Here is a 115,343-nt window from a genome sequence, read left to right on the forward strand (position 1 = left end):
CGGGGTGAGGGGTGCGTTAGCGTGAGTCACGAGAACCTCCGTGGTCAGGATTTGAGTGTGGTAACCCACATCCTGCACGGAGGTTCTCGCTTCACGTCACCCGTTCACAACGTCCCGAGGCCATACATCTAGTCCTCCCGCCAACCTTCGATCACTGGCTGAGCGACATCCGCACGACCGCGACGTACACTAGATGCGTTTGCCGTCGTTCCGGGCGTGCATAGTCGTAGTACGGACTGCCAGAAAGGCACCCACATATGGATCTCACGCTCCTTCTTCCCCTCGTCCTCCTCGGCGTCATGATCTTCTTCATGTGGCGCAGCAACAAGAAGAGGACCCAGCAGCAGCAGGAGATGCGCAGCAGCGCCGTCATCGGCGCAGACGTCATGACGCAGAGCGGCGTGTACGGCACCATCGTCGATATCGACGAGGACAACAACATCACGACGATCGAGTCCGAGCCCGGCACGCGCCTCCGCGTCCACTCGATGACGATCGCGAACATCCTCACCCCGTCTGTCCCGGACGACGCATCCGCGCTCTCCGTCGAGGAGACGGTGGAAGAGTTCCCCGCCACGGAGCCCGAGCACCGCGACGCCGCGGACGCAGACCGCCGCGACGGCGACAACGGCTCCGAGTCCGGACCCAACACCAACAAGGCGTAGGCGACTCCCTCACCTCTCACGCACGGGCCTCGTCTTGAGGTCAGAAGGCAGAACTCTCTTGGCGAAGTCGACAACGTCATCGGCGCGTCGTGGTCGGGGTGCTGGCATCGTCCAGCGCGCCTGGCGCACGCTCACGTGGCTCCTGATCCTCATCCTTGCCCTCGTGGGCCTCAACTGGCTGGCCGTCGCCACGCAGGGCGGTCAGTGGACCCCGCGCCTCGCGCTCGACCTCGAGGGTGGCACCCAGGTGGTGCTCGCCGCTCAGCTTCCAGAGGGGCAGGCCGACCCGTCATCTGAGCAGATGCAGCAGGCGGTCTCCATCATCCGCCAGCGCATTGACGCCTCCGGTGTCTCCGAGGCCGAGATCACCACGCAGGGCGGACGCAACATCGTCGTCTCCGTGCCCGGCGAGATGGACCAGCTCACCCGCGACCGTATCGAGAACTCGGCCAAGCTCGAGTTCCGCGCCGTACTCGTCGCCGACCAGGCTGCGAACACCCAGGCCATCCCGGCAGACCAGCTGCCGGAGGAGCTCTCGACGACGCCGACCGCCGAGCCGACCGATGCGAGCGACCTCAACTGGGTCACCGAGCAGATGTACGTCGACTTCGTGCAGTTCAACTGCGCAGACCTCGCTCCGGCCGCCGACATCGACCCGGCCCAGCCGCTCATCACGTGCGACGACACGGGCACGGAGAAGTACGTCCTCGGACCCGTCGAAGTCACCGGTGAGCGAATCGCCGACGCCACGAGCGGTCTCACCACGACGAGCACAGGCGCCACCACGAACCAGTGGGCGGTGAACATCGAGTTCGACGCGCAGGGCACCCAGGAGTTCGCAGCCGTCACCGAGCGTCTCGTCGGCCTCACGGAGAACCAGAACAGGTTCGCCGTGACGCTCGACAACCAGGTCATCGTCGCCCCGACCACCAACGCCGCGATCACCGACGGCAAGCCGCAGATCTCGGGCAACTTCAACGAGGAGAGCGCGAAGGCGCTCGCCGACCAGCTGAAGTTCGGCGCGCTGCCGTTCAACTTCGTCGCGCAGTCCACCTCCACCATCTCCGCCACGCTGGGAAGCTCGCAGCTTGTGAACGGCCTCATCGCGGGCCTCATCGGACTCGCCGCCGTCGTGGTCTACTCGCTCTTCCAGTACCGGACGCTCGGGCTCGTGACCGTGGCATCGCTGGTCATCGCCGCGGCCTTGACCTACGTCGTGGTCACCTACCTCTCCAACCAAGAGGGGTACCGGCTGTCACTCGCGGGTGTCGCGGGCCTCATCGTCGCCATCGGCATCACGGCGGACTCGTTCATCGTGTACTTCGAGCGCATCAAGGACGAGCTGAGAGACGGCAAGGGACTCGTCTCCGCCGTCGAAGGCGGGTGGACGCGCGCGATCCGCACGATCCTCGCGTCCGACGCCGTCAACTTCCTCGTCGCGATCGTGCTGCTGTTCGTCGCCGTCGGCAACGTGCGCGGCTTCGCGCTGACCCTCGGCATCACGACCATCATCGACATCATCGTCGTGACCCTCTTCACGCACCCGCTCATGCGACTCCTCGCACGGACCTCGTTCTTCGCAGACGGCCACCCGGCCTCCGGCCTCGATCCGCGCTCGCTCGGCGCCGTCTACCGCGGCCGCGGAACGTTCCGCACCCCCGAGCAGAAGAAGCGCGGCGCGTCGCGTGAGGCGTCGAAGCGCCAGACCCTCGCCGAGCGCAAGGCGGAAGCCGCCAAGAAGGGCGGAGCCGACGACCTCGTGAGCGCAGGAACGCCTGCGGCGGAGCAGACGTCGACGACAAGCAAGGGGGAGAAGGCCTGATGAGCAAGTTCCAGACGCTCGGCAACGACCTGTACACCGGTGAGCGCTCGATCGACTTCGTCGGCAGGCGGAAGATCTGGTTCTCCATCGCGGGGCTCGCCGTCCTCATCTCCATCCTCGTCCCGATCCTCCGTGGTGGCCTCGAACTCGGCATCGAGTTCACCGGCGGTTCGGAGTTCCTCGTCTCGCAGCCGGCGACCGACGAGCAGGAGCCGGCCATCGCGGCGGCGGCCGAGTTCACGCCGACGCCGGCCAAGGTCGCCGTCCTCGGCGACGGCGGCATCCGAGTCCAGACCGACTCCCTGTCCGAAGAGGCCAACACCGAGCTGCGCGCGCAGCTCGCCGAGGCCTACTCCGTTCCCGTCGAGGACGTCAACCTGTCGACGATCGGGCCATCCTGGGGCCAGGACATCACCAGACAGATGGTGATCGGCCTCGCGGTCTTCGTCGCGGTCGCCGCCATCCTCATGTCGCTGTACTTCCGCACCTGGAAGATGTCCATAGCGGCGCTCGTCGCCCTCGCCCACGACCTCGTCGTCACGGCGGGCGTCTACGCCATCACAGGCGTCGAAGTCACTCCGGCGGCCGTGATCGGCTTCCTCACCATCCTCGGCTACTCGCTGTACGACACCGTCGTGGTGTTCGACAAGATCCGCGAGAACGCCGAGGACTACAACGCGGAGTCCTCGAGGACGTTCGGCGAACTCGTCAACCTCGCGATCAACCAGACGCTGGTGCGCTCGATCAACACGTCGGTCGTCGCGCTCCTCCCGGTGGGCGGGATCCTCTTCATCGGCGCCTTCCTCATGGGAGCCGGCACGCTCCGCGACATCGCGCTCGCGCTGTTCATCGGCATCTTCGTCGGGGCCCTCTCGACGATCTTCGTCGCCGGCCCGCTCTACGCGGCGCTCCGGTCGCGAGAGCCGGAGATCGCACGCACCGACAAGCGCATTCTGGCAGCGCGCGCTCGCACGCAGAAGGATGGCGGCGACGTGGAGGGCGACGCTCTCGACGACGACGCAGAGACCCCGGAGGCATCCGAGTCGGCGTCGAAGGCATCGGCGTCCTGACGACCGTCCGCACGGTGATAACTTGTCATCACCCTGGTCCGCGTATTCACGCAGGCCAGGGTGATGATGCATATGGAGGTGCTGCATGAGCGAAGTTTCCTCGCTGCGCTGGCGAATGCCGAGAATGTTCGCGAAGCAGCCTGTGCACGTTCTCGAGCCGATTCTCAAATCGCTCAGGAAGCACGACCCCCGCGCCAACACCGCGCTCGTGCAGCGCGCCTACGAGGTCGCGAAGGATGCGCACGAGGGGCAGTTCCGACGCAGCGGCGAGCCGTACATCACCCACCCGGTCGCCGTCGCCAAGATCCTCGCCGACCTCGGCATCGGCTCGATCACCGTGGCAGCAGCCCTGCTCCACGACACGGTCGAGGACACGGAGTACACGCTCGACGAGCTCCGCTCCGATTTCGGTGACGAGATCGCGATGCTCGTCGACGGCGTCACCAAGCTCGACAAGGTCAAATACGGCGACAACGCGCAGGCGGAGACCGTTCGAAAGATGGTCGTCGCGATGTCGAAGGACATCCGCGTTCTCGTGATCAAGCTCGCCGACCGTCTCCACAACGCCCGCACCTGGGGCTTCATGTCGCCGGAGAAGGCCAAGAGCAAGGCCAAGGAGACCCTGGAGATCTACGCCCCGCTCGCGCACCGGATGGGCATCCAGGCGATGAAGAACGAGCTCGAGGACCTCTCGTTCGCCGTCATCAATCCCAAGATCTACTCAGAGATCAAGAACCTCGTCGCCCACCGGCAGCCGGAGCGCGAGAAGTACGTCCAGCGCGTCATCGCCGAGGTGCAGTCCGACCTCCGCCAGCTGAAGATGCGCGGCGACGTCTACGGGCGCCCCAAGGAGCTCTACTCGATCTACCAGAAGATGATCGTCCGCGGACGGGACTTCGACGAGATCTACGATCTCACCGCCATCAGACTCATCGTCGACTCGGTCCGCGACTGCTACGGCGTGCTGGGAGCGATCCACGCCAGGTGGACGCCGATGCCCGGCAGGTTCAAGGACTACATCGCGACGCCCAAGTTCAATCTCTACCAGTCGCTGCACACGACGGTCATTGGGCCGGACGGCAAGCCGGTCGAAATCCAGATCCGCACCGTCGAGATGCACCGCCGCGCCGAGTTCGGTGTCGCGGCGCACTGGATGTACAAGCAGAACGCCCAGTCGGGCAAGCAGGACAAGGCGGATGAGACCCAGACCGAGATGGCCTGGCTCAAGCACCTCAGCGACTGGCAGCAGGAGACGACGGACCCGGGGGAGTTCCTCGACTCGCTGCGCTTCGACCTCGGCGCGAAGGAGGTCTACGTCTTCACACCGCAGGGCAAGGTCATCGGTCTCAGCGCAGGGGCGACACCTGTCGACTTCGCGTACGCCATCCACACCGACGTCGGTCACCGGACGATGGGCGCGAAGGTCAACGGGCGGCTCCTCCCGCTCGACTCGAAACTGCAGAACGGCGATGTCGTCGAGGTGTTCACCTCGAAGAACCCGGACGCGGGACCGAAGCAGGACTGGCTGACGTTCGTCGCGAGCGCCAGGGCGAAGAACAAGATCAGGCAGTGGTTCTCGAAGGAGCGCCGCGACGAGGCGATCGAGCAGGGCAAGGACTCCGTCGCGAAGGCACTCCGCAAGGCGGGCCTCCCGCTCAACAAGGACCATGTCCAGGAGGCGTTCTCGTCGGTCGCCTCCAACCTCCGCTACCTCGACGTGACCGCCCTCTACGCGGCCGTCGGCGACGGCCACGTCTCGACGCAATCCGTCATGGAGAAGCTGCAGGCCGCGCTTCGGCAGGAGCAGGACGTCCCGGCCGCCGATGAGGCGCCGCAGTTCACGCCCGGCACCACCATCCCGACCACGAGCGACTCCGGGGTGCTCGTCCGCGGCGCGCCCGACATCCTCGTCAAGGTCGCCAAGTGCTGCACGCCGGTTCCGGGTGACGAGATCCTCGGCTTCGTCACGCGTGGGCAGGGCGTCTCGGTGCACCGAGCCGACTGCAACAACGTGGCGAGCCTGCTCCGCGAGCCGGAGCGCATGATCGAAGTCCAGTGGGCGCCGAGCTCGTCGAGTGTGTTCCTCGTCAACATCCAGGTCGAGGCGCTCGACAGGTCTGGCTTGCTGAGCGACGTCACGCGGGTGCTGAGCGAGCACCATGTCAACATCCTCTCGGCGACGGTGCACACCTCGAAGGCGCGCCTCGCGATCAGCAAGTTCTCGTTCCAGATGGGCGACACGACGCACCTCGACCGGGTGCTGAATGCCGTGCGCCGCATCGACGGCGTCTACGACGTGTACCGCGTCAAGACCCAGTAGCAGCTGTCGCCAACATCGCACGTCTCCTCGCCAGAGCAGCGAACGGCCGGCGCAGCGTGACGTGGGTCGCGAGCAGCTCGACGGGATCCAGTTCAAGTCGCCTCACGGCGAGTTCGATGGTCGCCTGGTCGCCTGTCGGGTCGTGGAGCAGATCGAACAGCGCCAGCCACGGCACGACGACCCGGACGCCTCCGACGAGCCGGACCGCAGCGTCTGGCGGAGCGGTGGACCGATAGCGGACGCCGACGAGATGCTGCCTGGGCGGACGCGCTCCACGCCGCGTGGAGATGGTGAGCTCCGACGGCGCAGGTCCGCCCGCGTGCACCCAGACGGCTGAGGCACCACCCACCGCGGCGGTTCCCATCACCAGGGGAGCGAGCGATGCGGCTCGGTCTCCCGGGGTCAACCGGTCGGCCACGGACGCATACGCGACTGCGCAGGCGTGACCGAAGCGGACGACGACGCCATCGCGCCTCATGACCTGCAGCTCCACATCGGGCAGCAGACGAAGCGGGGCAGGATGCACACTCGCATCCTGCCCCACTTCGTGGTGTTCGCGCCGCTCAGCCTGGTGAGCTGTGGACAGCGCTCGACGGTCTAGCTGCCGATGGCCCCGAGCCACACGCGGCGGGCTTCGAGCGCCTCCTCGGCTTGCTTCACGGCACGCTTGTCGCCACGAGCCTCCGCGGCGGCACGCTCGGCTTCGAGCTTCTCGATCGCCTCGGTGAGCTGGCTGTGCATGCCCTGGCTACGCGCCTGGCGCTCCGGGTTGGACTTCTGCCAGTGGTCGTCGTCGAGCTTGCGAACGTGCTGCTCGATCGCGCGAAGGCGGTCTTCTGTCGACTTGAAGTTCTCGCGAGGAACACGGCCGATCTCGTCCCAGCGTCGCTGGATATCGGCGAGCTTCTCGCGTGCCGCACGGCGGTCGGTGATCTGGAGGATCGGCGTCGCCTCCTCGAGCAGGGCTGCCTTGGCCTCGTAGTTCGCGGCGTACTCGACGTTCTCGGCCGCGTCGACCTCGCCCTTCGCCTGGAAGAGCAGGTCTCCAGCCGCCTTGAACTGGTTCCACAGCGCGTCGTCGTACTTGCGGCCCGCGCGGCCAGCGGCCTTCCACTCGTCGAGCAGGCGGCGGTACTTAGCCACGCCGTCCGCGCCGCGAGGGGCGAGCGCCTCCGCGCGCTCGAGGATCTTCGTCTTCGCATCCCGAGCGGTCTTGTGGCTCGCGTCGAGTTCGGCGAAGAACGCACGACGCTCGCGCTCGAGCGTGCTCCTGGCACCACGGAAGCGCTTCCAGAGCGCATTGGCCTCGGCCTTCGGCAGGCGCGGCCCGTCCTGCTGGTGCGCCTTCCACTTCGTGAAGAGCTCGTCGATGCTCGCCGTCGTCTGCTTCCACTGGATGGAGGCTGGGGGCTGGGCGGCGAGGCGCTCGGCCTCGACCACGATCGCTTCGCGTTCCGCGAGAGCCCCGGCGATCTCCTCCTGCTGCGCTTCGCGCTGCTGCTCGGTGAGCTCGCTGACCGTCCCGCCGAGCGCGTCGAGGCGCGACCGGAGCGCCGCGAGGTCGCCGACGGCGTTCGCGTCGCTCAGCTGCGCGCTGAGGTGCTTGGCCGACTTCGCGATGTCGGAGGCCGGTGCGCCGTTCTTGACGCGCTGCTCGAGCAGCGAGACCTGACCCTCGAGGTCAGAGAACTTGCGGACGAAGTACGCGAGAGCCTCCTCGGCCGTGCCGTCAGGGTACTGGCCGACCTTGCGCTCAGTCCCTTCTTCGATCACGTACACGGTGCCGTCTTCTTCGACGCGGCCCCACGGGTTCTGGGGGAGTGCAGACATGGCGGGTATTCCCTCACGGTAGGCGTTTGCGCAGCTTGCGCGACTGACTCCCCATGCTAGGACACTGCGGACGCTTCGTTCACCAGCGCATGCCCAGTCTCTGCAGATGACGGGGAGTCCCGTCGCCGCGTCGGCGCGGTCCGACCCGCTACTCGAGCGTGAGCGACGTGATCACCGCGGGTGCGACCGGCGCACCATCGCCGCCCCCTGAAGCGGGGTCGACGCCGGCATCCACGATGCCCGTGATGAGCTGGTCCAGTCCGTCCGTGACCTGACCCATGACGGTGTACCCGCCTGCGGCGTCACCGGGTAGGGTCGTGTCCTCGTAGACGATGAAGAACTGGCTCCCCATGCTCTCGGCGTTGCCGCCCTGGCGGGCCATGGCGATCGTGCCGGCCGGGTAGACCCCGTCCTCCGGTGCGTTCTCGATCGGGCCCCAGCTGTAGCCGGGCCCACCCGTCCCGGTGCCGGTCGGATCGCCGCACTGCAGCACGAAGAGCCCCTCGGTCGTGAGGCGGTGGCAGGAGGTGTCCGTGAAGTAGTTCTCACCGCTGAGGGAGACCATGTTCGCGACCGCCTGGGGAGCTGCCGCGCCGTCGAGCTCGATGCCGAGCGTGAGGTCGTCGTTGAACGTCAGCTCGCCCGTCCAGGTGCGCGCCTCGGCGATGGCCGGGTCTGGCACCTCGCCGGCGGGCGTGGCCGCAGGCGTCGAGGTCGCGTCCGCTGCGGGTGCTGGGGCGCCGGGGCCGCCGGTGAAGTAGAAGACCTGCAGGGCGCCGACGACCAGCGCCACGACGACGAGGGCGACGGTCCAGACGCGGTTGTCTCGACTGCGACGTCGGACACCCCGTTCGTGGACGGCGACGCGCGCCTCGTACTCGCGGGTACGCCGACGCTGTTCACGCGTGTTCTTCTCCGAAGTTGCCACTGTGCCTCATTCGCTTGTCCTCAGCATGCCGTGCAGGCACCAGAGGGGAGTTTACTAACATCGGGCCTCATGACCGGTGACGCGCCAAGCCTGGCGGGTACAACCGCGCCCCTCGCGGTGCGGATGCGCCCGCGTTCCCTCGACGAGGTCGTCGGTCAGCAGCACCTCCTGCGCCCGGGCTCACCCCTCCGCGCGCTCGCATCCCCCGAGCAGGACGCTCGGGCTGGCACCTCCGTGATCCTCTGGGGTCCGCCCGGAACGGGCAAGACGACGCTCGCGCAGGCGATCGCGCATACCTCGGGCAAGCGCTTCACGCAGCTCTCCGCGATCTCGGCCGGTGTCAAGGACGTGCGCCAGGTGATGGACGAGGCGCTCACGCAACGCGATCTCTACGGCATCCAGTCGGTGCTGTTCCTCGATGAGATCCACCGGTTCACGAAGGCGCAGCAGGACGCGCTCCTGCCAGGCGTTGAGAACGGCTGGGTGACGCTCGTCGCAGCCACGACGGAGAATCCGTCGTTCTCGGTCATCAGCCCGCTGCTCTCCAGGAGCCTGCTGCTCACGCTGCAGCCGCTCGACGAGGCGGATCTGATCGAGCTCATCGACCGCGCCTCCACCGACAAGCGAGGACTCTCAGGGGTCTTCGAGGTCGCGGACGACGCCAAACGGGCCATCGTGCAGTTCTCCTCCGGAGACGCGCGGCGCGCGCTCACCACACTCGAGGCCGCGGCCGCCGCAGCGCAGGCCTCCGAGCAGACGACCATCGACGCCGAGATCGTCGCGAGCGCCTCCGATCAGGCGCTCCTGCGCTATGACAGGGACGGCGACGAGCACTACGACGTCATCAGCGCGTTCATCAAGTCCGTCCGAGGGAGCGACCCGGATGCTGCGCTCCACTACCTGGCGCGGATGATCGTCGCGGGGGAAGACCCGCGCTTCATCGCCCGGCGCCTCATCGTGCTGGCGAGCGAGGACATCGGACTCGCGGAGCCACGTGGGCTCGAGATGGCAGTCGCCGCGGCAGACGCCGTGCAGCTGATCGGCATGCCGGAGGGGCGGATCCCGCTGGCTCAGGCGACCGTGTTCCTGGCTACGGCACCGAAGTCCAACGCCGCCTACTCCGGCATCAACGCCGCCATCGCCGATGTCAAGGCGGGCGGCATCGGCCGCGTTCCCAAGCACCTCAGGGACGCGCACTACGCAGGAGCGAAGCGCCTCGGTCACGGCAAGGGGTACAAGTACCCTCATGACGACGCGCGCGGCGTCTCCGAGCAGCAGTACCTCCCCGACGAGCTGAGCCAGCGCGAGTACTACTCGCCGACCCGCTTCGGCGAAGAGCGCGAGATCGCTGCCAGGCTCGAGAAGCTCCGCGCCATCACCAAGCCGGGTACGTGACGGTACGCCGCACTGTGCTAGTCTTTCTCGGTCTACGTCCCGGGACCGTGCGGCTGCGCGTCTGGGAGTAAGGCGTGCAGTCTGTAGCCGACGCACGCGCGACACTGCTCAAGTTTGACGCCGGGGCATGGCCTTGGCGGAGAGCAACTTCATTTCTGCGCGCTCACGCGCGCCAAACTTCGCTCGGAAGGCAATTGTGTCCAAGACCTCACGTTCACGCAGCAAGGTGCGCCTCAGCCGCGCACTCGGCATCGCGCTCACCCCGAAGGCTGAGCGCGCGCTCGAGAAGCGCCCGTACGCACCGGGCGAGCACGGCCGCACGCGTCGCAAGACCGACAGCGACTACGCCGTCCGTCTGCGCGAGAAGCAGCGCCTGCGCGCCCAGTACGGGCTCCGCGAGAAGCAGCTTCGCATCGTCTTCGAAGAGTCGCGTCGCGCGGCAGGCCTGACGGGTGAGAACCTCGTCGAGCTGCTCGAGATGCGCCTCGACGCGCTTGTCCTGCGTTCGGGCTTCGCCCGCACGACGGCTCAGGCTCGTCAGCTCGTGGTGCACCGCCACATCCTCGTCGACGGCAAGCTCGTCGACCGCCCCAGCTTCCGCGTGAAGCCGGGACAGCTCATCCAGGTCAAGCAGCGCTCGGAGGCCCTCGAGGTCTTCCAGGTCGCCGCAGCCGGTGGCCACGCGGACGTCCTCCCGAAGCTCCCCGCGTACCTCGATGTCGACCTCGCAACGCTCCAGGCGCGCCTCGTGCGTCGCCCGAAGCGCGTCGAGGTCCCGGTCACGTGTGAAGTCCAGCTCGTCGTCGAGTACTACGCTGCTCGCTAGCCACGCTGGCGCTCCGGTTCGCCGGAACTGGCAGTTCGGGGCAACCCGCGCCGCCGGAGCCAACTAACATAGGGGCGGGTCATCGCAAGATGACCCGCCCTTTTGTCTGTCCTGCGGCGCTGCGGCGTTCGTCTATCCGTGCGGCGACGCGCCGCGCTCACTAAGGAGCAAGCACCATGTCTGGTGGCGACATCGCCGGCCTCATCGCGGCCGCAGTCTTCCTCATCCTCGTCCTCCTGCTCGCTGTTCCCCTGCTGAAGCTTGGCGGGGTGCTCGACGAGGTGCGCAGCGGCATCCGCGAGTCCGTCGACGCGATCACGCCAACCCTCGCCGAGACGCAGGTCACCGTGCTCGAGGCCAACAAGCAGCTCGCGAAGATCGACAGCATCACGACCCACGTCTCCGAGACCACGAGCAACGTCTCAAGCCTCGTCGCACTCACCGCGGCGACCGTCGGCGGCCCCCTCATCAAGCTCGCCGGCTTCTCAGCCGCCGTGCGCGCCGGCATCTCCAGCCTCAAGAGCGACGGACCTGCGACGGTCAAGTCCACCTCGAAGCCGAAGAAGTCGAAGAAGCGCGCAACGCGCTGACCCGCCAGACACCCGCTCACCACGTTCCAGGAGATCTCATGCGCACAGCGCTCAGCATCATCGGCGGTATCGCCGCAGGCTTCGCCCTCGCCCACCTCGTCAACTCGACCCCAGCAGGCCGCACGTTCTTCTCCGGCGTGAACGGACGCGTCGACGAGTTCACCGAAGCCGTGGCGGAGGGCTACCGCGCGCGCACGCAGGACCTCACCGCGGCTATCGCCGACATCAAGTAGCGCGACACCCCACCCACATCCCGGGGGGCCTCGTCGCCCGTCGCCAGTCGCCACAGAAAGAGCCACACAGCACGATGCAAACCGCCGAGATCCGTCGCCGCTACCTCGACTTCTTCGAGAAGCGGGGGCACACCGCAGTCCCCTCAGCGCCCCTGGTGAGCGACGACCCGACGATCATGTTCACGATCGCGGGCATGGTTCCGTTCATCCCGTACTTCACGGGAGTGGTCCCGGCCCCGTTCGACCGCGCGGTCAGCGTGCAGAAGTGCATCAGGACCAACGACATCGAGGAGGTCGGCAAGACCCCTCGACACGGCACCTTCTTCCAGATGTGCGGGAACTTCTCGTTCGGCGACTACTTCAAGCAGGGCGCGATCGAGTTCGCCTGGGAGCTGCTGACCACGCCGGAGAGTGCGGGCGGGCTCGGATTCAAGCCGGAGGACCTCTGGATCACGGTCTACGAGAAGGACGACGTCGCACGCGGCATCTGGCGTGAGGTCACGGGGTTCCCGGATGCACGCATCCAGGGCCTCGGCATGAAGGACAACTTCTGGTCGGCGGGCGGCCCCGGCAGCCCCGCCGGTCCCTGCTCCGAGATCTTCTTCGACCGTGGCCCCGCATACGGAGCCGACGGGGGACCGGCAACCGACGACGACCGCTACGTCGAGATCTGGAACCTCGTGTTCATGCAGTACGAGCGCGGTGAGGGAACCACGAAGGACGACTACGAGATCGTCGCCGACCTCCCGAAGCAGAACATCGACACGGGCATGGGCCTCGAGCGCATCGCCTTCATCAAGCAGGGCGTCGACAACATGTACGAGATCGACCAGGTTCGCCCGGTCCTCGACAAGGCCGCTGAGATCTCCGGCAAGGCCTATGGTGCCTCCCACGCGGACGACGTTCGCATGCGCGTCGTCGCCGACCACGTGCGCTCCTCGCTCATGCTGATGGCCGACAGGGTCGAGCCGGGCAACGAGGGACGCGGGTACATCCTGCGACGCCTCCTGCGCCGGGTCGTCCGAGCCATGCGCCTCCTCGGGTTCGAAGGCGCCAGCCTCCCGCAGCTCCTGCCAGCTTCCAAAGACGCGATGAAGGACGCCTACCCAGAGCTCGTGGACGAGTTCCCGCGCATCGCGCGTCTCGCCTACGCAGAAGAAGAGACCTTCCTCCGCACGCTCGCAGCTGGCACGGCCATCCTCGAGACCGCCGTCACCGAGACGCGTGCGAGCGGGGTGCAGCACCTCTCCGGTGAGACCGCGTTCAAGCTCCACGACACCTTCGGCTTCCCCATCGACCTCACCGTGGAGATCGCCGAGGAGGCGGGCGTCAGCGTCAACCGCGAGGCTTTCGAGCGGCTGATGAGCGAGCAGCGCACGCGTGCGAAGGCGGATGCGAAGTCAAAGCGCTCCGCCCTCGCCGACGTCTCGGTGTACAGCGAGTTCCGCTCGCTGGGCGAGACCACGTTCGTCGGCTACACCGACCTCGCCCACGAGAGCGAGGTGCTCGGGCTCATCGTCGACGGTCACCCCGCCGTCAGCGCCAGCTCCGGACAGCAGGTCGAGATCATCCTGGCCAGCACGGCGCTGTACGCGGAGTCGGGCGGGCAGGAAGCGGACTCTGGCCAGATCACCTCAGCCGCCCGTGGACTCGTCGCGGACGTCGTCGACGTCCAGCGGCCCATCGCGGGCCTCGTGAGCCACACCGTCACCATCGTCTCCGGTGAGGTCGCCGTCGGCGATCGCGTCGAGACGATCGTCGACCCGGCATACCGTCGCAGCGCCAACCAGGCCCACACGGCGACGCACCTCCTCCACGCCGCGCTCCGCGACGTGCTCGGACCCGACGCGCACCAGTCCGGCTCATACAACAAGGCCGGGTACCTGCGCCTCGACTTCTCCTGGAGCCAGGGGCTCACGAACGACACGAAGGCCGAGCTCGAAGGCATCGTCAACGACGCGATCCGCGCCAACCACGTCGTCACGACCCGCGAGATGGACCTCGACGAGGCCAAGTCGCTCGGAGCTCGCGCCCTGTTCGGCGAGAAGTACGGCAGCCGAGTGCGGATGGTCGACATCGGCGGCCCCTGGTCGCGAGAGCTGTGCGGCGGCACGCACGTCGGAAGCTCGTCGGAGATCGGGATCGTCAACCTGGTGGGGGAGTCCTCCGTCGGCTCGAGCAACCGCCGCATCGAGTCGCTTGTCGGGCGAGACGCCTTCGCGGACTTCGCCGTAGAGCGCGCCATCGTCTCGCAGCTCACGAGCAACCTCAAGGCCCCACGCGAGCAGCTCGCCGACCGCGTCCAGGACCTGGCGACGAGCCTCAAGGCCGCTCAGAAGCGCATCGCGGAGCTCGAAGCCGCCGAGGCCATGCGGCGCGTGCCCGCGATCGCCGCCGAGGCCAGCTCCGCTGGGAGCGTCCTGCTCGTGGCGAAGCACCTCGGCGAGGTCCGTAGCGCGGACGAGCTCCGCTCGCTCGCGCTCGCCGTCCGCGAGCAGCTCGGCGACCGACCTGCCGTCGTCGCGCTCGGCGCCGCCTCCAACGGCAAGCCGATCGTGCTCGTCGCCACCAACCCGGCCGCGCGTGACGCTGGGGCCGCAGCAGGCGCCCTCGTTCGCATCGCGGCCCCGATCCTCGGCGGAGGCGGCGGCGGGAAGCCGGACGTCGCGCAGGGCGGCGGCACCGACGTCGAGCGCCTCGACGACGCGCTCGCCGCGATCCGCACTGAACTCGCGAATGGCTGACATCCGTCCAGGCACGCGCCTCGGCGTCGACGTGGGCAAGGCCCGCGTCGGCGTGAGCAGGAGCGACCCGCACGGAATGCTCGCGACGCCGCTCGAAACGGTGCCGCGGGACGGAGCCAAGGGCGATGCCCACGCCAGGCGGATCGCGGAGCTGGTCGTCGAGTACGGCGCCATCGAGATCGTCGTGGGCCTCCCGCTGTCGCTCTCAGGTGCCGAGACCGCATCGACTGCGGACGCGCGGGCGGTGGCCGAGCAGATCGCCGCCCACTCTCCGGTTCCACTCAGGTTGGTGGACGAGCGTCTGACGACGGTCAGCGCGAGCCGGCAGCTTCGCGACGTGGGCCGGAAGGCCTCCAGATCTCGGAACATCATCGACCAGGTGGCGGCAGTCGTCATCTTGCAGACCTCGCTCGACGCGGAGCGCCAATCCGGACGTGCGCCGGGTGAGCTCCTCTCCCGAAAGGATCAGGACTCTGACGGACAACCAGCCCCCAGGTAGCCAAGAAGGTCGCAAGCGATTCACCCCGGACGATCCGTTCGGTGACCTCTTCTCCGACGAGACCGCGAAGCAGGCGGACGCAGGCGACGGCAGTCCGCGAAGGTCCGGCGGGAACCGCAGGCGCCAGTCGGCCGCGGTCAAGCAGGGCAAGCGCAGCCTGATCGTCATCCTCGTGCTCGTCGTTGTCGTGGCAGTGAGCGCGGCGGTCGTCTGGTTCGGCTTCGGCTCCCAGCTGCGCAGCCTGTTCGGGGGTGGTGCGTCCTCTGCGGACTTCGAGGGCAGCGGGAACGGCACGGAGATGGCGTTCACCATCGAATCCGGCGACACCGGCACCTCCATCGGCGAGCGACTCGCCGAGGTCGGCATCGTGAAGTCCCCTGGCGCCTTCGTGGATGAGGTGCTCGCGCAGCCCGAGGATCCGGTCTTCATCCCAGGCAGCTACGGAATGCAGGAGGAGATGAGCGCCGAATCCGCGCTCGCCTCGCTGCTCGACCCCGCGAACCGCCAGGAGTCGACCGTCGTGATTCCGGAGGGCACAGCGCTCCAGGACGTCTACGCACTCATCGAGGGTGGCGTCGGCATTCCCGTCGCCGATCTCGAGGCGGCGGCCATCCCGGCGAACTTCGGACTCCCCGCCGAGGCGACGACCCTTGAAGGGTTCCTGTTCCCGGCGACCTACAGCTTCGACCCCGGCGTCGACGCGAACACGGTGCTGAAGACGCTGGTCGACCGCATGTTCCAGTCACTCGACGAGCACGGCGTCGCTCCAGAGGCACGCTGGGACACGATCCGCCTGGCCTCGCTCATCCAGAAGGAAGCGGGCCTCCGCGAGGACTACTACAAGGTCTCGCGGGTGTTCCTCAACAGGCTCGACATGGGCATGCTCCTGCAGTCCGACGCGACGGTGGCCTATGGCACCGGCAACACGCACCGAGTCTCGACGAGCGATGCGGAACGCGCCGACGCTGCGAACATCTACAACACCTACGTGCATCCGGGGATGGTCGCGGGGCCGATCTCGAACCCGGGTGACATCGCTATCGATGCTGCCGTGAACCCCGCCGACGGGCCGTGGGTGTACTTCGTGACCTGGAACCTCGACACGGGGGAGACCATCTTCTCCGAGACGTTCGAGGAGCACGAGGTCGCGGTCGCCAAGTGGCTCGCGTGGATGGAAGATCACCCCGAATATGGCTGAGGCAGGCGTGGACTCGCCGGAGACCAGGCTCGCCGTCCTCGGCTCGCCCATCGACCATTCGAAGTCGCCGGCGATCCATGCCGCGGCGTACAGGGAGCTCGGGCTGGACTGGCGCTACGAGCGATTCGACGTTCCGGAAGGCGAGCTCGCCGGCTTCATGTCGACGCGCGGACCGGGGTGGCGGGGGTTCTCCGTCACGATGCCCCTCAAACAGGAGGCGCACGAATTCGCTTCCTGGCTCGCCCCGGCCGCTGTCGAGATCGGGGCCGTCAACACGCTCGTCTTCGACGATCCGGACGCAGGCGGCGCCGCTCGTGGGTGGAACACGGACGTGCTCGGGTTCGTCGCCGCGCTGAACGGTGCGGGGATGGAGGCTGCGCCGAGGGTCTGCCTGCTCGGGGCCGGTGGCACGGCGGCGGCCGTGGTCGCAGCGCTGCCCTCCCTCGGCACGTCTGAGCTGCGTGTCGTCGTCCGCGCGCCCGAGCGCGCGCGGGAGCTGGCCACGCTGGCATCATCGCTCGGGGTCGGCGTCGACGTGCTGACCTTCGCCCAGTTCGACGCCCTGCCGGCCGAGTCCAAGCACGCCGAGCTCGTCGTCAACACCATCCCGGGTGACCAGGACCATCTCCTGGTCGATGAGGCCTGGGTCGACGGAGCACTCCTGTTCGACGTGCTCTACGACCCGTGGCCGACGAATCTCGCGTCGCGCTGGCTGTCTGCTGGCGGACGGGTCGTCTCCGGACTCGAGCTCCTGCTCGAGCAGGCTCTCGTGCAAGTGCGTCTCTTCACGGGACGCGGGGTGTCCGAACGGCTGCCGCGAGAGGCCGAGGTGCGGGCCGCGATGCGGAGCGCCGCGCTGCGCGTGTCAGAATAGTCCAATGCTTCGATGGCTCACGGCCGGGGAATCCCACGGCCCAGAACTCCTTGCGATCCTCGAGGGACTCCCAGCTGGTGTCCCGCTGTCCCTCGACGATCTCCGCACCGACCTCGCGCGGCGAAAGCTCGGCCACGGCCGGGGAGCGCGAATGAAGTTCGAGCAGGACGAGCTGACGCTCTCCGCGGGCGTGCGCCACGGCGCCACGATGGGTTCGCCCATCGGCATCCGCATCGGCAACACGGAGTGGCCCAAGTGGGTCGAGGTCATGAGTCCGGAGCCGGTGGATCCCGCCGTGTTCGACACTGGCCGGGGTGCGAAACTCACGCGTCCACGCCCGGGACATGCCGATCTCATCGGCATGCAGAAGCACGGCTTCGACGACGCCCGCCCCGTCCTTGAGCGCGCGAGCGCCCGGGAGACAGCGGCGCGCGTCGCGCTCGGTGCGATCGCGAAGCGCTTCCTGGCCGAGCTGGGGATCACCACGCTCAGTCACACGCTGGCCATCGGCACGGTTCGCGTTCCAGACGACGCGCCCCTGCCCGTCTACGCGGACCTCGCGGCGATCGACGCCGATCCCGTCCGCGTCTTCGATGCGGAGACGTCGGCGGCGGCCGTCGCGCTCATCGACGAGGTCCGCAAGAGCGGCGACACGCTCGGCGGGGTCACGGAGGTCCTCGTGTGGGGACTGCCGCCTGGCATCGGCTCCTACGTGCACTGGGACCGTCGACTCGACGCGCGTCTCGCGAAGGCGCTCATGAGCGTCCAGGCCATCAAGGGCGTCGAGGTCGGCGACGGGTTCGAGACGACTCGTCGTCCGGGAACCTCGGCGCACGACCCGCTCTACGTCCGGGATGGCTCCATCGTGCGCTCGAGCGACCGCGCCGGCGGTATCGAGGGTGGCATGGCGACGGGCACGGTCCTGCGCGTGCGCGCGGGCATGAAGCCGATCGCGACCGTTCCGAAGGCGCTGCACACCGTGGATGTCGCCACCGGTCAGGACGCGGCGGCACACCACCAGCGCTCCGACGTGTGCGCGGTCCCGGCTTCCGGCGTCGTCGTCGAGGCCATGGTGGCCCTCACGATCGCGGACTCGATCCTGGAGAAGTTCGGCGGGGACTCGGTGGCGGAGACGAAGCGGAACATCGAGAGCTACCTCGGGAGCATCCCACCCCTGCTGCGCACGTCCCACGAGTCGGTCTCCGAGTCCGAGCTGCAGGCTGGTCCCGTCGACGAGACGCCGATGGGGGACTCGCTGAGCGAGTGGCGCGTATGAGCGTCGTCCTCATCGGCCCGCCGGCGGCCGGCAAGTCGAGGGCCGGGCGCCGCCTCGCGAAGGTGCTCGGCGCGAGCTACGCCGACACCGACAAGGTGATCGTGGCGCGTCACGGGGCGATTCCCGACATCTTCGCCGCGCACGGGGAAGTCGAGTTCCGGCGACTCGAACGCGACGTGATCGCGGAGCACCTCGAGACGACCGAGGTCCTCTCACTCGGGGGCGGGGCGGTCATGGACGCCGAGACGCAGTCGCGGCTCGACGGCCACACCGTCGTGCTGCTGACCGCGTCCCCCGCTGCCATCACGGAGCGCATCACCGGCAACTCGAAGCGGCCGCTCATCACGGGCATCGAGAGCTGGACGCAGATCTACGAAGCCCGTCGCGAGACGTACGAGCGTCTCGCGGACGTGAGCTTCGACACCTCATTCCGGCCCATGGTCCGCGTCGTCGACGACATCGCCGAGTGGCTGGAGCAGAACTCCAAGGAAGGACCAAGCGACGTTGCCTGAGATCATCGAGGTTCCCGGCGCCCACGGCGACATCATCATCGGGGGCGGCCAGTTCCGCGACGCGGCCGCCGTGGTCCCGGCGCTGCTCGGTGAGGGCGTCGCCAAGGTCCTGATCGTGCACGCCCCCCACCTCGCGAATGTGGCGGAGCGTGTCCGGGAGCAGCTCGTCGGCGAGTACACCCAGGTCCTGATCGCCGAGATCCCGGATGCGGAGGGCGCGAAGCGCATCGAGGTGGCCGCGTTCTGCTGGCAGATCCTCGGCCAGGCGGACTTCACGAGGTCGGACGCCGTCATCACGATCGGCGGAGGCGCGACGAGCGATATCGGCGGCTTCATCGCCGCGACGTGGCTGCGTGGCGTCAAGGTCGTGCACATGCCCACGACGGTGCTCGCGATGGTCGACGCAGCGATCGGCGGCAAGACAGGGCTGAACACGAACGAGGGCAAGAACCTCGTCGGGTCCTTCCACCCTCCTGCTGGCGTCGTCATCGATCCGGAGATCCTCGACAGCCTGCCGCGAAACGAGCTCCTGGCCGGCTTCGCCGAGGTCGTGAAGGCCGGCTTCATCGCGGAGCCGGAGATCCTCGACATCATCGAGCGTGACCCGGAGCGGGCTACCGACCCCACGACCCCCGAGTTCCTCCGGGTGCTCGAGCTCGCGATCCGCGTCAAGGCGAGGGTCGTCGGCGAGGACTTCACCGAGCAGGGGCTGCGGGAGATCCTCAACTACGGCCATACGCTCGGGCACGCCATCGAGAACGCGGAGCGCTACCAGTGGCGCCACGGTGCCGCCATCTCCATCGGCATGGTGTTCGTCGCCGAGCTGGCGAGGCTCTCCGGGCGCCTGGACGACGCGACCGCGGACCGCCACACGGCGATCCTCGAGCTCCTCGGTCTCCCCACGAGCTATCCAGCCGGCCGCTGGAAGACGTTGCTCGCCACGATGCGCCGCGACAAGAAGGCGCGGGGCGCCATGCTCCGGTTCGTCGTCCTCGATGGCCTCGGGCGTCCGACGATCATGCGCGCGCCGGACGAGAGCCTGCTCTTCGCCGCGTACCAGGAGATCGCCAGCTAGGCGCCCCGGCGTTCGTCGCACCGAACATACTCATCAATCGTCACGCCCGATTCGAAGCGCCGCGTCGCGCTCAGGGTGAATGCCTGCGGTGAGTATCCAGCGTGGCCGAAGAGCGGAACGCCGGCACCGAAGACGACCGGGTTCCGCTTCAGCACGAGGCGGTCGATCTCACCGCGCAGTGAGCCGGCGAGCTCCCCTCCGCCGCAGAGCCAGATCGGCAGCCCGTCCTCGTCCTTCAGCCGCCGGACGGTGTCGACGGGGTCGCTCGTGAGCGTCATGTCATCAGCGACGCGCCGGTCGCCGCGGCTCGCGACGACCTGACGCAGATGCGGGTACGGGCTCTCGATGCCGACATCGAGAGCTGGGCGGAGGGTGTTCCAGCCCATGATGACGGTGTCGAACCTCGTGCCGGGGGCCCGCATTCCGAGCGCTTCAAGGACATGCGCAGGGAACGCGTCGGGGTAGTCCGCGAGCAGGGTGGCCATGTGGTCGCCCTCCATCGGGAAGGCGTCGAAGCCTCCGCTCGGGTCGGCGATGAAACCGTCGATGCTCGTCGCGACGTAGTACACGAGCTCTCGCATGGGCTGCTCCTCTGTCTCACTGGTGCGAGGACCCTACGACGCACCCCTGGGCACCGTTGCCAGGGCGGCGTTCAGCAGCAGCCGGTCCGCTCTGGACCCTCCAGGTATCGGAACGCCCCGAGCCGGTGGTAGCCCAGCCGGTCGAAGAGCCGGAGCGAGGCGTCGTTGCCGTCGACCACCATGGCGAGGCACGACGAAGCGCCGAGCGCGAAGGCGTCGTGCTGCGCGCGCTCGAGCAGCAGACGGGCGTACCCACGGCCCCGGCTCGCGCGAGCCGTGACCAGGCAGTCGACGACCCCGATGCCGTCGAGCACCGAGAGCCGCGCGGTCGCCACGTTGGAACCGTCGACGCTCACGCTGAGGAAGCTCGGCGTGCCCTGGCGCAGGATGCGCGGGGCGAGGCGGCGGTCGCTCGGCAGGCGTCGGCCGCTCCAGGTCAGCCAGGCGTCGAGCCAGTCGGGTGGGAGCTGCGGGGTGGATGCCGAGAGGACCGCGGATGGATGTGAGCCAGCGAGCGACTGGTGAGGGCCGTCTGCTGGGCCGAGCGCACGCGCGAGGACTCCGCCGGAGAGTGACGTCACGTAGCCGAACGCCCGCAGCGCCACCACTTCGTCCGAGTCACTGGAGTCGGTCGTGAGGAAGCGGCTGGGGAGGCCACGCACACGGTACGCCTCCTCGACCGTGCCGATGGCCGTCTCCACGTCCCCCACCTCGCCGAGCATCCACACGCTGTTCGCACGCCGCGTGAACCCCTCGGAGAACCCGAGGGCCCAGCCGCCGAGACGCTGTTCGTCCAGCGCGGGCCAGCTGGCGCGCAGGGCTCTGCTCGCGTCCTCGACGGACGGCGTGGACGACCCCGTGGTCGCCAGGGTCTCGAACTCGGCGGACATGGTCCGAGGCTAGGTTGTCAGGGACAGCGCCGCCAGCCCTCAGGTGCCGTCCGCGTGCTGGCATCGTCTAGCCTGGTGGACGGCCCAGCTGCAGCGTCATCCTCGTTCGACGAGGCGCCGGAGCTATCGGCCGCACTCATGAGCAGAAGGACACAGTTGACCAGGCGCATCGTCTTCCTCGACATCGACGGCACTCTCATCGACGATCAGGAGCGCATCCAGCCGTCGACGGTCGAGGCCGTCAGCCGCGCGAGGGCCGCCGGCCACCTGGTCTTCATCTGCACCGGCCGGTCGCGCGCGGAAATCTACCCCCAGATCCTCGACATCGGCTTCGACGGAATCGTGAGCGCCGGCGGCAGCTTCGTGTGGTTCGACGGGGAGACACGCGTCTCACGCACGATGTCGCTCGACGACGTCACCTTCGCCATCGACGTGTTCACCCGGTCTGGGATCGACTTCTACGTGCAGAGCGACTCGGCAGTCGTCGCAAGTCCCGGCTTCCGCGCACACCTCCGGACGCTGCTCGCCGTCGAGCTCGCCGACTCCGACCGTGTCGAGGCCGACGGAGCGCTGCAGTTCGAGACGTTCTTCGAGGAGGGTGGCGAGGTGCTGCGAGACGACATCGGCAAAATGTGCTTCCTGAGCGCCGAAACCCCCATCGACGCGATCCGCGAGGCCTTCGCCGGACGCTTCGACGTCATCAACGCCACGGTCCCTGTTCTCGGCCCCCACAGCGGCGAGCTCCTGCAACTCGGCGTGAACAAGGGGAGCGCCATCCTCGAGGTGTGCCGCCTGAAGGGGCTCGAGCGGGCGGACACGATCGGGATCGGCGACAGCATCAACGACGTCGAGATGCTCCAGCTCACGGGAGTCGGCGTCGCGATGGGCAACGCACCCGATGCCATCAAGGCCTACGCCGACCAGGTGACGACCGGCGTCGACGACAACGGGGTCTGGAACGCGTTCGTGCGCAACGAGCTCATCTCGGCGGACGATTCGGTCGTCCCGACCGCGGCCTTCGCCTGACCCCGTCGATAGACTGACCCGCATGCGCATCCTCGTTCTCGGCGGCCCCAACCTCGATCGACTCGGCACCCGCGAGCCGGAGACGTACGGCACGCAGACGCTCGCCGACATCGTCGAGCTCCTCCGCGCTGCCGCTGGCGGCGGCGTCGAGATCGACGCACGGCAGTCCAACTTCGAGGGCCAGCTGGTCGAGTGGCTGCATGAAGCGGCGGATGCGCGCACCCCGGTCATCCTGAATCCCGCCGCGCTCACCCATTACTCCATCGCGCTCCGCGACGCGGTCTCGATCGTCACGGAGACGGGGACCCCGGTCATCGAGGTGCACCTGTCGAACCCGCACGCACGCGAGGCGTTCCGGCACACGAGCGTCATCTCGGCGGTCGCGACGGGCCTCGTCGCCGGTCTCGGCGCAGGCTCGTACCTGGCGGCACTCGAAGGCATCCGCGCCATGAGCGAGGCGAAGCAGGCCTCTTCGGAGACCCTGCACTAGACTTCTCCGGGGCCGCTGGGGCAAACGCCTCGCGCCGAACAGCTCGCGCGTACCTCAACCAGGTGGCGATAACTGAAGAATCCCGCTCTTGCGCGGGATGGACACGGAGAAACTTCCATGGCAACTACGGCAGACATCAAGAACGGCGTTGTGCTTCTCATCGAGAAGCAACTCTGGCAGGTCATCGACTTCCAGCACGTCAAGCCCGGCAAGGGCGGTGCCTTCGTGCGCACCAAGCTCAAGCAGGTCGTCAGCGGCAAGACCGTCGACCGCACGTTCAACGCCGGCGCCAAGATCGAGACCGCCACGGTCGACCGCCGCGACTTCCAGTACCTCTACCGCGACGGCGACGGCTACGTCTTCATGGACCAGACCGACTACGACCAGATCACGCTCGACGAGCGGATCGTGGGTGACGCGGCCAAGTACATGCTCGAGCAGCAGAGCGTGCAGATCGCGCTGAACGAGGGCGAGCCGCTCTACATCGAGCTCCCGCCGTCGGTGGTGCTCGAGATCACGTACACCGAGCCGGGCCTGCAGGGCGACCGCTCCAACGCGGGCACCAAGCCCGCGACCGTCGAGACCGGCGCGGAGATCCAGGTGCCGCTGTTCGTCGACGCCGGCACGAAGGTCAAGATCGACACCCGCACGGGCGACTACCTGGGCCGCGTCAACGACTAGTGAGCGCGCGCACGAAGGCGCGCAAGCGCGCCATGGACATCCTGTTCGCCTCCGACGTTCGCGGGACCCCGATCCCCGAGCTCCTCGGCCAGGAGGCGGAGCGGGCCGCCGATGAGCCCGACCGCGCGGCGAGCTGGCGCTACGCCAGGGAGATCGTGCTCGGCGTCATCGAGCACGCAGATGAGATCGACGGCTACATCGTGGAGACCGCGCGCGACTGGACGCTGGAGCGCATGCCCGCGCTCGACCGCTCGATCCTCCGCGTCGCGATCTGGGAGCTCAAGTACAACGACGAGATCCCCGCCGCCGTGGCCATCACCGAGGCCGTCAGCGCCGCCGGTGAGTACTCGACGGACGCGTCGGGCAAGTTCATCCACGGCGTGCTCGGCCGCATCAGCGAGCAGTAGCCGATGCTAGGCTGGGGGCTCGAGCCGAGACCGCCACAGGCGAGACGGCCCGGCCCCCAGTTCCAGACATCCTTTAACACCGTCCAGTGAGGCGGGGAAGGAGGTCGACGTGCCCCAGCGAACCGTGCTGAATCACGACGACGTTCAACGAGCCCTCGTGCGAATCGCGCACCAGATCCTCGAGCAGAACCGTGGGTCGAAGGACCTGCTCCTGCTCGGCATCCCGAGCCGAGGAGTTCCCCTCGCGAAGCGCCTCGCCAGCCTCATCGCCGGCTTCGAGGCCTCGAACGGGACGCACGTCGACGCCGCGGAGATCGCTGGCGCACTCGACGTGACGATGTACCGTGACGATCTGCGGCGCGGACCGGCACGCGTCTCGCAGCCCACGCACATCCCCGTGGGCGGCATCGACGGCAAGACCGTGGTGCTCGTCGATGACGTGCTCTTCTCCGGCCGCACGGTGCGAGCCGCCCTCGACGCGCTCAGCGATACCGGCCGGCCTCGTGCCGTGCAGCTCGCCGTCCTGGTCGACCGCGGGCACCGCGAGCTCCCGATCCGCGCGGACTACGTCGGGAAGAACCTGCCCTCCGCCCGGAGCGAGCGCATCGGCGTCGAGCTCACGGAGCTCGACGGCGGCGACCGCGTCGTCATCACCGACGGGGGACGCGCATGAAGCACCTGCTCTCCACGAAGGGCATGAGTCGCGAGGACGCGATCATGCTGCTCGACGTCGCCGAGGACATGTCGGATGTCGGCGACCGCGAGGTCAAGAAGCTGCCAGCTCTTCGAGGCATCACCGTCGTGAACCTGTTCTATGAGGACTCGACGCGCACCCGCATCTCGTTCGAAGCCGCGGAGAAGCGACTCTCCGCTGACGTCATCAACTTCGGCGCCAAGGGATCGAGCGTCTCCAAGGGAGAGTCGCTCAAGGACACGGCGCAGACGCTCAAGGCCATCGGCGCCGATGCCGTCGTCATCAGGCACCCCTCGAGCGGCGCGCCGCAGCTCCTCGCCGAGCGTGACTGGATCGACGCCCCCATCCTGAACGCCGGCGACGGCATGCACGAGCACCCCACGCAGGCGCTCCTCGACGCGTTCACGCTGCGACGTCGCGTCCACGGACGCGCCGCGGCCCGGGGAAAGGGACTCGACGGCTGCCACATCGTCATCGTCGGTGACATCCTGCACTCGCGAGTGGCCAGATCGAACGTGTGGCTCCTCACGACGCTCGGGGCCGAGGTCACGCTCGTCGGCCCGCCGACCCTCGTCCCCGTGCGCACGGAGTCCTGGCCGGCGACGATCACGAGCGACCTCGACGCGGCGCTCGCCACGCACCCGACCGCGGTCATGCTGCTCCGCATCCAGGCGGAGCGGATGCACGACGCCTTCTTTCCGAACACGCGCGAGTACGCCAAGAACTGGGGGCTCGGCGAGACCCGGTTCCGGAGCCTGCCCGAGGCTACGATGGTCATGCATCCCGGCCCCATGAACCGCGGTCTGGAGATCTCCTCGATCGCCGCCGACTCACCGCAGTCGACCGTCCTCGAGCAGGTCGCGAACGGCGTCGCCGTCCGCATGGCCGCGCTCTACGTGCTCTGCTCCGGCGAGCGCGAGGGGAGCGGCTCGTGAACCAGGGCCCAGGAAACGAGAAAGGCACCATGACCACGCTGTATCGAGGCGCCAAGCTGCTCGGCGCCGACCCCGTCGACGTGCTCGTCGCCGGAACCACGATCGCCGAAGTCGCCCCGGTCGGATCCGTCTCCGTGGACGGCGTGGAACGCGTCATCGACGTCAAGGGCCTCGTGCTCCTGCCCGGCCTCGTCGACCTCCACACGCACCTGCGCGAACCTGGCTTCGAGTCGAGCGAGACGGTGCTCACCGGCACCCGCGCTGCGGCGTTCGGCGGGTACACGACGGTGTTCGCCATGGCGAACACCTCTCCGGTCCAGGACACGGCGGGTGTCGTCGAGGCGGTCGCCGCGCTCGGTCGCGCCGCCGGATACGCCGATGTCCGGCCCATCGGGGCCGTGACGGTCGGGCTCGAAGGCGAGCAGCTCTCCGAGATCGGTGCGATGGCGCAGTCGAACGCCGGCGTCCGCGTGTTCTCCGACGACGGCAAGTGCGTCTTCGATCCGCTCATCATGCGTCGCGCCCTCGAGTACGTGAAGGCGTTCGGCGGAGTCGTCGCCCAGCACGCCCAGGACCCTCGCCTCACGGCAGGGGCCCAGATGAACGAAGGGGCGCTCTCGGCCGAGCTCGGCCTCGGCGGGTGGCCGGCGGTGGCCGAATCCTCGATCATCGCGCGCGACGCACTGCTCGCCGATCACGTCTCCTCACGCCTGCACGTCTGCCACGTCTCCACCCGCGAAGGTGTGGATGTCGTGCGCTGGGCGAAGACACGCGGCATCGACGTGACCGCTGAGGTCACGCCCCACCACCTCCTCCTCACCGAGGAGCTCGTGCGCGGCTACGACGCCCGGTTCAAGGTCAACCCGCCGCTTCGGACGCAGGATGACGTGCTCGCGGTGCGAGAAGCGCTGGCCGACGGCACGATCGACATCGTCGCCACCGACCACGCGCCGCATCCCGTCGATGCCAAGGAGACCGAGTGGGACCAGGCCGCGATGGGCATGGTCGGGCTCGAGTCCGCCCTGCGCGTCGTGCAGCACACCATGGTCGACACGGGCACGCTCGGCTGGGAGGACGTGGCGCGGATCATGTCCGAGACTCCCGCTCGCATCGGGGGCGACTCCGCATCTGGGCGCCCCGTCGCGGCCGGTGAGCTCGCCAACCTCGTCTTCTACGACCCAGCCCCGACGGCCGACTTCACGACGGCCGCACTCGGAGGCAAGAGCATCAACTCGCCATTCCTCGGCATGCCGCTGCCCGGCAGGGTCGTGCACACCGTCTACCGCGGAACCCGCACGCTCGACGACGGCGTTCTCCTCTCGGCCGAAGGTGCGGCCGCCGCCGCCCGAGCGCGCGAGCAGGAACTCGCCTGATGGACGACCGCGTACTCCCCGCCGCCCTCACAATCGTCGCGTTCCTCGTCATCGTCGCGCTCATGTGGCTCGGCTGGCGACGCCGGACACGGGCGCAGGCCGGCATCGCCACGCCCCTGAGCCCCCCGCAGTCGACGGAGCAGCCGCTCGGGCACTGGCACGACGTGCACTACGTGTCGACGAGCCGCACGGGTGACACCCTCGACCGCATCGTCGTCCCGCCGCTCGGATTCCGGGGGCGGGCTGAGGTGACCGTGCTCCGGGAAGGACCCGTCGTGCGCATCGCAGGCGAACGAGCCTTCTTCATCCCCGCGGCCGACATCGAGGCCACCCTCGACGGCACCGTCACGATCGACCGAGTCGTCGAGAACGGCGGGCTGACGATCATCCGGTGGCTCCTGCCCGCGGATGACGCGGCGAACGACCGCGTGAGCGTCGAGACCTCCCTCCGAGTTGTCGACGCCACCGCGCGAGAACAGCTCAAGACCGCGCTGCACTCGCTGCAGCGAACACCAGCCCCCACGACCGAGGAGTCCTCATGACGCCACCAATTCCCGCCGTGCTCGTCCTGGAGGACGGGACGCGATACGAGGGCGACGCGTACGGCGCCGTCGGCGAGACGCTCGGCGAAGTCGTGTTCTCGACCGGCATGACCGGCTACCAGGAGACCCTGACGGACCCGAGCTACGCAGGCCAGATCGTCGTCCAGACCGCCCCGCACATCGGCAACACCGGGGTCAACGCGGAGGACATGGAGTCGCGCCAGATCTGGGTCGACGGCTACGTCGTCCGCGACCCCTCCCGCGTCGTCTCGAACTGGCGCTCCGAGGACACGCTCGAAAACGCCCTGACCGAGACCAGCATCGTCGGCATCGCCGGCGTCGACACCCGTGCGCTCACTCGACGCATCCGCAGCGAGGGCTCGATGCGCGGCGGGATCTTCTCCGGCGAGGCGGCCTCGGCCGACGAGACCACGCTGCTCGAGAGGGTGCGTTCGCAGCCGAGCATGGCGGGCCGCAACCTCAGCGACCGCGTCTCGACGCCGGAGCCCATCGTGCACCCGTCGACGGCCGACGAGCGGATCGGCTCCGTCGCCATCATCGACCTGGGCATCAAGACGGCCACGATCAAGGCGCTGGCCGAGCGCGGCTTCGACGTGCACGTGCTGCCGCACGCCACGACCATCGACCAGCTCCGCGAGCTCGCCCCCACCGCCGTCTTCTACTCCAACGGGCCGGGCGACCCTGCATCCAGCGACGCGCACGTGGAGCTGCTGCAGGACGTCCTCCGCGACGGCACACCGTTCTTCGGCATCTGCTTCGGCAACCAGCTGCTCGGCCGTGCCCTCGGCTTCGACACGTACAAGCTGCCCTTCGGCCACCGCGGCATCAACCAGCCCGTCGTCGACACGTTCTCCGGCCGCATCGAGATCACCGCCCAGAACCACGGCTTCGCCGTCCAGGCGCCGCTCGACGGCCCCGTCGAGACGCCAGCCGGCTTCGGCCGCGCGCAGGTCAGTCACATCGGCCTCAACGACCAGGTCGTCGAAGGCCTCCGCTGCCTCGACATCCCTGCGTTCAGCGTGCAGTTCCACCCAGAGGCGGCGGCGGGCCCCCACGACTCCGCTCCGCTCTTCGACCAGTTCAGGGAGATGGTGCGCGAGCACCTCGCCTCCTCACCCACCCCCACCAACGGCCAGGAGAACGCGTAAGCATGCCAAAGCGCACAGACATCTCGAGCGTCCTCGTCATCGGCTCGGGCCCCATCGTCATCGGCCAGGCGGCCGAGTTCGACTACTCGGGCACGCAGGCCTGCCGCGTGCTCCGCGAGGAGGGCGTCCGCGTCATCCTCGTGAACTCGAACCCCGCGACGATCATGACCGACCCGGACTTCGCCGACGCCACGTACGTCGAGCCGATCACCCCGGACATCATCGAGTCGATCATCATCAAGGAGCGCCCTGACGCGATCCTCCCCACCCTCGGCGGGCAGACGGCGCTCAACGCGGCCATCGCGCTCCATGAGGAGGGCATCCTCGAGCGTCACGGCGTCGAGCTCATCGGCGCGAAGGTCGACGCGATCCGCCGCGGCGAGGACCGCCAGATCTTCAAGGACCTCGTGATCGAGGCCGGCGCCGAAGTCGCCCGCTCCCACATCGCGACGAGTGTCGAGCAGGCGATCGGCTTCGCCGAGGACCTCGGCTACCCACTCGTCGTCCGCCCCTCGTTCACGATGGGCGGCCTCGGCTCCGGCTTCGCCTACAACGAAGAGGACCTGATCCGCTTCGTCGCCGACGGCGTGCAGTCGAGCCCCACCGGAGAGGTGCTCCTCGAGGAGTCGATCCTCGGCTGGAAGGAGTACGAGCTCGAGCTCATGCGCGACACCGCCGACAACACGGTCGTGGTCTGCTCGATCGAGAACGTCGACCCCGTCGGCGTCCACACCGGCGACTCCATCACGGTCGCCCCCGCGCTCACGCTGACCGACCGCGAGTACCAGCGCCTCCGCGACATCGGCATCGCGATCATCCGCCTCGTGGGCGTCGACACCGGTGGATGCAACATCCAGTTCGCCATCGACCCATCGAACGGTCGCATCATCGTCATCGAGATGAACCCTCGCGTGTCCCGCTCGTCGGCGCTGGCGTCCAAGGCGACAGGCTTCCCGATCGCGAAGATCGCGGCGAAGCTCGCCATCGGCTACCGCCTCGACGAGATCCCCAACGACATCACGAAGGTGACGCCCGCGAGCTTCGAGCCGACGCTCGACTACGTCGTCGTCAAGGTGCCCCGCTTCAACTTCGAGAAGTTCCCGGCCGCCGACACGACGCTGACGACCACCATGAAGTCGGTCGGCGAGGCCATGGCCATCGGCCGGAACTTCTCGACCGCGCTGCAGAAGGCGCTGCGCTCGCTCGAGAAGCGGGGATCGTCGTTCACGTGGGCTGCAGACGAGGTCTCCGTCGAGGAGCTCCTCGAGACGATCAAGATCCCGACCGACGGCCGCATCGTCAACGTGCAGCGCGCGCTCTGGAAGGGTGCGACGCCGGAGCAGATCTTCGAATCCACGGCCATCGACCCCTGGTTCATCGACCAGATCGTGCTCATCAACGAGGTCGCGGCCGAGATCAGCTCCGCAGACGTCGTCGACGCCCGCCTGCTCCGGCACGCGAAGCGCCACGGCTTCTCCGATGCCCAGATCGCCGAGCTTCGCGGGAGCCGCGAGGACGAGGTCCGCGCGATCCGCCACAACTTCGGGGTCCGTCCTGTCTTCAAGACCGTCGACACGTGCGCCGGCGAGTTCCCCGCCTTCACGCCGTACCACTACTCGAGCTACGACCAGGAGTCCGAGGTCACGCCGAGCGACCGCCGCAAGGTGATCATCCTCGGCTCGGGCCCGAACCGCATCGGCCAGGGCATCGAGTTCGACTACTCGTGCGTGCACGCGTCGTTCGCGCTCTCGGACGCTGGCTTCGAGACCATCATGATCAACTGCAACCCGGAGACGGTCTCCACGGACTACGACACGAGCGACCGCCTCTACTTCGAGCCGCTCACGCTCGAGGACGTCCTCGAGATCGTCGAGGTCGAGCGCGGTGCAGGCGAGCTGCTCGGCGTCGTCGTTCAGCTCGGCGGCCAGACTGCGCTGGGACTCGCGAAGGGGCTCGAGGCGGCTGGCGTCCCGATCCTCGGCACGAGCCCGGCAGCGATCGACCTCGCCGAGGAGCGCGGACTCTTCTCCGGCGTCCTCGACCGCGCCGGCCTGATCTCGCCGGAGAACGGCACCGCGACCGACCTCGACGGCGCCCTCGATGTCGCCACGGGCATCGGCTACCCGGTGCTCGTGCGCCCCAGCTTCGTGCTCGGCGGACGCGGGATGGAGATCGTGTACGACGCAGAGCAGATGCAGGACTACTTCTCGCGCATCGAGGGTCAGGCGATCGTCGGACCCGCTCATCCGCTGCTGGTCGATCGGTTCCTCGACGAGGCCACGGAGATCGACGTCGACGCCCTGTTCGACGGCGACGAGCTCTACATCGGCGGCATCATGGAGCACATCGAGGAGGCCGGCATCCACTCCGGCGACTCGGCGTGCACCCTGCCTCCCGTCACCCTCTCGAGCGCTGTCCTGGACAACGTGCGCGACGCGACCCTCGCCATCGCCCAGGGCGTCGGCGTCCGTGGCCTGCTCAACGTGCAGTTCGCGCTGTCGGGCGGCAAGCTGTACGTGCTCGAAGCCAACCCGCGCGCCTCCCGCACCGTGCCCTTCGTCTCGAAGGCCCTCGGTACGCAGCTCGCGAAGGCCGCCGCCCGTGTCATGACGGGGGTCTCCATCGCCGAACTGAAGGCCGAGGGACTCCTCCGCGACCAGGACGGCACGCACCAGTCGGCCTCGAGCCCCGTCGCCGTGAAGGAGGCAGTGCTTCCCTTCAAGCGCTTCCGCACGAAGGACGGACGCATCGTCGACTCGCTGCTCTCGCCGGAGATGCGCTCCACCGGCGAGGTCATGGGCATCGACACCGACTTCCCGACCGCATTCGCCAAGAGCCAGCTCGCGGCCTACGGCGGCCTGCCGAAGTCGGGCACCGTGTTCGTCTCGGTCTCCGACCGCGACAAGCGCGCGATCGTCCTTCCCGTCGCCAAGTTCGTCGAGCTCGGGTTCTCGATCGCGGCCACCGAGGGCACAGCAGCCGTCCTCGCGCGCCACGGCATCACCGCCAAGGTCGTCGGGAAGTTCACGCCGGATTCGCCCGACGGCACCACACCCGGCCAGGACCGCAATATCGTGGACATGATCCACGGGGGAGAGGTCGACATGGTCATCAACACCCCATCCGGCCGCGCGTCACGGGCCGACGGCTACGAGATCCGCACGGCGGCAGTCTCCGCCGACCTGCCCATCTTCACCACGATCTCGGAGCTGTCCGCCGCTGTCGGTTCGCTCTCCGCGCTGCGAAGCGGCTTCACGGTGACGAGCCTGCAGGAGTACAACACCCAGAGGGGGGACAGCTAGTTGACTGAGGCGTTCGCGGCGCGTGCTGGAGGGAGCGGGTTCGGAGCCCGACTCCAGCACGCCGTGGAGAACCGGGGCAGGCTGTGCATCGGCATCGATCCGCATGAGTTCCTGCTCGACGCGTGGGGGCTGCCGAACACCGCGGCGGGTGCCAGGGAGTTCGGACTCCGAGTCGTCGAGGCATCGGCGGAGCGCGTCGGCGTGATCAAGCCGCAGATCGCGTTCTACGAGCGATTCGGCTCCAGCGGATTCGCGGCGCTCGAGTCGGTGCTCGGCGCCGCGCGGGAGGCGGGCCTGCTCGTCATCGCCGACGTCAAGCGCGGGGACGTCGGCACGACCCTCGAGGCCTACGCCAAGGCGTGGCTCGACGAGGGCTCGCCGCTCGAAGCGGACGCCATGACGGTGAACCCTTACCAGGGCTTCGACTCGCTCGCCTCGGCGCTGGAGCTCGCCGACCGTCTCGGCAAGGGACTCTTCGTGCTCGCCGCCACCTCGAACCCGGAGTCGACCTCGATCCAGACGGCCCGCCGGGACCGCGGGTCCCAGCTCGGAGAGACCGTCGCCGGGGGAGTCGCGAAGCGCGCGGCCGCCTGGAATGCCGAGCACACGACCGGCGCGCTCGGCTCAGTCGGCGTCGTCCTCGGCGGCACGGTCGACTTCGACCTCCTCGGCGTCGACCTCGCGATGCTCGGCGCCTTACCCCGGACCCCGATCCTCGCCCCAGGCTTCGGCCACCAGGGTGCCGAGTTCGCGCGCATCAAGGAGACGTTCGGCGCAGCAGCTGAGTCCGTCATCGTCAACGTCTCACGCAGTGTCCTGGCCGCAGGGCCAAATGGCATCGCCGACGCCATCGACCAGCAAGCCGCTGAGCTGGAGGACGCCCTCTCATGACCCAGGTCCCACCTCCGGTCGATCGCGTCGCCGCGTCGCGCGCGGCGGTCCTCGCACGCCAGGCTCGCGCTGAGGTCAAACGCGCCCTTGCGAACGGAACCCGCTCGCCGATCTCCGTGCTCGACGCGAGCCAGTCCGCCGAGCACGCCGCCGAGCACTCCCTACGCGTGACGCAGTTCCTGCTCAGCATCCCGCACATCGGAGCCACGAAGCAGGCGCGCATCCTCGAAGAGCTCGCGATCTCGCCGTCCAAGCGCCTCGGCGGTCTCGGCCGCAACCAGCGCATCCGTCTCCGCTCGTTCCTGGAGGAGCGGCTGGGCGCGCAGACCGGCAACAGTCGTCTCGTCGTGCTGGCCGGCCCCACGGCGGTCGGCAAGGGCACCGTCGCAAACTACATCCGAGAGCACTACCCGGAAGTCGAGCTCTCGGTGTCCGCCACGACGCGTGCCCCGCGTCCCGGTGAAGTCGACGGCGTGAACTACCACTTCACCGACGACGAGGGCTTCGACCGGCTCGTCGCCGACGAGCAGCTCCTCGAGTACGCCACCGTGCACAACGCCTTCAGGTACGGAACCCCGCGCGGACCCATCGACGACGCCATCTCCTCGGGATGCTCGGTCCTCCTCGAAATCGACATTCAGGGCGCAAGACAGGTCCGATCGCGCATGCCAGAGGCTAGACTGGTATTTTTGTTGCCTCCGAGCTGGGACGAGCTCGTGCGGCGCCTCGTCGGGCGCGGCACGGAATCGGCCGAAGAACAGGCTCGGCGCCTCGAAACCGCGAAGGTCGAACTCGCCGCCCAGGACGAGTTCGATGCACTGGTCGTCAACGACTCCGTGCCTGAGGCTGCGGCACGCGTAGTCGAACATCTGGGACTGAACAAGGAGCACGCATGATTGAGAAGCCAAAGGGCATCATCGACCCGCCCATGGACGAGCTGCTGCAGCGAGTCGACAACAAGTACCAGCTGGTCATCTTCGCATCGCGTCGCGCGCGTCAGATCAACGACTACTACTCCGACCTGCACGACGGAGCGATCTACCAGAACGTCGGCCCGCTGATCGACTCCTCGATCGACGACAAGCCCCTGTCGATCGCGCTGCACGAGATCAACGAGCAGAAGATCGTCATGGTCGAGGCTCGCCCGCTCGAGACCCCGGACGACGTCATCGTGTTCGATGACGAGATCAACTTCGAAGACGACGCCCCCCAGGCATAGCACGACCGTGAGCGAGACCGCCGGCGCGCATCCGGCTGACCACGGGACCGACGCGTCCGACGGCCAGCCGATGCGCGTCGTCGTCGGTGTGACCGGCGGCATCGCCGCCTACAAGGCTGTCCAGGTCATCCGCGACCTCGTCCTCCTCGGTCACCACGTCGACGTCGTCCCCACGGAGTCCGCGCTGCGATTCGTGGGCCGTCCGACGTTCGAAGCCATCTCACGCAACCCCGTGCGAACGGACGTCTTCGACGACGTGGCCGAGGTGCGGCACGTCGCATTGGGTCAGCAGGCCGACGTCATCGCAGTGGTCCCGGCCACCGCGAACTCCATGGCGAAGATCGCCGCTGGGCTCTCCGACGACCTGCTGGGCACGACCATCCTCGCGTCGACGGCTCCGCTCATCCTCGCCCCGGCCATGCACACCGAGATGTGGCTCAACCAGGCGACACAGGCCAATGCGGCGCGGCTCGATGCACGCGGCGTCGTCCTCGTCGGGCCTGCCGAGGGTCAGCTGACGGGCAACGACTCGGGCCCGGGACGTCTCGCCGAGCCCGGTGAGATCGTCGCGACGATCCTGAGCGCCGGCCGCGGCGAGCGACGCCGTCGCAGGGACGCCGAACTCGCCAGCGATCTCCGAGGCAGGCGGGTCCTCATCACCGCCGGCGGCACGCGCGAGCCGCTCGATCCTGTCCGGTTCATCGGCAACCGATCGAGCGGACGGCAGGGCTTCGCGCTCGCCGAGCGGGCACTCGCCCGTGGCGCGGAGGTCACCCTCGTGGCGGCCAACGCCGAGGTCCGCCCGCCAGACGGCGTCAAGCTCGTCACGGTCTCGAGCGCCCAGCAGCTCGCGCAGGCCTGCGCCGAGATCGCCCCACGACACGACGTCATCATCATGGCCGCCGCAGTTGCCGACTACCGTCCGGTCACCGTGGCGGAGGGCAAGATCAAGAAAGAGCAGGCTGGCGAGGAGCTGACGCTCACGTTCACTCGCAATCCCGACATCCTGCAGGATCTCGCCTCCGCCCGCGGCAGCGAGCAGGTCATCATCGGCTTCGCCGCGGAGACAGAGACGGACGACGCGGCACTGCTCGAGCTCGGTCGCGCGAAGATCGCTCGCAAGGGGTGCGACTACCTCGTCGTGAACCGGGTCGGCTGGAACCTCGGGTTCCAGTCGGACGAGAACTCGATCTTCGTCCTCTCAGCGTCCGGCGACGTTGTCTCGCGTCACACTGGCGACAAAGTGTCGGTGGCCGATGCCATCCTGGACCTGCTCGTCAACGTCTAGCCGTACCGGCCGGTCCAAACCGTCCGGCCGCAACTTCACCGCAAGGGGTTCTTCTTGTCTACGCTTCGCCTGTTCACCTCGGAGTCGGTCACCGAGGGTCACCCCGACAAGATCTGCGACCAGATCTCCGACCGCATCCTCGACGACCTCCTCGCCCAGGACCCGGCTTCACGTGTCGCGGTAGAGACACTCGTCACGACCGGCCAGGTGCACGTCGCCGGGGAGGTCACGACCAACGCCTACTCGGACATCGCGGGCATCGTCAGGCGCACCATCAGCGAGATCGGTTACACGTCGAGCGATGTCGGCTTCGACGGCTCGTCGTGTGGTGTCTCGATCTCCGTGGGCGAGCAGTCGCCGGAGATCGGCGAGGGCGTCACGACCTCGCTGGAGCACCGCTCTGAGAGCTCGGAGGACGAGATCGCCAAGCAGGGCGCCGGCGACCAGGGCATCATGTTCGGCTACGCGACCCGAGAGACGGACGCGCTCATGCCGCTTCCGATCCACCTCGCCCATCAGCTCGCCCAGCAGCTCGCCGCGGTGCGCAAGTCCGGCGAAGTCGCCTACCTGCGGCCCGACGGCAAGACCCAGGTCACGGTCGGCTACGAGGGAAGCGTGCCGCGTTCCATCGAGACGGTGGTCCTCTCGACCCAGCACGACCCGGGCCTCGAGCAGGCACAGATACGGGAGGACGTCATCGCGCACGTCGTGCGGCCCGTCCTGGAGCGGAACGGCTTCGCGGGGGCCGAGCCCACCTTCCTCGTGAACCCGTCTGGCAGCTTCATCGACGGAGGCCCCCGCGCCGACGCGGGTCTCACGGGGCGCAAGATCATCGTCGACACCTACGGCGGCATGGCCAGGCACGGCGGTGGGGCGTTCAGCGGCAAGGACCCGTCGAAGGTCGACCGCTCTGCCGCCTACGCCATGCGGTGGGTCGCGAAGAATGCCGTCGCGGCCGGGCTCGCGGATCGACTCGAGGTCCAGATCGCCTACGCGATCGGCAAGGCCGAGCCTGTGGGACTGTACGTCGAGACGTTCGGCACCGGCGCCGTCGCGGATGACAAGATCATCGCGGCGATCCTGAAGACCTTCGACCTCCGCCCCGGTGCGCTTGTCGATGACCTCGATCTCCGCCGCCCCATCTACGCGCAGACCTCGGCGTACGGGCACTTCGGACGCGAGCTGCCCGACTTCACGTGGGAGCGCACCGACCGGGCTGAGGAGCTCCGCCAAGCGGCAGGCCTCTGATCAGCCGACTCACCATGAACGACACGCTTCCGCGGGTCGCGCGAGTTGTCGTCGCCTCGCCGCTCCCGCAGCTCGATCGGGAACTCGAATACGAGATCCCCGTCGAGATGCGCGAGCGGATCGGCGTCGGCATGCGCGTCGCGGTGCCGCTTCGCACCTCGAACCGCCAGCTGCAGGGGTTCGTGGTCGCGCTCGAGCAGGCGGCCGAGTACGGGGGGAAGCTCGCCTCGATCACCGAGCTCGTCTCGATCGCTCGCGTGCTGACCCCGGAGATCGCCGGGCTCGCACGAGCGGTTGCGGACCGGCAGGCGGGATGTGCGGCCGATGTGCTGCGTCTCGCGATCCCGGCCCGGTCCGTGCGCGTCGAGCAGCGGTGGCTGGAAGCACAGGCGGCGCGAGACGACACGGACGACCAGACGGCGCCGGCCAGCACCGAGGATCAGGCCTCGGAAGACCAGGCCGCGACTTCGGTCGCAGCGCAGCCCACCCCCGCAGACGCCGCCGTGCGCGAGGACACCGAGGCCGTGCTTGTGCCCATGTACGGCACGGACGCGGCTGCGCTCCTTGCGAGGGGTTCGGCAGCGAGGCTCGCGATCGATGCGCCCGTCGGCGTCGACGCTGGCGTGCCTCGCTCGCTCCTCGCTCTCGCAGCCGTGGCCGCGGCGAGGGCTCGTGCGGGGGAGTCCGTCATCCTCGCCGTCCCGGACTACCGAGACGTCGAGCTCGCGCTGAAGGCCCTCGGACGATTCCTCGAGACGTCCCGCATCCGCCGCCTCGACACGCGGGCCAAGCCCGCCGAGCGGTACGCCGCCTTCCTCGCCTGCCTCGATGACACCCCGGGCGTCGTCGTCGGGACGAGAAGCGTCATCTACGCCCCAGCTTCGCACCTCGGCGCAGTGCTCGTGTGGGACGACGGAGACGAGAGCTTCACCGAGCAGCTCGCCCCCTACGCGAGCACGCGCGACGTCGCCCTGCTGCGAGCAGAGCGGGAGTCGCTCACGCTCGTGTTCGCCGCTCACACGCCGAGCCTCGAGGTCGCGCGTCTTGTCGGCATGCACTGGCTCACGCCCGTGCCGCTGGCCCGGCCCGAGGCCCCGAAGGTCATCTCGGGAAGCCAGGCGCTCGCCGAGGAGACGCCAGCCGCGCACGCTCGCATCCCAGCCCTCGCGTGGCAGGAGGCACGACGTGCACTCGAGCACGGGCCCGTGCTGCTGCAGGTCGTCAGGGCCGGCTACATCCCGAGTCTCAGCTGCGCCAGGTGCCGCACGCCAGCTCGTTGCACCGTCTGCGGCGGGGCGCTCGAGTTCGCGCGTCCGTCCGCGCCGCCGTCGTGCCGGGTGTGCGACGCCCTCCACCCCGAGTGGCAGTGCCCCGAGTGCGGAGACAAGCGCCTTCGCAACACCTCGCTCGGAGCCGAGCGGACCGCCGAGGAGCTCGGTCGTGCGTTCCCCGGTACCCGTGTGGTCGTGGCCGACGGAGCGTCAGAGACGGTGTCCATCGACGACCGCCCCTGCCTCGTCGTCGCGACACGAGGAGCTGAGCCCGTGCCGACTTCCGGCTACGCCGGCATCGTGCTGCTCGACACGGAGCGCTCCCTGGCGCAGGAGCGACTCGACGCGGGCGTCGACGCGCTGCGCGGGTGGTCGAACGCCGCCGCGCTCGCGCACCCGAACGCCAAGGTGGTCATTGTCGGCGGCGAGACACCGGCCGCGCACGCCCTCCGCACCTGGCAGCAGCCCGAGTACGCGACTCGTGAACTGTCCGAACGACGTGAGCTGCACTTCCCACCGGCCGTGCGCGTCGTCGCGCTGACGGGAACTGACGAGGAAGTTCGTCGGGCCCTCTCTACCCTCGAGGCGGTGCCAGAGCTCCAGCCGGGCGGCGCGCTGCAGGTCCTCGGACCGACGCCACAGGAGGTCGGGAGCAGGGCCGTCATCACGTTCGGCTATGCGCTCGGCACGCCACTCGCGAAAGCGCTCAAGAGCGAGCTCGTGCGTTCGGCCACCAGCAGGCGCCCGCGGGTCGCCGGCAGAGGAGGCGGCCACGCGTCGACCCTGCGCGTACGATTTGACCCGCCGGGGATCTTCTGACCCTCGGCCCAGCTCCACGTTCCACACAACCTCGAGAGGCACCAGCTATGCGGCTCGTCTTCGCCGGCACACCCACCACCGCCGTCCCCAGCCTCGATGCGCTGGTCGACGACGGCCACGAGATCGTGGCTGTGCTGACGCGCGACGATGCGAAGGTCGGTCGGTCCAGGGCGCTGACGCCGTCCCCGGTGGCTGCCCGCGCCCATGAGCTCGGGCTGCATGTCATTAAGAGCAACCGGATGACGCCTGAGGTGACGGAAGAGCTCACGGGGCTCCGGGCCGAGCTCGGGGTCATCGTGGCCTACGGCGCCCTCATCGACGCTGCGACCCTGACGGCGCCGTCGCTCGGCTGGATCAACCTGCACTTCTCCCTCCTCCCCGACCTCCGCGGCGCCGCCCCGGCCCAGCGCGCCGTGATGCGAGGCGACACCACCACCGGCATGACCATCTTCCAGCTCACCGCCGGGCTCGACGAGGGGCCGATCTTCGCTGTGCAGCACTCCCCGATCGGCGAAGAGGAGACCGCTGGCGACCTCCTGGAGCGTCTCGCGGGGGAGGGCGCGGCCTTCCTCACCCGGACTGTCGGCGCCATCTGCTCCGGAACGCTGAGCGCCGAGCCGCAGACTGGCGAGGCGACCTTCGCGCCGAAGCTCGGCAAGCACGACTCGATCATCGACTGGGCGGCTCCCCTCGACCTCGTCGAAGCCCACATCCGCGGAGTCACTCCAGAGCCAGGAGCGGTGGCCCAGGTCGACGGACAACCGCTGCGCATCCTGCGCGTGGCGCGCCCCGATGTGGCGGCGGACGCGCCCACGCTCACCCCCGGCCAGCTCGGTGCGGTCGGCAAGGACGTCTTCGTGGGCACGGGAACCGGCCCGCTCCGGCTGCTCTCCGTGCAGCCGGCGGGAAAGAAGCCGATGCCTGCCAGAGACTGGCTCCGCGGCCGCCGCGACGCAGCGACGCTGGTGCTCGCATGAGCCCCGCAGGAGCTGGTGGCCGCGGCGGCAGCCCCTACCAGGGACGGCGGCGACCAGATCAGCCTCCGGCCGGGCGCGGAGTGACTCGCTCACGCCAGGTGGCGTTCGAGGTGCTGAGGGCCGTCGACGAGGACGACGCCTACGCGAACCTGCTGCTTCCGCATCGCATCGCGGCGGCGCGGCTCTCGCCGTCCGACGCGGGGCTCGCCACCGAGCTGACCTACGGCACGCTCCGACGCAGGGGGACCTACGACGCCATCATCGCGGAGGCCTCCGGTCGCGACCTCCGGGACATCGACCCACCTCTCCTCGACGTGCTGCGCCTGGGAGCGCACCAGCTGCTCAGCATGCGCACACCGAGCCACGCGGCGGTCAACGAATCCGTCGAGCAGGCCGCGCGCATCGCGTCCCGCGGTGCCTCTGGCTTCGTGAACGCGATCCTGCGCAAGATCTCCCGCACGGACCTCGACGACTGGCTCGACCAGGTCTCCGAGGGCCTGACCGAGGAACGGGCGCTCGCCGTCCGAAACTCGCATCCGGACTGGATCGTGCGCGCGCTCCGCGATGCCCTCACCGCGGAGCATCGCGGCGACGAGCTCGCGGCGAGCCTCGCCGCCAACAACGAGTCGCCTGCGGTCAGCATCGTGGCGCTGCCAGGATTCGACACGCCGGATGAACTCGTCGCGTCCAACCCCGACCTGCTGGTCCCGGGTCGCGTCTCACCGCGCGGCCTGACGCTCGCGTCGGGCGACCCCTCGTGGGTGCCGCAGGTCAAGGCCGGGCGCGCCCGCGTGCAGGACGAGGGCTCGCAGCTCGTCACGCTCGCGCTGCTCGAGGCGGAGCCCGTGCGGGCGGGGGAGCGCTGGCTCGACATGTGCGCCGGCCCCGGTGGCAAGGCAGCCCTGCTCGCCGCAAGCGCCACGGAGCTGCAGGCGAAGCTGACGGCCAACGAGCTCGTGCCGGCGCGCGCTGGGCTCGTGCGCGCCGCCCTCGCACCCCTCGCGGCCCCCGTCACCGTCACGAACGAGGACGGCCGCGCCTTCGCAGACACGCACCCGGGCACGTTCGATCGCGTGCTGCTCGACGCACCCTGCACGGGCCTCGGCGCGCTACGTCGCCGACCGGAGGCGCGATGGCGCAAGCAGAGCAGCGACGTCGCCGAGCTCGTCCAGCTGCAGGAGGAGCTGCTCCAAGCAGCACTCCTCGCCGTGCGGCCGGGCGGGATCGTGGCCTACGTCACCTGTTCGCCGCACCAGGCAGAGACGACGGCCGTCGTCCGCCGAGCAGTTCGGCTCTCGGGCGCGGAGGTGCTGGACGCCGCGGCCATCGTGACGCGCGCATCGCACGCTCCCGATCTCGATCTCGGAGCCCGCCCTCTCGGCGACGGCACGCTCGTGCAGCTGTGGCCGCACCGCCACGGCACCGACGCGATGTTCCTGGCGCTGCTGCGTCGTGCGCCTGCCGCGAATCCCGACGAGCAGACGACGCGGACCCCGTAGGATCGGCCCGTGAACGCGCGCATCAACCCCAGCATCCTGGCCGCCGACTTCGCGAACTTCGAGCGCGATCTCAACCTGATCTCCACTGCTGACGCTGCCCACGTCGATGTCATGGACAACCACTTCGTCCCGAACCTCACGTTCGGGCAGCCGATGGTCGAGCGCCTGCAGGAGATCACTCCCGTCCCGCTTGACCTGCACCTCATGATCGAGGACCCGGACCAGTGGGCACCGCAGTTCGCCGAGATGGGGGTCTTCTCGGTGACGTTCCACGCGGAGGCTGCGACAAGCCCAGTGACGCTTGCGAGAAAGCTCAGGGAGCGAGGCGCGCGAGCCGGAATCGCAGTCAACCCGGCAACCCCGCTGAGCGCCGTCGAGGAGATCCTTCCCCATTTCGACCAGCTGCTGATCATGACCGTCGAGCCCGGCTTCGGCGGACAGTCCTTCATGGCGGACATGATGCCGAAGCTCGCCAAGGCCGACGCGCTGCGGCGCGCACACGGCCTGGAGACCTGGCTGCAGGTCGACGGCGGGATCTCCCTCGACACCATCGAGCTCGCGGCGGCGAACGGGGCTGACACGTTTGTCGCAGGATCCGCGGTCTTCCGAGGCGACCCCGGCGAGCAGATCGCCGCGCTGCGCGCCGCGGCGACGGCGGCTGGGCACGCGCACTGACCGGCAAGCGACTACGCTGTGCCTGTGAAATCCTTCGACACGCTGTTCGCAGAACTCTCCGAGAAAATCAGCTCCCGCCCCGAGGGTTCCGGGACGGTCCGAGAGTTCGACGCCGGCGTTCATACGATCGGGAAGAAGATCGTGGAGGAGGCCGCCGAGGTCTGGATGGCCGCGGAATACGAGAGCGACGAGGAGACAGCCGAGGAGATCTCGCAGCTGCTCTACCATCTGCAGGTCCTCATGCTGGCCAAGGGCCTCACCCTCGACGACGTCTACAGCAAGCTCTAGGCAGCAGGACCCGGCCAACGCTCCAACCAGCGCGCACGAGCCAGCGCAGCACGCGCGCCGCTGAGACGGCGCCCCGGGTGCACACCCGGCGCCGCGCATCCACCCCCGACGCACACTTCCAGAACCAAGGACGTTCCCACAATGCTTCGCATCGCCGTGCCAAACAAGGGCATGCTCGCCGAGACGGCCAACGAAATGCTCCAGGAGGCCGGATACCGCGGCCGCGGTGACAGCCGAGAGCTCGTCGCCATCGACCCCATCAACGACGTCGAGTTCTTCTACCTGCGCCCGCGCGACATCGCGACCTACGTGGGGTCCGGTGTCCTCGATGCCGGCATCACCGGCCGCGACTTCCTCCTGAACACCGAGTCGGCCGCCAAGGAGGTGCGGGCGCTCGACTTCGGCGACTCGACCTTCCGCTTCGCGGGGCCAGCCGGGGAGTTCACGGACGTGAACCAGCTCCAGGGCAAGCGCGTCGCGACGAGCTACACGGGTCTCCTGGGGTCCTGGTTCGCTCGGGCCGGCATCGAAGCCGAGCTCGTGCCGCTGGAGGGCGCCGTGGAGTCGGCCATCCGCCTGGGCGTCGCTGACGCCGTCGCCGACGTCGTGTCAACCGGTGGGACGCTGCGCAAGGCCGGCCTCGAGGTCTTCGGCCCCGTGATCCTCGAGTCGACCGCCGTGCTCATCTCCACGCCCGAGAAGGAGCACGCAGCGAGGCGTCTCCTCGGTCGCCTGGACGGGGTGCTCGTCGCGCGCCGCTACGCGATCATGGACTACGACATCGAGTCCTCGAAGCTCGACGCGGCCCTCGCCATCACGCCCGGCTTCCAGTCGCCGACGATCTCGCCCCTGCGCGACTCCGACTGGGTCGCCGTGCGCTCGATGGTCCCGCAGAACGAGCTCAACCAGGTCATGGACCGGCTCCAGGACGCCGGCGCGAAGGCCATCATCGTGACGGCCCTGCAAGCCGTCCGGATGTGATCTCGATGACCGCCTCATCCTCCACGCAGAAGTCGACCGGCCTCGCGACGCGTGTCATCCCCTGCCTGGACGTCGCAGCGGGGCGCGTGGTGAAGGGGGTGAACTTCCTCGACCTCCAGGACGCCGGTGACCCGGTCGAGCTCGCCGCCCGCTACGCAGAAGAGGGCGCGGATGAGCTCACTTTCCTCGACGTCACGGCTTCGACGGAGGGGCGGGGCACAACCTACGACCTCGTCACCCGCACGGCGGAGCAGGTCTTCATCCCCCTCACCGTCGGGGGTGGCGTGCGCAGCGTCGAGGATGTTCGCGTCCTGCTGGCGTGCGGCGCGGACAAGGTCGGCGTCAACTCGGCGGCCATCGCCCGCCCCTCGCTCCTCGACGAGATCTCGTCGACCTTCGGCAACCAGGTGCTCGTGCTGTCGCTGGACGTCAAGCGCTCCGCCTCGACCGAGTCCGGGTTCGTCGTGACGTCGCATGGAGGCCGCACTGACACGGGCATCGACGCGCTGTCCTGGGCCAGCGAGGCCATCGAACGCGGCGCGGGGGAGCTCCTCGTCAACTCGATGGACGCCGACGGCACCAAGGCCGGTTTCGATCTGGAGCTGACCAGACTCGTCCGCGAGATCTCCCCTGTCCCGGTCATCGCCTCAGGCGGTGCCGGAGCGCTCGAGCATTTCGCGCCGGCCGTGGAGGCGGGCGCTGACGCGGTCCTCGCTGCGAGTGTCTTCCACCACAGGCAGTTCACGATCGGCGAGGTCAAGGACTCCCTGGCCGAGGCCGGGGTCACCGTGAGGAGGAGCGTCCGATGAACGCCGCCAGCTTCCCAGTGCCGTCCGAGCAGCTTGACCTGATCGTGGCCAGGACCTCCTTCGACGACCGCGGGCTCGTCCCCGTCATCGTCACGCAGCACGACACCTGCGAGGTGCTCATGCTCGCCTACATGAACGAGGAGTCGCTCCGCATGACGCTCACGGAGGGCCGGGTCGTGTACTGGTCCCGGTCGCGTGCTGAGCTGTGGCGCAAGGGGGACACCTCGGGCAACACGCAGCGGCTCGTGAGCTTCGCACTCGACTGCGATGCCGACACGATCCTCATCCGCGTCGACCAGCACGGCCCTGCCTGCCACACCGGCACGCGGACGTGCTTCGACGGCGACCAGCTGGCCCTGGACTTCGAAGCTCATGAGCGCGCCTGACGCCGCCGGAAAGCGAGGCAAGCGCACGGCGCTGATGTCGATCGTCGTCGGCGCCGGGCTGGCGATCCTCGCGTGGTCGCAGGCGTGGTTCTCGTTCGACCTCGTCCTCGGACCGGAGGGCTACAGCGGTGAGGTCCGCGGAGACGTCGCAGCTCCCGCCGTCATGGCGCTCGCACTCGCCGCGCTTGCCGTGCTCGCCGCGCTGGCGCTGGCTGGCCTCATCTTCCGTTACGTTCTCGGCGGTCTGCTGACGCTCGTCGGCGCCGTCCTCGTGCTGCAGTCGTTCATCGCAGTTGGGAACCCGGCTCCGGCGATCGCGCCTGAGGTGACGGCGGCGTCCGGCCTCGCGGGGGAGCAGACGATCGCGGACGCGGTCGCGGCCGGCACGGTGACAGTCACGTTCTGGCCTTGGCTCGCGGTTCTCGCCGGAGCGATCCTCGTGCTCGCGGGCCTCGCCGTCATCACCACGGCTCGCAGATGGCCGACCGGGGGACGGCGTTTCACGACCACCTCGCTCGAGCCCGCGGATGCGACTGCGGGCGGCGACGATGAGCCGGCCGCCGCACCGGCTGTCGCACCGACCGACAGCGACCGGCGGGTCGAGCAATGGGATGCGCTCAGTCACGGGGACGATCCCACCGACACCGGTGGCACACGAGCATCCAGCTAGACTTACCCAAGCGCACGTGACAAGGAGCACCCTCATGACTGAAATGTCCGCGAAGACGTCCCACGAACCCACGAACATCGCCGAAGCCGAGGAGGTGCAGGAAGCTCCGCTGCAGGAGCCGCACGAGAGCCACGGGCACTCGGTCGCCGCCTGGACCGGCGTGCTCATCATGCTCGCGGGCTTCACGATCGGCACCCTCGGGATCTGGTTCGATCAGGCCGTCCTGACCTGGGTCGGCGTCGCCGCCGTCGCGGTCGGTGCCGTCGCCTGGCCAGTGCTCGCGCGCCTCGGCTTCGGGCCGAAGGCGCACTAGCTTGCTCGAGTCGCTCTACCACGGCGCACTCGAGGACGCCGCAGAACGGCGGGAGCGGACGCCGGCACGTGCGCTCGAGGCACGAATCGCCGACGTTCCGCCAGCGCTCGACGCCTATGCGGCGCTCGCGCGCTCGGAGCGCGTGAACATCATCGCCGAGGTCAAGCGCGCCAGCCCATCGCGCGGCCGTCTCGCTGACATCCCGGACCCGGCCGTCCTCGCCGCCTCCTACGAGCGTGGGGGAGCAGCCGCGATCTCGGTCCTCACCGAGCAGCGCAAGTTCCTCGGCTCGCTCGACGACCTCCGAGCCGTGCGCGACACGGTAGCCGTTCCGGTGCTGCGCAAGGAGTTCATCGCCGAGGAGTACCAGCTGCTCGAGGCTCGTGCCTGCGGCGCCGACCTCGCCCTGCTCATCGTCGCCGGCCTCGACCAGTCAACGCTGGTGCGACTCGCGGAGTTCACCGAGCAGCTCGGCATGACGGCCCTCGTCGAGGCGCACTCGAAGGACGAGCTGCTGCGTGGCCTCGATGCTGGCGCTCGCATCCTCGGCGTCAACGCGCGCAACCTGGCAACGTTCGACCTGCACCCCGAGCTCTTCGGAGAGCTCGCCCCCCTGTACCCGAGTGACGTGGTGAAGGTCGCCGAATCGGCCGTCCTCGAGCCAGCCCACGTCCGCCGCTACCGCGATGCGGGCGCGGACGCAGTACTCATCGGGGAGGCCCTCGTCACGGGCGGCGACCCCGAAACTACCTTGGAGACCTTCCACCTCGCATGAGCATTCAGCCCCCCAGCACGACATCGTTGCGCGACGCCTCAGGCCCCTACTTCGGCGAATTCGGCGGGAGGTTCGTTCCCGAGAGCCTCATGGCCGCTCTCGACGAGCTCGCGACCGCGTGGGAGGCGGCGAAGGCGGACGACGAGTTCTGGGCGGAGCTCGGTCGCCTGCACCGCGACTACTCGGGACGCCCGTCGATCATCACTGAGGCCCCTCGGTTCGCGGCGCACGGCGGCGGAGCGCGCATCATCCTGAAGCGCGAGGACCTCAATCACACGGGCTCGCACAAGATCAACAACGTGCTCGGCCAGGCGCTCCTGACAAAGCGCATCGGGAAGACACGGGTCATCGCCGAGACCGGTGCCGGCCAGCACGGTGTTGCGACCGCCACCGCCGCCGCGCTCTTCGGGCTCGACTGCACGATCTACATGGGGGCCGTCGACACGGCCCGTCAGGCCCTCAACGTCGCCCGGATGCGCCTCCTCGGCGCCGAGGTGGTCGCGGTGGAAGCCGGCTCAGCCACGCTGAAGGATGCGATCAACGACGCCATGCGCGACTGGGTGGCGTCCGTCGACACCACGAACTACCTCTTCGGGACCGCCGCCGGGCCGCATCCGTTCCCCGCGCTCGTGCGCGACCTGCAGGCAGTGATCGGCGAGGAAGCTCGTCAGCAGGTCATCGACCTGACGGGGTCGCTGCCCGATGCGGTGGTGGCCTGTGTCGGCGGTGGTTCGAACGCCATCGGCATCTTCAGCGCCTTCCTCGACGACGAGAAGGTCGCCCTGTACGGCTACGAGGCGGCGGGTGATGGCGTCGACACGCCGCGCCACGCTGCCACGATCGGCGGCGGACGGCCAGGAGTGCTCCACGGCGCGCGCACGCTGCTGCTGCAGGACACGGACGGGCAGACGGTCGAGTCGCATTCGATCTCGGCCGGCCTCGACTACCCCGGGGTCGGGCCTGAGCACGCCTACCTCGCGTCCATCGGGCGCGCACGCTACCTCCCGGTGACCGACGCCGCGGCCATGGACGCGTTCCGACTCCTGGCTCGCACCGAGGGCATCATCCCGGCGATCGAGTCGAGCCACGCGCTCGCCGGGGCGCTCGAGCTCGGGAAGGAGCTCGGGCCAGACGCCACGATCCTGGTCTCGCTCTCCGGGCGCGGTGACAAGGACATGGAGACGGCCGCCGAGTACTTCGGGCTCGGAGACCCGGACCGCACCGAGGGCCTCGACGCATCAGAAGGACAGGGCAAATGACCTCAGCACCCTCCGCACTCGAGAGCGTCATCGACGCCGCGAACCGGGACCGCAGGGGCGCGCTCGTCGCGTACCTACCCGTCGGGTTCCCCGATTTCGAGACCTCCGTCGCGGCGGCCATCGCGGTCGTGAAGGCCGGGGCGGACGTGCTGGAACTCGGCATGCCGTACTCCGACCCGGTCATGGACGGCCCCGTCATCCAGGCTGCGGCCGTGCAGGCGCTTGAGGGCGGCTTCCGCACGGAGCACGTGTTCGAGGCCATCAGACGGATCCGCGCCGAGGTCGACGCGCCGATCGTCGTCATGAGCTACTGGAACCTCGTCATGCAGTACGGCGTCGACGCGTTCGCGCGGGACCTGGCCGAGGCTGGTGGCAACGGGCTCATCACCCCGGACCTCGTGCCAGACGAGGGCGCCGAGTGGATCGCGGCGGCCAAGAGCCACGACCTCGACCGGGTCTTCCTCGCAGCGCCCAGCTCGAGTGACCCTCGACTCGACCTCGTCATCGACTCCAGCAGGGGCTTCGTGTACACGGTCTCCACGATGGGCATCACCGGCGCCCGCACTGATGTCGACCAGGCGGCGCGGACGCTCGCAGATCGACTGCACGCGCACGGCTGCACTCGGGCCTGCGTCGGACTCGGCATCTCCAGCGCGGAGCAGGTGCGCGAAGTCCTCGAATACGCCGAGGGAGCCATCGTCGGCTCCGCCCTCGTCAAGGCCCTCGCCGCCGGAGGCGTCGAGGCGGTCGCGGAGACCGCGGCCCAGCTCGCGCGCGGCACGGCCCTCGAGGCCACGACTTCGAAGGAACACGCATGACGCCCCTGACCGGAATTCCCAGCCCGCCCCTCGATTGGGCGAGCTTCGAGGTCGGCCCCCTGACGGTGCACCTCTACGCGCTGTTCATCGTCGCCGGCATGGTGCTCGCGGTGCTGTGGACCGACCGGCGCCTGACCGCTCGTGGTGGGGAGAAGTGGATCACGGTCGACTTCGCCATCTGGGCCGTCCTGCTCGGCCTGCTCGGCGCGCGTCTCTATCACGTGTTCACGCACCCCGCCGACTACTTCTTCGAGGGCGCGAACTTCTGGCGCATCTTCTTCATCTGGGAGGGCGGCAACGCCATCATCGGCTCCCTCATCGGCGGCGCGATCGGCATCTTCATCGCGAGCCGCATGACGGGCATCCGGATGCTCGCCTTCTCCGACGCGCTCATCCCCGGACTGCTGCTCGCGCAGGCCGTCGGACGCCTCGGAAACTACTTCAACCATGAGCTCTACGGGTGGCCGACCGATCTGCCCTGGGGCCTGCAGATCGAGGCGAGCAACCCGGCGTTCCCCGTCGGGCTGCCGGAAGGCACGCTCTTCCACCCCACGTTCCTCTACGAGATGCTGTGGAACCTCGCGGGCATCGCGATCATCGTACTCCTCGAGCGCATGTTCCGGTGGCGCGCCGGCAAGACGCTCGCCTCCTACCTCATCTGGTACGGCACGGGTCGCATCTGGATCGAGTCGATCCGCGTCGACTACTCCGAGGTCATCCTCGGCATGCGCTCGAACGTCTTCGGTGCCCTGTGCCTCGTCATCGTCGGCATCGCGCTGTTCGTCTTCGTCTCACGCCTCCCGGTCTCGCAGCTGAGCGACAGCGTCTATCTGCCCGGGCGCGACCCGGAGTCGGAAGCGGCGGCCAAGGCCGCCGAGGAAGACGAGCTGGGTGAGCAGGAGTCGGATGAGGGCGACGAGGACGAAGCGGACGCAGAGGAAACCTCCGCGCAATCTGAGGTTCACGACGAGGAAACTTCCGTAGTCAAGCCTAACTCGGCCGACGGTGAAGAAACACCTGATGAGCACAAGGAAGCTTCCGATTCGTCGAGGGTATGATCCGCCGGGCACGACCCTCCTGGGCTGCCTGGAGTCGCACGCGAAACACAGAAGTAACACAGCGGTCGTACTCTGCTGAATGGACCGACGGACGCCTGTAGGCACCCGCCCCCACGGGCTCCGTCAACATCAGTCTTCTGTCGAGTCCGCCAAGCGACCCATGGCACCACCGACGAGGGGACGAGTTATGACCTCCGCCGCCTTTCCAACGAATGGCTACCCAGAAGCAGCCGGTCTCTATGACCCTGCGAATGAGCGCGATGCTTGCGGGCTCGCGATGGTCGCCACCCTGCGCGGCACGCCGGGCCACGACATCATCGATCACGCGCTCGACGCGCTGCGCCACATGGAGCACCGCGGCGCGGTCGGCTCGGACGCCGGAACGGGTGACGGCGCCGGCATCCTGACCCAGATCCCCGACGAGTTCTTCCGCGCGGTGAGCGGGTTCGAGCTTCCGGCCGAGGGGCGCTACGCCGTCGGCAACGCCTACCTTCCGGTCGACCCTGACGAGCGGGCGCGCGTCAAGGCCGGAATCGTCAAGCTCGCGGCAGAAGAGGACCTCCGGGTCATCGGCTGGCGCGAGGTCCCCGTGCAGCCGGATGAGCTCGGCAAGCTCGCACGCGCCGCGATGCCGGTCATCGAGCAGCTCTACGTGCGCAGCGAGCGCCAGAACTTCCGGGGCAACCCGCGCAAGGGTGCGTCCCTCGACCGTCAGTGCTACCGCCTGCGCAAGCGCGCGGAGCACTCGCTCGGGGTCTACTTCATGTCGCTCTCGTGCCGCATGATCACCTACAAGGGCATGGTGACGACGCTCCAGCTGGAGCCGTTCTTCCCCGACCTCGGCGACGAGCGCTTCGCGTCCAAGCTCGCGATCGTCCACTCTCGCTACTCGACCAACACGTTCCCGTCGTGGCAGCTCGCGCAGCCCATGCGCATGATGGCCCACAACGGCGAGATCAACACCGTGCGCGGCAACCGCAACTGGATGCGCGCCCGCCAGTCGCAGCTTCGATCCGAGATCCTCGGTGACGTCTCCGATCTCTTCCCGATCGTGACCGAGGGCGCGAGCGACTCCGCGTCCTTCGACGAGGTGCTCGAACTCCTCACGCTGTCCGGCCGCTCGCTGTCGCACGCCGTGCACATGATGGTGCCGGCCGCATGGGAGACCGCAGAGGACCTGAGCGCCGAAGTTCGCGACTTCTACGAGTACCACTCGCTGATCATGGAGCCGTGGGACGGCCCCGCCGCCATGGCCTTCACCGATGGCCGCTACGTGTGCGCGACCCTCGACCGCAACGGTCTGCGCCCTGGACGCTTCGTCCAGACCGCCGACGGGCTCATCGTCCTCGGCTCCGAGGTCGGCGTCGCCAGCCTCGACCCAGCCACCGTCATCCGCAAGGGGCGCCTGCGTCCCGGCCAGGTGCTCCTTGTTGACACCGAGGTCGGCCGTCTCATCGAGGACGAAGAGGTCAAGCACGATCTCGCCGAGCTCCAGCCGTGGGGCGACTGGCTCGACGAGGGCCGCATCAACCTCGCGGAGCTGCCCGAGCGCGAGCACGTGACGCACACCCCCGCATCCGTCGAGCGCCGCCAGCGCACGTTCGGGTACACGGAGGAGGAGCTTCGCATCCTGCTCGCCCCTATGGCGAAGAACGGCGCGGAGCCGATCGGCGCCATGGGCACTGACACGCCCATCGCGATCCTCACCGACCGACCGCGCCTCGTCTTCGACTACTTCACGCAGAACTTCGCGCAGGTCACCAACCCGCCGCTGGATGCGATCCGCGAGGAGGTCGTGACGAGCCTCACGACGAGCATCGGCCCCCAGGAGAACCTCCTGAGCGCGGGCCCAGAGCACGCTCGCCAGGTCGTCCTCGACTTCCCGGTCATCGACAACGACCAGCTCGCGAAGATCCAGCACATCGAGCAGCGCCCAGGCATCGACGCGGCCGAGACGCTTCGCGGCTGCTACCGCGTCGACGACGGCGTCGAGGGACTGCGCAAGCGGCTCGAGGAGCTGTGCGAGGAAGCAGACCGCGCCATCGACGCAGGCGCGGGATTCCTCGTGCTCTCCGACCGCGACTCGAACCGTGACTACGCCCCCATCCCATCGCTGCTCATGACGAGCGCGGTGCACCACCACCTGATCCGCACCGAGCGCCGCATGCGTGTCGGGCTCGTCATCGAGGCGGGCGATGTGCGTGAGGTCCACCACGTCGCCGTGCTGCTCGGCTACGGCGCGTCCGCAGTCAACCCGTACCTCGCCATGGAGTCCTGCGAGGACATGGTGCGCCAGGGCAAGCTCACCGGGGTCACCGAGGAGAAGGCGGTCGCGAACCTCATCAAGGCGCTGGGCAAGGGCGTCCTGAAGATCATGTCGAAGATGGGCATCTCAGCAGTCGCCTCGTACGCTGGTGCGCAGTGCTTCGAGGCCGTGGGCCTCTCGAACGAGCTCGTCAGCGAGTACTTCACCGGCACGGCGTCGAAGATCTCCGGCATGGGGCTCGAGGGCATCGCTCGCGAGAACGAGCTGCGTCACCGCCACGCCTACCCCGCCCAGGCGGCTCCGGCATCGCACCGCCCGCTCGACATCGGCGGCGAGTACCAGTGGCGCCGCGAGGGGCCGCCCCACCTCTTCAACCCGAACACGATCTTCCGCCTCCAGCACTCCACGCGCGAGGGTCGCTACGACATCTTCAAGGAGTACACGAAGCTCGTCGACGACCAGGCAGCCGAGACGATGACGCTGCGAGGCCTCTTCAAGCTCAAGGTCGGCGAACGGCCTCCCGTGCCGATCGACGAGGTCGAGCCAGCCTCCGAGATCCTCAGGCGCTTCCAGACCGGAGCGATGAGCTACGGCTCCATCTCGAAGGAAGCGCACGAGACGCTCGCGATCGCGATGAACCGCATCGGCGGCAAGTCCAACACGGGCGAGGGCGGCGAAGATGTCGAGCGTCTGCTCGACCCGGAGCGCCGCAGCGCGATCAAGCAGGTCGCTTCCGGGCGCTTCGGCGTCACGAGCATGTACCTGACGCACGCCGATGACATCCAGATCAAGCTCGCGCAGGGCGCGAAGCCGGGCGAGGGCGGGCAGCTGCCCCCGACGAAGGTCTACCCGTGGGTGGCCCGCACACGCCACGCGACGCCGGGCGTCGGGCTCATCTCGCCGCCCCCGCACCACGACATCTACTCGATCGAAGACCTCAAGCAGCTCATCTTCGACCTGAAGCGGGCCAACCCGTCTGCGCGCATCCACGTGAAGCTCGTGAGCGAGAACGGCATCGGGGCAGTGGCCGCCGGGGTCACGAAGGCACTCGCCGACGTGGTCCTCGTCTCCGGCCACGACGGCGGAACCGGCGCCTCGCCGCTCAACTCGCTCAAGCACGCAGGAACGCCCTGGGAGCTCGGCCTCGCCGAGACCCAGCAGACGCTCATGCTCAACGGCCTCCGCGACCGAGTGGTCGTGCAGGTGGATGGGCAGCTCAAGACGGGCCGCGACGTCATCGTCGGCGCGCTGCTGGGCGCCGAGGAGTTCGGCTTCGCGACGGCCGCCCTCGTCGTCTCCGGCTGCATCATGATGCGCGTCTGCCACCTCGACACGTGCCCCGTCGGCGTCGCGACTCAGAACCCTGAGCTGCGTTCGCGCTACACCGGCCAGGCGGATCACGTCGTCAACTTCTTCGAGTTCGTGGCGCAGGAGGTTCGCGAGTACCTCGCGGAGCTCGGCGTTCGCTCGCTCGACGAGATCATCGGCAAGCGCGAGCTGCTCGAAGTCGACGACGCCATGCATCACTGGAAGACCGAGGGCCTCGATCTCTCCCGCGTCCTCACGGGGCACGAGTTCGGCGACGCGCCCACGCGCAGCCTCGTCACCCAGGAGCACGAGCTCGACCAGCACTTCGACCAGAAGCTCCTCGAGCTCGCCGAGCAGGCACTCGAGAACGGCGAGTCGGTCAAGGTGTCGATGGACGTCATCAACACCGACCGCGCCGTCGGCACGATGCTCGGACACCACGTGACGCGCGGGCACGGCGAACACGGTCTCCCGGCCGGCACGATCGACATCGAGCTGCGGGGCACCGCCGGGCAGTCGCTCGGTGCGTTCTTGCCGAACGGCATCCGCATCCGCCTCGTCGGCGACTCGAACGACTACGTCGGCAAGGGGCTCAGCGGTGGGGAGATCATCCTGCGCCCTGACGAGCGCGCGCCGTTCAAGTCCCACGAGAACGTCATCGCCGGCAACGTCATCGGCTACGGCGCGACAAGCGGCACGATGTTCCTCAGCGGCGTCGTCGGCGAGCGCTTCCTCGTGCGCAACTCCGGTGCGACTGCCGTCGCGGAAGCCGTGGGCGACCACGCGCTCGAGTACATGACGGGAGGCCTCGCCGTGATCCTGGGCGAGACCGGCAAGAACTTCGGCGCTGGCATGTCGGGCGGCATCGCCTACGTGCACAAGCTCGACCCGAAGCTCGTCAACCCCGACATGCTCTCGACGGGCGAGCTCGGTCTCACGACGCTCACGAGCGCCGATGCGGACATCCTCCGCGACATCCTCGAACGGCATGCCACGGAGACCGACTCGCAGCTGGCCCGCGAGATGCTCGACGACTTCGACGCGGTGTCGAAGGAGTTCACGAAGGTGCTCCCTCGCGACTACGCGAAGGTCACCGAGATCCGCAACGCCGCCGTCGAACGCGGTGGCGACCCCGACGACAGCACGACCTGGCACGAGATTCTGGAGGCGACCCGTGGCTGACCCGAGAGGATTCCTCACCAACCGCGAGCGGGAGCTCCCGACGCGCCGTCCGGTGCCCGTGCGGATCATGGACTTCAGTGAGGTCTACGACCCGCAGGAGCCAACCCAGCTGCGCCGCCAGGCGGGGCGCTGCATGGACTGCGGCGTGCCCTTCTGCCACCAGGGCTGCCCCCTCGGCAACATCATCCCGGAATGGAACGACCTGACGTTCCGCGGTGACATGGCCGGAGCGAGCGAGCGACTGCACGCCACGAACAACTTCCCAGAGTTCACGGGCCGCCTGTGCCCGGCGCCGTGCGAGTCGTCGTGCGTGCTCGGCATCAACCAGCCGGCCGTGACGATCAAGCGCGTGGAGCAGTCGATCGCTGACACGGCGTTCGCCGAGGGCAACGTGCGTCCGCACCCGCCCGAGCGTCTCACGGGCAAGACGGTCGCCGTCGTCGGCTCGGGCCCCGCCGGCCTCGCCGCCGCCCAGCAGCTGACGCGTGCGGGCCACACGGTCGCCGTCTTCGAACGCGACGACCGCATCGGGGGACTCCTCCGCTACGGCATCCCGGACTTCAAGATGGAGAAGTCAGTCCTCGACGCCCGCCTCTCGCAGATGCGCGCCGAGGGCACTCGGTTCCGCACCGGCATCGAGATCGGCCGGGACATCACGTGGGACAACCTGCGACAGCGCTACGACGCCGTCGTGGTCTGCACGGGGGCGATGGTCCCGCGCGACCTGCCCGTTCCCGGGCGCGAGCTCAAGGGCGTCCATTACGCGATGGACTTCCTGACGCAGTCGAACCGCGTGGTCGCAGGCGACGACCTCGCCTCGCAGATCCACGCTGAAGACAAGCACGTCATCGTCATCGGCGGTGGCGACACGGGAGCCGACTGCATCGGCACGTCGCACCGCCAGGGCGCAGCCTCGGTCACGAACCTCGCCATCGGCAAGGAGCCGCCGACGGAGCGCCCGGCGCACCAGCCCTGGCCGACGACGCCGACGCTGTTCGAGGTGTCGACCTCGCACGAAGAGGGCGGCGAGCGAGCGTTCCAGGCGTCGACGGTCGAGTTCATCGGCGACGAGTCGGGGCGCGTGCGCGCGATCCGCCTCGCCGAGACGGAGTTCCGCGCGGATGGCTCGCGCGGTCCGAAGGCGGGAACCGAGCGTGAGCTGCCCGCCGACCTCGTGCTGCTCGCCATGGGCTTCACGGGACCGGAGCGGCACACGATCGAGCCGCAGCTCCAGCTTCCCTTCACGTCCCGCGGGGCGCTGGATCGCACGGCGGAGTACGAGACGGAGCTGCCCGGCGTGTTCGTCGCGGGCGACGCGGGCCGCGGCCAGTCGCTCATCGTCTGGGCAATCGCCGAGGGACGTGCGGCGGCCGCCTCCGTCGACCGGTATCTTGAACAGTCGACGGAACTTCCCGAGCCGATCCTCGCCACCGAGCGCGCGATCTCGCTCTGAGTCCGCCACCACGCGCCGCAGGGCGCACCTTAGTCTCGACGAACCGGAGATATGCATGAGCCGTAGAGCGAAGATCGTCGCCACCCTCGGACCAGCCGTCAACACCCCTGAAGGGATCCGCGCCCTCATCGCCGCTGGCGTCAACGTCACGCGCTTCAACCTCAGCCACGGTGACCACACCGTGCACACCGACAACTACAAGCTGGTCCGGGATGCGGCCGAGGAGCTCGGCGTTCCCGTCGCCATCCTCGTCGACCTCCAGGGCCCGAAGATCCGTCTCGAGAAGTTCGAGAACGGCCCTCACGACCTCGCGGTCGGTGACATCTTCAAGATCACCAGCAAGGACGTGCCCGGCACGAAGGAACTCGTCGGCACGACCTACAAGGGCCTGCCCACCGACGTGAAGCCGGGCGACCCGCTCCTCATCGACGACGGCAAGGTGCTCGTGCGCGTCGTGGAGACCGACGGCGTGACCGTCACGACCCGCGTCGAGGTGCCAGGCAAGGTCTCGAACAACAAGGGCATCAACCTGCCCGGCGTCGCCGTGAACGTGCCGGCCCTGTCCGAGAAGGACGAGGACGACCTGCGCTGGGGTCTGCGCATCGGCGCCGATATCATCGCGCTCTCCTTCGTGCGCTCGGCGGAGGACATCAACCGCGTGCACGCGATCATGGACGAGGAGGGCATCCGCCTCCCCGTCATCGCGAAGATCGAGAAGCCGCAGGCAGTCGAAAACCTCAACGAGATCGTCGACGCGTTCGACGGCATCATGGTCGCCCGCGGCGACCTCGGCGTGGAGCTGCCGCTCGAGCAGGTCCCGATCGTGCAGAAGAACGCGATCCAGCAAGCCCGCCGCTGGGCGAAGCCCGTCATCGTCGCGACGCAGATGCTCGAGACGATGATCGAGAACCCGCGCCCCACCCGCGCGGAGGCATCCGACTGCGCGAACGCCGTCCTCGACGGCGCCGACGCGCTCATGCTGTCCGGTGAGACGAGCGTCGGCGCGTTCCCGATCGAGGCGGTGCGCACCATGGCGCGCATCATCGAGTCGACCGAGACGCACGGCCTCGACCGCATCCCGCCGCTCGGCACGAAGCCCTTCACGCAGGGCGGCGCGATCACCCTCGCCGCATCGGAAGTGGGCGAGTTCCTCAAGGCGAAGTACTACTGCGTGTTCACGGAGTCCGGTGACTCCGTGCGCCGCATGGCGCGCCTGCGCACCGAGATCCCTGTGCTCGGGTTCACCCCGTCACCCCACATCGCTCGTCGCATGAACCTCTACTGGGGCGTCACGGCAGCGATCGTCGACCGCGTCACGCACACGGACGAGATGATCGGGCAGGTCGACAAGTACCTCATGGAAAACGGCCTCGCGCAGGCGGGCGACGTCGTCGTGGTCGTGGCAGGCATGCCGCCGGGACGCGCCGGCACCACCAACGACCTCCGGGTGCACCGCGTGGGCGTCGACGACGACCGCGTCGTGCCCGCGTACGAGGGCAAGCACACACGCTGAGCCAGATCGGCAACGCGGAGGCCGGACAGCACCAACATGCTGTCCGGCCTCTGTGCATCCCCGGCGCGCGCTCGCCTTCGCGCGCCCACGCTGCACCCGGTGCGACGGGTATCGTTTCACCATGGTGAAGTCCGAGACGGAACAGACGACATGAGTCCGCTGCAGGGATCCGTCGGCACGGACCCGATGGACTCGCTCGCCGCCGCGACGTCCTGGCGTCCCGACGTCCTCGGCGCTGGCTTCGCCGCGCTCGATCTTCCGCTCAAGCCCGACCATGAGGGCGAGGTGCTCGCCACGCTCGTCCGCGGGCCGAGAGCTGACCGCTTCGCACGCGGTCCCGCCCGGGGCGCCGACGTGCTCTACGTGCACGGCTGGTCCGACTACTTCTTCCAGAAGCATCACGCGCACTACTGGGCAGGGGAGGGAGCGCGGTTCTTCGCCCTCGATCTCCGCAAGTACGGTCGCAGCCTCCGCGACCACCAGACACCCGGGTTCGTCACCGATCTCGCCACCTACGACGAGGAGCTGGACCGCGCGCTGGAGATCATGGGGCATGGGCCGGGCGGGCATCGCCGCGGTCGCCATCCGCTCATCCTCATCGGCCACTCCACTGGCGGTCTGACCCTGAGCCTGTGGGCCGACAGGCACCCTGGGCGAGCCAGCGCGCTGATCCTGAACAGTCCTTGGCTGGAGCTGCAGACGCGCGCCGCGGTTCGCACGGCCCTCATGCCGCTCATGACACTCGCGGCCCAGCTCCGCCCGACGGACACGTTCAACAACATCGATTTCGGCTTCTACACGAGGGCAGTGAAGAAGAGCCTCGGGGGAGAGTGGGAGTTCGACGAGCGCTGGCGGCCGACGCCGAGCTTCACCGTGCGGGCTGGCTGGCTCAACGCCATCCTCGCGGGCCATGCGGCCGTCGCCGTCGGTCTCGACATCAAGGCGCCGGTCCTGACGATGCTCTCGGCGCGCAGCACGCTGTCCCCGATCTGGCACGAGGCGATGAGGCGGACGGACTCCGTGCTGCGCGTCGACGACATCGCGAGACGCACCCTCAATCTGGGTGACACCGTGACCGTTCGCCGTCTGGATGGCGCACTCCACGACGTGCTCCTCTCGGCGCCACCCGTCCGAGCGAAGGCGTTCGACGCGATGACCACCTGGCTCAAGGGATACCTGGACTGACCGGAGCAGGGAACAACGCAGGCTCGCGGACTGTTGGACTGCGTGTACCCAGCGCCACCGCACCCGAAAGGTCAGTATGAGCCGCCTCCTGTCGCCGATCACCCTCCCGAGCATCGATGGCGACGGCCTGCCGCTGCGCAACGCCACGTTCCTCGCTCCCATGTGCCAGTACTCCGTGACGGAACGCGACGGCCTGCCGACCTCATGGCAGCTGGTGCACCTCGGCGCGCGGGCCAGCGGTGGCTTCGGGCTGGTCTGGACGGAGGCGACCGCGATCGTCCCAGAGGGACGCATCTCCCCAGAGGACGCGGGCATCTGGAGCGACGAGCACACCGAGGCGTGGCGCCCGATCGTGGAGTTCATTCATGCGCAGGGCGCGGCGGCCGGCATCCAGCTCGCGCACGCCGGCGGGAAGGCGTCCACGTATCCTGCGCTGCCCGAGACGGTGCGCGGCCGGGTTCCTGCTGACGAGGGTGGGTGGACGGCGGAAGCACCGTCGAGCAACGATGCACTCGGCCTTGAGCCCCCGGTCGCGCTGAGCGTCGAAGAGATCGCCGAGATCGTGAGCGCTTGGGGCATCGCGGCCCGTCGGGCGGATGCGGCCGGTTTCGACGCGCTGCAGATCCACGCAGCCCACGGATACCTGGTGCACGAGTTCCTGTCACCGCGCTCGAACCAGCGGAGCGACGAGTACGGCGGATCGTTCGACAACCGCATCCGCTTCGCCCTCGAGGTCGTGAGCGAGGTGCGACGCAACTGGCCTGCCGAGAAGCCGCTCGCGATCCGCTTCTCGGGTGAGGACTGGGTCGAAGGCGGTTGGACCATCGACGAGACCGTCGAGCTCGCCAAGCGCGTGCACGGACTCGGCGTCACTGTGTTCGACCTGTCGAGTGGTGGCATCGGCGCGTTCACCGGGCCGGTCGGCCCCGGGTACCAGGTGACACTGGCGCGCGCCGTGCGCTCGGCGCTGCCACAAGAGGGCACGTTCGTGACGGCGGTCGGCCAGATCACGGATGCGCGCCATGCTGAGGCGATCCTCGTGGCCGGTGACGCCGACGGGATCACGATCGGCCGTGCGGCACTCGCGAACCCGAACTGGCCTGTCCATGCCGCAGTCGCGTTGGGGGACGGCCAGGAAGGACTCGTCGCGCCCCAGTACTGGCGCGCGAACATGGCCTAGCCGCTGAGTGCGGCCGACTCGGGAGCTCGGCCCCGCAGGTGGGCGTCAGCTCTCGTCGCGACCGTCTCCGCCGCGGTCGCTCCGTGCGGACGTGGAGTCGGCCAGCAGCTGCGTGAGCGTGTCCTTGAGCGCCTCGAGTTCTGGAATGCTCCAGCCGAGCTCGGCAACGACCTTGACTGGGACTCCCTCTGCCTTCCGCCTGAGGCCGCGCCCCGCGTCCGTGAGCCGGATCTCGACGGCGCGCTCGTCCGCTGGCCTGCGGTTCCGCGTGATGAGTCCCGACGCCTCAAGCCGCTTCACGAGCGGGCTCAGGGTCGCCGGTTCGAGATGCAGCGCTCGGGCGAGCTGACCGAGCGTCTGCCCGTCGTCCTCCCAGAGGCCCAGCATCACGAGGTACTGGGGGTGGGTGAGACCGAGGGGCTCGAGGATGGGGCGGTACAGTGAGATGACGCTCCTGCTCGCAGCGGCGAGGGCGAAGCACAGTTGCTTGTCGAGCGCGAGGAGATCCACGAGTCCAGACTAGCCGAAGCAACCGAGTCCACGAATAGTTAGTACACTAACAACATGCCGAGCGACAGACTCCCGAACCCGTACAAGGGCCAGCCGGGCTGGTGGAACCGAATCAACCAGGCCCTCTTCCCCTTCATGGGCCCCGCCCAGGTGGGTACCGGGGGAGTCGCGCGCACCGACCCCGTGCGCGCACCGTCCGCCTGTCGCGAGTGCGGGCACCCCTATTCGGAGCATCAGGTGCGCCGTGGTGTCGGCGCGAACCAGCCGAGCAGCATCCTCTGCCCAGCGAACCCTTCCGCCGACAGCTAGAGCGAGACCACCAGCACCACGAGACCGGCCGCGGCAGTCAGCTTGATGACGATGAGCGTCCACCACCAATCACGCGGGAAGCGCACGCCGTCGAGGCAGTCCCGGATGAACTCGGGCGGTTTGAGCGACATCACGGCGTCGGCGGCGAGCACGACGGCGAGCGCGAGAGTTGGCCACCACGGGTCTGGGAGAAGTATCACCCTTTCTCCTTGCAGGTGCAGATCGCGGCGAACGCGCGGTGCAGATCCGCGGAGAGATCAGCTGGGTCGGCGGTGCGGCGGGCCGACGCCGTGAAGAGCAGGCCCACGAATGCGAAGTACAGCGCGCCGGCCTTCTGGGCGGCTTCTGCACGCGGAGTGCAGCCCCGCACTGTGATCGCGGTACGGTTCTCCTCGGTGAGTCGCGCCGCGAGCTCTGAGAAGAGACTCGACGAGTGGCCGCCGGAGACGAGGATCGACGCGTAGACGCGCGCGAGGTCGTCATCCCGCATGAAGACGGCGACAAATGGGGAGGCCAGAGCGACCAGGCGGCCTGAACAGGTGCTGTTGCCCGCGAGGCGCGATTCGATGCGAGGAGCCGGCCTTGGTCGGGCCGTCTCCCACTCGACGATCGTGCCCGCTGCATGCCGGTCGCGCTCAGCTTCGATGAGGCGATCGAAGACCCGGACGAGCAGCGCGTTCTTGTCGCCGACCGACATGACGGTTCCAGCGCTGACGCCCGCTGACTTGGCGATACCGCGGATGCTGGCTCCAGCGAACCCTTCCTCCTGAAAGATCTGTTCGGCGGCGTCGAGCACGCGGGTCTGAGTGTGCCTCTTTATCTCCGCGCGCGTGCTCGACATGGGCCAAGCCTCTAGCGAACGGGTTCAGTGAACTCGTTCACTGACGTCAGGGGCCGGGGTGCGTCGAGATGCTGCGCCGACCAAGTGTTGTCAGGTGATCAGTCCGGCGTCGAACACAAGTTCTGAGTTTTTCCACAATCCCTGGTCAACGACTGGTTTCTGGTGCGGTCCAGTGCTAGGCTGGTGGTGATCTTGGGGGAGGTTATCGTGGCATCGCAGTTCGAGCAGGAGGCGTATCGCGAGTCGTCAGTGGAGTCGTCAGTGGAGACGGCGGTGGTTGATGCGCTGCTCGAGGCCAGGTGTCAGTTGGCGGGGCTTCCGGATGCGGAGATCGTGGTCGCGTTGCGGGAGCTGGCGGCTCGTCGGCGTGTGTTGGATGCGGCGTTGGTGGAGGTCGCTGGGGAGTTGCTGCGGCGGGAGGATGAGTCGCCGCGTGCGGAGTCGGTGGCGCGGAAGTCGGGGTTCCGGAACCTGACGGCGATGGTGGAGCAGGTGCTCGCGGTGCGGCCGTTCGAGGCGAACACGCTGGTGCGGGTGGCGGCGGCGACGCGGGAGCGGATGAACGTCACGGGCGAGCCGATCCCGGCGAGGTATCCGGCGGTGTCGCAGGCGGTCGGGTCGGCGGTCATGTCGATCGCGCAGGCGTCGGCGATCACGAAGGGCTTGGATCACACCGGGAACCGCGTGGGCGTCGACGAGCTCGAGCGGGCCGAGAGAGAGCTGGTCGCGTCAGCGTGCGGGGTGAACCCGGAAGACGAGCAGCCCGCCGTACCGAAGGTGCTGGAGGTGCAGGCGGCGACGTGGGTGTCGTACCTGGACCCGGACGGCGACGAGCCGCGGGCCGACAAGATCGCGGAGGAACGCGGGCTGTGGATCTCCCGGCGCGGCGACGGCGCGGTCACCGGGAAGTTCGTCGCGACACCCGAGCAGGGCGAGCAGCTGCTGTCGGTGTTCGACGCGCTGCTCTCGCCGCGGCGCAGGGTGGAGTTCCCGGCGGCGTCCGAGTGCGGGGAACCCCTCGCCCCGGCCCTCGGCGCCAACGAGCTCCCGCTGGACAACGACAACGCGCACACCGACAGCGACAACGACAACGACAACGTCGAGGTTCCGCTGGCGGACCCGCGGTCGATCGAGCAGCAGCGCATCGACGCGCTCACGATGCTCGTGCGCGCCTACGCCGAATCCCCAGACGCGCCCCGAACGGGCGGGGAAGCGCCCACCGTCATCATCGTGACCACCAAGGCCGGCATCGCCGGAACCGCGACCCGTCCCGAGGACGTCCCGCACCTCGAGCGCACCGGGGAACCAGTCCCGCCGAGCGTCGCCGCGCAGCTGCTGTGCGACGGGTTCATCCGCGTCGCGACCCGCAGCAGCACCGGGGAGATCCTCGACCTCGGCCGCAAACAACGACTCTTCACCACCGCCCAACGCCGAGCCATCGCGATCCGAGACCGGCAATGCCGGGCCCCCGGCTGCAGCGCACCCGTCCGCTGGTGCGAAGTGCACCACGCACAGCCCTGGAGCGAAGGCGGACCCACCGACGCGAAACACGGCATCCTGCTGTGCTTCTTCCACCACCACGAAGTCCACCGCGGACGGCTCGTCCTCACCAACGGCAACAACGGCGACAACGGACGCAACGGCAGCGGACGCTGGCACGTCGTCCCCGCCCTCGGCCACCACGCCCCACGCAGAACCGCCCGCCGCCGCAGCTACACCACCAGCAGCGTCCAAACCGCACGCCCAGCAATCAACCGAAGACCCTGAAACCACTCACCAGCAACCAAGCAGCCGCGGCTCATGTGGCGGGCAGCGACTCCATCATCTGCTCCCATGCGCGGTGTTTTTCGGCGCCGACGAGCTCGAGCCGCGTCACCACGGCCACGCACTGCGCTCGCACGTCGGACATCTCCAGCGTGGAGGTGCGGCCATGCGGACCGAGGACGTCACCGGCAAGCACGACCGAACGGCCGCATGAGTCAATACACGTCCCTCACGTAGCGCTTCTGGCGCTTCAGGGCGCCGACGTACTCGGCAGCCACCTCAGCCGTCACTCCGCGCTCCCGCGCGACCACGGCATGCAGCGCATCATCGACGTCCCTTGCCATGCGCGAAGCGTCGCCGCACACGTAGAAGTGGCCACCCTCCTCGAGCCACGCGTACAGCTCTGCACTGTGCTCGAGCATCCGCGTCTGCACGTAGATCTTCTCGGCCTGGTCGCGCGAGAACGCGAGGTCGAGGCGGTCGAGGACACCCCGTTCGCTGAGCCCCGTCAGCTCGTCCTCGTAGATGAAGTCGCTCTCCCGATGCTGGTCACCGAACAGCAGCCAGTTGCGACCGGAGGCGCCCCGCGCCTCGCGCTCGTGCAGGAAGCCACGGAACGGCGCGATGCCCGTGCCAGGGCCGACCATGATCATGGGCGCGTCATCGTCCTCGGGCACGCGGAACGCAGCGTTCGGCTGCAGGAACAGGTGCACCGGGTCGGCCTCACCCACACGGTCAGCGAGGAACGTCGAGCAGACGCCGCCGTACCGGCGGGCCTCGCTGCCGTAGCGGACGGAGGCGACGGTGAGGTGGATGCGGTCCGGGCTGGCCAGGGGGCTCGACGAGATCGAGTACGCACGGTGCTGCATCGGGCGCAGCAGCGCCGCGAACTCGTCCGCACCAAACGCCACGCCCTGTGCGGCCTTGAGGACGTCGAGCGTGTCCTTCCCCCACAGCCAGCTGTCGAGCTGCGCCTTGTCGCCGCGCTGCACGAGCTCCGCGACGGCGCCGCTTGGCTCGCGCGCCGAGAGCTCCGCGAGCAGGTCCTTCGACGGCGCCGTGATGTCGAGCTCACGTTCGAACGCCGTGCGCAGGCTGGAGCCGTTCTCGAGCGCCTCGTCTCCCGAGAATCCGAGGTGTCCGAGCAGCTCGTCGACGAGTGCCGGCGCGTTGACCGGGACGACCGCGAGGGCGTCGCCCGCCGCATACGTGATGCCGCTGTCGCCGAGCTCGAACTCGTAGTGGCGGATCTCCTTCGAGCTCCGCGGCCCGGAGAGCACGCGGTTCACGGCGAGCCGCGACGGGTACGGGGTCTTCTTGTTCCAGGGAGAGCGCACGCGGGCAGGGGCGGCCGCGGCGGCGGGCGCCGGGGCTGCCGTGTTCGGCTGCAGCGCAGCGAAGTGCTCGACAACCTCGGCGATCCAGGCGGCGGCTGCGTCCTCGTAGTCGACGTCGCAGTCGACGCGCTGCACCACCCGAGTGGCGCCGAGCTGCTCGAGGCGGGTGTCGATGAGCTTGCCTGCCTGGCAGTAGTCGTCGTAGCTGCTGTCACCGAGCGCCAGCACGGCGAACTTCGCAGACTCGAGACGCGGCGCACCGTCGGCAGAGAGCTCCTCCCAGAACAGCTCCGCGTTGTCCGGCATCTCGCCCTCGCCGTACGTGGACGTGACGACGACGATGTTGCGTTCCCCGCCGAGCGCTTCGGGCGAGACGGAGTCGAGCGGGGCGAGCGTCGCCGCGAGACCCGCGCCGCGGGCCGCGGCCGCGAGGTCCTCAGCCACGAACTCGCAGTTGCCGGTCTGCGTGCCGATCAGGATCTCGAGCGTGAGCGTCGCCGACTCCACCTCCTTGTCGGCCGTCGGGATCGCGGCCAGGCCCGCCATGAAACCTGAGAGCCAGGCCTGCTGCTCCTTGGTGAACGGGGCGTCCACCGGGATGAACGGCGCGCTCATGCCAGACCTCCGGCGGTTGCCGTGAGACCCGCCATGGCGGCCGAAGGCTGCTGACGTTTCTCCGTGACGACGAGGTCGCGGGCGATGTCCACCAGCGCCGCGGTCGCCAGGATCTCGTCGGTGCCAACCGACTCGAGCAGGCGGCGGTTCTTCACGTTCTGGTGCATGATCCATCCCGTCGTTCCAGGCGCGTCGATGCTGCGCACGTTGCGCAGACGGAGCGCGTCCTTGTAATCCTCCAGGCGCTTGGCAGCGATGAGGGCCGCCAGCGCAGCGTCCTCGAAGCGCTCGAGCTCCCCACGCAGGTACTTGTTGACGCGCTGCATGACGAAGAAGTCCTCGGTGAGGATCAGCTTCCGCACCGCATCCACCACCCGGGGGTCGTCGGGTCCGCTCGCGTCCGGGACGCGTGTGAGCGCGATGCCCTGCGAGATGTTCAGCACGGCGTAGGAGGCGAGCAGCGCGAACCGGTCGTCGCGGTCCGCTTCGGAGCCACTCGGCGTGCGCCCGCCGATGACCGGGTGAGCGCCGCGGTAGGCCTCCTTGAAGAGGCGGATGCGCTGGGTCGCGATCGACGCCGAGAGCTCGTCGAGGAGCTCCTTGCGGCCCTTGGCCGCGAGGATCTCGTCCGCGTCCTGGTACAGGAGCAGCGCCCGGGGCATGCCGCAGAAGAACTTGCTGCGCTCCGCCTCCCAGTCGCCGAGGATCCGCGCGGCGAGCGGAGACCCGGTCGCGTCGAGGTGCCAGTGCAGCAGGAGCTTGACGGCCGCCTCGTGGAAGTCCCCGTGGCTCGTGTCGGTGATGGGGAACACCAGCAGCGAGTCGGCGCTGACGTTGGCGCGAGTCGACCCGTCCGCGTCGTACTGGTAGACGAAGCCGCCGCTCATCCCGTTGCCGAGGCCCTTGCCCGCGCTCCCGAGGTTGAGCACGGCTCCGTTGGTCATGTACTCGCAGCCGAAGTCGCCGATGCCCTCGACGACGGCCGTCGCGCCGGAGTTGCGCACCGCGAAGCGGTCACCCGCCTCGCCCTGCACGAACGTGCGTCCGCCGGTCGCACCGAAGAGGGCGAAGTTGCCGATGAGCACGTTCTCGCCGGGCTGCGAGCCCCCTCCGCCGGGGGAGAGGATGACGATGGTGCCGCCTCCCTGGCTCTTGCCGACGCCGTCATTCGCGGTTCCGGTGTGCACGAGGCGCATGCCGTCGTTGCTGAACGCGCCGTACGACTGGCCCGCCGACCCCTGGGTGGTGACGGTCACGCTGCCGTCGACGAGGGAGCGCCTGCCGCGCTCGTCCTCGACGACCGAGGGAAGACCTGCAACGGTCTCGGCGTCGAGCTCGTAGTTGAGCATCCGCTCGATGTCGATGGACAGCTGCCCACCGACGGACTTGAAGCGGTTGCCCATCTCGACGCCTTCGATCCGGACCCCGGGCTCAGCCCGCTCGACGAGCGCGGCCCGGATCTGTTCGACGAGCGAGTCGTCGATGCTGAAGTCCTTCTCGAGGGAGATGGGGTCGGCGACGATCTTCTCCGGCACCTTCGCGAGCATGTCGCGCACGTCGAGGTCGCCGACGCTCGCAGGGTGGGCGAGGAGCTGCAGCAGGTCGCCGCGACCCCGCGCCTCGCCGAGGGAGCGGAGACCGAGGGAGGCGAGGATCTCGCGCACCTCGTGGGAGATGTTCAGCAGGTACTGCGCGAGCGCGCGCGGGTCACCGTCGAACACCTCCGGGTTCGTCGTCAGCCCGGCCGGGCACTTGATGTTGCAGTTCTTGGCCATGACGCAGCCGAGCATCATGAGCGCCGTCGTGCCGAACTCGAAGCTGTCCCCGCCGAGGAGCGCCGAGGTCACGACGTCGCTCGCCATCTGGTGGGCGCCCGAGCAGCGCAGCACGACCTTCTGCCGGAGTCCGTTCGCAAGGAGCGCCTGGTGCACCTCGGCGACGCCGATCTCGGCCGAGCGGCCCGCGTACTTGAGGCTCGTGACGGCCGCAGCCCCCGTGCCGCCCGTGTTGCCTGCGACGTTGATGACGTCGGCACCCGCCTTCGCGACGCCCACGGCGATCGTGCCGATGCCCTCCGACGAGACGAGTTTGACGACGACGCGAACTCTCGCCGCCTTGCAGTCGTGGATGAGCTGGGCGAGGTCCTCGATCGAGTACGTGTCGTGATGCGGGGGCGGGGAGACGAGCTCGACGCCGGGGGTTCCGCCTCGGGCCGCGGCGATGTCGACCGTGACCTTGGGGGCGGGCAGCTGCCCGCCCTCGCCGGGCTTCGCGCCCTGGCCGATCTTGATCTCGAGCTCTTGCAGCATCGGGTCGGCGAGGTAGCCGGCCCAGATGCCGAAGCGACCGGAGGCGAACTGCTTGATGCGGGAGCCGCGGATCGTGTTGTAGCGGGTGATGTGCTCGCCGCCCTCACCGCAGTTCGACATGCCGCCGACCATGTTCGTGCCGTGCGCGACCGACTCGTGGGCCGTCGCGACGAGCGCCCCGTGGCTCATGGCGCCGGAGGCGAGCGTGCGCGCTATCTCATGCGCAGGCTGCACGTCGTCGAGCGAGATGCTGTCCGGGGCCGTCCTCAGCAGGCTCAGGACGCTGGAGGTTCCGGGCGCGACCCGGACCTCGAGCCCCGCATCCGTCGCCGTGGTCTCGACGATGGCCTCGCCACCGAGTGCGGTGAGGACCTGCGCGAGCGCGTTGTAGCGCGCGGCTTCGTCGTCGAGGGGACCCGTCAGGGTGAGCAGGTAGCGCTCGTTCTCGACGCGCTCGATCTCGAGGCCGCGCACGCGGACGTCGCTGTTCCCGTCGAGCGAGAACCGACTGAGCTCGCGCGCGAACTCGGAGGGGGTCGACGCGAGGCGCACGTCGGCGGGCAGCGAGAGGACATCGCGCAGCGCGGATGGTCGGCGCGTGCGCTCCTGGATCGTGTTGGTGACGAAGTCGCGGTAGCCGGGGGTGATCTCGAACGCGTCGATCTGCTCGGGGGTGAGCGCCCCGTATCCGTTGTACGTGTATGCCTTGTCGTCGAGCCCGAAGGCGTCGCCGAGCTGGCCGAGCGTGAGGAGGCGCAGCGAGTCGTGGCCCGGGTGCGGCTCGGCGGCCGCCTCGCCCGGTTCCGTCGCCTCAGCAGCCCCCGGCGACTCGAGGACGCGCGGCTCCTCTGTCATGTCGATGAACCCGCGAACGGCCGTGGTCCCGAAGGAATGGCCTGCACCTTCCTGGCGCTCCTTGAAGAGTCCGAGGAGCGGGATCTGCTTCTCGTCGGCGACGGCGACGGCCCGCTCGTGCCACTCGGCGACCGCGAGGGCGATGCGCTCGAAGCGCACCCCGCCGACGGGCGCCGCGAGGTGCGGGAAGTAGCCGGCGAGCACGGGGTCCTTCGTGTCGAGGTAGTTGGGCTCGAAGAACTCGCCGCCGATGTAGCTCTCGACCGTGCACAGGCCGACGCGACCCATCGTCTTCATGAGCGACTTCTCCGCCGCCTTCGCGAAGCGCGCGACCGCGAGGTCCGTCTCCGTGATCGTGTCGACGGATGCGGCGCCGCTCGGGTAGCGCTCCTCCGCGCGCAGGCGCACGCAGAGCGGGTAGACGGCGGCCGCGCCGAAGCCCAGGGCCGACGCGATGTGGTGCGAGGAGGGCAGCTGCCCGGACTCGGCGATGAGCGAGACCCGGAGCCTCAGTCCCTCTCGGATCAGCCGCTGGTTGACGGCCGCGATGACCAGGATGAGCGGGATGGCCGCCGCATCCCTGGACACGTTGCGATCCGTGAGGACGGCGATGCCGCCCTGTGTCCGCGCGAACTCGGCCACGGCGTCGCAGACGCCTTCGACCGCGTCGCGCAGCGATGCGGCGTTCGCCGCGGCGTCGCCCTGCACTGGCGTGTAGAGGATCTCGAAGCGCTCGAGCGGTGCGAGGCGCTGCTCTCGGAGCGCGACCATGTTGAGGTGGCTGAGGATGGGCGAGGGCACGACGATCTGCCTCGTGCGGTTGCCGCCGTCCGGCTTCGCTCCGAGGGCCACGCGAAGCGTCATCCCGTCGGCTTCGCGGATGCTGTCGAGCGGCGGGTTGGTCACCTGTGCGAATCGCTGCGAGAAGTACTTCGCGAGGCCTCCCTCCTGGTCGGAGAGCGCGTTGATGGCGTTGCCGTAGCCCATGGCCGAGATGCGCTCGGTGCCGTTCGCGAGCATCGGGTCCATCATGAACTTGAAGCTCTCCTGGTTGAGCGAGTACGCGACGTACCTGCCGGCGGGGGAGAGGTCGCCGTCGTAGCCGAGCGTGGAGCTGCCTCGGGTGATCTCGGGCAGCTCGATGTCCTCGATGTTGACTCTGGCCGCTTCGAGCTCCGCGCTGTAGTCGCGGCGCCTGGCGAGCTGCTCGAGCGCCTCTCTCGTGCGGTAGCTGCGTCCCTGACGGTGATCGAAGTACAGCATCCCGCCAGCCTCGATGCGGCCGCGGCGGATGATCGTGCCCGACGCGAACTGGATCTGTCCCGCCTCGGAGCTCACGACGAGGTAGTCGTCCGTCTCGACGGTACGCAGCGGCCGCAGGCCGAGGCGGTCGAGCCGGGTGCCGATGATGTCGCCGTTGCTGAAGACGAGGGCGGCCGGACCGTCGTTCTTCTCCTCGTACAGGGAGAAGAACTCGAGCATGTCGCGCACCTCGGGGGTCAGCGTGCGGTCGTTCTCCCACGCCGGCGGCATGGTCGAGACGACGGCCTCGACGAGCTCGAGCCCGTCGTCGAAGACACGGCTCTGGAGGGTCTGGTCGAACCGGCTGCTGTCCGACTGGCCGGGCGGATGCACGATGACGCGTCCGCGGGCGGTCGCGAGGGCGTTCTCGGAGAGGCGGTTCTTGCGGTCGGTGTTGAGCTCGCCGTTGTGCGCGAGCATGCGGAACGGCTGCGCCATGCTCGGGTGCGGTTCCGTGTTGGTCGAGAAGCGCGTGTGGAAGAACAGCGTGCGCACCGACTGGCGCTCGTCGAGCAGGTCGGTGAAGTAGGGGATGACCTCGTTCGAGTTGAGGCGCCCCTTGAGGGTCTGCGTGCGCGCGCTCAGGGAGAGGGGGTAGAGGCCCTGGAGCGCGGGGTCCGCGTACGCGACGCCCTCGATGTCGAGGAGTGCGGCGTTCGCCGCCGAATCCATCTCGGCTCGGCTCCATCCTTCCGCGGCCTCGAACACCCACTGCACGATGGGGAGCTGGTAGCGCGCCGCGGCCGGGCGCGCGACGGAGGGGTCGACGGGAACGTCGCGCACGAGCACGGGCTCGATGCCGTTGGCCCGCAGCGTGCCAGAGATGAGCTCGTGAGCGGCCTCGAGCTGTGCCTCGTCGCTCGGCATGAAGAAGTTGCCGACCCCGAAGAGGCCGGCCGTGAGCTGTCGGCCGACAAGCGCACTGAAGAACTCCACCGACAGGTCGACGTTGACGCCGGCGCCGTCCCCGACACCCTCAGCTGACATCCCTCCGCGGTGCGGGATCGCGCAGAGCGCCTCGTTGCCGAGCCGGATGACGTCGTGATGCTGGACGCCGTCCTTCCGCGTGATGAAGCCGACGCCACAGTCGCTCTTCTCGAGCTCGGGACGGTACAGACCGGTGATTTTTTGCGACACGAAGATGCCTCCAGGGGACAGCAGCGAGGGGAAAGGCGACGCGAACACTGCAACGTTGGAGGTTTCGTCTGCGGGAGTCGGCACTTGGTGCGGTGCGAGCTTCCCAGCGGCAAAGCGGTATACGTACGGTAAGGGGTGCCTAAGGCTGATGCAAGGCCACGCGCCGTGCGCGCGCACGATCGCTGACCTACCACCTGGTGGGGTAAGGAGTACGATCCGGAGCGCGCACCCGCGTCAGCACCAACAGGGAAGAGGCACCATGAGCACCATCTTCATCACGGGGACTTCGACCGGACTCGGCCGTGCGGCCGTCGAGCTCTTCTCCGCCAGGGGCTGGCGAGTGATCGCCACCATGCGGGCGCCGGAGGAGCAGACGGAGCTCGGTGACCTCCCGGGGGTGACGCTCAAGCGGCTCGACGTGACGGACCCAGACGCCATCGTCCGCGTCGTGGCCGAGACGCTTGCCGAGGAGCCCGTCGACGTCCTCTTCAACAACGCGGGCTACGGGCTCGCGGGCCCGTTCGAGGCCGCAACGGACGAGCAGATCGTCCAGAACATCACCACCAACCTCCTCGGCGTCATGCGCGTCACGAAGGAGTTCATCCCGCACTTCCGTGAGCGCGGCGCAGGCGTGATCCTCACGACGACGTCCATCGGCGGCAAGGTCACGATGCCCTTCAACTCCGTCTACCACGCCGCGAAGTTCGGCGCCGAGGGGTGGAGCGAGGGCCTCGCCTACGAGCTGGCTCCGTTCGGCATCCGGGTCAAGACCCTTGCACCTGGCGGCATCCGCACCGACTTCGGCGGCCGCAGCCTCGACCAGACCGCTCACCCCGACTACCTGGAAGCGCTCATCCGGGCGACATCGCGGTTCCGGGACCCGTCCCGCGACTCGACGCGCTCGTCCGCCGAGCAGGTCGCCCAGGCCGCATTCGACGCGGTGACGGACGGGACCGAGCAGATCACGTACGTCGTCGGCCAGGACGCGCGGGAGTACATGGGCATGCGTGAGCAGCTCGGGCAGTCAGGCTTCGTCTCGGCATCCACGAGACTCTTCTTCGGCTGAGATGGTCGCGGTGGCTGAGATGATGGACGCATGAGCGAAGTCAAGACATATATGCGCACCGCCTCTGCCGAGGCGGATGCTGGCGAAGAGGCCCTCACGGAGGTCACCGACAAGCTGGTGCAGCGCCTCGTCGAGGCAGGGGCCTCCGATGGCGTCACGATTCCCCAGAGCGAAGTCGAGGTCGACGTGCTGGTCGACGACACGCTGAACCTCTGGGACGCGACCGCGACCTGGTCGGGAACCGGTGCGACCTCGTCGGAACCTGAGGAGACGCCCATGACGGGCGAGTAGCGCCGAGCACGAACACCGAGAACGAGACAAGCCCCGGTTCGGCCAGTGATTCACTGGCACGACCGGGGCTTCCCGTCTGGTGCCGGCTGTGGGATTCGAACCCACACGCCCTCTCGGACAGAGCATTTTGAGTGCACCGCGTCTGCCATTCCGCCAAGCCGGCGCAACACCACGGACACAGTATCGTAAGCTCACTACGTGACTGAACAGGAAACCTCTCAAGCCCCGCGACGTGTTGTCGTCGCTGAAGACGAGTCGCTCATCCGGCTCGACATCGTGGAGATCCTCCGCGACAACGGCTTCGACGTGGTCGGAGAGGCCGGCGACGGGGAGACCGCGGTCGCCCTCGCGAAGGAACTCCGCCCCGACCTCGTCATCATGGACGTCAAGATGCCGCAGCTCGACGGCATCTCCGCGGCCGAGCAGCTGTCGAAGGACAGCATCGCGCCCGTTGTGCTCCTCACCGCGTTCAGCCAGAAGGAACTGGTGGAGCGCGCGACTGAGGCGGGCGCCCTCGCGTACGTCGTGAAGCCGTTCACGCAGAACGACCTGCTCCCCGCGATCGAGATCGCGCTCGCTCGCCACGCGCAGCTCATCGCGCTCGAGGCCGAGATCTCCGACCTCAACGAGCGGTTCGAGACCCGCAAGCAGGTCGACCGCGCGAAGGGCCTCCTCACGCAGAAGATGGGTCTCAGCGAGCCAGAGGCGTTCCGCTGGATCCAGAAGGCGTCGATGGACCGCCGTCTCACGATGCAGGAGGTCGCGCAGGCGGTCATCCAGCAGCTCTCGGCCAAGAAGTAGCCGAGCCTCGATCAGCAGAAGCCCTCACCGCGTTGTCGCGGTGAGGGCTTCTTCGGCTCTGCGTGGAACTACTTCGCGGTTCGGATGAGGTTGGTGATGCGGATCGTGGAGCAGCGCTTGCCCGCCTCATCGGTGACCACGATCTCGTGCACCGTCATGGAGCCGCCGAGGTGGATCGCCGTGCACACGCCCGTGACCCAGCCGCTGACCGCGGATCCGGTGTGGGTGGCGTTGATGTCGATGCCGACCGCGAAGCGCCCGGGGCCGGCGTGCACGTTGGCGGCCATGGAACCGAGGGATTCGCCGAGCACGCAGTAGGCGCCGCCGTGCAGCAGGCCGATGGGCTGGGTGTTCCCGTCGACCGGCATGACGGCGACCGAGCGCTCTGGACTCAGCTCGACGCAGAGGATGCCCATCCGCTCGGCCAGCGCGCCGAAGCCGCGACCGTAGGTCACGTCGTGCTGGTCGGGGATGGCGAGCCCGTTGACCGTCGTCGGGGGCGTTTCCAGGTGAGTCATCAGGCTTCCTCCTCGAAGAACGCCCCACAACACGCGCGCATCGGCGCAGTGTCTGGGGCGGCAAGTAGGCTGACCGTGTGTCAGCGCAAAATCAGCCTACCCTCATGGTCATCGACGGCCACTCGCTTGCCTTCAGGGCGTTCTTCGCCCTGCCGGTCGACAGCTTCGTGAACTCGGAGGGGCAGCACACGAACGCCATCCACGGCTTCGTCTCTATGCTCCTCAATCTGCTGCAGAACGAGAACCCGAGCCACATCGCCGTGGCCTTCGACATCTCGCGCAGCTCCTTCCGCACCCGCGAGTACCCCGAGTACAAGGCGGGCCGCGACGCGACTCCCGTCGAGTTCAAGGGGCAGATCCCGCTGCTTCGCGACGCCCTCCACGCGATGGGCATCAAGACCGTCGTGAAGGAGGACTTCGAGGCCGACGACATCCTCGCGACCCTCGCACGGCAGGGGCGCGAGCAGGGCTTCAAGGTGCTCGTCGTCTCGGGCGACCGCGACTCGATCCAGCTCGTCACCGACGATGTCACGCTGCTCTACCCGTCGACGCAGGGCGTGACGAAGCTGACCCGCTACGACCCCGCGAAGGTCGAGGAGCGCTACAGCGTGCGCCCGGAGCAGTACCCGGACGTGGCGGCCCTCGTGGGGGAGAAGAGCGACAACCTCCCCGGTGTCCCCAAGGTCGGCGAGAAGACCGCGGCCAAGTGGCTCGCGCAGTACGGCTCCCTCCAGGGCATCCTCGACCATGCCGACGAGATCGGCGGCAAGGTCGGCGAGTCCTTCCGCGAGCACCGCGAGAACGCGGTCCGCAACCGCAAGCTCAACCGCCTCGTCGATGACGTCGAGCTGCCGGTCGCACCGGATCAGCTCACGCGCGGGTCGATCGACGCGGATGCCGTCCGCGAGATCTTCACGAAGCTGCAGTTCCGCACCCTGCAGGACCGGGTGCTGAAGCTCGCCGACGAAGCGGGTGACGACATCGCGCCCGCCGAAGCAGTCGCTGCGCCCGTTCGACCGGAGCTGCTCGACGAGGAGCTCGAGCAGTGGCTCGAGAAGGCCGTCGCCGCGACCCCGGAGGGCCTCGGCCTCGCGGTCTCGCACAGCGCCGAGGGTGGCATCATCGCCATCGGCGTGTCGACGGCCGCCGAGGCGACCGAGCTCCGCTGGATTCCGGAGCGCGTCGACTACGCGCCCCTCGAGGCGTGGCTCGCGAGCGATGCTCCCAAGCTCATGTTCGACGCGAAGCCCCAGCTCAAGGCCCTCACCGTCGCCGGCCTCGCGGTCGGCGGCCAGGTCAAGGACGGGCAGCTCGCCGCGTGGCTGTACCGCCCCCAGAACGCCCCCAAGCGCCTCGCCGAGCTCGTGCAGATGCGACTCGACGAGCAGCTCCCAGAGGGCGACCCGAACCAGCTGCAGCTCGGCGACGAGTCGTCGCTCGTCGCGAGTGACGCCTGGTACACGCAGCGCGCGACGACTGCCGCCCTCGGCATGCTCGAGCCAGGCACGCTCGACGTCTTCACATCCATCGAGACGCCCCTGCTCGCCACGCTCTCGAGCATGGAGCTGCAGGGCGTCGCCATCGACCGCGACTTCCTGCAGGGCCTCGCCGACGACCTGACCGAGCGCATCCGCACCTACGAGCAGGAGGCGTTCGACGCCATCGGCGGCACCGAGATCAACCTCGGCTCCCCGAAGCAGCTGCAGGTCGTGCTCTTCGAGACGCTCGAGATGCCGAAGACCCGCAAGACGAAGACGGGCTTCTCCACGGATGCGGAGTCGCTCGCTGACCTCGAGCGCAACAGCCCGCATCCCTTCCTCGGCGCCCTCCGAAAGCACCGCGACTCGGTGAAGCTGCGACAGATCATGGAGTCGCTGCTCAAGGCCATCGACGAGAGCTCGCGCATCCACACGAGCTACCACCAGATCGGCTCCGCCACGGGCCGCCTGTCGTCGAACGACCCGAACCTGCAGAACATCCCCATCCGCTCCGATGAGGGTCGCCGCATCCGTCGCGCGTTCGTGCACGGACCCGAGTTCGAGTCGCTCCTCACCGCCGACTACTCGCAGATTGAGATGCGCATCATGGCGCACCTGTCGGGCGACGCCGCGCTCATCGAGGCCTTCAACGCGGGGGAGGACCTCCACCGCTTCGTCGGCTCGCGGGTGTTCGGGGTGGACCCGGCCGATGTGACGCCGGCCATGCGCTCGAAGGTCAAGGCGATGTCCTACGGCCTCGCCTACGGCCTCTCAGCGTTCGGCCTGTCGAAGCAGCTGCAGATCGAGGTCGCCGAGGCGAAGAAGCTCATGATCGACTACTTCGAGCGCTTCGGGAAGGTCCGCGACTACCTGCGCAACGTCGTCCTGCAGGCAAAGGAGGACGGGTACACGGAGACCATCTTCGGCCGCAGGCGCCCGTTCCCGGACCTGCACTCGACGAACAGGATCGCGCGCGAGAACGCCGAGCGACAGGCACTCAACTCGCCGATCCAGGGATCGGCGGCCGACATCATCAAGCGCGCCATGAACTCCATCGAGGACCGCATCCGTGCGGAGAACTTCTCGTCCCGCATGCTGCTGCAGGTGCACGACGAGCTCGTGTTCGAGGTCGCCGCCGGTGAGGGCGAGGCGATGGAAGCGCTCGTCCGCGAGGAGATGGCCGCGGCTGCGGACCTCACCGTGCCGCTGGAAGTGCAGATCGGGCGCGGCCCGAACTGGGACGAGGCCGCGCACTAGCCCGCGCAGCTGCTCGCCCCGACCCGGTCGGGCCGTGGAGCGGGGACCCAGAGGGGCGAGCATAGGCTTGCGGGATGACGACTTCCGCTCTTCCCACCCAGAACACCAGTCAGCCACGACCGCAGACGGACATCGACCGGCTCGCGGAGGCCTGGGTCGCTACCGAGATCGACCTCTCGCCCGAGCTGCGCGTGGAGCTCGGCGCCGAGGGCGACAAGGCCGAGTACGGCGACTACTCGTCGGCCGCGGCTCCCCGGAAGCGCGCCGCGATCGTCGAGGTGCTCGCGAAGCTGGACACGCTCACCGAGACCGACGAGGTCGACCGTGTGACGGCGCTCGAGCTGCGACGCAGCCTCGGGCTCGAGGTCGAGATGATCGACGCCAAGCTGCACCTGCGTGAACTGTCGAACATCGCATCTCCGGCGCAGGACATCCGCATGGTGTTCGACCTCATGCCTCGCGAGACGCCGAGCGACTTCGAGGACATCGCGCGGCGCCTCGAGAGCCTGCCTGCGGCGGTCGAGGGCTACACGGAGCGCCTCGGCGCGGGCATCATGGCCGGTGTAGTTCCCGCGAAGCGGCAGGTCCGCGAAGTCGCCGTGCAGACCGGCGAGTACGCGGCCCCGGGGAACTTCTTCGAGCAGCTCGCGGAGTCGTCGCCCGCGACCGGCGAGCTCTCGCAGGAACTCCGCAAGAAGCTGCAGCGAGGCGCTGAGCTCGCGTCTGCCGCGTACGGCGCGTTCACGACGTTCCTCGACGACGAGCTGCTGCCCGCGGCGAGCGAGACCGACGCCGTCGGGCGCGAGCACTACGCGCTCGCCTCCCGCGGCTTCCTCGGTGCCGCCGTCGACCTGGACGAGACCTACGAGTGGGGCCTCGCCGAGCTCGCGCGGATGAAGGCCGAGCAGGAGGCGATCGCGAACGAGATCCTCCCAGGCGCATCCGTCGCGGAGGCCATCGCTCACCTCGAGCTCGATCCGAGCCGAAAACTGCATGGAAAGCCGGCTCTCAAGGCCTGGATGCAGGAGACCAGCGACCGAGCCGTCGCCGAGCTCGCAGAAAGCCACTTCGACATCCCGGAGCCGATGCGCCGACTCGAGTGCATGATCGCGCCAACGGAAGAGGGCGGCATCTACTACACGGGCCCGTCCGAGGACTTCTCCCGTCCCGGCCGCATGTGGTGGTCGGTCACACCGGGCGTCACGGAGTTCGACACCTGGCGCGAGCTGACGACCGTGTACCACGAAGGCGTCCCGGGCCACCACCTGCAGATCGCGCGCGCGACCCTGAACCGAGACCAGCTCAACACCTGGCGACGCAACAACTGGACCTCGGGCCACGGCGAGGGGTGGGCGCTGTACGCGGAACGCCTCATGGAGCAGCTCGGCTACCTCGATGAGCCCGCCGACCGACTCGGCATGCTCGACGGGCAGCGGATGCGCGCAGCACGCGTCGTCCTCGACATCGGTGTCCACCTCGGCAAGACGGTCCCCGAGGGAGACGAGGTCTGGGACTACGAGTACGCGCTCGACTTCATGCGCCAGCACGTGAACATGCCGGACGGCTTCGTGAAGTTCGAGGTGAACCGCTACTTCGGCTGGCCGGGCCAAGCACCCTCCTACAAGATCGGTCAGCGCATCTGGGAGGAGCTGCGCGCGGAAGCCGAACAGCGAGGCGGGGATGACTTCGACCTCAAGGCCTGGCACTCGCGTGCGCTCGACCTCGGCGGCCTCGGCCTCGACACCCTCCGCGAGGTGCTCAGCACGGACTGATCGGGCGGCTCGAGCGTCCGGCCTTCGTGGCTGGACATCACCCAGGCGGCTTCGCCTAGGCTCGCGGCAGCGAATGCATCGATGCATTCGCTGCCGCGAATCCGAGGAGGCTGCGAGGTGCACCCGCAGAGTGGCGAGAGCGTCGGTCCCGACCAGGCGGCCGCCGCATCCGCCCATTCCCTGATCGACGCCGACGGCGGGCGAAGCGGAGGCGTCGACCTCCGCTCGGCGGTCGCAGGCCTTCGCAGCGTCGTCCGCGAATCCTGGCTCCGTTCGCTGCACCTGCTCGGGAGTCCTTCGAATGCCAGGGCTCGTGACCTCGACGCGTTCGAACCGCTCGCGGCCGCACGCGAACGCAGCCCCCTCCAGCACGTCCTTCCCGTCCTCGACCGCCTGCTCGTCGAGCCGGCCAGGGACACCGGCCTCATCGTCGCCATCACCAACGAGCAGGGACGTCTCCTGTGGGTGCGCGGGGACAGCGACACGCTTCGCCGCGCGGAGCACATGGACTTCGTGGCAGGCGCCGACTGGTCCGAGGGTGCCGTCGGCACGAGCGCCCCGGGCACAGCTCTGGCCTCAGGTCGAGGCGTGCAGATCGCGGGCGCCGAGCACTTCGCCCCCGCGGTGCAGCTGCTCAGCTGCACCGCGGTCCCCATCCGCGATCCCCTGTCCGGCCTCGCGGTGGGAGCCATCGACCTGACGGGTGACGAACGGGCGGTCGGCCCCCATTCCCTCGCCCTCATGCGGGCAGCCGTCGCCGCCGCCGAAGCCGAGATGCGAGTCGCCGCCTTGCTGGCAGGCGCCGCGGCTCGCTCCGGCGGCCCGTCCCTCCCGAGTGCGCCGGCGAACGGGGCCGCTACGGCCAAGGTCAGCGCACTCGGCGTCCATCGTGCTCGACTCGCAGCACCGGGCCTGCCGCTGCTCGAGCTCAGCGGCAGACACGGAGAGATCCTGACGCTCCTCGCCGCACGCCCCTCCGGGCTCAGCGCGGGGGAGCTTGCACTCCGGCTCTACGGTGAGACGGCCAAGGAGGTCACGCTCCGGGCGGAGCTCGCGAGGCTCAGGCCGCTCCTCGCCGAACGCGACCTCGACCTCGTGCCGCGCCCCTATCGTGTCGCGAAGGGCCTCACGAGCGATGCCGCCGAGGTGCTGCGCCTCCTCGCAGCGGGCGACGTCCGGGCGGCGGTGAGGATGTATCCGGGCGAGCTCCTGCCCGCCTCCGATGCGCCTGGCATCCGCGAACTGCGGGCCGAGATCTCGGCGACGCTCCGGGACCAGGTCCTCAGCACGGCGGACACGCCGACGCTGCTCGCCTACCTCGAGCTCCCAGAGGTCGCCCAGGACTCCGACGCCTTCCGCATCGCCCTCGGCGTGCTCCCGCCTCGCTCGCCCGCCCGTTCCAGGTACGTCGCTCGGATCGAATCGCTCGAGTCCTGAAGCGCTCCTCGCGCGACAGCGCCATAGTGCTGCAACCCGATTGCAACGTTGTCGCTCCTAATCTGCCGAGGAAGAGTTTCCCCGGACAAAGGAGTCCCCATGACTGTGTACGCCAAGCCAGGAACCGACGGGTCCCTCGTCTCGTTCAAGCCGCGCTACGAGCACTACATCGGCGGCCAATGGGTGCCGCCGGTGAAGGGCGAGTACTTCGAGAACATCACCCCGGTGACCGGCCAGCCCTTCACCGAGGTCGCCCGCGGAACGGCCGAGGACATCGAGGCGGCCCTGGACGCGGCGCACGCCGCAGCCCCCGCCTGGGGCAAGACCAGCCCGGCCGAGCGTGCCGTCATCCTGAACAAGATCGCAGACCGCATCGAGGAGAACCTCGAGTACATCGCCGTCACCGAGACGTGGGACAACGGCAAGCCCATCCGAGAGTGCCTCGCCGCCGACATCCCGCTCGCGATCGATCACTTCAGATACTTCGCGGGAGCCATCAGGGCGCAGGAAGGAACGCTCAGCCAGCTTGACGACAACACGACCTCGTACCACTTCCACGAGCCGCTCGGCGTCGTCGGCCAGATCATCCCATGGAACTTCCCGATCCTCATGGCCGTGTGGAAGCTCGCGCCAGCACTCGCAGCAGGCAACGCGATCGTCCTGAAGCCGGCAGAGCAGACGCCCACGTCGATCCTCGTGCTCTTCGAGCTCATCGGCGACCTGCTCCCGCCTGGCGTCGTGAACATCGTGAACGGCTTCGGCGCCGAGGCCGGGAAACCGCTGGCGTCGAACTCGCGCATCCGCAAGATCGCGTTCACGGGCGAGACGACGACCGGGCGCCTCATCATGCAGTACGCCTCGCAGAACATCATCCCCGTGACGCTCGAGCTCGGCGGCAAGAGCCCGAACATCTTCTTCGAGGACATCGCGCTGCGCGATGACGCGTACTACGACAAGGCCCAGGAGGGCTTCACGCTCTTCGCCCTCAACCAGGGTGAGGTCTGCACCTGCCCGTCCCGCGCCCTCATCCAGGACTCGATCTACGACAGCTTCCTCGAGGACGTGACCGAGCGCACCCGCAAGATCGTGCAGGGCAACCCGCTCGACACCGACACGCAGGTCGGCGCCCAGGCCTCGAACGACCAGCTCGAGAAGATCCTCAGCTACCTGGAGATCGGACGTCAGGAAGGCGCGAAGGTCCGCATCGGCGGCGCGCGCGCGGAACTGGACGGCGACCTCGCGGGCGGCTACTACGTGCAACCCACGATCTTCGAAGGCCAGAACAGCATGCGCATCTTCCAGGAGGAGATCTTCGGCCCGGTTGTCGCGGTCACGAAGTTCTCCGACTACGACGACGCGATCTCGATCGCCAACGACACCCTCTACGGTCTCGGCGCCGGTGTCTGGTCGCGCATGGGCAACACCGCCTACCGCGCCGGCCGGGACATCCAGGCCGGCCGTGTCTGGGTCAACCAGTACCACGCGTACCCTGCCCACTCGGCGTTCGGCGGCTACAAGTCCTCCGGCATCGGCCGCGAGAACCACCTCATGATGCTCGACCACTACCAGCAGACGAAGAACCTCCTCGTCAGCTACAGCGAGGACAAGCTGGGCTTCTTCTGATTCACGCCCGCGCCCGGCGTCCGAGCACTCATGGAGTCCTCGGGCGCCGGGCGTACGCTCGCCGCACACGCGACACCGAGCCGCGCGTGCGACCCAAAGCAAGGCCGGACACCAAGACACAACGAACGGGTGAAGACATGCACAGCGAAGTGCGAGGCGATGTCGACGAGCTGCCCAGTGGTGGAGCGCTCGCGTCGACCCCGACCATCGAGGGCGAGACCTTCTCCCGGGTCTCCTTCACGCCGGAAGCCGTCGGGATGATCTCGGCGCTCGGGAGGCGCCACGGCCCGCTCATGTTCCATCAGTCCGGGGGCTGCTGCGATGGCTCCTCGCCCATGTGCTACCCGGCTGGCGACTTCCTCACCGGCGACGCCGACGTCCTCCTCGGCACCACCGACATCGCCGACGCGGGTCGAGTGGAGTTCTGGATGTCGCGCGAGCAGTTCGCGTACTGGCGCCACACTCATCTCACCGTCGATATCGTCACCGGGCGGGGATCCGGCTTCTCGCTGGAGGCCCCGGAAGGCAAGCGCTTCCTGATCCGCTCGCAGCTCATGAACCCCGACGGCACCGACGCGGATTCGCTCGCCGTCTCCTGATCCGTGCGGAGCCGAACGGGGCTCGCGGGACCGACTCGCCGCAAACGCCGGGGAACTCGCCACGCGCGACACTTGCTCTCACTTGACTTCGCCGACTAGGCTGACAGAGCACTTTTCTGTGTGCACGTATCCGCATTCCCGGATGAGCACCATTGCCCTCGACATCATGCCGAGAGCAGCACATCCGGGCCGACTTATAGCCCACCTGGAGCATTACCTACATGACCACCACCACGACCGAAAAGGCAACCAAGCAGGTCGCCATCAACGACATCGGATCTGCTGAGGACTTTCTTGCCGCGGTCGAAGAGACGCTGAAGTTCTTCAACGACGGGGACCTCATCGAGGGCACCGTCGTTCGCATCGACCGCGACGAGGTCCTCCTCGACGTCGGTTACAAGACCGAGGGCGTCATCCCCTCGCGCGAGCTTTCGATCAAGCACGACGTCGACCCCACCGAGGTCGTTCAGGTCGGCGACACCGTTGAGGCCCTCGTTCTCCAGAAGGAGGACAAGGAAGGCCGTCTGATCCTGTCCAAGAAGCGCGCACAGTACGAGCGCGCCTGGGGCGACGTGGAGAAGATCAAGGAAGAGGACGGCGTCGTCACCGGCACCGTCATCGAGGTCGTCAAGGGCGGTCTCATCGTCGACATCGGCCTCCGCGGCTTCCTCCCGGCCTCGCTCATCGAGCTCCGCCGTGTGCGCGACCTCACGCCGTACCTCGGTCAGGAACTCGAGGCCAAGGTGCTCGAGCTCGACAAGAACCGCAACAACGTCGTGCTCTCGCGCCGCGCGCTCCTCGAGCAGACCCAGTCCGAGACCCGCTCGAACTTCCTCAACAACCTCCAGAAGGGCCAGGTCCGCAAGGGTGTGGTCTCCTCGATCGTCAACTTCGGTGCGTTCGTCGACCTGGGTGGCGTTGACGGCCTCGTGCACGTCTCCGAGCTCAGCTGGAAGCACATCGAGCACGCCTCCGAGGTCGTCGAGGTTGGCCAGGAGGTCACCGTCGAGATCCTCGAGGTCGACCTCGACCGCGAGCGTGTCTCGCTCTCGCTGAAGGCAACGCAGGAAGACCCGTGGCAGGTGCTCGCACGCACGCACGCCATCGGTCAGATCGCACCGGGCAAGGTCACGAAGCTCGTTCCGTTCGGTGCGTTCGTGCGCGTCGCAGACGGCATCGAGGGCCTCGTGCACATCTCGGAGCTCTCCAGCGGTCACGTCGAGCTCGCCGAGCAGGTTGTGTCGGTCGGTCAGGAGCTGTTCGTCAAGATCATCGACATCGACCTCGACCGTCGCCGCATCTCGCTCTCGCTCAAGCAGGCGAACGATGGCGTCGACCCCGAGGGCACCGAGTTCGACGCGGCGCTCTACGGCATGGTCTCCGAGTACGACGCTGAGGGCAACTACACGTACCCCGAGGGCTTCGACCCCGAGACCAACGAGTGGAAGGAAGGCTTCGACGCACAGCGCGAGGCTTGGGAGCAGGAGTACGCTCTCGCCCAGACTCGCTGGGAAGCGCACAAGAAGCAGGTCGCATCCGCAGCCGAGATCGAGCAGAACGTCAGCGCTGTCGCGCCGTCGAGCTCCTCGAACTCGTTCGCGAGCGAAGCAGCTGGCGCAGGAACGCTTGCCGACGACGAGTCGCTTGCCGCCCTCCGCGAGAAGCTCGCAGGGAACTAGTTCCCAGCAGCAGCAGTGCATCCGAAGGCCGGTCCCAGTTCTGGGGCCGGCCTTCGGCCGTTGTGGGGAGAGAGGCGCGGATACCGGCGCGAATGCAACGCCCGGCCGCTGAGAAGCGGCCGGGCGTTGCTCGTCCCAGCGGGGCTCGTTCTGGTCAGGCGGTGAAGCCCGGGGCGGGCGGGACCGGGGGAGCCGCCGACCCCGACCTGGCAGCGCGGGCGTCGCGCACGCGCTTGAAGCTGCGGAACAGCAGCCAGGCGAGCACACCGAGCATTGCGAGCATGACCAGCACGAACAGCGGCACGAGAATCGCGGAGAAGAGCAGCCCGACGCTGATGGCGTCCTCGCCGACGCTCAGGATCGGAGCGGCCGCACCAGCTGTCACGACGTTCGCCGCGGCTCGGGTGCTGCTCTTGGTGAGGTGGGTCAGCAGGGCGATGCCGATCCCGATGACCACTGGCACCCACGCGTTGCTCGTGAAGAAGCTGGCCGGGTCCTGGATGGCTGCGGTCGAGCTGGCGGTGCCAGCCCCGAAGACGATGCCGCCGGAGGTCGGGCGGATGACCGTCTGGATCCAGTCGTTGACGTGGTCCAGCGCGGGGACCTTGTCGGCGACGAGCTCGAGCACGAGCAGCACGCCGACGATGATGAGCACCCAGTCGTTGCTGAGCCAGGCCCAGTCTGCTGGAAGCGCGATGAGGTCGGTGAATCGGGCGAGAAGCCCGATCCCGAGCAGTGGGATGAACGCGTTGAGGCCGCTCGCCGTCGCGAGTCCCAGGCCGGTCAGAATTTCAAGCATGTGTCTCGTGCCTCCTGCGTCCCAGTCTGGCACGCGATCAGCCCGGGGGCGGGTCGTCCCGGGATTGCCGGAGGGTGCTCTCGGCCGGAGCGCAGTAGCGTTGGCCACACGACGATGCCCGTCGGAGGGCATGCGCAGACGAGAGGACGGCACATCATGGTCACCATCGCGCTGACCGGGGGAATCGGATCCGGCAAGACGACCATCGCCAACCGACTTGCCGAGCTCGGCGGCGTGATCCTCGACGCCGACGTCTTCGCGCGAGAGGCCGTCGCCGTCGGCGCTCCAGCGCTTCGACAGATCGTCGCGCGCTTCGGACAGCAGGTGCTCCTGGCGGACGGCACATTGGACCGTCCCGCACTCGGCGCGCTGGTCTTCGGCGACGACGAGGCACGCGGGGCGCTCAACGACATCGTGCACCCGGAGGTGCGTCGCCTCACGGGGGAGAAGCTCGATGAGGTGCTCGCCGACGACCCGGCGGCCCTTGTCGTGCATGTCATCCCGCTGCTCGTCGAATCGACGAGCAACTACGACTACGAGGAGATCTGGGTTGCGGATGCGCCGGCCAACATCCGCGAGGAGCGTCTCGTCGAGGGTCGCGGCATGACACCGGAAGACGCGCAGGCTCGAATCGCATCGCAGGCGAGCGATGACGAGCGGCGTCGGATCGCCGACGTGCTCATCGACACGAGCGCCCCCCTCGACGAGACACTCGATCAGGTCGACGCCGAGTGGCGCCGGCTCACGGCCGCGAGCCTTCGAGCACCGGAGACGCAGACGTACGGAGTCTGACCGACGGACGCGCGCCTGGCCCCAAGCCTGGTCCTGACAGTGGGCTGACGATGGGGCATGCTGGGCGCTCGGGAGTTCTAGCGTGAGTCCTGTGGGGGCGCTGAGTCATCTGCAGTTCGATTGGCAGAGCCCTGTCTGGCGCCACTTCCTCGTGGAGCTCGGCCGCATCGCAACGGTGATCCGGTACGACGAGCGCGGACACGGGCTGTCAGACCGCGGTGTGACCGACCACAGAGCGCGAGTGGCTGCACTGGACGCAGACCTGGCGGCACTCGCCGACCGTTCCCTGCAGGACGGCCAGATGAACTGGGAGTACCTCATGGTGACCGCTTCCCGGAGGTGACGCGTGCACGCCCTAGGCGAGATCGACCCACTCGGCGCCGAGGGGGACGAGCGAGCCCCGGCCGGCGGTGACCGCCGCCACCTCGGCAGCCAGCCGCCCGCGCGCGTCAGGGGAGTCGGGGATGGCCAGGCTCAACATGGCTGTGGCTCCGGCGTAGTCGGTTCCGGCCACGAGCACGCCGCGGACGCGCAGCTCGTTCTCCCACTGACCTGCGGTGGCGTGCGGCGCTTCGAGGCTGAAGATCGCCCTCGCCTCGCGCGTCGCGAGTCGTGCGAGCTGCAGGGTTGCCGAGACGGACTCCGAGTAAGCGCGCACAAGCCCGCCTGCGCCGAGCAGAACGCCGCCGAAGTACCGCGTGACCACAGCGACGACGTCGCTGAGGTCGGCCGAGGACGGGATGCCGCGTTCGCGCTCGTGCAGCACGAGCGCCTCGAGCATAGGCGTCCCAGCCGTCCCGCCAGGTTCGCCATCATCGTTCGAGCGCTGGACATCTCGCCCGGCACCCAGCACGAACGCACTGCAGTGATGGCGCGCCAGTCGGTGTGCGGCCCGCCGATCGGCGATGACCGCCCTTGCCTCCGCTTCGCTCTCCACTCGCTGGAGGCGGCAGATGAACCGGGAGCGGCGGATCTCGATCTCGTTGTCGAGCGGACCCAGATCGGCGAGTACCCCGTAGCTCGGCGCCGAGTCGGCACGCCCGCTCGACGGGCTGCCCCCTGACTGTGCGGCGCGCATCCCGGCAGTCTACGGCGGTCGCCGCGCATCCTCGGCAGTCCTCCGACCAAACGTTCAGACCTGGCTGACAAGGTTGGTCTTCCCCCGCACTGAACGGGACTCATCGACCGGGATCCGCGACTCGCGCTCCCAAGAGAGGACTGAGATGACCACAACAGCCTCAAGCCAGCACACCGAGAACGGCGAGTACACCGTCCCCGGGCTCTCGCTCGACAAGGGCCACGAGATCGGCGAGCTCCTCCAGCTTCGCCTTCACGCCCTCAACGACCTGCACCTCACGCTGAAGCACGCCCACTGGAACGTCATCGGGCGCGACTTCATCAGCGTCCACGAGATGCTCGACCCCCAGATCGAACTCGTTCGCGGTTATGCCGACGAGGTCGCGGAGCGCATGGCGACCCTCGGCGTGCCGCCGAACGGCCTGCCGGGCGCGCTCGTCCAGGCCCGCACCTGGGGTGACTACGAGGTGTTCCGCGCAGGCACCCGCCAGCACCTCGAGGCGCTGGACCACGTCTACGTGGGCGTCATCACCGACCACCGCGAGGCCATCAAGCGCCTCGACGACCTCGACCTCGTGACCCAGGACCTGGTCATCGGCCAGGTGTCCGAGCTGGAGAAGTTCCAGTGGTTCATCCGCGCACACCTCGAGAACACGCATGGCGTGCTCTCGAGCGAGGACTAGTCCGCGCCGACTGCACATCGGGGCCTCCGTGATCGCGCAGAGCGCATCACGGAGGCCCCGAAATGTCGCAGCCGCCACGTACACTTGTTCTATGCAAGCAACACGCAGCGTCCGTCCCTTCGAAGTCGTCAGCGAGTACACGCCGAGTGGCGACCAGCCGAAGGCTATCGACGAGCTTGCGAGTCGCATCAACGCCGGCGAACCGGATGTCGTCCTGCTCGGGGCCACCGGAACCGGAAAGTCCGCCACGACCGCGTGGCTCATCGAGAAGCTGCAGCGCCCGGCCCTCGTGCTGGCGCACAACAAGACCCTGGCGGCGCAGCTCGCGACGGAGTTCCGCGAGCTCATGCCGAACAACGCCGTCGAGTACTTCGTCTCCTACTACGACTACTACCAGCCGGAGGCGTACGTCCCGCAGACCGACACCTTCATCGAGAAGGACAGCTCGGTGAACGAGGAGGTCGAGCGGCTACGGCACTCCACGACGAACTCGCTGCTGAGTCGCCGCGACGTCATCGTCGTCTCCACGGTCTCCTGCATCTACGGCCTCGGGAAGCCAGAGGAGTACTTCAACTCGATGCTCGCGCTCCACGTCGGAGACCGCATCCCGCGCCAGGAGCTGCTCCGGCGCTTCGTCACCATGCAGTACCAGCGCAACGACGTGGCCTTCCAGCGCGGCACCTTCCGAGTTCGGGGCGACACGATCGAGATCATCCCCGTCTACGAGGAGCTCGCGATCCGGATCGAGATGTTCGGCGATGAGATCGAGGCGCTGACGGCCCTCAACCCGCTGACCGGTGACGTCGTCCGCTCCATGGACTCCGTGAGCGTCTTCCCTGGCTCGCACTACGTGGCAGGCGCGGATGCGATGCAACGGGCCATGGGCCAGATCCGCGACGAACTCGATGCTCGCCTCGGCGTCTTCGAGCGCGAGCAGAAGCTGCTCGAAGCCCAGCGGCTCCGCATGCGAACCTCCTTCGATCTGGAGATGATGGAGCAGATCGGCTTCTGCTCCGGCATCGAGAACTACTCGAGGCACATGGATGGTCGTGCGCCCGGCGAGGCCCCGCACTGCCTCATCGACTACTTCCCGGACGACTTCATCACCGTCATCGACGAGTCGCACGTGACCGTGCCGCAGATCGGCGCGATGTACGAAGGTGACGCCTCGCGGAAGCGCACGCTCGTCGACCATGGATTCCGCCTGCCGAGCGCCCTCGACAACCGACCGCTTCGGTGGGACGAGTTCAGCGACCGCGTCGGTCAGACCGTGTACCTGTCGGCGACGCCGGGCAAGTACGAGCTCGCGCAAGCTGACGGGTTCGTCGAGCAGATCATCCGCCCGACGGGGCTCGTCGACCCGCAGATCATCGTGAAGCCGTCAAAGGGCCAGATCGACGACCTGCTCGAGGAGATTCGAGTCCGCGCAGATCGCGACGAGCGAGTCCTCGTCACGACCCTCACCAAGAAGATGGCAGAGGAGCTCACTGACTTCCTCGGCGAGAACGGCGTCCGCGTCCGCTACCTGCACGCCGACGTCGACACGCTGCGCCGGGTGGAGCTCCTCTCGGAGCTTCGTGCCGGACTCTACGATGTGCTCGTCGGCATCAACCTCCTCCGCGAGGGCCTCGACCTGCCGGAGGTGTCCCTCGTCGCGATCCTGGACGCCGACAAGGAGGGGTTCCTGCGCTCCAGCACGTCCCTCATCCAGACCATCGGACGCGCCGCCCGAAACGTGACGGGCGAGGTGCACATGTACGCCGACCGCATCACCGACAGCATGGCGCAAGCCATCGAGGAGACCGACCGGCGCCGCGACCGCCAGCTCGCCTACAACAAGGAGCACGGCATCGACCCGACCCCGCTGCGCAAGAAGATCGCAGACATCACGGAGTCGCTCATGCGTGAGGGGCAGGACACCGAAAACCTCCTCGCATCTCGCGGCAAGGGCGACAACAAGCGGCAGACGACACCTAAGCTCAAGCGAGAGGGTCTCGCCGCATCCGGCGCACGCGAGCTCGAGAACATGATCTCTGACCTCAACGCGCAGATGCTCGACGCGGCCAGCGAGCTCAAGTTCGAGCTCGCCGCCCGCCTTCGCGATGAGCTCTCGGCTCTGAAGCAAGACCTCCGGACCATGGAACGAGCCGGGCACGTCACCAAGGGGTGACCGCGGCCGCGCGCCTCTGACGGGCGCACAGCATCCACACGAATAGAGAACCTGAAAGAGCTATGGCCGTCCTTCCTCCCTCCTCGCAGCTGCGCGTCCAAGGCGCCCGCGTCCACAACCTCAAGAACGTCGACCTCGAGATCCCACGCGACAGTCTCGTCGTGTTCACGGGCCTCTCCGGGTCGGGGAAGTCGTCGCTCGCCTTCGACACCATCTTCGCGGAGGGCCAGCGACGATACGTCGAGTCGCTCTCCGCCTACGCGCGGCAGTTCCTCGGCCAGGTCGACCGACCCGACGTCGACTTCATCGAGGGCCTGAGCCCCGCGGTCTCGATCGACCAGAAGTCGACCAACCGGAACCCGCGGTCGACGGTCGGCACGATCACGGAGATCTACGACTACCTCCGCCTGCTGTGGGCGCGAATCGGCGTGCCGCACTGCCCGGTCTGCGGCGAGGTCATCCAGCGGCAGACCGTGCAGCAAATCGCCGACCACCTCATGGAGCTCGAGGAGGGCACCAGGTACCAGGTGCTCGCGCCCGTCGTGCAGCAGAAGAAGGGCGAGTTCGTCGACCTCTTCCAGTCGCTCTCCGGTCAGGGCTACGCGAGGGCGATGGTGGACGGCGAGCGAGTGCAGCTCACCGACCCGCCCAAGCTCAAGAAGTCGTTCAAGCACGACATCTCGGTCATCGTCGACCGCCTCGTCGCCGCCGACGACGTGCTCGGCCGCCTGACCGACTCGCTGGAGACGGCGCTCCGCCTGGCGGACGGCCTCGTGCAGATCAACTTCGTGGATGCGGAGGGTGACGATGCGTGGACCACGTTCTCCGAGCAGCTCTCCTGCCCGAACAACCACCCCATCGCGCTCACCGAGATCGAACCGAGGACGTTCTCCTTCAACGCCCCGTTCGGCGCCTGCCAGACCTGCGACGGCCTCGGCACGCGCATGTCCGTCGACCGCGAGCTGCTCATCGGCGACCCACTCGACTCGATCGCGGATGGCGTCATCCTGCCGTGGAGCTCCCAGGGCAAGAGCCTGTACCAGTACTACGAGCGCCTCCTCCTCGGGCTCTCGGAGCAGATCCAGTTCAAGCTCACGACTCCATGGAAGAAGCTCCCAGAGGAGGTCCGCGAGGCCATCCTCGAGGGGCGCGAGTACGAGGTCAAGGTCAAGTACCGCAACCGCTTCGGCCGACAGATGACGTACAGCTCGGGTTTCGAGGGCGTCATGCCCTACATCGAGCGCCAGTACGCCGAGGCGGAGACCGACGCGACCCGTGCCCGCTGGGCTCAGTATCTGCGCGAGATCCCGTGCTCGGCGTGCAACGGGGCGCGCCTGCGCCCCGAGGTGCTCGCGGTCAAGGTCCACGGCCGCTCCATCGCCGACGCGACGACACTGAGCCTCGCCGACTGCCTGGACTTCATGAACACGGTCGAGCTCACCGACCGGGAGGCGAAGATCGCCGCGCAGGTCCTCAGGGAGATCCGCGCCCGCCTCGACTTCCTCATCGAGGTCGGGCTCAGCTACCTCGACCTCGCCCGTGCCGCCGGAACGCTCTCCGGCGGTGAGGCCCAGCGCATCCGCCTCGCGACACAGATCGGGTCCGGCCTGACCGGCGTGCTGTACGTCCTCGACGAGCCGTCCATCGGTCTCCACCAGCGCGACAACCGGCGACTCATCGAGACCCTCGTCAAGCTGCGCGACCTCGGAAACACCCTCATCGTCGTCGAGCACGACGAGGACACCATCCGCACCTCCGACTGGATCGTGGACATCGGGCCGGGAGCGGGGGAGCACGGGGGCGAAGTCGTCCACAGTGGCTCCGTCGCCGACCTCGAGAAGAACACCAGGTCGATCACGGGCGACTACCTCTCGGGGCGCATGGGCATCGAGACGCCCAAGAAGCGTCGGAAGTACGACAAGAAGCGAGAGCTCACCGTCGTCGGCGCCAGGGCAAACAACCTGAAGAACGTGCAGGTGAGCTTCCCTCTCGGCATCCTCACCGCGGTCACGGGTGTCAGCGGGTCCGGGAAGTCGTCGCTTGTGAACGACATCCTCTACCGGGTGCTCGCGAGCAAGCTCAACGGAGCACGCGCCGTCGCCGGCAAGCACACGCGCATCACCGGTGTCGACCAGCTCGACAAGGTCATCCACGTCGACCAGAACCCCATCGGCCGGACTCCCCGCTCGAACCCGGCCACGTACACGGGCGTCTTCGACCGCATCCGCACGCTCTTCGCGGAGACGAGCGAAGCGAAGGCGCGCGGCTACCTGCCTGGGCGCTTCAGCTTCAACGTCAAGGGCGGCCGCTGCGAGGCGTGCTCGGGAGACGGCACGCTGAAGATCGAGATGAACTTCCTCCCGGATGTCTACGTCCTGTGCGAGGTGTGCGGAGGATCGCGGTACAACCGCGAGACCCTCAGCGTGCACTACAAGGGCAAGAACATCGCTGAGGTCCTGCAGATGCCGATCGCCGAGGCTGCGGACTTCTTCGAGCCCATCACGGCCATCCACCGGTACCTCTCGACGCTCGTCGAGGTCGGTCTGGGCTATGTGCGCCTCGGGCAGTCGGCGACGACGCTCTCCGGCGGCGAGGCGCAGCGCGTCAAGCTCGCCACGGAGCTCCAGCGCCGCTCCAACGGACGGAGCGTCTACGTGCTCGACGAGCCCACCACCGGCCTCCACTTCGAGGACGTCCGCAAGCTCCTGAAGGTGCTGGGCGGACTCGTCGACAAGGGCAACACCGTCATCGTGATCGAGCACAACCTCGACGTCATCAAGTCCGCGGACTGGCTCATCGACATGGGGCCGGAGGGTGGCTCAGGTGGCGGCACCGTCGTCGGCGTCGGCACCCCCGAGAAGGTCGCCGGCATCGCGGAGAGCCACACGGGCCAGTACCTCAAGGAGATCTTCGACCGGGAGGCAGCTGGCCGCTGATGGCGAACGTCCTGCCATATCGTCCCGCGACGGGCGACATCCCCACAGCCCCCGGGGTCTACAGGTTCCTCGGGGACAACGACCGCGTGCTCTACGTCGGGAAGGCCAAGAACCTCCGCGCGCGCCTGAGCAACTACTTCGCGCCACTCGAGCGGCTGCACGAACGCACGCGGCACATGGTGACGACGGCAACTCGTGTCGAGTGGACCGTCGTGCGCACCGAGACCGAGGCCCTGCAGCTCGAGTACACCTGGATCCAGGAGTTCTCGCCGCCCTTCAACGTCAAGTTCAAGGACGACAAGAGCTACCCGTTCATGGCGGTCACGCTCGGCGACGAGGCGCCGCGCGTCCTCGTCACCCGCAACCCGAAGATCCGCGGTGCCAGGTACTTCGGTCCGTACCCCAAGGTATGGGCGGTCAACGAGACCATCGACCTCATGGTCAAGGCGTTCCCGATCCGAACCTGCAACGACTCGAACTACAAGCGCGCCATGCAGAGCGGGCGCCCGTGCTTCCCGGGCCAGATCGGCCGGTGCGGAGGGCCCTGCAGCGGACGCGTGACCATCGCGGAGCACCGCGTGATCGTGAACGAGTTCGTGCGGTTCATGGAGAGCTATGACCGCAGCCTGCTGACGACGCTGCAGGAGGAGATGAAGCTCGCCGCCAGCGAGATGCGCTTCGAGGACGCAGCCAGACTGCGTGACCGCATCGGAGCGCTCGAGAACGTCCTGGAGAAGAGCGCGGTCGTCCTGCCGGACAACGTCGACCTCGACCTCTTCGGCATCGCGGAGGACGAGCTGAGCGCATCCGTGCAGCAGTTCACGGTTCGCGGCGGCCGCATCCGCGGCGTTCGCAACTGGGTGCTCGACAAGGAACTCGACACCGACCTCGGAACGATCATCGACCAGACGATGCAGCGCGTCTACGGGAATGACGGACTCTTCCCGCCAGGTGAGATCATCGTGCCGGCCTTGCCGGACGATTCCGAGGCGCTGTCGGAATGGCTTGAGGCGACCAGACAGGCCAAGGTGAACCTGCGAACGGCGCAGCGGGGCCCGAAATCCGAACTCCTCAAGACCGCGACGATCAACGCCATGGGGTCGCTCGCGCAGTACAAGCTAAAACGCAGCAGCGACTACGTCGCGCGATCGGATGCGCTCACCGAGCTGCAGAACGCGCTGGGCTTGGCCGAGGCGCCGCTTCGCATCGAGTGCTACGACATCTCGCACCTGCAAGGCACCGGCATCGTCGGCTCCATGGTGGTCTTTGAGGACGGCCTGGCGCGGAAGTCGCACTACCGGCGCTTCAACATCGCGTCGTCGACGGACGACACGGACTCCATTCGCCAGGTGCTCGCGCGGCGCCTCGCCTACCTGCGCGACGACGCGACACCGGCCGATATCGTCGAGGACGCAGCCCTCTCCGCGGATCGCGTGAAAGCGTCGACGCAGGAATCCACACGGGCCAAGTTCGCCTACCGACCGCAGCTGCTGCTCATCGACGGCGGAGTGCCGCAGGTCAACGCGGCGCAACGCGCGCTCGAGGAATCCGGGGTGCGTGGCATCGCCGTCGTCGGCATCGCCAAGCGGCTCGAGGAGCTCTGGCTCCCAGACGACGACTTCCCGGTCATCCTCCCTCGAGGGTCCGAAGCGCTCTTCCTCGTGCAGCGTCTTCGAGACGAGGCGCACCGCTTCGCGATCCGCCATCAGCGCACGAAGCGCAAAGCCGACATCGGCACGGTCCTCGCAGACATCCCTGGCCTCGGGCCGACGCGCGTCGCCGCCCTCCTCAAGAAGTTCGGCTCGGTCAAGAGACTCCGGGCGGCCACCGTCGAGGAGCTCACGAGCGTGCAGGGAGTCGGAGAGGCCACGGCGACCGCGATAACCGAGCGATTCGCGCGAGAGCAATCGGCGGAAGCGTGAGAGACGCACGGTCCGGCTATGTAGGCTGGTGTTTTAGTCCACGGGAGGTGACCTGCGCATGAGTTCGGCGGAGATCGACGGCGAAGGACGCCAGCACATCATGATCGTCACCGGCATGTCCGGTGCGGGACGGTCCACGGCGTGCAAGGCGTTCGAGGACCTCGACTGGTTCGTGGTCGACAATCTGCCCCCGCAGATGATCAGGCCCCTCATCGAGGTCGCCGGAAAGGCGCGAGACTCGCTCCCGAAGCTCGCCGTCTCGGTCGACGTGCGTGGCGGCCACCTCCTCGAGGAGTTCACCGCGCTCGTGGGCGGGCTCAGGGAGACGCACGAGGTCGACGTTCTCTTCCTCGATGCGACCGACGGAACGCTCGTGCGACGGTTCGAGGCTGTCCGTCGCCCGCATCCCTTGCAGGGCAACGGCACGATCCTCGATGGCATCGCCCGCGAACGCAGCCGCCTCCAGGAGATCCGCGAGGCGAGCGACATCGTCATCGACACCTCGGAGCTCAACGGCCACCAGCTGGTGACCCGCATCGTCAAGCGCTTCGGCGAAGCCGACCAGAACAAGGTCGCCGTGACGGTGCAGAGCTTCGGCTTCAAGTACGGCATCCCCACGGATGCCGATCTGGTCGTCGACATGCGCTTCCTGCCGAACCCTTTCTGGGAGCCGGAACTCCGCGCCTTCAACGGCCGCGACAAGCGCGTCTCCGACTACGTCTTCGACCAAGAAGGTGCAGACGAGTTCCTGACCCACTACATTGAGATGCTTGACCCCGTGCTGCGGGGTTACGAACGTGAGAACAAGCGGCACGTGACGCTGGCCGTCGGATGCACCGGCGGCAAGCACCGCTCGGTCGCCATGACCGAGCGCATCGCGAGCCTGCTGCGCGAACGCGATGACACGATCATCAGCGTGCGGCACCGCGACCTCGGTCGCGAGTGACTCCCGTTCCATCTCGCATTCGCGACGACGCTTCGTCGCGCCCACTCACTCTGATCCATGGAGGTACCCCGGTGACGCTCACCGCCGATGTCAAGCACGAGCTTCTGCGCACGCGCGCAGCCACAACCCAAGCTCGTGCTGCCGAGGTCGCGTCGCTCCTGAGGTTCGCGGGTGGCCTGCAGCTCATCTCGGGGCGCATCGCTGTCGAGGCGCAGCTCGATTCCGAGATGCTCGCCCGACGACTCGGCCGAGAGCTCCTCGAGCTGTACGGCGTGCGAGCCAAGATCTCCATCGTCGCCGGCTCAGGTGCCAGGCCGGGGGAGAGCTACCTGCTTCGAGTCCTCGAGAACGGCGAGACGCTCGCCAGGCAGACCGGACTCATGGACGCGCGACGACGCACAGTTCGCGGACTCCCGAACCGACTCACCACCGGCAGCCAGGACGACCTGACCGCTGTCTGGCGCGGCGCGTTCCTCGCAGCCGGGTCCCTGACCGATCCGGGCCGGTCTGCGTCGCTCGACATCATCACCCCGAACTCCGAGACGGCGATGGCCCTCGTCGGCGCGGCCGGACGACTCGGCGTCTCGTCCAAGGCCCGCGAGGTCCGTGGCGTGCACCGCGTCGTCATCCGCGACGGTGATGCGATCAGCGCGATGCTGACCGTCATCGGAGCCCACGCGACCGTCGAGAGCTGGGAGAGCCTCCGGCAGCGCCGCGAGACGCGCGCGACCGCGAACCGGCTCGTGAACTTCGACGACGCGAACCTGCGGCGCTCCGCTCAGGCTGCGGTCACCGCCTGCACACGCGTCGAGCGGGCGCTCGAGATCCTCGGCGAGGGAGCACCGGACCACCTCAAGTACGCGGGGCAGCTGCGTCTGGCGCACCGCGAGGCCTCCCTGGACGAGCTGGGGCGCTACGCGGATCCGCCCATGACGAAGGACGCCGTCGCCGGCCGCATCCGTCGCCTCCTCGCGCTTGCGGACAAGCAGGCATCGGACCGCGGCATCCCCGGCACGGAGTCCAACCTCCCCGTGCTCGACGAGCTCTGATCACCGCGCCGAACAGCTCTGCCCGTTTGGTCACCTCCGCGCCCGCCCATGGGACTAGGCTGACGATGTTGAACGGGCCTGCCCAGCAGACCGTTCCCACGATTTCGGTGCGATGGTGCACCCGGCCGCTTATGGCCACACAGTCCTGTCAAATCGGAGAAACAACAGGAAAAAGGAGCATCACGTGACGAAAATCGCCATCAACGGTTTCGGACGCATCGGACGCAGCTACGCACGCGCACTGCTGCAGGATGACAACAACCTCGAGCTCGTTGCAATCAACGACCTCACCGACAACAAGACCCTTGCACACCTCCTCAAGTACGACTCCACGGGTGGCAAGCTGAAGAACGACATCTCGTTCGACGACGACGCCATCTACGTCGACGGCAAGAAGATCACGGCCACGGCCGAGCGCGACCCCGCCAACCTGCCCTGGGCAGAGCTCGGCGTCGAGATCGTCATCGAGAGCACGGGGCACTTCACCGACCCCGACAAGGCTCGCGCGCACATCGCTGCAGGCGCCAAGAAGGTCATCCTCTCGGCTCCCGCTTCCGGACCTGCCCCGACGTTCGTCTTCGGCGTGAACCACACCGAGTACGACCCCGAGAATGACGACGTCATCTCGAACGCGTCGTGCACGACGAACTGCCTCGCGCCGCTCGTGAAGGTCTTCAACGACAAGTTCGGCATCGAGTCGGGTCTCATGACCACGGTCCACGCCTACACGTCCGACCAGAACCTGCAGGACGGCCCCCACAAGGACCTCCGTCGTGCACGTGCGGCCGCGCTCAGCATCATCCCCACGTCGACGGGTGCGGCGAAGGCCATCGGCCTCGTCATCCCCGAGCTCGCGGGCAAGCTCGACGGCTTCGCACTCCGCGTGCCCACCGAGACCGGCTCGATCACCGACCTCACCGTCGTCTCCAAGACGCCCGTGACCGTCGAGGAAGTCAACGCCGCGTACAAGGAAGCCGCCGAGGGCGAGTTCAAGGGCCTCCTCATGTACAACGAGGAAGACATCGTCTCGCGCGACATCGTGGGAGAGAACCACTCCTCGATCTTCGACGCGCCACTGACCAAGGTCATCGGCAACCAGGTGAAGCTGTCGTCCTGGTACGACAACGAGTGGGGCTACACCGTTCGCCTCGTCGACCTCACCGAGTACGTCGCGAGCAAGCTCTAACCACTTCGGCAACAGAGGAAGGATCGCCAACATGGCGCTTCGCACAATCGAGAGCCTTGGCTCCCTCACGGGAAAGAAGGTCATCGTCCGCTGCGACCTGAACGTGCCGCTGAAGGAGGGCGTGATCACCGACGATGGTCGGATTCGCGCCTCCCTCGGCACGCTCCGCCTCCTCCTCGACCAGGGTGCGCAGGTCATCGTGATCTCGCACCTTGGTCGGCCCAAGGGGGCACCTGAACCGCAGTACTCGCTCGCTCCAGCCGCCTCCCGGCTGGGTGAGCTCCTCGAGATCGATGCCCCTCTTGCCGCCGACACGGTCGGCGAGGACGCGCAGCGCCTCGTCGGCGGTCTCGAAGACGGCCAGCTGGTCGTCCTCGAGAACCTCCGCTTCAACCCGGGTGAGACGAGCAAGGACGACGCCGAGCGCCGAGCCTTCGCCGAGCAGCTCGCGAGTTTCGCGGACGCGTTCGTCTCGGACGGCTTCGGAGTCGTGCACCGCAAGCAGGCCTCGGTGTACGACCTGCCCCAGCTCGTGCCGAGCGCCGCGGGACTCCTCGTGGCCAACGAGCTCGAAGTGCTCGAGCGTCTGACCTCGGCCGTCGAGCGGCCGTACTCGGTGGTACTCGGTGGTTCGAAGGTGTCGGACAAGCTCGGTGTCATCGAGCATCTCCTCCCGAGGGTCGACTCGATCCTCATCGGCGGGGGAATGCTGTTCACGTTCCTTGCGGCCCAGGGCCACAAGGTGGGCTCCTCCCTCTTGGAGTCGGACCAGCTGGACACCGTTCGCGGGTACCTGGCGGACGCCGAGCAGCGTGGAGTCTCCATCGTGCTGCCGAGCGATGTCGTCGTCGCAGCATCGTTCTCGGCGGACGCCGAGCACGAGGTCGTCCCCGCAGATGGCATCGAGGACAGCAGGTTCGGAGCCTCAGGAATCGGACTCGACATCGGACCGGAGACGGCCAAGGCGTTCGCCTCGGTCATCCGAGATTCGAAGACTGTGTTCTGGAACGGGCCCATGGGCGTGTTCGAGTTCCCCGCGTTCGCCGAGGGAACCCGTTCCGTCGCAGACGCCCTGACCGACGTCGACGGCCTCTCGGTTGTCGGCGGCGGCGACTCCGCAGCAGCCGTGCGCACGCTCGGCTTCGCAGATGACAGATTTGGCCACATCTCTACTGGTGGCGGTGCCAGCCTCGAGTTCCTCGAGGGCAAGCAGCTGCCCGGATTGCAGGTTCTCGGATGGTAACGACTCGTACCCCGCTCATGGCGGGCAACTGGAAGATGAACCTGGACCACCTCCAGGCCATCGCGTTCACGCAGAAGCTCGCGTGGGCGCTCAAGGACGCGAAGCACGACTTCGACGATGTCGAGGTCGCGATCTTCCCTCCCTACACCGATCTGCGGAGCGTGCAGACGCTCGTGGACGCCGACAAGCTCTCGCTGAGCTACGGCGCCCAGGACGTCTCCGCCCACGACTCCGGCGCGTACACGGGTGAGATCTCGGGCGCGTTCCTGAGCGCTCTCGCTTGCAGGTACGTCATCCTCGGACACTCCGAGCGACGCACGCTGCACGCGGAGACAGATGAGGTCGTGGGCAGCAAGGTGAAGGCCGCGCTGAAGCACGGCCTCGTCCCGGTCATCTGCGTCGGCGAGACATCGGAAGACCTCGAGAAGTTCGGTGCAAGCGCCGTCCCCGTCGCTCAGCTGAAGGCTGCGCTCGAGGGCGTCGAGGGTACCCCGGACCTCGTGGTCGCCTACGAGCCGGTCTGGGCCATCGGGTCAGGACAGGCCGCGACCCCCGAGCAGGCGCAGACCGTCGCCAAGGCGCTCCGCGATGCGCTCGAGGAGCTTCTCGGCGAGTCGGTGGCAACGGCCACGCGCATCCTCTACGGCGGTTCCGTGAAGTCGGACAACATCGCGGGCTTCATGCGCGAGCCCGACGTCGACGGCGCGCTCATCGGCGGCGCGAGCCTCAAGGTCGACGAGTTCAGCGCCATCGCGCGGTTCCGTCAGCACGTCGGTTCCTAGTCGCAAACGGCAACCATCTATACTCGGACGTGGCCTGTTCACTCAGGCCACGTCCGAGTCCGTTCATCTGAGAGGGATTCCGTGGATATTCTCCTCGTCATCCTGCAGGTCGTGTTGGCCATCACCAGCGTCCTGCTGATCCTGTTCATCCTGTTGCACCGCGGACGAGGCGGCGGACTCTCCGACATGTTCGGCGGGGGCATGGGCTCGAACCTCGGCGCCTCCGGTGTCGCCGAGAAGAACCTGAACCGCATCACGGTGACGCTCGCCGTCATCTGGCTGCTCGCCATCGTCGCCATGGGCATCATCACCCGCATCCAAACGGTCGTGGTGAGCTAGGTGGCACAGGGGGGCTCAGCGATCCGAGGATCGCGTGTGGGTGCCGGACCCATGGGGGAGATGGACCACGGAGTGCACGCTGCGCGCGTGTCGATCTCCTACTGGGATGCGCTCGGCAATGAGACCGTGAGGCACTACTCTGCGGAGATCGCAGAGGAAGACATCCCCGAGCTTATCGACTGCCCGATCTCCGGCCTGCCCGCCGGCCGCGACCGGGACAACCCACCCGCGGCCACGAAGGTCGCGCCCTACAAGACGCACCTCGCGTACGTCAAAGAACGACGAACGAACGAGGAAGCAGAACGACTCCTCGACGAGGCGCTCTCGAAGCTGCGGGAGCGCCGCGGGAAGACGACCACCAAGGGCTGACTCGCCCCGTCGCCTGAACAGGGTGGCGTGGCAGGTACTGCGAAACATGGCTCCGGCCGAGAGCGCTGCTCTCGGCCGGAGCCGTTGTCGTCTCGCCCGAAGTGGGGTCAGCCGAGGGCTTCCGCTGCGGCCGCATCGAGCAGCAAGAGCGTCTCGAGGCGGCCGGTCGCAGCCCCGAGGGGGGATTCCTCTGCCGAGACCCCCTCCGTGGAAGCCAGTCGCACGGCCGACGCCTTCTCGGCACCCGTGACGACAGCCCAGACGCGGGCCGCCTCGCGGATGGCGGGCAGCGTGAGCGTCACCCGCTCAGGTGGCGGCTTCGGCGAGTCACGGATGCTCTCGACGAGCGCGGACGCGGTTTCGAGCCCGGGAGTGCCGGGGAACAGCGACGCGGTGTGACCGTCACCTCCCGCGCCGAGGAGCACGAGGTCCAAGGAGGGGACGCCTCCCGGTACGCCATCCGCCGGAGGAACGATCGCTCGCAGCTCAGCCTCGTACGCGACCGCAGCGTCATCGAGGGTCTCGCCGCTGTCACTCGCCAGCGTCGCGTGCAGGCGTGCCTGCTCGAAGCCTGCCACACCTTTGAGCGCCTCTGCGACGGCGACGACGTTCCGGTCATCATGCCCGGTCGGGACGAAGCGCTCATCGGCGAACCACACGTGCACGCGCGTCCAGTCAAGCCCGGCTCGATCCATCTCGACGACGAAGGCCGGGAGCACCTTCGTCGCGACGGATCCACCGCTCACCGCGACATGCAGCTCTGCCGTGGTCGAGGCGACGAGCTCGACGAACCGGCGTGCAGCGTTCTCCGCGACCGCGGCGACAGAGGGCTCGACGTGACGGACCCGTGTCGCCTGCGTCATTCGCTTCCCTCGCCGGTCTTCTCGGTGGTCTCCTCGGCCACGTGAGCGTGGGCTTCCGCCGCGGCGGCGGCAACAAGCACCTCTCCGAACACTCGGTCGGGTCCAAGCGAGCGCAGCTCTTCGGCGAGCACGTCGGGGAGGTCCCGGACCGGCATCGGGATCTTCTGCTCCGGCTGACCTGGCTGTGTCAGCACGACCGCGGAGTCGCTCACACGCTCGAACGTGACGACGCCGCTCGGACGCGTGAGCTTGATCGCGCGCAGCTGTGCACGTCCGAGTTCCCGGTCCGTCGCCTGCGCGACGCGGACGGGAACCTGCAACGAGAGCTGCAACCACGCCGCCATGAGGAGCGTCGAGGTCTGCGAGGAGCGGCCGATGACCTCCACCTCCTGGATGGGCTCGTACGGGGGCTGGTCCAGCACGGCCGCGATCTGCGCGCGCCAGCTGGTCAGTCTCGTCCACGCGAGGTCGCTGTCTCCGTCACAGAACCCCGCCGCGAGCTTCGCCACGGTCTTCTCACCGTTTGGCGAGCTGCCGGAGTCGACGATGCGGAGCTGTGCGATGCGGCCGAGCGACGACGCGCTCGGTGCGCCGAGGGCGGAGTCCGGCCACCAGGCCACCACGGGAGCGTCGGGCAGGAGGAGGGCCTGCACCAGGGTCTCGGGGTCGTCGGAGGCGGGTCCGGAGACGTGGAGGACGATGACCTCGCTCGCTCCGGCGTCTCCACCGACCCTGATCTCCGCGTCCATGTTGGGGACCTTCGCGTCACGATCGACGACGTGGATCACGATGACGCGCATGGGATGCTCGCCGGAGGCCGAGTTCGCAGCGGCGATAGCTGCCTCGCCGCGCCGTTCGCCGGTGGAGATGACGAGGGTGAGCACGCGTCCGAGCGCGACTGCGCCGCCCTCCTCTCGCATGGAGACGAGTCGCTTCGAGACGGCCGAGGTCGTCGTATTGCCGAGTTCGATGATCACGGGCGCCTCCAGGTGCGGCCATCGCGGGCGAGCAGGGCTGTGGCCGAGGCCGGGCCCCAGCTGCCGGGTTTGTAGAGTTCGGGTTGTCCCTGGGTGGCCCAGTACTCCTCGACGGGGTCGAGGATCTTCCAGGAGAGCTCTACCTCCTCGTGGCGGGGGAACAGGGGAGGATCGCCGAGCAGCACGTCGAGGATGAGGCGCTCGTAGGCCTCCGGGCTCGACTCGGTGAATGCGTGTCCGTAGCCGAAGTCCATGGTCACGTCCCGCACGTGCATGCCGGAGCCCGGGATCTTCGAGCCGAACCGGATCGTGACGCCCTCATCCGGTTGGACCCGGATGACCAGCGCGTTCGGTCCGAGCGAGGTGCGCTGGGCTTCGTCGAACAGGTACAGGGGGCCCTGCTTGAACGTGACGGCGATCTCGGTCACGCGACGACCGAGCCGCTTGCCCGTGCGCAGGTAGAACGGCACTCCGGCCCAGCGACGTGAGTCGAGCTCGACTCGGAGCGCCGCGTAGGTCTCGGTGGTCGACTTGGGGTTCATGCCGTCCTCTTCGAGGAACCCACGCACGAACTCGCCGCCCTGCCAGCCGGAGCCGTACTGGCCTCGAGCCGACGCGAGCGACAGGTCGTGGGGGAGGCGAACAGCCGCGAGGGCCTTCTCCTTCTCCTGGCGGAGGTCCTTCGCGTTGAAGGACAGCGGCTCCTCCATGGCGGTGAGGGCGAGCAGCTGCAAGAGGTGGTTCTGGATGACGTCGCGTGCAGCGCCCACGCCGTCGTAGTAGCCGGCGCGGCCGGAGACGCCGATGTCCTCGGCCATCGTGATCTGGACATGGTCGACCGTGTTGGCGTTCCACAGCGGCTCGAACATGGAGTTCGCGAAGCGCAGCGCGAGGATGTTCTGCACCGTCTCCTTGCCGAGGTAGTGGTCGATGCGGAAGATCGCGTCGCTCGCGAAGACCGACTCGACGATGCTGTTCAGCTCGCGCGCGGAGGCCAGGTCATGGCCGAAGGGCTTTTCGATGATGACGCGCCGCCACGAGTCCTGGCGTTCCTCGGCGAGCCCGGATCGGCGCAGCTGAGTTGTCACCTCTGGGAAGGAGCGGGGCGGAATCGAGAGGTAGAACGCGTGGTTGCCTCGCGTGCCCTGCTCGTTGTCGAGCTCGTCGAGGACGACCTTGAGGGAGTCGAACGAGGCGTCGTTGTCGAACTCCCCGGAGACGAAGCGGATGCCTTTGGCGAGCTGCGTCCAGACGTCCTCGTTGAAGGGCGTCCGCGCGTGCTGCTCGACGTTCTCCTTCACGAACGCGCGGAACTCGTCGTCGGACCACGGCCGACGAGCGAACCCGACGAGGCCGAACGACGGGGAGAGCAGACCGCGGTTCGCGAGGTCGTAGACCGCCGGGAGCAGCTTCTTCCTGGAGAGGTCTCCCGTGACTCCGAAGATGACGAGACTTGAGGGTCCCGCGATGCGGCGCAGGCGCCCATCGTCGATGGACCTGAGGGGGTTGTTGTCCGCGCTGATGTCGACTGGCGTCACAGCGTCGCCTCCTTGTTTTCTAGGCACGGGTTGCGTGCTCCCGTGTGTGTCCTGCAGACACGAGCGCGGGGATGCGATGGTGCTCGCATCCCCGCCTCGCTGATCGGTTAGCGCGAGATGGCGCCGAGGAGCGCGTCGAGTCCGCTGCCGGATTCGCCGAGGTCGATGCGCAGCACAGGCTGCGCGTGCGACTCGAGCACGGAGGCATCACCAGCGGCCTGCGCCGAGATGAGCGTGCCGAAGGTGAACGGACGCTCGGGGATCTCGAGGTCGTCCTTCTCTCCGGACGTGATCTGCAGGAAGGTGCCGACCTTCGGGCCGCCCTTGTGGAACTGCCCGGTGGAGTGCAGGAAGCGCGGCCCCCACCCGAAGGTGACGGGACGTCCTGAGCGCTTCGCGAGCTCGTCGCGAAGCGCTTCGAGTGCGCCGAAGCGATTCCGGTCGACATAGGCCTGCACTGAGAGGTAGCCGTCCGCTGGGATGAGGGCCACGAGTGCGTCGATGGCCCCTTCCAGCGTGCTCTGCCCGGCGACGACGGTCTCGCTGCCGCGCACCTCGACGCCCTCCGCGACGAACGCGGCAGGCGTGGGCTCCGGTGTCGCTTCCAGGAGTCCGCGTGCGGCGACCTTTGCCGACTCGACGTCGGGCTGGTCGTAGGGGTTGATGCCGATGACGGCGCCCGCGACAGCGACAGCAGTCTCCCAGAGCACGAACTGGCCCCCGAGCGAACCGGAGACGGTGATGTCGTCGCCCGCTGCCGGGATCGACTCAGCGTCGGCAACCACGCGAACGAGCTGCAGGTCGGCCGGGCGAGCGTCGATCTCCGGAGCACCTGGGGTGAGGACGACGGGCAGGATGCCGAGGTCGTCCTTTCCGGTCGACTCGGCGATGAGCTGCTCGACCCAGTCGCCGAAGCCGACGATGGATGTGCCGTCGTCGACGATGCCGAGGAATCGCTTCGCGGCGATCGCGGCGCCGAGGACGAGGGCAGGGTTGCTCTCGTCATCGATGGCGACGGCCGTCGCGGCGACGCCGGCGTCATCGAGGAGGGCGGCGATGTCGACGCCCGCCAGCCCGGAGGGCACGAGGCCGAACGCGGTCAGCGCCGAGAAGCGTCCGCCGACGTGCGGGTCGGCCAGGAACACCCGGTAGCCCGCCGCCCGAGAGGCTTCCTCCATGGGCGAGCCGGGATCGGTGACGATCACGACTCGGCCGGCCGGGTCGATGCCGGCCGCTTCGAATGCGCTCACGAACGCTCGGCGCTGCGAGTCGGTCTCGACCGTGGAGCCGGACTTGGACGACACGACGATCGCCGTGCGCTCGAGGCCTTCCTCGACCGCTGCACGAACCTGTGCTGGGTCGGTGGAGTCGAGCACGACGAGCTCGACGCCCGCGGTGCGCGTGATGACCTCGGGGGCCAGGGACGATCCGCCCATCCCGCAGAGCACGAATCGGGTGATGCCTGCCGACGCGAACTCGTCCCGCAGCGCGATGATGCCGTCGACCAGTTCGCGCGAGACCTCGTGCGCGCGCGTCCAGCCGAGGCGGATTGCCGATTCGGCCTCGGCTGCCGCACCCCACAGGGTGGCGTCCTGCGCGAAGAGTCGCGACGCGAATCGCTCGGCGACGAGCTCGCCGACCTTTGCGGTGGCCGCTGCGTTCGCGGCACCCGCGGTGCTGACCTTGATGCTCACGGCGGTTCCCCTAGGCCTTCGCCGCGGCAGCCTTGAGCTGCGAGTCGACGGTTGCCTTGAGCTCCTGCCAGGAGACGATGAACTTGTCGACGCCCTCGGTCTCGAGCTGCTCCGTGACCTCGACGTAGCTCACGCCGAGCGCCTCGAGTTCGTCGAGCGTCGTGTTGGCCGCGTGGGCGGTTCCCGCGACGGTGTTGCCCGTGATGACCCCGTGGTCGGCGACGGCTTCGAGCGTCTTCTCCGGCATCGTGTTGACCGTGTTGGGCGCGACGAGCTCGGTCACGTAGAGCGTGTCGGGCAGCGCCGGGTCCTTGACGCCAGTGGATGCCCAGAGCGGGCGCTGCACGTGCGCGCCCTCGGCGAGCAGCAGCTTCGCGCGCTCGCTCGAGAACTCCTCTTCGAAGGCTGCGTAGGCGAGGCGGGCGTTTGCAAGAGCAGCACGGCTCTTGAGCGCGGTCGCCTCGTCGCTCCCCGCGGCCACGAGTCGCTTGTCGATCTCGGCGTCGACGCGCGAGACGAAGAACGATGCGACGGAGCGGATCGTCGACAGGTCGTGCCCGCGCTCCTTGGCCTGCTCGAGACCGGACAGGTACGCGTTCACGACCTCGCGGTAGCGGCTGAGGCTGAAGATCAGCGTGACGTTGACGCTGATGCCGGAAGCGATGACCTCCGTGATGGCCGGGAGGCCTTCGACGGTCGCCGGGATCTTGATCATGGCGTTCTTGCGGTCGACCGTGGCCCAGAGTCGCTTGGCCTCCTCGATCGTCGCTGCGGTGTCGCGGGCGAGCTCGGGGGAGACCTCGATCGAGACGCGCCCGTCGAGGCCGTCAGTGGCCTCGTAGATCGGCAGGAAGAGGTCGCACGCGGAGCGCACGTCGTCAGTGGTGATCTCGAAGATCGCCTCGTCGATGCTCGCGCCGCGGGCCTGCAGCTCGGCGACCTGCGTGTCGTACGCGTCGCCCTTGCTGAGGGCTCCGGCGAAGATCGTCGGGTTCGTCGTGACGCCGACGATGCCGCGTTCGGCGATGAGGCGCTCGAGCGCGCCCGACTCGAGGCTTGAGCGCGAGAGGTCGTCGAGCCAGATGCTGACGCCGGCCTCGGCGAGTGCTGCTGTGGGTGTTGAAGTCATTGTTGGTGTTCCTTCGCGTAGCTGATGAGGAAGAGCGGTGATTCGCAGGGGAGCGCTACTGCGCGAGCGACTCGAGCGCCGCGTCGACGACGGCCTCTGCCGTGATGCCGTAGGCCTTGTAGAGCTCCGGCTGGTCTGCGGATGCGCCGAACGTCTCGATCGAGATGCTGCGGCCCTTGGGACCCACGAACTGGAGCCATGGCAGTGCGAGCCCTGCCTCGATGCTCACGCGAGCCTCGACGGCAGCTGGGAGGACGTGCTCCCGGTAGGCCGCGTCCTGCTCGGCGAACCACTCGAAGCTCGGGACGGACACGACGCGCGTGGGGTGTCCTTGCTCCTGGAGCGTCTCACGTGCTTCCAGCGCGTACTGGACCTCGGAGCCGGTGGCGAGCACGATGACCTCGGGCGTGCCGCCGGAGGCTTCCGCGAGGACGTAGGCGCCTCGCTTCGTTCCGGCGGCGGAGCCGAACTCCTGCTCGTTGGCGTCTCCGGTTCCGCGTGCGATGACGGGGAGGTCCTGGCGCGAGAGGATGAGGCCGGTCGGGCCGCCTCGGCGGCTCACGACCTCGAGCCAGGCCGCCGCCGTCTCCGGTCCGTCCGCTGGGCGGACCACTGCGAGGTTCGGGATGGCGCGGAGCGCCGTGAGGGACTCCACGGGCTGGTGCGTCGGGCCGTCGCCACCGAGGGCGATGGAGTCGTGCGTCCACACGAAGATCGACGGGATGTTCATGAGCGCAGCGAGGCGAACGGAGGGACGCATGTAGTCGCTGAACATCAGGAACGTGCCGCCGAACGCGCGAGTCTTGCCGTGCAGCGTGATGCCGTTGAGGATCGCGCCCATGGCGTGCTCGCGGATGCCGAAGTGCAGCACCCGTCCGTAGGGGTTGCCGGTCCAGCTCGACGTCGAGAACTGCGAGGGGATGAAGGACGCGGCCCCGTTGATGGTCGTGTTGTTGGAGCCGGCGAGGTCGGCCGAACCGCCCCAGAGCTCCGGGAGCTGGGCTGCGAGTGCGTTGATGGCCTCGCCCGACGCCTTGCGGGTGGAGACCTTGGCGACGCCCGCGAAGTCCGGCAGCGCGTCGTCGATGCCCTCGGGCAGCTCGTCGGCCTCGAGTCGCTCGAGCAGCTCGGCGCGCTCGGGGTTCGCGCTCTTCCAGGCGTCGAAGCCCTGCTGCCACTCAGCGCGCACCGGAGCCGCGCGGTCGGCGAGTCCTCGCGTGTAGGCGAGCACGTCATCGGCGACCTCGAAGCTCTGCTTGGGGTCGAATCCGACGAGGCTCTTGACCGCCTCGAGCTCGGTCTCACCGAGCGCAGAGCCGTGGATGCCGCCGGTGTTCTGCTTGGTCGGGCTCGGCCAGCCGATGATGGTCTTCAGGACGATGATCGATGGGCGCCCGGTCTCGGCCTGGGCCTGGAGCGTCGCGTCGTGCAGTGCGGAGAGGTCCTCGTGGTACTGCTCGCCCGCGGTCCAGTCGACCGTCTGGACGTGCCAGCCGTAGGCCTCGTAGCGCTTGGCGACGTCTTCCGTGAAGGCGATGTCGGTGTCGTCCTCGATGGAGATCTGGTTGGCGTCGTAGAAGACGATGAGGTTGCCGAGCTCCTGGTGGCCCGCGAGCGAGGAGGCCTCGCTCGTCACGCCCTCCTGCAGGTCGCCGTCGCTGGCGATGACGTAGACGCGGTGGTCGAAGGGGCTCTCCCCGGGAGCGGCCTCGGGGTCGAAGAGTCCGCGTTCGAAGCGCTGCGCGTAGGCGAAGCCCACTGCGGAGGCGAGCCCCTGGCCGAGTGGCCCCGTCGTCATCTCGACGTGGTCGGTGTGGCCGAACTCCGGGTGGCCCGGCGTCTTGGAGCCGAGCTGGCGGAGCTGCTTGAGGTCGTCGAGCTCGAGACCGAAGCCGCCCAGGTAGAGCTGGGTGTACTGGGTCAGCGAGGAGTGTCCCGCCGAGAGGATGAAGCGGTCGCGACCGATCCAGTGGGGGTCCTTCGGATCGACCCGCATCACGTGCTGGTACAGCAGCGTCGCGAGGGGGGCGAGGCTCATCGCCGTGCCAGGGTGCCCACCCTTCGCCTTCTCAACTGCGTCCGCCGCCAAGATCCTTGCTGTGTCGACTGCACGTCGATCGAGCTCAGACCACTCAAAATTCGTCACACTGCGTCCCGTCGTCGTTGGGAAAGGGCCGCCTCACAGCCTATCGCCACGTCGGGTCCGCGCGGGAGGAACGGCATCCAGTTCTCGGTCATGTTTCTCCGTGCGACGGGCCTCACGGTCCGCGACGGCAGCTGTGACCGGCTGGCACGCCCCGGAATGGGGAGCCGTTCTCAGCGAGACCAGATAGAATTGCCAGGAGATTTCGAGCGAAGAGGACTTGGTGGCTTTGTCTGTCGATGAACTAGTGGCTGTCGCACCCCCGCAGCGAGCGACGTTGGGGCGCAAGGCGAAGGCCTACCTGGCGCTGACGAAGCCGCGCATCATCGAGCTCCTCCTCATCACGACGGTGCCGACGATGTTCCTCGCGCAGGGCGGCGTGCCGAACCTGTGGCTCGTCCTCGGGGTCGTGCTGGGCGGCGCCATGTCCGCGGGCAGCGCAAACGCCTTCAACTGCTACATCGACCGCGACATCGACCGCCTGATGAAGCGCACCGCGAAGCGTCCCCTGGTGACGGGGGAGCTGACTGACCGCGAGGCTCTCGTCTTCGCGTTCGCCCTCGGCATCCTGTCAACGGTCGTGCTGTGGCTTGTCGCCAACCCGCTGACCGCGGCGCTCTCCGTCGGCGCCATCCTGCTGTACGTCGTCTTCTACACGATCGTGCTCAAGCGCCGCACCGAGCAGAACATCATCTGGGGCGGCGTCGCGGGCTGCATGCCCGTTCTCATCGGCTGGGCCGGCGTCACGAACTCCCTCAGCTGGGCGCCGTTCGTGCTGTTCGCCATCATCTTCCTCTGGACCCCGGCCCACTACTGGCCGCTCTCCGTCAAGTACCGCGACGACTACGCGAAGGCGAGCGTCCCGATGCTGTCGGTCACAGAGGGGGAGCTGTCGGTCTCGCTGCAGACCGTGCTCTACGCCTGGGCGACGGTCATCTGCTCGCTCCTGCTGGTCCCGATTGCGGGCATGGGCTGGCTGTACACGTCCGTCGCTGTGCTGTCGGGTGCGTGGTTCCTCTACGAGGCGCACGTGCTCTACTACCGCACCATCACGGGCAAGGGCGGGAAGCCGATGAAGGTCTTTCACCTCTCCATCACGTACCTCACGCTCGTCTTCGTGGCAGTCGGCATCGACCCGCTGATCTCCTAGTGCGGGGCAGCAGCCATTGAGATCGGCCCGGCGGAGCATCCCTCCCGCCGGGCCGATCTCTCTGTTCCCGCTTCTCCCCGAGCTGCAGGCCCACCGTCGTCTGAACGAGAAAGCCCCGGCGAGACACGGTCTCGTCGGGGCTTCTCTGCACTCGGCTCGAAGCCGGCGAGGTCAGGCGCGCTGCGGGCGTCCTTCGCGGCGGATGGTCGCCACCGCGGTCGTGGCGACAGCGATGGTCGTGACCGAGAGCACCATGTGCACGATCACGAGGGTGATGGGAAGGCCTGTGCGTGCCTGCCAGATGCCGACGCCCGCCTGCGCGACGATGAGCGCGAGCAGGCCCAGCGAGACCTTGCGGGTGGCCGGGAACCTCCGCACCGCGGCCAGAACGGCGAACGCGAGGGAGCAGGCCAGCAGGATGTACGCGGGCCAGGAGTGGACGTGCTGCATGACGACGGGATCGAGCCCGTTCCTCGAGGCCGCCGAGTCTCCCGCGTGCGGACCGGATCCCGTGGTCAGCGCGCCGACGAACACCGTCACCCAGACCCACACGTTGACCACGACCGCGAGCGTGAGCACGAGACCCGCCCGGCTGACGTCGAGTCGCGTTCCGACCTCGGGGACCGGCTCGCCGCGTCGCACACGAAAGAGCAGGACGGCGGCGATCGCGACGATGAGGCCGGAGATGAGGAAGTGGAGGCCCACGATGTCCGGGTTGAGGCCGGTGAGCACGGTGATGCCGCCGACGATCGCCTGGACGATGATCAGCACGCCGATCGAGAAGGCCGGAACGGCGAGGCGCATCCCGCGCGGGCGCACCCTCAGGACCGCCAGGAACAGCAGGAGGGCGATGACGCACAGGATGAACGTCAGCAGACGGTTCCCGAACTCGATGACACCGTGGATGCCCATCTCGGGCGTGTTGATGAGCGATTCGTCCGTGCAGTACGGCCACGTGGGGCAGCCCAGACCCGAACCGGTGAGTCGGACGAGCCCGCCCGTGCCGACGATGGCGATGTTCGCGATCAGGCTCGCCCACGCCAGGAAACGCGTGTAGCGCGTGATGCCGGTGGGCATCACGCGCGCACGGATGGCGTCCGCTCGTGAGGGACGGACGGGAGCGACTTGCGCGGTCACGAGTTCCTTTCAGACGCCTGGCTTGTCTGGCGTAGGATAGAAGGTGTTGTCTTCGCTCGGGACGTGTGCCCGAATCGCGGCGCAGGGAACAATGGAGGCCCTTCGCGGGTTCCATTCTACGAGAGGTAGACGCACGCCGTCTTCCCGAGCGACCGCGGGCCCACCGGCCGTAGACCCACATGCGAGACGAACGCCGGCGTGAAGCCGGGCGAGCGGCCGCACGTGCACAACGACTTCAGAGATGAGAGAGACGAGGCAGACATGTCAGATGTCCTGATCGATCGCCCAGAACTCGAGGGCCTCGGCCGCTATGAGTTCGGCTGGGCAGACTCCGACGTTGCGGGATCGTCCGCGAAGCGAGGCATCAACGATGCCGTCGTCGCCGACATCTCGCGCCTGAAAGACGAGCCTGAGTGGATGCTCAAGACGCGCCTCAAGGGCTACAAGATGTTCGAGCGGAAGCCGATGCCGAACTGGGGTGCAGACCTCTCCGGCATCGACTTCGACAACATCAAGTACTTCGTGCGGTCGACGGAGAAGCAGGCCCAGACGTGGGAGGACCTGCCCGACGACATCAAGAGCACCTACGAGAAGCTCGGCATCCCCGACGCAGAGCGTCAGCGCCTCGTCGCCGGCGTCGCGGCTCAGTACGAGTCCGAGGTGGTCTACCACCAGATCAACGAGGAGCTCGAGAAGCAGGGTGTCATCTTCATGGACACCGACACGGCGCTCCGCGAGCACCCGGAGTTCTTCGAGGAGTACTTCGGCACCGTCATCCCCTCCGGGGACAACAAGTTCGCGGCCCTGAACACGGCCGTCTGGTCGGGCGGCTCGTTCGTCTACGTGCCGAAGGGCGTGCACGTCGAGATCCCGCTGCAGGCCTACTTCCGCATCAACACGGAGAACATGGGTCAGTTCGAGCGGACGCTGATCATCGCCGATGAGGGCAGCTACGTCCACTACATCGAGGGCTGCACGGCTCCCATCTACAAGTCCGACTCCCTGCACTCGGCGGTTGTCGAGATCATCGTGAAGAAGAACGCCCGCGTTCGCTACACGACGATCCAGAACTGGTCGAACAACGTCTACAACCTCGTCACGAAGCGCGCGATCGCCGAAGAGGGCGCGACGATGGAGTGGGTCGATGGCAACATCGGCTCGAAGGTCACCATGAAGTACCCGTCGATCTACCTGGTCGGCGAGCACGCCAAGGGCGAGACCATGTCCGTGGCCTTCGCGGGTCCCGGCCAGCACCAGGACGCCGGCGCCAAGATGATCCACATGGCTCCGTACACGCAGTCGTCGATCACGTCGAAGTCGATCGCGAGGGGTGGGGGACGAGCCGGCTACCGAGGCGAGGTCCGCATCGATGCCAAGGCTCACCACTCATCGAACAGCGTCGTCTGCGACGCGCTGCTCGTCGATACGCAGTCCCGTTCTGACACGTACCCCGCGATCGACATCCGGGTCGACGACGTGCAGCTCGGCCACGAGGCCACCGTCACGAAGGTGTCGGAGGAGCAGCTCTTCTACCTCATGAGCCGCGGACTCCCGGAGACCGAGGCCATGGCCATGATCGTTCGCGGCTTCATCGAGCCCATCGCTCGCGAGCTGCCGATGGAGTACGCGCTGGAACTCAACAAGCTCATCGAGATGAGCATGGAAGGATCGGTCGGCTAGATGACGACGCAGGTGACGAGCGAGCAGATCAACCCGCTCGGTCTCAACAAGCACAGCCATGGGCCCGGCTCCGAGGTGCCGGTGCAGACGAGGTCGGAGCGCTTCACCTCCTTCGACTTCGCCGACTTCGCACCGCTCAGCGGCCGCGAGATCGAGTGGAAGTACACTCCCGTCGCGAAGCTCGACGCGCTCATCAACGGCACGCTCACCGGAACCCGCTCCGAGCTCGACTTCTCGGAGACCGAGGGCGTCGCGGTGAGCTGGATCCCGCGTTCGGATGCGCGCATCGGCTCCGCAGGAAAGCCAGAGGACCGCGCCTCCGCCAACGCCTGGACGAACTTCGAAGAGGCGCTCCTCGTCGAGGTGTCGGGCGAAGACGACAAGCAGTTCGTCCTCGACCGCAAGGGCTTCGGCGACGCCGCACTCGCGGCCCACGTCGTGATCGACATCAAGCCGCACGCCAGGGGCCTCATCATCCTCCGCCACACCGGCGAGGCGACGGTCGCCGAGAACGTCGAGATCCTCGTCGGCGACGGCGCGAACGTCACGGTCGTCTCCATGCAGGAATGGGAGGACTCCGCGCAGCACCTCTCGACGCACTTCCTGTCCGTTGGGCGCGACGCGTTCATCAAGCACATCGTGGTCTCGCTCGGCGGTGGCATCGTGCGGCTCAACCCGACGCTCCAGCTCAATGCGCAGGGCGCGGATGGCGAGCTCTACGGGCTGTACTACTCCGACGCCGGCCAGCACCTCGAGCACCAGGTCTTCGTCGACCACAATGCGCCGCACACGCGCAGTCGCGTCAACTACAAGGGGGCGCTGCAGGGTGAGGGCGCGCGTGCCGTCTGGATCGGTGACGTGCTCATCCGCCGCAACGCACCCGGCACCGACTCCTACGAGCAGAACCGCAACCTCGTCCTCTCGGAGGGGACGCGCGCTGACTCGGTTCCGAACCTCGAGATCGAGACCGGCGACATCGAGGGCGCGGGGCACGCATCTGCGACCGGTCGCTTCGATGACGAGCAGCTCTTCTACCTGATGAGCCGCGGCATCTCCGAGGCCATGAGCCGTCGCCTCGTGGTGCACGGCTTCCTCAACGAGATCGTCCAGCAGATCGGCAACGAGGAGATCGCAACCCACCTTCGGGACGCGCTCGAACGCGAGCTCAACGAGGGCGCAAGTCCTCTGCTCGTCGCAGAGCGATGACCTCGGTGCGTCTCTGCGCGGCAGACGACGTTAAGGTCGAGGCGCCGCAGCGCTTCGAGATCGAGGGGCAGGCCATCTGCGTCGTCCGGGACTCGGCCGGTGAGCTCTTCGCTCTCGGGGACCGATGCTCGCACGGAGACATCTCGCTTGCCGAGGGCTTCGTGGAGGACGACTCGATCGAATGCTGGGCGCATGGCTCCCAGTTCTCGCTCAGAACCGGGTGGCCACGCACCCTCCCCGCCTACGAACCAGTGCCCGTGTACCGCATCCAGGTGCAAGCGGGCGACATCTACATCGACCCCACTCCAATCTTCGAGGAGAAGAGCTAGCACATGTCCACGCTGCAGATATCCGACCTCCACGTCACGGTCGAGACCGACCAGGGCACCAAGGAAATCCTCCGCGGTGTCGACCTGACGATCAACCAGGGCGAGATCCACGCCATCATGGGCCCGAACGGCTCAGGCAAGTCGACGCTCGCGTACACGATCGCGGGCCACCCCAAGTACGAGGTGACGAGCGGCTCGATCACGCTCGACGGCGAGGACGTCCTCGAGATGTCCGTCGACGAGCGGGCGAAGGCCGGCCTCTTCCTCGCCATGCAGTACCCCGTCGAGATCCCCGGTGTGACGGTGGCGAACTTCCTGCGCACCGCGAAGACCGCCGTCTCCGGCGAGGCACCGCCCCTGCGCCCGTGGCTCAAGGAGGTCAAGTCCTCCATGTCCGCACTGCGCATGGACCCGGTCTTCTCCGAGCGCAACGTCAACGAGGGCTTCTCCGGTGGCGAGAAGAAGCGCAACGAGATCCTCCAGCTCGAGCTCCTCAAGCCGAAGTTCGCCGTCCTCGACGAGACCGACTCGGGCCTCGACGTGGATGCGCTCCGCATCGTGTCCGAGGGCGTCAACCGCGTCAAGGAGAACACCGGCCTCGGTGTCCTGCTCATCACGCACTACACGCGCATCCTGCGGTACATCAAGCCCGACTTCGTGCACGTCTTCGTCGCCGGCAAGGTCGCCGACCAGGGCGGTCCCGAGCTCGCCGACCGCCTCGAGAACGAGGGGTACGACCGCTACCTCGCTCAGCAGGTCGAGGCGTAGGATCTCGCCATGGCACTGACGACACTCGAAGCGACACGCTACGACGAGATCGAAGAGGCGCTCAAAGAGGTCGTGGACCCGGAGCTCGGCGTCAACATCGTCGATCTCGGTCTCATCTACGATCTGAACTGGGACGACGACTCCGACGCGCTTGTCATCTCCATGACGCTCACCTCCGCAGGTTGCCCGCTGACTGACGTCATCGAGGCCGACACCGCGCAGGCGCTCGACGGCCAAGTCGAGCGGTTCGTCATCAACTGGGTCTGGATGCCGCCGTGGGGTCCCGAGAAGATCACCGACGACGGGCGCGACATGATGCGCGCCCTCGGGTTCAACATCTGACCCACGTCTGACCGTGATGAGCCCCGCCTCGGCGGGGCTCATTCGCGTCTCGTCTAGACTGGGCAGGTTGTCGGCTACGGGGCCAGCCCGGTCGACCCCGGCGTGGCCCCGACACCCGCCCCTCAGCACTGCACAGCTCGCCCCGCTCTCCACCGAATGGATGCTCTTCTTGCTCGCCGTACATGACCTCGAAATCACCATGGGTGCCCGCACCCTCATGTCGGGAGTCAACTTTCGTGTTGCCGCTGGCGACAAGATCGGCCTCGTCGGTCGCAACGGCGCGGGCAAGACGACGCTGACGAAGATCCTGGCGGGGGACACCCTCCCGACGGCAGGGAAGATCGAACGCCGAGGCGAGATCGGCTACCTCCCGCAGGACCCGCGGAGCGGCGACCCGACGCAGACGGCCCGCACGCGCATCCTGGACGCCAGAGGACTCGGCGAACTGCGTCTCGGCATCGACGAGGCGACCCTCGCGATGGCGGAGGGGTCTCCTGCCGAGCAGGAGGCCGCGATGAAGAAGTACTCGCGCCTCGATGACAGGTTCCTGGCGCTCGGAGGCTACGCGGCCGAAGCCGAGGCCGCGGCGATCGCCAGCAACCTCAAGCTGCCGGACCGCATCCTCGACCAGGAGCTGCAGACGCTCTCGGGTGGACAGCGTCGTCGCATCGAACTCGCCCGGATCCTGTTCTCCGGCGCGGAGACGATGCTGCTCGATGAGCCGACGAACCACCTCGACATCGACTCGGTCATCTGGCTGCGGGAGTTCCTCAAGGGATATGCCGGCGGGCTCATCGTGATCTCCCACGACGTCGAACTCGTCGGCGACACCGTCAACCGCGTGTTCTACCTCGACGCGAACCGCCAGGTCATCGACGTCTACAACATGGGCTGGAAGCACTACCTGCGACAGCGTGAGGCTGACCAGGAGCGCCGCAAGAAGGAGCGGGCCAACATCGAGAAGAAGGCGACCGTGCTGCAGCAGCAGGCCGCCAAGTTCGGTGCCAAGGCGACGAAGGCCACCGCGGCCCACCAGATGGCGCGTCGTGCGGAGAAGATGCTCTCGGGTCTCGAGGAGGTCCGCGTCGCCGACCGGGTGGCGAAGCTGCGCTTCCCGACTCCCGCGGCCTGCGGCAAGACCCCGCTGCGGGCATCGAACCTCTCGAAGTCCTACGGATCGCTCGAGATCTTCACCGCGGTCGACCTCGCCATCGACCGCGGTTCACGTGTCGTGATCCTCGGGCTCAATGGTGCGGGCAAGACGACCCTTCTTCGTATGCTCGCCGGCGTCGATGAGCCGGACACGGGCGCGCTCG

Annotated in this window: 101 protein-coding genes and 1 tRNA gene (1 of these 102 running past the window's edge); 82 read left to right on the forward strand and 20 right to left on the reverse strand. The window is 68.1% G+C overall.

The genetic code is table 11. The features are described from left to right. The first annotated feature begins 257 nt into the window (after nucleotides 1–257). The 6 genes from yajC to ABVF28_RS09085 all read left to right on the forward strand — a co-directional run bounded on the left by yajC (nucleotide 258) and on the right by ABVF28_RS09085 (nucleotide 6,478). Nucleotides 258–665: a preprotein translocase subunit YajC gene (gene yajC / locus ABVF28_RS09060; protein ID WP_104311980.1), complete on the forward strand. Its 408-nt coding sequence runs from the start codon at nucleotides 258–260 to the stop codon at nucleotides 663–665. Between the two features lie 58 nt (nucleotides 666–723). Further along, a complete protein-coding gene (gene secD, locus ABVF28_RS09065; protein WP_371030248.1) occupies nucleotides 724–2,487 on the forward strand; it encodes a protein translocase subunit SecD in 1,764 nt (587 codons plus the stop codon). After that, nucleotides 2,487–3,557, forward strand: a complete 1,071-nt coding sequence (gene secF, locus ABVF28_RS09070; protein ID WP_371030249.1) for a protein translocase subunit SecF — start codon at nucleotides 2,487–2,489, stop codon at nucleotides 3,555–3,557. The genes secD and secF overlap by 1 nt, the downstream gene beginning before the upstream one ends. An 85-nt stretch (nucleotides 3,558–3,642) precedes the next feature. Next, complete coding sequence (locus ABVF28_RS09075) at nucleotides 3,643–5,877, forward strand: bifunctional (p)ppGpp synthetase/guanosine-3',5'-bis(diphosphate) 3'-pyrophosphohydrolase (RefSeq protein WP_211890443.1); 2,235 nt, start codon at nucleotides 3,643–3,645, stop codon at nucleotides 5,875–5,877. A gap of 61 nt (nucleotides 5,878–5,938) precedes the next feature. Continuing rightward, a complete protein-coding gene (locus tag ABVF28_RS09080; RefSeq protein WP_371030250.1) occupies nucleotides 5,939–6,214 on the forward strand; it encodes a hypothetical protein in 276 nt (91 codons plus the stop codon). A gap of 105 nt (nucleotides 6,215–6,319) precedes the next feature. Beyond that, nucleotides 6,320–6,478 carry a hypothetical protein gene (locus tag ABVF28_RS09085; RefSeq protein WP_211890445.1) on the forward strand — a complete coding sequence of 53 codons (159 nt, stop codon included), beginning with the start codon at nucleotides 6,320–6,322 and terminating at the stop codon, nucleotides 6,476–6,478. Here the strand turns inward: ABVF28_RS09085 and ABVF28_RS09090 are convergent. Together ABVF28_RS09090 and ABVF28_RS09095 are read right to left on the reverse strand one after the other, a co-directional pair. Further along, nucleotides 6,475–7,707 (reverse strand): DUF349 domain-containing protein, encoded by a 1,233-nt coding sequence (locus tag ABVF28_RS09090; RefSeq protein ID WP_371030251.1) that lies wholly within the window; start codon nucleotides 7,705–7,707, stop codon nucleotides 6,475–6,477. The genes ABVF28_RS09085 and ABVF28_RS09090 overlap by 4 nt on opposite strands. A gap of 148 nt (nucleotides 7,708–7,855) precedes the next feature. After that, the gene (locus ABVF28_RS09095; RefSeq protein WP_104311975.1) at nucleotides 7,856–8,635 is read right to left on the reverse strand and encodes a peptidylprolyl isomerase; all 780 of its coding nucleotides are present in this window, start codon (nucleotides 8,633–8,635) and stop codon (nucleotides 7,856–7,858) included. A gap of 69 nt (nucleotides 8,636–8,704) precedes the next feature. Between ABVF28_RS09095 and ABVF28_RS09100 the strand changes: the two genes are divergently transcribed. From ABVF28_RS09100 to aroB, 11 genes are all read left to right on the forward strand, one after another. Then, nucleotides 8,705–10,030: a replication-associated recombination protein A gene (locus ABVF28_RS09100; RefSeq protein ID WP_371030252.1), complete on the forward strand. Its 1,326-nt coding sequence runs from the start codon at nucleotides 8,705–8,707 to the stop codon at nucleotides 10,028–10,030. A gap of 196 nt (nucleotides 10,031–10,226) precedes the next feature. Further along, nucleotides 10,227–10,856: a 30S ribosomal protein S4 gene (rpsD, locus tag ABVF28_RS09105; RefSeq protein WP_068484404.1), complete on the forward strand. Its 630-nt coding sequence runs from the start codon at nucleotides 10,227–10,229 to the stop codon at nucleotides 10,854–10,856. Nucleotides 10,857–11,032: 176 nt separating this feature from the next. After that, a complete protein-coding gene (locus ABVF28_RS09110) occupies nucleotides 11,033–11,446 on the forward strand; it encodes a DUF948 domain-containing protein (RefSeq protein WP_371030253.1) in 414 nt (137 codons plus the stop codon). Nucleotides 11,447–11,484: 38 nt separating this feature from the next. Next, nucleotides 11,485–11,679 carry a Na+ dependent nucleoside transporter N-terminal domain-containing protein gene (locus ABVF28_RS09115; RefSeq protein WP_104311972.1) on the forward strand — a complete coding sequence of 65 codons (195 nt, stop codon included), beginning with the start codon at nucleotides 11,485–11,487 and terminating at the stop codon, nucleotides 11,677–11,679. 74 nt (nucleotides 11,680–11,753) lie between these two features. Then, complete coding sequence (gene alaS / locus ABVF28_RS09120) at nucleotides 11,754–14,423, forward strand: alanine--tRNA ligase (protein WP_371030254.1); 2,670 nt, start codon at nucleotides 11,754–11,756, stop codon at nucleotides 14,421–14,423. A 1-nt stretch (nucleotide 14,424) separates the two neighbouring features. Continuing rightward, nucleotides 14,425–14,922: a Holliday junction resolvase RuvX gene (gene ruvX, locus ABVF28_RS09125; RefSeq protein ID WP_219819811.1), complete on the forward strand. Its 498-nt coding sequence runs from the start codon at nucleotides 14,425–14,427 to the stop codon at nucleotides 14,920–14,922. Next, nucleotides 14,867–16,120: an endolytic transglycosylase MltG gene (mltG, locus tag ABVF28_RS09130; protein ID WP_258068127.1), complete on the forward strand. Its 1,254-nt coding sequence runs from the start codon at nucleotides 14,867–14,869 to the stop codon at nucleotides 16,118–16,120. Before ruvX ends, mltG begins: the two co-directional genes overlap by 56 nt. Then, the gene (locus ABVF28_RS09135) at nucleotides 16,113–16,994 is read left to right on the forward strand and encodes a shikimate dehydrogenase (RefSeq protein WP_371030255.1); all 882 of its coding nucleotides are present in this window, start codon (nucleotides 16,113–16,115) and stop codon (nucleotides 16,992–16,994) included. Before mltG ends, ABVF28_RS09135 begins: the two co-directional genes overlap by 8 nt. 4 nt (nucleotides 16,995–16,998) lie before the next feature. Beyond that, a complete protein-coding gene (gene aroC / locus ABVF28_RS09140) occupies nucleotides 16,999–18,270 on the forward strand; it encodes a chorismate synthase (protein ID WP_371030256.1) in 1,272 nt (423 codons plus the stop codon). Further along, the gene (locus tag ABVF28_RS09145) at nucleotides 18,267–18,782 is read left to right on the forward strand and encodes a shikimate kinase (protein WP_371030257.1); all 516 of its coding nucleotides are present in this window, start codon (nucleotides 18,267–18,269) and stop codon (nucleotides 18,780–18,782) included. Before aroC ends, ABVF28_RS09145 begins: the two co-directional genes overlap by 4 nt. After that, a complete protein-coding gene (gene aroB, locus ABVF28_RS09150) occupies nucleotides 18,775–19,857 on the forward strand; it encodes a 3-dehydroquinate synthase (protein ID WP_104311965.1) in 1,083 nt (360 codons plus the stop codon). The genes ABVF28_RS09145 and aroB overlap by 8 nt, the downstream gene beginning before the upstream one ends. On the opposite strand, the gene ABVF28_RS09155 is transcribed toward aroB, so the two are convergent. Together ABVF28_RS09155 and ABVF28_RS09160 are read right to left on the reverse strand one after the other, a co-directional pair. Further along, nucleotides 19,854–20,438, reverse strand: a complete 585-nt coding sequence (locus ABVF28_RS09155; RefSeq protein WP_371030258.1) for a dihydrofolate reductase family protein — start codon at nucleotides 20,436–20,438, stop codon at nucleotides 19,854–19,856. The genes aroB and ABVF28_RS09155 overlap by 4 nt on opposite strands. Before the next feature lie 71 nt (nucleotides 20,439–20,509). Beyond that, the gene (locus ABVF28_RS09160; protein ID WP_371030259.1) at nucleotides 20,510–21,328 is read right to left on the reverse strand and encodes a GNAT family N-acetyltransferase; all 819 of its coding nucleotides are present in this window, start codon (nucleotides 21,326–21,328) and stop codon (nucleotides 20,510–20,512) included. A 156-nt stretch (nucleotides 21,329–21,484) separates the two neighbouring features. Here ABVF28_RS09160 and ABVF28_RS09165 point away from each other — a divergent pair, with 156 nt between their 5' ends. From ABVF28_RS09165 to ABVF28_RS09330, 34 genes are all read left to right on the forward strand, one after another. Beyond that, nucleotides 21,485–22,354 carry a Cof-type HAD-IIB family hydrolase gene (locus ABVF28_RS09165; protein ID WP_371030260.1) on the forward strand — a complete coding sequence of 290 codons (870 nt, stop codon included), beginning with the start codon at nucleotides 21,485–21,487 and terminating at the stop codon, nucleotides 22,352–22,354. 22 nt (nucleotides 22,355–22,376) lie between these two features. Further along, nucleotides 22,377–22,844, forward strand: a complete 468-nt coding sequence (locus tag ABVF28_RS09170; RefSeq protein WP_371030261.1) for a type II 3-dehydroquinate dehydratase — start codon at nucleotides 22,377–22,379, stop codon at nucleotides 22,842–22,844. Nucleotides 22,845–22,961: 117 nt separating this feature from the next. Continuing rightward, a complete protein-coding gene (gene efp, locus ABVF28_RS09175; RefSeq protein WP_068484432.1) occupies nucleotides 22,962–23,525 on the forward strand; it encodes an elongation factor P in 564 nt (187 codons plus the stop codon). Next, nucleotides 23,525–23,932 carry a transcription antitermination factor NusB gene (gene nusB, locus ABVF28_RS09180; RefSeq protein ID WP_068484434.1) on the forward strand — a complete coding sequence of 136 codons (408 nt, stop codon included), beginning with the start codon at nucleotides 23,525–23,527 and terminating at the stop codon, nucleotides 23,930–23,932. Before efp ends, nusB begins: the two co-directional genes overlap by 1 nt. Before the next feature lie 109 nt (nucleotides 23,933–24,041). Next, a complete protein-coding gene (pyrR, locus tag ABVF28_RS09185) occupies nucleotides 24,042–24,605 on the forward strand; it encodes a bifunctional pyr operon transcriptional regulator/uracil phosphoribosyltransferase PyrR (protein ID WP_104253262.1) in 564 nt (187 codons plus the stop codon). Then, a complete protein-coding gene (locus tag ABVF28_RS09190) occupies nucleotides 24,602–25,561 on the forward strand; it encodes an aspartate carbamoyltransferase catalytic subunit (RefSeq protein WP_104311960.1) in 960 nt (319 codons plus the stop codon). The genes pyrR and ABVF28_RS09190 overlap by 4 nt, the downstream gene beginning before the upstream one ends. A 29-nt stretch (nucleotides 25,562–25,590) precedes the next feature. Beyond that, nucleotides 25,591–26,934, forward strand: coding sequence for a dihydroorotase (locus ABVF28_RS09195; RefSeq protein ID WP_371030262.1), 1,344 nt, complete (start codon nucleotides 25,591–25,593; stop codon nucleotides 26,932–26,934). Further along, a complete protein-coding gene (locus ABVF28_RS09200; RefSeq protein WP_371030263.1) occupies nucleotides 26,934–27,476 on the forward strand; it encodes a hypothetical protein in 543 nt (180 codons plus the stop codon). Before ABVF28_RS09195 ends, ABVF28_RS09200 begins: the two co-directional genes overlap by 1 nt. Beyond that, nucleotides 27,473–28,645: a glutamine-hydrolyzing carbamoyl-phosphate synthase small subunit gene (gene carA, locus ABVF28_RS09205; RefSeq protein ID WP_371030264.1), complete on the forward strand. Its 1,173-nt coding sequence runs from the start codon at nucleotides 27,473–27,475 to the stop codon at nucleotides 28,643–28,645. Before ABVF28_RS09200 ends, carA begins: the two co-directional genes overlap by 4 nt. 2 nt (nucleotides 28,646–28,647) lie before the next feature. Then, nucleotides 28,648–31,947, forward strand: coding sequence for a carbamoyl-phosphate synthase large subunit (gene carB / locus ABVF28_RS09210; protein ID WP_371030265.1), 3,300 nt, complete (start codon nucleotides 28,648–28,650; stop codon nucleotides 31,945–31,947). Beyond that, complete coding sequence (gene pyrF, locus ABVF28_RS09215) at nucleotides 31,948–32,838, forward strand: orotidine-5'-phosphate decarboxylase (RefSeq protein ID WP_371030266.1); 891 nt, start codon at nucleotides 31,948–31,950, stop codon at nucleotides 32,836–32,838. After that, nucleotides 32,835–33,734 (forward strand): guanylate kinase, encoded by a 900-nt coding sequence (gene gmk, locus ABVF28_RS09220; protein WP_371030267.1) that lies wholly within the window; start codon nucleotides 32,835–32,837, stop codon nucleotides 33,732–33,734. Before pyrF ends, gmk begins: the two co-directional genes overlap by 4 nt. Beyond that, a complete protein-coding gene (rpoZ, locus tag ABVF28_RS09225; RefSeq protein WP_068484449.1) occupies nucleotides 33,731–34,057 on the forward strand; it encodes a DNA-directed RNA polymerase subunit omega in 327 nt (108 codons plus the stop codon). The genes gmk and rpoZ overlap by 4 nt, the downstream gene beginning before the upstream one ends. 70 nt (nucleotides 34,058–34,127) lie before the next feature. Further along, the gene (gene coaBC, locus ABVF28_RS09230; protein ID WP_371030337.1) at nucleotides 34,128–35,345 is read left to right on the forward strand and encodes a bifunctional phosphopantothenoylcysteine decarboxylase/phosphopantothenate--cysteine ligase CoaBC; all 1,218 of its coding nucleotides are present in this window, start codon (nucleotides 34,128–34,130) and stop codon (nucleotides 35,343–35,345) included. A gap of 54 nt (nucleotides 35,346–35,399) precedes the next feature. Beyond that, nucleotides 35,400–36,593, forward strand: a complete 1,194-nt coding sequence (gene metK / locus ABVF28_RS09235) for a methionine adenosyltransferase (RefSeq protein ID WP_371030268.1) — start codon at nucleotides 35,400–35,402, stop codon at nucleotides 36,591–36,593. A 14-nt stretch (nucleotides 36,594–36,607) separates the two neighbouring features. Further along, nucleotides 36,608–38,683, forward strand: a complete 2,076-nt coding sequence (locus ABVF28_RS09240) for a primosomal protein N' (RefSeq protein ID WP_371030269.1) — start codon at nucleotides 36,608–36,610, stop codon at nucleotides 38,681–38,683. A 47-nt stretch (nucleotides 38,684–38,730) separates the two neighbouring features. Beyond that, entirely contained in the window at nucleotides 38,731–39,660 is a 930-nt protein-coding gene (gene fmt, locus ABVF28_RS09245; protein WP_371030270.1) for a methionyl-tRNA formyltransferase, read from the forward strand. Beyond that, nucleotides 39,657–41,159 carry an RsmB/NOP family class I SAM-dependent RNA methyltransferase gene (locus ABVF28_RS09250; RefSeq protein ID WP_371030271.1) on the forward strand — a complete coding sequence of 501 codons (1,503 nt, stop codon included), beginning with the start codon at nucleotides 39,657–39,659 and terminating at the stop codon, nucleotides 41,157–41,159. Before fmt ends, ABVF28_RS09250 begins: the two co-directional genes overlap by 4 nt. A 9-nt stretch (nucleotides 41,160–41,168) precedes the next feature. Further along, the gene (gene rpe / locus ABVF28_RS09255; RefSeq protein ID WP_371030272.1) at nucleotides 41,169–41,834 is read left to right on the forward strand and encodes a ribulose-phosphate 3-epimerase; all 666 of its coding nucleotides are present in this window, start codon (nucleotides 41,169–41,171) and stop codon (nucleotides 41,832–41,834) included. 24 nt (nucleotides 41,835–41,858) lie between these two features. Further along, nucleotides 41,859–42,122: a phosphoribosyl-ATP diphosphatase gene (locus ABVF28_RS09260; RefSeq protein WP_068484501.1), complete on the forward strand. Its 264-nt coding sequence runs from the start codon at nucleotides 41,859–41,861 to the stop codon at nucleotides 42,120–42,122. 141 nt (nucleotides 42,123–42,263) lie between these two features. Beyond that, nucleotides 42,264–43,103 (forward strand): ATP phosphoribosyltransferase, encoded by an 840-nt coding sequence (gene hisG / locus ABVF28_RS09265; protein WP_104311947.1) that lies wholly within the window; start codon nucleotides 42,264–42,266, stop codon nucleotides 43,101–43,103. Nucleotides 43,104–43,108: 5 nt separating this feature from the next. Then, on the forward strand, nucleotides 43,109–43,912 hold the full coding sequence (gene hisF / locus ABVF28_RS09270) for an imidazole glycerol phosphate synthase subunit HisF (RefSeq protein WP_371030273.1): 804 nt from the start codon (nucleotides 43,109–43,111) through the stop codon (nucleotides 43,910–43,912). Further along, nucleotides 43,909–44,298, forward strand: a complete 390-nt coding sequence (hisI, locus tag ABVF28_RS09275) for a phosphoribosyl-AMP cyclohydrolase (RefSeq protein ID WP_371030274.1) — start codon at nucleotides 43,909–43,911, stop codon at nucleotides 44,296–44,298. The genes hisF and hisI overlap by 4 nt, the downstream gene beginning before the upstream one ends. Further along, nucleotides 44,285–44,968 (forward strand): Trp biosynthesis-associated membrane protein, encoded by a 684-nt coding sequence (locus tag ABVF28_RS09280; protein WP_371030275.1) that lies wholly within the window; start codon nucleotides 44,285–44,287, stop codon nucleotides 44,966–44,968. The genes hisI and ABVF28_RS09280 overlap by 14 nt, the downstream gene beginning before the upstream one ends. Nucleotides 44,969–45,002: 34 nt before the next feature. Continuing rightward, a complete protein-coding gene (locus ABVF28_RS09285) occupies nucleotides 45,003–45,281 on the forward strand; it encodes an HGxxPAAW family protein (RefSeq protein WP_146080783.1) in 279 nt (92 codons plus the stop codon). 1 nt (nucleotide 45,282) lies between these two features. After that, complete coding sequence (gene trpC / locus ABVF28_RS09290) at nucleotides 45,283–46,056, forward strand: indole-3-glycerol phosphate synthase TrpC (protein WP_371030276.1); 774 nt, start codon at nucleotides 45,283–45,285, stop codon at nucleotides 46,054–46,056. Beyond that, nucleotides 46,053–47,315 carry a tryptophan synthase subunit beta gene (gene trpB, locus ABVF28_RS09295; RefSeq protein WP_104311942.1) on the forward strand — a complete coding sequence of 421 codons (1,263 nt, stop codon included), beginning with the start codon at nucleotides 46,053–46,055 and terminating at the stop codon, nucleotides 47,313–47,315. The genes trpC and trpB overlap by 4 nt, the downstream gene beginning before the upstream one ends. Then, the gene (gene trpA, locus ABVF28_RS09300; RefSeq protein WP_371030277.1) at nucleotides 47,312–48,133 is read left to right on the forward strand and encodes a tryptophan synthase subunit alpha; all 822 of its coding nucleotides are present in this window, start codon (nucleotides 47,312–47,314) and stop codon (nucleotides 48,131–48,133) included. The genes trpB and trpA overlap by 4 nt, the downstream gene beginning before the upstream one ends. After that, entirely contained in the window at nucleotides 48,130–49,191 is a 1,062-nt protein-coding gene (lgt, locus tag ABVF28_RS09305; RefSeq protein WP_371030278.1) for a prolipoprotein diacylglyceryl transferase, read from the forward strand. The genes trpA and lgt overlap by 4 nt, the downstream gene beginning before the upstream one ends. A 187-nt stretch (nucleotides 49,192–49,378) precedes the next feature. Then, the gene (gltB, locus tag ABVF28_RS09310) at nucleotides 49,379–53,947 is read left to right on the forward strand and encodes a glutamate synthase large subunit (RefSeq protein WP_371030279.1); all 4,569 of its coding nucleotides are present in this window, start codon (nucleotides 49,379–49,381) and stop codon (nucleotides 53,945–53,947) included. Continuing rightward, nucleotides 53,940–55,400 (forward strand): glutamate synthase subunit beta, encoded by a 1,461-nt coding sequence (locus tag ABVF28_RS09315; RefSeq protein ID WP_104253241.1) that lies wholly within the window; start codon nucleotides 53,940–53,942, stop codon nucleotides 55,398–55,400. Before gltB ends, ABVF28_RS09315 begins: the two co-directional genes overlap by 8 nt. A 55-nt stretch (nucleotides 55,401–55,455) precedes the next feature. After that, nucleotides 55,456–56,913 (forward strand): pyruvate kinase, encoded by a 1,458-nt coding sequence (pyk, locus tag ABVF28_RS09320; protein WP_371030280.1) that lies wholly within the window; start codon nucleotides 55,456–55,458, stop codon nucleotides 56,911–56,913. 150 nt (nucleotides 56,914–57,063) lie between these two features. Next, nucleotides 57,064–58,098, forward strand: a complete 1,035-nt coding sequence (locus tag ABVF28_RS09325; RefSeq protein ID WP_371030281.1) for an alpha/beta hydrolase — start codon at nucleotides 57,064–57,066, stop codon at nucleotides 58,096–58,098. Between the two features lie 76 nt (nucleotides 58,099–58,174). Then, the gene (locus ABVF28_RS09330) at nucleotides 58,175–59,278 is read left to right on the forward strand and encodes an NADH:flavin oxidoreductase/NADH oxidase (protein WP_371030282.1); all 1,104 of its coding nucleotides are present in this window, start codon (nucleotides 58,175–58,177) and stop codon (nucleotides 59,276–59,278) included. A 45-nt stretch (nucleotides 59,279–59,323) separates the two neighbouring features. Here the strand turns inward: ABVF28_RS09330 and ABVF28_RS09335 are convergent, their stop codons facing one another. Then, nucleotides 59,324–59,788, reverse strand: a complete 465-nt coding sequence (locus ABVF28_RS09335; RefSeq protein WP_371030283.1) for a MarR family winged helix-turn-helix transcriptional regulator — start codon at nucleotides 59,786–59,788, stop codon at nucleotides 59,324–59,326. 54 nt (nucleotides 59,789–59,842) lie between these two features. Between ABVF28_RS09335 and ABVF28_RS09340 the strand changes: the two genes are divergently transcribed. Further along, complete coding sequence (locus ABVF28_RS09340) at nucleotides 59,843–60,097, forward strand: hypothetical protein (RefSeq protein WP_371030284.1); 255 nt, start codon at nucleotides 59,843–59,845, stop codon at nucleotides 60,095–60,097. On the opposite strand, the gene ABVF28_RS09345 is transcribed toward ABVF28_RS09340, so the two are convergent. Together ABVF28_RS09345 and ABVF28_RS09350 are read right to left on the reverse strand one after the other, a co-directional pair. Then, nucleotides 60,094–60,297 carry a hypothetical protein gene (locus ABVF28_RS09345; protein ID WP_371030285.1) on the reverse strand — a complete coding sequence of 68 codons (204 nt, stop codon included), beginning with the start codon at nucleotides 60,295–60,297 and terminating at the stop codon, nucleotides 60,094–60,096. The two genes, ABVF28_RS09340 and ABVF28_RS09345, sit on opposite strands and share 4 nt — an antisense overlap. Next, nucleotides 60,294–60,938: a TetR/AcrR family transcriptional regulator gene (locus ABVF28_RS09350; protein ID WP_371030286.1), complete on the reverse strand. Its 645-nt coding sequence runs from the start codon at nucleotides 60,936–60,938 to the stop codon at nucleotides 60,294–60,296. The genes ABVF28_RS09345 and ABVF28_RS09350 overlap by 4 nt, the downstream gene beginning before the upstream one ends. 207 nt (nucleotides 60,939–61,145) lie before the next feature. Between ABVF28_RS09350 and ABVF28_RS09355 the strand changes: the two genes are divergently transcribed. Next, on the forward strand, nucleotides 61,146–62,705 hold the full coding sequence (locus ABVF28_RS09355) for a DUF222 domain-containing protein (RefSeq protein ID WP_371030287.1): 1,560 nt from the start codon (nucleotides 61,146–61,148) through the stop codon (nucleotides 62,703–62,705). Nucleotides 62,706–62,917: 212 nt separating this feature from the next. Here the strand turns inward: ABVF28_RS09355 and ABVF28_RS09360 are convergent, their stop codons facing one another. Together ABVF28_RS09360 and ABVF28_RS09365 are read right to left on the reverse strand one after the other, a co-directional pair. Then, nucleotides 62,918–64,654: a sulfite reductase flavoprotein subunit alpha gene (locus ABVF28_RS09360; protein WP_211890471.1), complete on the reverse strand. Its 1,737-nt coding sequence runs from the start codon at nucleotides 64,652–64,654 to the stop codon at nucleotides 62,918–62,920. Beyond that, nucleotides 64,651–70,257, reverse strand: coding sequence for a glutamate synthase-related protein (locus ABVF28_RS09365; protein WP_371030288.1), 5,607 nt, complete (start codon nucleotides 70,255–70,257; stop codon nucleotides 64,651–64,653). Before ABVF28_RS09365 ends, ABVF28_RS09360 begins: the two co-directional genes overlap by 4 nt. A 259-nt stretch (nucleotides 70,258–70,516) precedes the next feature. On the opposite strand from ABVF28_RS09365, the gene ABVF28_RS09370 reads away from it, so the two are divergent. Together ABVF28_RS09370 and ABVF28_RS09375 are read left to right on the forward strand one after the other, a co-directional pair. Beyond that, on the forward strand, nucleotides 70,517–71,323 hold the full coding sequence (locus tag ABVF28_RS09370; protein WP_371030289.1) for an SDR family oxidoreductase: 807 nt from the start codon (nucleotides 70,517–70,519) through the stop codon (nucleotides 71,321–71,323). Nucleotides 71,324–71,353: 30 nt separating this feature from the next. Beyond that, nucleotides 71,354–71,614, forward strand: coding sequence for a hypothetical protein (locus tag ABVF28_RS09375; protein ID WP_146080781.1), 261 nt, complete (start codon nucleotides 71,354–71,356; stop codon nucleotides 71,612–71,614). A gap of 77 nt (nucleotides 71,615–71,691) precedes the next feature. Here the strand turns inward: ABVF28_RS09375 and ABVF28_RS09380 are convergent. Then, nucleotides 71,692–71,777: transfer RNA gene (locus ABVF28_RS09380), tRNA-Leu, on the reverse strand. 35 nt (nucleotides 71,778–71,812) lie between these two features. Between ABVF28_RS09380 and ABVF28_RS09385 the strand changes: the two genes are divergently transcribed. Next, nucleotides 71,813–72,415: an ANTAR domain-containing response regulator gene (locus ABVF28_RS09385; RefSeq protein ID WP_104241240.1), complete on the forward strand. Its 603-nt coding sequence runs from the start codon at nucleotides 71,813–71,815 to the stop codon at nucleotides 72,413–72,415. Between the two features lie 68 nt (nucleotides 72,416–72,483). Here ABVF28_RS09385 and ABVF28_RS09390 read toward each other — a convergent pair whose 3' ends face one another. Continuing rightward, nucleotides 72,484–72,933, reverse strand: coding sequence for a PaaI family thioesterase (locus ABVF28_RS09390; RefSeq protein WP_211890474.1), 450 nt, complete (start codon nucleotides 72,931–72,933; stop codon nucleotides 72,484–72,486). Nucleotides 72,934–73,037: 104 nt separating this feature from the next. Here ABVF28_RS09390 and polA point away from each other — a divergent pair, with 104 nt between their 5' ends. The 6 genes from polA (at nucleotide 73,038) to rpsA (ending at nucleotide 82,778) form a co-directional block, all read left to right on the forward strand. Further along, complete coding sequence (polA, locus tag ABVF28_RS09395) at nucleotides 73,038–75,668, forward strand: DNA polymerase I (RefSeq protein WP_371030338.1); 2,631 nt, start codon at nucleotides 73,038–73,040, stop codon at nucleotides 75,666–75,668. A gap of 74 nt (nucleotides 75,669–75,742) precedes the next feature. Further along, a complete protein-coding gene (locus ABVF28_RS09400) occupies nucleotides 75,743–77,440 on the forward strand; it encodes a DUF885 domain-containing protein (RefSeq protein WP_371030290.1) in 1,698 nt (565 codons plus the stop codon). 117 nt (nucleotides 77,441–77,557) lie between these two features. Beyond that, nucleotides 77,558–78,877 carry a transcriptional regulator gene (locus tag ABVF28_RS09405; protein WP_371030291.1) on the forward strand — a complete coding sequence of 440 codons (1,320 nt, stop codon included), beginning with the start codon at nucleotides 77,558–77,560 and terminating at the stop codon, nucleotides 78,875–78,877. Nucleotides 78,878–78,976: 99 nt separating this feature from the next. Beyond that, nucleotides 78,977–80,500: an aldehyde dehydrogenase family protein gene (locus ABVF28_RS09410; protein WP_371030292.1), complete on the forward strand. Its 1,524-nt coding sequence runs from the start codon at nucleotides 78,977–78,979 to the stop codon at nucleotides 80,498–80,500. A 137-nt stretch (nucleotides 80,501–80,637) separates the two neighbouring features. Beyond that, on the forward strand, nucleotides 80,638–81,099 hold the full coding sequence (locus ABVF28_RS09415; protein ID WP_371030293.1) for a DUF779 domain-containing protein: 462 nt from the start codon (nucleotides 80,638–80,640) through the stop codon (nucleotides 81,097–81,099). Between the two features lie 221 nt (nucleotides 81,100–81,320). After that, nucleotides 81,321–82,778 carry a 30S ribosomal protein S1 gene (gene rpsA, locus ABVF28_RS09420; protein ID WP_104252919.1) on the forward strand — a complete coding sequence of 486 codons (1,458 nt, stop codon included), beginning with the start codon at nucleotides 81,321–81,323 and terminating at the stop codon, nucleotides 82,776–82,778. 154 nt (nucleotides 82,779–82,932) lie between these two features. Here the strand turns inward: rpsA and ABVF28_RS09425 are convergent, their stop codons facing one another. Beyond that, nucleotides 82,933–83,577, reverse strand: a complete 645-nt coding sequence (locus tag ABVF28_RS09425) for a DUF4126 domain-containing protein (protein ID WP_371030294.1) — start codon at nucleotides 83,575–83,577, stop codon at nucleotides 82,933–82,935. A 156-nt stretch (nucleotides 83,578–83,733) separates the two neighbouring features. On the opposite strand from ABVF28_RS09425, the gene coaE reads away from it, so the two are divergent. After that, on the forward strand, nucleotides 83,734–84,369 hold the full coding sequence (gene coaE, locus ABVF28_RS09430) for a dephospho-CoA kinase (protein ID WP_371030295.1): 636 nt from the start codon (nucleotides 83,734–83,736) through the stop codon (nucleotides 84,367–84,369). Nucleotides 84,370–84,460: 91 nt separating this feature from the next. Next, nucleotides 84,461–84,712 (forward strand): hypothetical protein, encoded by a 252-nt coding sequence (locus tag ABVF28_RS09435; protein WP_371030296.1) that lies wholly within the window; start codon nucleotides 84,461–84,463, stop codon nucleotides 84,710–84,712. A gap of 12 nt (nucleotides 84,713–84,724) precedes the next feature. On the opposite strand, the gene ABVF28_RS09440 is transcribed toward ABVF28_RS09435, so the two are convergent. Further along, nucleotides 84,725–85,447 (reverse strand): YigZ family protein, encoded by a 723-nt coding sequence (locus tag ABVF28_RS09440; RefSeq protein WP_371030297.1) that lies wholly within the window; start codon nucleotides 85,445–85,447, stop codon nucleotides 84,725–84,727. A gap of 145 nt (nucleotides 85,448–85,592) precedes the next feature. Here ABVF28_RS09440 and ABVF28_RS09445 point away from each other — a divergent pair, with 145 nt between their 5' ends. The 11 genes from ABVF28_RS09445 to ABVF28_RS09495 all read left to right on the forward strand — a co-directional run bounded on the left by ABVF28_RS09445 (nucleotide 85,593) and on the right by ABVF28_RS09495 (nucleotide 99,071). Beyond that, nucleotides 85,593–86,129, forward strand: a complete 537-nt coding sequence (locus ABVF28_RS09445) for a Dps family protein (protein WP_371030298.1) — start codon at nucleotides 85,593–85,595, stop codon at nucleotides 86,127–86,129. 91 nt (nucleotides 86,130–86,220) lie between these two features. Then, nucleotides 86,221–88,299 (forward strand): excinuclease ABC subunit UvrB, encoded by a 2,079-nt coding sequence (uvrB, locus tag ABVF28_RS09450; protein WP_371030299.1) that lies wholly within the window; start codon nucleotides 86,221–86,223, stop codon nucleotides 88,297–88,299. Nucleotides 88,300–88,361: 62 nt separating this feature from the next. Continuing rightward, nucleotides 88,362–91,235 (forward strand): excinuclease ABC subunit UvrA, encoded by a 2,874-nt coding sequence (gene uvrA / locus ABVF28_RS09455; protein WP_104311918.1) that lies wholly within the window; start codon nucleotides 88,362–88,364, stop codon nucleotides 91,233–91,235. Next, complete coding sequence (uvrC, locus tag ABVF28_RS09460) at nucleotides 91,235–93,157, forward strand: excinuclease ABC subunit UvrC (protein WP_371030300.1); 1,923 nt, start codon at nucleotides 91,235–91,237, stop codon at nucleotides 93,155–93,157. Before uvrA ends, uvrC begins: the two co-directional genes overlap by 1 nt. A gap of 58 nt (nucleotides 93,158–93,215) precedes the next feature. After that, the gene (rapZ, locus tag ABVF28_RS09465; RefSeq protein WP_068481863.1) at nucleotides 93,216–94,103 is read left to right on the forward strand and encodes an RNase adapter RapZ; all 888 of its coding nucleotides are present in this window, start codon (nucleotides 93,216–93,218) and stop codon (nucleotides 94,101–94,103) included. 71 nt (nucleotides 94,104–94,174) lie between these two features. Then, nucleotides 94,175–95,152: a DNA-binding protein WhiA gene (gene whiA / locus ABVF28_RS09470; protein ID WP_068481866.1), complete on the forward strand. Its 978-nt coding sequence runs from the start codon at nucleotides 94,175–94,177 to the stop codon at nucleotides 95,150–95,152. 184 nt (nucleotides 95,153–95,336) lie between these two features. Then, entirely contained in the window at nucleotides 95,337–96,338 is a 1,002-nt protein-coding gene (gene gap, locus ABVF28_RS09475) for a type I glyceraldehyde-3-phosphate dehydrogenase (protein ID WP_258068117.1), read from the forward strand. 31 nt (nucleotides 96,339–96,369) lie between these two features. Beyond that, entirely contained in the window at nucleotides 96,370–97,581 is a 1,212-nt protein-coding gene (pgk, locus tag ABVF28_RS09480; RefSeq protein ID WP_211890484.1) for a phosphoglycerate kinase, read from the forward strand. After that, nucleotides 97,575–98,363: a triose-phosphate isomerase gene (gene tpiA, locus ABVF28_RS09485; RefSeq protein ID WP_371030301.1), complete on the forward strand. Its 789-nt coding sequence runs from the start codon at nucleotides 97,575–97,577 to the stop codon at nucleotides 98,361–98,363. Before pgk ends, tpiA begins: the two co-directional genes overlap by 7 nt. Nucleotides 98,364–98,444: 81 nt before the next feature. Continuing rightward, nucleotides 98,445–98,702, forward strand: a complete 258-nt coding sequence (gene secG, locus ABVF28_RS09490; protein ID WP_104241218.1) for a preprotein translocase subunit SecG — start codon at nucleotides 98,445–98,447, stop codon at nucleotides 98,700–98,702. Next, nucleotides 98,703–99,071: an RNA polymerase-binding protein RbpA gene (locus ABVF28_RS09495; protein ID WP_371030302.1), complete on the forward strand. Its 369-nt coding sequence runs from the start codon at nucleotides 98,703–98,705 to the stop codon at nucleotides 99,069–99,071. Nucleotides 99,072–99,178: 107 nt separating this feature from the next. Here ABVF28_RS09495 and pgl read toward each other — a convergent pair whose 3' ends face one another. The 6 genes from pgl to tkt all read right to left on the reverse strand — a co-directional run bounded on the left by pgl (nucleotide 99,179) and on the right by tkt (nucleotide 107,418). Next, complete coding sequence (pgl, locus tag ABVF28_RS09500; protein ID WP_371030303.1) at nucleotides 99,179–99,934, reverse strand: 6-phosphogluconolactonase; 756 nt, start codon at nucleotides 99,932–99,934, stop codon at nucleotides 99,179–99,181. Further along, a complete protein-coding gene (locus tag ABVF28_RS09505; RefSeq protein WP_371030304.1) occupies nucleotides 99,931–100,911 on the reverse strand; it encodes a glucose-6-phosphate dehydrogenase assembly protein OpcA in 981 nt (326 codons plus the stop codon). Before ABVF28_RS09505 ends, pgl begins: the two co-directional genes overlap by 4 nt. Next, on the reverse strand, nucleotides 100,908–102,449 hold the full coding sequence (gene zwf / locus ABVF28_RS09510) for a glucose-6-phosphate dehydrogenase (protein ID WP_104311910.1): 1,542 nt from the start codon (nucleotides 102,447–102,449) through the stop codon (nucleotides 100,908–100,910). The genes ABVF28_RS09505 and zwf overlap by 4 nt, the downstream gene beginning before the upstream one ends. Nucleotides 102,450–102,556: 107 nt before the next feature. Then, the gene (locus ABVF28_RS09515) at nucleotides 102,557–104,143 is read right to left on the reverse strand and encodes a glucose-6-phosphate isomerase (protein ID WP_371030305.1); all 1,587 of its coding nucleotides are present in this window, start codon (nucleotides 104,141–104,143) and stop codon (nucleotides 102,557–102,559) included. 10 nt (nucleotides 104,144–104,153) lie between these two features. Next, a complete protein-coding gene (gene tal / locus ABVF28_RS09520) occupies nucleotides 104,154–105,272 on the reverse strand; it encodes a transaldolase (RefSeq protein WP_179556764.1) in 1,119 nt (372 codons plus the stop codon). A 55-nt stretch (nucleotides 105,273–105,327) separates the two neighbouring features. Then, nucleotides 105,328–107,418: a transketolase gene (gene tkt, locus ABVF28_RS09525; protein ID WP_371030306.1), complete on the reverse strand. Its 2,091-nt coding sequence runs from the start codon at nucleotides 107,416–107,418 to the stop codon at nucleotides 105,328–105,330. A gap of 244 nt (nucleotides 107,419–107,662) precedes the next feature. On the opposite strand from tkt, the gene ABVF28_RS09530 reads away from it, so the two are divergent. Continuing rightward, nucleotides 107,663–108,565, forward strand: a complete 903-nt coding sequence (locus tag ABVF28_RS09530; protein ID WP_258068115.1) for a heme o synthase — start codon at nucleotides 107,663–107,665, stop codon at nucleotides 108,563–108,565. Nucleotides 108,566–108,736: 171 nt separating this feature from the next. Here ABVF28_RS09530 and ABVF28_RS09535 read toward each other — a convergent pair whose 3' ends face one another. Continuing rightward, nucleotides 108,737–109,702: a heme A synthase gene (locus ABVF28_RS09535; RefSeq protein ID WP_211890488.1), complete on the reverse strand. Its 966-nt coding sequence runs from the start codon at nucleotides 109,700–109,702 to the stop codon at nucleotides 108,737–108,739. Nucleotides 109,703–109,963: 261 nt separating this feature from the next. Here ABVF28_RS09535 and sufB point away from each other — a divergent pair, with 261 nt between their 5' ends. The 6 genes from sufB to ABVF28_RS09565 form a co-directional block, all read left to right on the forward strand. Then, the gene (gene sufB / locus ABVF28_RS09540; protein ID WP_179556768.1) at nucleotides 109,964–111,382 is read left to right on the forward strand and encodes a Fe-S cluster assembly protein SufB; all 1,419 of its coding nucleotides are present in this window, start codon (nucleotides 109,964–109,966) and stop codon (nucleotides 111,380–111,382) included. After that, the gene (gene sufD / locus ABVF28_RS09545; protein WP_371030307.1) at nucleotides 111,383–112,588 is read left to right on the forward strand and encodes a Fe-S cluster assembly protein SufD; all 1,206 of its coding nucleotides are present in this window, start codon (nucleotides 111,383–111,385) and stop codon (nucleotides 112,586–112,588) included. It begins immediately after the preceding gene. Further along, nucleotides 112,585–112,917 (forward strand): non-heme iron oxygenase ferredoxin subunit, encoded by a 333-nt coding sequence (locus ABVF28_RS09550; RefSeq protein WP_151423449.1) that lies wholly within the window; start codon nucleotides 112,585–112,587, stop codon nucleotides 112,915–112,917. The genes sufD and ABVF28_RS09550 overlap by 4 nt, the downstream gene beginning before the upstream one ends. A gap of 3 nt (nucleotides 112,918–112,920) precedes the next feature. Then, nucleotides 112,921–113,685, forward strand: a complete 765-nt coding sequence (sufC, locus tag ABVF28_RS09555) for a Fe-S cluster assembly ATPase SufC (protein ID WP_104252897.1) — start codon at nucleotides 112,921–112,923, stop codon at nucleotides 113,683–113,685. 9 nt (nucleotides 113,686–113,694) lie between these two features. Then, nucleotides 113,695–114,027: a metal-sulfur cluster assembly factor gene (locus ABVF28_RS09560; protein ID WP_104311902.1), complete on the forward strand. Its 333-nt coding sequence runs from the start codon at nucleotides 113,695–113,697 to the stop codon at nucleotides 114,025–114,027. A 169-nt stretch (nucleotides 114,028–114,196) separates the two neighbouring features. Continuing rightward, nucleotides 114,197–115,343, forward strand: the 5' portion of a protein-coding gene (locus tag ABVF28_RS09565; RefSeq protein ID WP_371030308.1) for an ABC-F family ATP-binding cassette domain-containing protein. The gene runs 452 nt beyond the window's last position; the window shows 1,147 of its 1,599 coding nt (coding positions 1–1,147); the start codon lies at nucleotides 114,197–114,199; the stop codon falls past the right edge of the window.

This window comes from Pseudoclavibacter sp. JSM 162008, assembly GCF_041366455.1.
Classification (GTDB): Bacteria; Actinomycetota; Actinomycetes; order Actinomycetales; family Microbacteriaceae; genus Pseudoclavibacter.

Excerpts from the sequence above, each read along its gene's own strand:
- yajC (WP_104311980.1), top strand. The coding sequence starts at position 258 with ATGGATCTCACGCTCCTTCTTCCCCTCGTCCTCCTCGGCGTCATGATC.
- secF (WP_371030249.1), top strand. The coding sequence starts at position 2,487 with ATGAGCAAGTTCCAGACGCTCGGCAACGACCTGTACACCGGTGAGCGC.
- ABVF28_RS09075 (WP_211890443.1), top strand. The coding sequence starts at position 3,643 with ATGAGCGAAGTTTCCTCGCTGCGCTGGCGAATGCCGAGAATGTTCGCG.
- ABVF28_RS09090 (WP_371030251.1), bottom strand. The coding sequence starts at position 7,707 with ATGTCTGCACTCCCCCAGAACCCGTGGGGCCGCGTCGAAGAAGACGGC.
- ABVF28_RS09100 (WP_371030252.1), top strand. The coding sequence starts at position 8,705 with ATGACCGGTGACGCGCCAAGCCTGGCGGGTACAACCGCGCCCCTCGCG.
- ABVF28_RS09110 (WP_371030253.1), top strand. The coding sequence starts at position 11,033 with ATGTCTGGTGGCGACATCGCCGGCCTCATCGCGGCCGCAGTCTTCCTC.
- ABVF28_RS09115 (WP_104311972.1), top strand. The coding sequence starts at position 11,485 with ATGCGCACAGCGCTCAGCATCATCGGCGGTATCGCCGCAGGCTTCGCC.
- alaS (WP_371030254.1), top strand. The coding sequence starts at position 11,754 with ATGCAAACCGCCGAGATCCGTCGCCGCTACCTCGACTTCTTCGAGAAG.
- ABVF28_RS09135 (WP_371030255.1), top strand. The coding sequence starts at position 16,113 with ATGGCTGAGGCAGGCGTGGACTCGCCGGAGACCAGGCTCGCCGTCCTC.
- aroC (WP_371030256.1), top strand. The coding sequence starts at position 16,999 with ATGCTTCGATGGCTCACGGCCGGGGAATCCCACGGCCCAGAACTCCTT.
- ABVF28_RS09145 (WP_371030257.1), top strand. The coding sequence starts at position 18,267 with ATGAGCGTCGTCCTCATCGGCCCGCCGGCGGCCGGCAAGTCGAGGGCC.
- ABVF28_RS09155 (WP_371030258.1), bottom strand. The coding sequence starts at position 20,438 with ATGCGAGAGCTCGTGTACTACGTCGCGACGAGCATCGACGGTTTCATC.
- ABVF28_RS09160 (WP_371030259.1), bottom strand. The coding sequence starts at position 21,328 with ATGTCCGCCGAGTTCGAGACCCTGGCGACCACGGGGTCGTCCACGCCG.
- ABVF28_RS09170 (WP_371030261.1), top strand. The coding sequence starts at position 22,377 with ATGCGCATCCTCGTTCTCGGCGGCCCCAACCTCGATCGACTCGGCACC.
- efp (WP_068484432.1), top strand. The coding sequence starts at position 22,962 with ATGGCAACTACGGCAGACATCAAGAACGGCGTTGTGCTTCTCATCGAG.
- ABVF28_RS09190 (WP_104311960.1), top strand. The coding sequence starts at position 24,602 with ATGAAGCACCTGCTCTCCACGAAGGGCATGAGTCGCGAGGACGCGATC.
- ABVF28_RS09195 (WP_371030262.1), top strand. The coding sequence starts at position 25,591 with ATGACCACGCTGTATCGAGGCGCCAAGCTGCTCGGCGCCGACCCCGTC.
- ABVF28_RS09200 (WP_371030263.1), top strand. The coding sequence starts at position 26,934 with ATGGACGACCGCGTACTCCCCGCCGCCCTCACAATCGTCGCGTTCCTC.
- carA (WP_371030264.1), top strand. The coding sequence starts at position 27,473 with ATGACGCCACCAATTCCCGCCGTGCTCGTCCTGGAGGACGGGACGCGA.
- carB (WP_371030265.1), top strand. The coding sequence starts at position 28,648 with ATGCCAAAGCGCACAGACATCTCGAGCGTCCTCGTCATCGGCTCGGGC.
- gmk (WP_371030267.1), top strand. The coding sequence starts at position 32,835 with ATGACCCAGGTCCCACCTCCGGTCGATCGCGTCGCCGCGTCGCGCGCG.
- rpoZ (WP_068484449.1), top strand. The coding sequence starts at position 33,731 with ATGATTGAGAAGCCAAAGGGCATCATCGACCCGCCCATGGACGAGCTG.
- coaBC (WP_371030337.1), top strand. The coding sequence starts at position 34,128 with ATGCGCGTCGTCGTCGGTGTGACCGGCGGCATCGCCGCCTACAAGGCT.
- ABVF28_RS09240 (WP_371030269.1), top strand. The coding sequence starts at position 36,608 with ATGAACGACACGCTTCCGCGGGTCGCGCGAGTTGTCGTCGCCTCGCCG.
- fmt (WP_371030270.1), top strand. The coding sequence starts at position 38,731 with ATGCGGCTCGTCTTCGCCGGCACACCCACCACCGCCGTCCCCAGCCTC.
- ABVF28_RS09250 (WP_371030271.1), top strand. The coding sequence starts at position 39,657 with ATGAGCCCCGCAGGAGCTGGTGGCCGCGGCGGCAGCCCCTACCAGGGA.
- hisG (WP_104311947.1), top strand. The coding sequence starts at position 42,264 with ATGCTTCGCATCGCCGTGCCAAACAAGGGCATGCTCGCCGAGACGGCC.
- hisF (WP_371030273.1), top strand. The coding sequence starts at position 43,109 with ATGACCGCCTCATCCTCCACGCAGAAGTCGACCGGCCTCGCGACGCGT.
- hisI (WP_371030274.1), top strand. The coding sequence starts at position 43,909 with ATGAACGCCGCCAGCTTCCCAGTGCCGTCCGAGCAGCTTGACCTGATC.
- ABVF28_RS09280 (WP_371030275.1), top strand. The coding sequence starts at position 44,285 with ATGAGCGCGCCTGACGCCGCCGGAAAGCGAGGCAAGCGCACGGCGCTG.
- ABVF28_RS09285 (WP_146080783.1), top strand. The coding sequence starts at position 45,003 with ATGACTGAAATGTCCGCGAAGACGTCCCACGAACCCACGAACATCGCC.
- trpB (WP_104311942.1), top strand. The coding sequence starts at position 46,053 with ATGAGCATTCAGCCCCCCAGCACGACATCGTTGCGCGACGCCTCAGGC.
- trpA (WP_371030277.1), top strand. The coding sequence starts at position 47,312 with ATGACCTCAGCACCCTCCGCACTCGAGAGCGTCATCGACGCCGCGAAC.
- lgt (WP_371030278.1), top strand. The coding sequence starts at position 48,130 with ATGACGCCCCTGACCGGAATTCCCAGCCCGCCCCTCGATTGGGCGAGC.
- gltB (WP_371030279.1), top strand. The coding sequence starts at position 49,379 with ATGACCTCCGCCGCCTTTCCAACGAATGGCTACCCAGAAGCAGCCGGT.
- pyk (WP_371030280.1), top strand. The coding sequence starts at position 55,456 with ATGAGCCGTAGAGCGAAGATCGTCGCCACCCTCGGACCAGCCGTCAAC.
- ABVF28_RS09325 (WP_371030281.1), top strand. The coding sequence starts at position 57,064 with ATGAGTCCGCTGCAGGGATCCGTCGGCACGGACCCGATGGACTCGCTC.
- ABVF28_RS09330 (WP_371030282.1), top strand. The coding sequence starts at position 58,175 with ATGAGCCGCCTCCTGTCGCCGATCACCCTCCCGAGCATCGATGGCGAC.
- ABVF28_RS09340 (WP_371030284.1), top strand. The coding sequence starts at position 59,843 with ATGCCGAGCGACAGACTCCCGAACCCGTACAAGGGCCAGCCGGGCTGG.
- ABVF28_RS09350 (WP_371030286.1), bottom strand. The coding sequence starts at position 60,938 with ATGTCGAGCACGCGCGCGGAGATAAAGAGGCACACTCAGACCCGCGTG.
- ABVF28_RS09360 (WP_211890471.1), bottom strand. The coding sequence starts at position 64,654 with ATGAGCGCGCCGTTCATCCCGGTGGACGCCCCGTTCACCAAGGAGCAG.
- ABVF28_RS09370 (WP_371030289.1), top strand. The coding sequence starts at position 70,517 with ATGAGCACCATCTTCATCACGGGGACTTCGACCGGACTCGGCCGTGCG.
- ABVF28_RS09375 (WP_146080781.1), top strand. The coding sequence starts at position 71,354 with ATGAGCGAAGTCAAGACATATATGCGCACCGCCTCTGCCGAGGCGGAT.
- ABVF28_RS09390 (WP_211890474.1), bottom strand. The coding sequence starts at position 72,933 with ATGACTCACCTGGAAACGCCCCCGACGACGGTCAACGGGCTCGCCATC.
- polA (WP_371030338.1), top strand. The coding sequence starts at position 73,038 with ATGGTCATCGACGGCCACTCGCTTGCCTTCAGGGCGTTCTTCGCCCTG.
- ABVF28_RS09400 (WP_371030290.1), top strand. The coding sequence starts at position 75,743 with ATGACGACTTCCGCTCTTCCCACCCAGAACACCAGTCAGCCACGACCG.
- ABVF28_RS09410 (WP_371030292.1), top strand. The coding sequence starts at position 78,977 with ATGACTGTGTACGCCAAGCCAGGAACCGACGGGTCCCTCGTCTCGTTC.
- ABVF28_RS09415 (WP_371030293.1), top strand. The coding sequence starts at position 80,638 with ATGCACAGCGAAGTGCGAGGCGATGTCGACGAGCTGCCCAGTGGTGGA.
- rpsA (WP_104252919.1), top strand. The coding sequence starts at position 81,321 with ATGACCACCACCACGACCGAAAAGGCAACCAAGCAGGTCGCCATCAAC.
- ABVF28_RS09425 (WP_371030294.1), bottom strand. The coding sequence starts at position 83,577 with ATGCTTGAAATTCTGACCGGCCTGGGACTCGCGACGGCGAGCGGCCTC.
- coaE (WP_371030295.1), top strand. The coding sequence starts at position 83,734 with ATGGTCACCATCGCGCTGACCGGGGGAATCGGATCCGGCAAGACGACC.
- ABVF28_RS09440 (WP_371030297.1), bottom strand. The coding sequence starts at position 85,447 with ATGCGCGCCGCACAGTCAGGGGGCAGCCCGTCGAGCGGGCGTGCCGAC.
- ABVF28_RS09445 (WP_371030298.1), top strand. The coding sequence starts at position 85,593 with ATGACCACAACAGCCTCAAGCCAGCACACCGAGAACGGCGAGTACACC.
- uvrB (WP_371030299.1), top strand. The coding sequence starts at position 86,221 with ATGCAAGCAACACGCAGCGTCCGTCCCTTCGAAGTCGTCAGCGAGTAC.
- uvrA (WP_104311918.1), top strand. The coding sequence starts at position 88,362 with ATGGCCGTCCTTCCTCCCTCCTCGCAGCTGCGCGTCCAAGGCGCCCGC.
- uvrC (WP_371030300.1), top strand. The coding sequence starts at position 91,235 with ATGGCGAACGTCCTGCCATATCGTCCCGCGACGGGCGACATCCCCACA.
- rapZ (WP_068481863.1), top strand. The coding sequence starts at position 93,216 with ATGAGTTCGGCGGAGATCGACGGCGAAGGACGCCAGCACATCATGATC.
- pgk (WP_211890484.1), top strand. The coding sequence starts at position 96,370 with ATGGCGCTTCGCACAATCGAGAGCCTTGGCTCCCTCACGGGAAAGAAG.
- tpiA (WP_371030301.1), top strand. The coding sequence starts at position 97,575 with ATGGTAACGACTCGTACCCCGCTCATGGCGGGCAACTGGAAGATGAAC.
- pgl (WP_371030303.1), bottom strand. The coding sequence starts at position 99,934 with ATGACGCAGGCGACACGGGTCCGTCACGTCGAGCCCTCTGTCGCCGCG.
- tal (WP_179556764.1), bottom strand. The coding sequence starts at position 105,272 with ATGACTTCAACACCCACAGCAGCACTCGCCGAGGCCGGCGTCAGCATC.
- sufB (WP_179556768.1), top strand. The coding sequence starts at position 109,964 with ATGTCAGATGTCCTGATCGATCGCCCAGAACTCGAGGGCCTCGGCCGC.
- sufD (WP_371030307.1), top strand. The coding sequence starts at position 111,383 with ATGACGACGCAGGTGACGAGCGAGCAGATCAACCCGCTCGGTCTCAAC.
- ABVF28_RS09550 (WP_151423449.1), top strand. The coding sequence starts at position 112,585 with ATGACCTCGGTGCGTCTCTGCGCGGCAGACGACGTTAAGGTCGAGGCG.
- sufC (WP_104252897.1), top strand. The coding sequence starts at position 112,921 with ATGTCCACGCTGCAGATATCCGACCTCCACGTCACGGTCGAGACCGAC.
- ABVF28_RS09560 (WP_104311902.1), top strand. The coding sequence starts at position 113,695 with ATGGCACTGACGACACTCGAAGCGACACGCTACGACGAGATCGAAGAG.